The organism is Bacteroides caccae, assembly GCF_002222615.2.
Lineage (GTDB): Bacteria > Bacteroidota > Bacteroidia > Bacteroidales > Bacteroidaceae > Bacteroides > Bacteroides caccae.
Genome location: NZ_CP022412.2, coordinates 1 through 115,343, shown reverse-complemented (window position 1 = coordinate 115,343; position 115,343 = coordinate 1). Strand labels below are relative to the sequence as shown.

The 115,343-nt window shown below is 41.8% G+C and carries 96 protein-coding genes, 1 tRNA gene and 1 pseudogene; 50 read left to right on the top strand and 48 right to left on the bottom strand.

Annotated elements, in window-relative coordinates; genetic code table 11:
• Positions 1–92 precede the first annotated feature (92 nt).
• The 6 genes from CGC64_RS00500 to CGC64_RS00475 all read right to left on the bottom strand — a co-directional run bounded on the left by CGC64_RS00500 (position 93) and on the right by CGC64_RS00475 (position 4,710).
• Positions 93–1,706: an IS66-like element ISBvu3 family transposase gene (locus CGC64_RS00500; RefSeq protein WP_005678155.1), complete on the bottom strand. Its 1,614-nt coding sequence runs from the start codon at positions 1,704–1,706 to the stop codon at positions 93–95.
• Positions 1,707–1,781: 75 nt separating this feature from the next.
• The gene (gene tnpB, locus CGC64_RS00495) at positions 1,782–2,150 is read right to left on the bottom strand and encodes an IS66 family insertion sequence element accessory protein TnpB (RefSeq protein WP_005678154.1); all 369 of its coding nucleotides are present in this window, start codon (positions 2,148–2,150) and stop codon (positions 1,782–1,784) included.
• Positions 2,134–2,490 (bottom strand): IS66 family insertion sequence element accessory protein TnpA, encoded by a 357-nt coding sequence (gene tnpA / locus CGC64_RS00490; RefSeq protein WP_005635862.1) that lies wholly within the window; start codon positions 2,488–2,490, stop codon positions 2,134–2,136. The genes tnpB and tnpA overlap by 17 nt, the downstream gene beginning before the upstream one ends.
• A gap of 303 nt (positions 2,491–2,793) precedes the next feature.
• A tRNA-Lys gene (locus CGC64_RS00485) sits at positions 2,794–2,866 on the bottom strand.
• 94 nt (positions 2,867–2,960) lie between these two features.
• Positions 2,961–4,094 carry an AI-2E family transporter gene (locus CGC64_RS00480; RefSeq protein WP_005678626.1) on the bottom strand — a complete coding sequence of 378 codons (1,134 nt, stop codon included), beginning with the start codon at positions 4,092–4,094 and terminating at the stop codon, positions 2,961–2,963.
• Between the two features lie 16 nt (positions 4,095–4,110).
• The gene (locus tag CGC64_RS00475) at positions 4,111–4,710 is read right to left on the bottom strand and encodes a thymidine kinase (RefSeq protein WP_005678627.1); all 600 of its coding nucleotides are present in this window, start codon (positions 4,708–4,710) and stop codon (positions 4,111–4,113) included.
• A 165-nt stretch (positions 4,711–4,875) separates the two neighbouring features.
• Between CGC64_RS00475 and CGC64_RS00470 the strand changes: the two genes are divergently transcribed.
• The 8 genes from CGC64_RS00470 to CGC64_RS00435 all read left to right on the top strand — a co-directional run bounded on the left by CGC64_RS00470 (position 4,876) and on the right by CGC64_RS00435 (position 15,360).
• Positions 4,876–8,091, top strand: coding sequence for a SusC/RagA family TonB-linked outer membrane protein (locus CGC64_RS00470; RefSeq protein ID WP_005678628.1), 3,216 nt, complete (start codon positions 4,876–4,878; stop codon positions 8,089–8,091).
• Between the two features lie 15 nt (positions 8,092–8,106).
• Positions 8,107–9,627: a SusD/RagB family nutrient-binding outer membrane lipoprotein gene (locus tag CGC64_RS00465; RefSeq protein ID WP_005678629.1), complete on the top strand. Its 1,521-nt coding sequence runs from the start codon at positions 8,107–8,109 to the stop codon at positions 9,625–9,627.
• A 12-nt stretch (positions 9,628–9,639) separates the two neighbouring features.
• The gene (locus CGC64_RS00460; RefSeq protein WP_005682612.1) at positions 9,640–11,478 is read left to right on the top strand and encodes an alkaline phosphatase; all 1,839 of its coding nucleotides are present in this window, start codon (positions 9,640–9,642) and stop codon (positions 11,476–11,478) included.
• Positions 11,479–11,664: 186 nt separating this feature from the next.
• Positions 11,665–12,270, top strand: coding sequence for a hypothetical protein (locus tag CGC64_RS00455; RefSeq protein ID WP_005678631.1), 606 nt, complete (start codon positions 11,665–11,667; stop codon positions 12,268–12,270).
• A gap of 10 nt (positions 12,271–12,280) precedes the next feature.
• Entirely contained in the window at positions 12,281–12,955 is a 675-nt protein-coding gene (rsmI, locus tag CGC64_RS00450) for a 16S rRNA (cytidine(1402)-2'-O)-methyltransferase (protein ID WP_005678632.1), read from the top strand.
• Positions 12,956–12,989: 34 nt separating this feature from the next.
• On the top strand, positions 12,990–13,847 hold the full coding sequence (locus CGC64_RS00445) for a Cbp1 family collagen-binding glycoprotein adhesin (protein ID WP_005678633.1): 858 nt from the start codon (positions 12,990–12,992) through the stop codon (positions 13,845–13,847).
• Between the two features lie 98 nt (positions 13,848–13,945).
• Positions 13,946–14,638 carry a YjjG family noncanonical pyrimidine nucleotidase gene (locus CGC64_RS00440; RefSeq protein WP_005678634.1) on the top strand — a complete coding sequence of 231 codons (693 nt, stop codon included), beginning with the start codon at positions 13,946–13,948 and terminating at the stop codon, positions 14,636–14,638.
• A 62-nt stretch (positions 14,639–14,700) separates the two neighbouring features.
• A complete protein-coding gene (locus CGC64_RS00435) occupies positions 14,701–15,360 on the top strand; it encodes a MarC family protein (protein ID WP_005682614.1) in 660 nt (219 codons plus the stop codon).
• A gap of 70 nt (positions 15,361–15,430) precedes the next feature.
• Here the strand turns inward: CGC64_RS00435 and CGC64_RS00430 are convergent, their stop codons facing one another.
• The 3 genes from CGC64_RS00430 to CGC64_RS00420 all read right to left on the bottom strand — a co-directional run bounded on the left by CGC64_RS00430 (position 15,431) and on the right by CGC64_RS00420 (position 21,798).
• Positions 15,431–16,990: a SusD/RagB family nutrient-binding outer membrane lipoprotein gene (locus tag CGC64_RS00430; protein ID WP_005678636.1), complete on the bottom strand. Its 1,560-nt coding sequence runs from the start codon at positions 16,988–16,990 to the stop codon at positions 15,431–15,433.
• A 16-nt stretch (positions 16,991–17,006) separates the two neighbouring features.
• Positions 17,007–20,024 (bottom strand): SusC/RagA family TonB-linked outer membrane protein, encoded by a 3,018-nt coding sequence (locus tag CGC64_RS00425; protein WP_227102846.1) that lies wholly within the window; start codon positions 20,022–20,024, stop codon positions 17,007–17,009.
• Between the two features lie 580 nt (positions 20,025–20,604).
• Complete coding sequence (locus CGC64_RS00420; protein WP_005678639.1) at positions 20,605–21,798, bottom strand: site-specific integrase; 1,194 nt, start codon at positions 21,796–21,798, stop codon at positions 20,605–20,607.
• Positions 21,799–22,247: 449 nt separating this feature from the next.
• Here CGC64_RS00420 and CGC64_RS00415 point away from each other — a divergent pair, with 449 nt between their 5' ends.
• The 7 genes from CGC64_RS00415 (at position 22,248) to CGC64_RS00385 (ending at position 34,588) form a co-directional block, all read left to right on the top strand.
• A complete protein-coding gene (locus CGC64_RS00415) occupies positions 22,248–25,472 on the top strand; it encodes a SusC/RagA family TonB-linked outer membrane protein (RefSeq protein ID WP_055173060.1) in 3,225 nt (1,074 codons plus the stop codon).
• A gap of 17 nt (positions 25,473–25,489) precedes the next feature.
• Positions 25,490–27,115 carry a RagB/SusD family nutrient uptake outer membrane protein gene (locus CGC64_RS00410; RefSeq protein WP_005678642.1) on the top strand — a complete coding sequence of 542 codons (1,626 nt, stop codon included), beginning with the start codon at positions 25,490–25,492 and terminating at the stop codon, positions 27,113–27,115.
• Between the two features lie 13 nt (positions 27,116–27,128).
• On the top strand, positions 27,129–28,010 hold the full coding sequence (locus tag CGC64_RS00405) for a hypothetical protein (RefSeq protein ID WP_005682621.1): 882 nt from the start codon (positions 27,129–27,131) through the stop codon (positions 28,008–28,010).
• 179 nt (positions 28,011–28,189) lie between these two features.
• On the top strand, positions 28,190–29,446 hold the full coding sequence (gene hflX, locus CGC64_RS00400; protein WP_005678644.1) for a GTPase HflX: 1,257 nt from the start codon (positions 28,190–28,192) through the stop codon (positions 29,444–29,446).
• A 59-nt stretch (positions 29,447–29,505) separates the two neighbouring features.
• Positions 29,506–31,494 carry a DUF4954 family protein gene (locus tag CGC64_RS00395; protein ID WP_005678645.1) on the top strand — a complete coding sequence of 663 codons (1,989 nt, stop codon included), beginning with the start codon at positions 29,506–29,508 and terminating at the stop codon, positions 31,492–31,494.
• A 189-nt stretch (positions 31,495–31,683) separates the two neighbouring features.
• The gene (locus CGC64_RS00390; RefSeq protein ID WP_005678646.1) at positions 31,684–33,321 is read left to right on the top strand and encodes a fumarate hydratase; all 1,638 of its coding nucleotides are present in this window, start codon (positions 31,684–31,686) and stop codon (positions 33,319–33,321) included.
• A gap of 106 nt (positions 33,322–33,427) precedes the next feature.
• Positions 33,428–34,588 (top strand): acyltransferase, encoded by a 1,161-nt coding sequence (locus CGC64_RS00385; RefSeq protein ID WP_005678647.1) that lies wholly within the window; start codon positions 33,428–33,430, stop codon positions 34,586–34,588.
• A gap of 102 nt (positions 34,589–34,690) precedes the next feature.
• Here the strand turns inward: CGC64_RS00385 and CGC64_RS00380 are convergent, their stop codons facing one another.
• From CGC64_RS00380 to CGC64_RS00355, 6 genes are all read right to left on the bottom strand, one after another.
• Positions 34,691–36,037, bottom strand: coding sequence for a TolC family protein (locus CGC64_RS00380; RefSeq protein ID WP_005678650.1), 1,347 nt, complete (start codon positions 36,035–36,037; stop codon positions 34,691–34,693).
• Positions 36,034–39,066, bottom strand: a complete 3,033-nt coding sequence (locus CGC64_RS00375; protein ID WP_005678651.1) for an efflux RND transporter permease subunit — start codon at positions 39,064–39,066, stop codon at positions 36,034–36,036. The genes CGC64_RS00380 and CGC64_RS00375 overlap by 4 nt, the downstream gene beginning before the upstream one ends.
• 12 nt (positions 39,067–39,078) lie before the next feature.
• A complete protein-coding gene (locus CGC64_RS00370; protein ID WP_005678652.1) occupies positions 39,079–40,164 on the bottom strand; it encodes an efflux RND transporter periplasmic adaptor subunit in 1,086 nt (361 codons plus the stop codon).
• 124 nt (positions 40,165–40,288) lie between these two features.
• Complete coding sequence (gene rsgA, locus CGC64_RS00365) at positions 40,289–41,221, bottom strand: ribosome small subunit-dependent GTPase A (protein ID WP_005682624.1); 933 nt, start codon at positions 41,219–41,221, stop codon at positions 40,289–40,291.
• A 14-nt stretch (positions 41,222–41,235) separates the two neighbouring features.
• Complete coding sequence (frr, locus tag CGC64_RS00360; RefSeq protein WP_005678654.1) at positions 41,236–41,796, bottom strand: ribosome recycling factor; 561 nt, start codon at positions 41,794–41,796, stop codon at positions 41,236–41,238.
• A 51-nt stretch (positions 41,797–41,847) separates the two neighbouring features.
• On the bottom strand, positions 41,848–42,759 hold the full coding sequence (locus tag CGC64_RS00355; RefSeq protein WP_005678655.1) for a DMT family transporter: 912 nt from the start codon (positions 42,757–42,759) through the stop codon (positions 41,848–41,850).
• 300 nt (positions 42,760–43,059) lie between these two features.
• Here CGC64_RS00355 and CGC64_RS19390 point away from each other — a divergent pair.
• Positions 43,060–43,164: pseudogene (locus CGC64_RS19390) on the top strand (DUF4369 domain-containing protein); the annotation flags it as partial.
• A 45-nt stretch (positions 43,165–43,209) separates the two neighbouring features.
• Here the strand turns inward: CGC64_RS19390 and pyrH are convergent.
• Together pyrH and CGC64_RS00345 are read right to left on the bottom strand one after the other, a co-directional pair.
• Positions 43,210–43,920, bottom strand: coding sequence for a UMP kinase (gene pyrH, locus CGC64_RS00350; RefSeq protein ID WP_005678656.1), 711 nt, complete (start codon positions 43,918–43,920; stop codon positions 43,210–43,212).
• A gap of 54 nt (positions 43,921–43,974) precedes the next feature.
• The gene (locus CGC64_RS00345; RefSeq protein WP_005678657.1) at positions 43,975–45,303 is read right to left on the bottom strand and encodes an MATE family efflux transporter; all 1,329 of its coding nucleotides are present in this window, start codon (positions 45,301–45,303) and stop codon (positions 43,975–43,977) included.
• A gap of 112 nt (positions 45,304–45,415) precedes the next feature.
• Here CGC64_RS00345 and CGC64_RS00340 point away from each other — a divergent pair, with 112 nt between their 5' ends.
• Entirely contained in the window at positions 45,416–46,099 is a 684-nt protein-coding gene (locus tag CGC64_RS00340) for a tetratricopeptide repeat protein (RefSeq protein WP_032855387.1), read from the top strand.
• 29 nt (positions 46,100–46,128) lie between these two features.
• Here the strand turns inward: CGC64_RS00340 and CGC64_RS00335 are convergent, their stop codons facing one another.
• The 4 genes from CGC64_RS00335 to CGC64_RS00320 form a co-directional block, all read right to left on the bottom strand.
• Positions 46,129–47,196, bottom strand: a complete 1,068-nt coding sequence (locus CGC64_RS00335) for a zinc-dependent metalloproteinase lipoprotein (RefSeq protein ID WP_005678659.1) — start codon at positions 47,194–47,196, stop codon at positions 46,129–46,131.
• 67 nt (positions 47,197–47,263) lie between these two features.
• A complete protein-coding gene (locus CGC64_RS00330) occupies positions 47,264–48,022 on the bottom strand; it encodes a biotin--[acetyl-CoA-carboxylase] ligase (RefSeq protein WP_005678663.1) in 759 nt (252 codons plus the stop codon).
• Positions 48,006–48,362 (bottom strand): MmcQ/YjbR family DNA-binding protein, encoded by a 357-nt coding sequence (locus CGC64_RS00325; RefSeq protein ID WP_005678664.1) that lies wholly within the window; start codon positions 48,360–48,362, stop codon positions 48,006–48,008. The genes CGC64_RS00330 and CGC64_RS00325 overlap by 17 nt, the downstream gene beginning before the upstream one ends.
• An 81-nt stretch (positions 48,363–48,443) precedes the next feature.
• Entirely contained in the window at positions 48,444–48,809 is a 366-nt protein-coding gene (locus CGC64_RS00320) for a YraN family protein (RefSeq protein WP_005678665.1), read from the bottom strand.
• Positions 48,810–48,876: 67 nt separating this feature from the next.
• Here CGC64_RS00320 and CGC64_RS00315 point away from each other — a divergent pair, with 67 nt between their 5' ends.
• Both CGC64_RS00315 and CGC64_RS00310 read left to right on the top strand, forming a co-directional pair.
• Positions 48,877–49,110, top strand: coding sequence for a hypothetical protein (locus CGC64_RS00315; protein ID WP_005678666.1), 234 nt, complete (start codon positions 48,877–48,879; stop codon positions 49,108–49,110).
• Positions 49,111–49,114: 4 nt separating this feature from the next.
• Positions 49,115–49,552, top strand: a complete 438-nt coding sequence (locus CGC64_RS00310; RefSeq protein WP_005678668.1) for a nucleoside deaminase — start codon at positions 49,115–49,117, stop codon at positions 49,550–49,552.
• Positions 49,553–49,555: 3 nt separating this feature from the next.
• Here the strand turns inward: CGC64_RS00310 and CGC64_RS00305 are convergent, their stop codons facing one another.
• The 3 genes from CGC64_RS00305 to CGC64_RS00295 form a co-directional block, all read right to left on the bottom strand.
• Positions 49,556–49,840, bottom strand: coding sequence for a DUF4834 family protein (locus tag CGC64_RS00305; RefSeq protein ID WP_005678669.1), 285 nt, complete (start codon positions 49,838–49,840; stop codon positions 49,556–49,558).
• Between the two features lie 67 nt (positions 49,841–49,907).
• Positions 49,908–50,615, bottom strand: coding sequence for a CDP-diacylglycerol--serine O-phosphatidyltransferase (gene pssA / locus CGC64_RS00300; RefSeq protein ID WP_005682627.1), 708 nt, complete (start codon positions 50,613–50,615; stop codon positions 49,908–49,910).
• A gap of 10 nt (positions 50,616–50,625) precedes the next feature.
• Positions 50,626–51,312 (bottom strand): phosphatidylserine decarboxylase family protein, encoded by a 687-nt coding sequence (locus CGC64_RS00295; protein WP_005678671.1) that lies wholly within the window; start codon positions 51,310–51,312, stop codon positions 50,626–50,628.
• A 160-nt stretch (positions 51,313–51,472) separates the two neighbouring features.
• Here CGC64_RS00295 and dnaE point away from each other — a divergent pair, with 160 nt between their 5' ends.
• From dnaE to CGC64_RS00275, 3 genes are all read left to right on the top strand, one after another.
• A complete protein-coding gene (dnaE, locus tag CGC64_RS00285; protein WP_005678673.1) occupies positions 51,473–55,279 on the top strand; it encodes a DNA polymerase III subunit alpha in 3,807 nt (1,268 codons plus the stop codon).
• A 65-nt stretch (positions 55,280–55,344) separates the two neighbouring features.
• Positions 55,345–55,659: a thioredoxin gene (gene trxA, locus CGC64_RS00280; RefSeq protein ID WP_005678674.1), complete on the top strand. Its 315-nt coding sequence runs from the start codon at positions 55,345–55,347 to the stop codon at positions 55,657–55,659.
• A 26-nt stretch (positions 55,660–55,685) separates the two neighbouring features.
• Positions 55,686–56,021: a hypothetical protein gene (locus CGC64_RS00275; protein WP_005678675.1), complete on the top strand. Its 336-nt coding sequence runs from the start codon at positions 55,686–55,688 to the stop codon at positions 56,019–56,021.
• A 200-nt stretch (positions 56,022–56,221) separates the two neighbouring features.
• Here CGC64_RS00275 and CGC64_RS00270 read toward each other — a convergent pair whose 3' ends face one another.
• Positions 56,222–56,947: an RDD family protein gene (locus CGC64_RS00270; protein ID WP_005678676.1), complete on the bottom strand. Its 726-nt coding sequence runs from the start codon at positions 56,945–56,947 to the stop codon at positions 56,222–56,224.
• Between the two features lie 101 nt (positions 56,948–57,048).
• On the opposite strand from CGC64_RS00270, the gene CGC64_RS00265 reads away from it, so the two are divergent.
• The 6 genes from CGC64_RS00265 to CGC64_RS00240 all read left to right on the top strand — a co-directional run bounded on the left by CGC64_RS00265 (position 57,049) and on the right by CGC64_RS00240 (position 63,216).
• Positions 57,049–58,011 (top strand): stage II sporulation protein M, encoded by a 963-nt coding sequence (locus CGC64_RS00265; RefSeq protein ID WP_005678677.1) that lies wholly within the window; start codon positions 57,049–57,051, stop codon positions 58,009–58,011.
• Positions 57,992–58,933 (top strand): hypothetical protein, encoded by a 942-nt coding sequence (locus CGC64_RS00260; RefSeq protein WP_005678678.1) that lies wholly within the window; start codon positions 57,992–57,994, stop codon positions 58,931–58,933. Before CGC64_RS00265 ends, CGC64_RS00260 begins: the two co-directional genes overlap by 20 nt.
• A 16-nt stretch (positions 58,934–58,949) precedes the next feature.
• The gene (locus tag CGC64_RS00255; RefSeq protein ID WP_005678679.1) at positions 58,950–59,564 is read left to right on the top strand and encodes a DUF4129 domain-containing protein; all 615 of its coding nucleotides are present in this window, start codon (positions 58,950–58,952) and stop codon (positions 59,562–59,564) included.
• Entirely contained in the window at positions 59,561–60,844 is a 1,284-nt protein-coding gene (locus CGC64_RS00250; RefSeq protein ID WP_005678680.1) for a DUF4350 domain-containing protein, read from the top strand. Before CGC64_RS00255 ends, CGC64_RS00250 begins: the two co-directional genes overlap by 4 nt.
• 11 nt (positions 60,845–60,855) lie before the next feature.
• On the top strand, positions 60,856–61,830 hold the full coding sequence (locus CGC64_RS00245) for an AAA family ATPase (protein WP_005678681.1): 975 nt from the start codon (positions 60,856–60,858) through the stop codon (positions 61,828–61,830).
• Positions 61,831–61,905: 75 nt separating this feature from the next.
• Positions 61,906–63,216, top strand: coding sequence for a DUF58 domain-containing protein (locus CGC64_RS00240; protein WP_032855390.1), 1,311 nt, complete (start codon positions 61,906–61,908; stop codon positions 63,214–63,216).
• Here CGC64_RS00240 and CGC64_RS00235 read toward each other — a convergent pair.
• From CGC64_RS00235 to CGC64_RS00220, 4 genes are read right to left on the bottom strand one after another with little or no spacing between them, the layout of a single operon-like run.
• The gene (locus tag CGC64_RS00235; protein WP_005678684.1) at positions 63,176–63,430 is read right to left on the bottom strand and encodes an immunity 17 family protein; all 255 of its coding nucleotides are present in this window, start codon (positions 63,428–63,430) and stop codon (positions 63,176–63,178) included. The genes CGC64_RS00240 and CGC64_RS00235 overlap by 41 nt on opposite strands.
• Positions 63,427–63,840 (bottom strand): tRNA (adenosine(37)-N6)-threonylcarbamoyltransferase complex ATPase subunit type 1 TsaE, encoded by a 414-nt coding sequence (gene tsaE, locus CGC64_RS00230; RefSeq protein WP_005678685.1) that lies wholly within the window; start codon positions 63,838–63,840, stop codon positions 63,427–63,429. Before tsaE ends, CGC64_RS00235 begins: the two co-directional genes overlap by 4 nt.
• 14 nt (positions 63,841–63,854) lie before the next feature.
• The gene (locus CGC64_RS00225) at positions 63,855–64,664 is read right to left on the bottom strand and encodes a metal ABC transporter permease (RefSeq protein ID WP_005678686.1); all 810 of its coding nucleotides are present in this window, start codon (positions 64,662–64,664) and stop codon (positions 63,855–63,857) included.
• Positions 64,661–65,077 (bottom strand): hypothetical protein, encoded by a 417-nt coding sequence (locus CGC64_RS00220; protein WP_005678687.1) that lies wholly within the window; start codon positions 65,075–65,077, stop codon positions 64,661–64,663. The genes CGC64_RS00225 and CGC64_RS00220 overlap by 4 nt, the downstream gene beginning before the upstream one ends.
• A gap of 111 nt (positions 65,078–65,188) precedes the next feature.
• On the opposite strand from CGC64_RS00220, the gene CGC64_RS00215 reads away from it, so the two are divergent.
• The 3 genes from CGC64_RS00215 to CGC64_RS00205 all read left to right on the top strand — a co-directional run bounded on the left by CGC64_RS00215 (position 65,189) and on the right by CGC64_RS00205 (position 68,558).
• Positions 65,189–66,310, top strand: a complete 1,122-nt coding sequence (locus CGC64_RS00215; protein WP_005678688.1) for a leucine-rich repeat domain-containing protein — start codon at positions 65,189–65,191, stop codon at positions 66,308–66,310.
• A gap of 96 nt (positions 66,311–66,406) precedes the next feature.
• The gene (locus tag CGC64_RS00210) at positions 66,407–67,408 is read left to right on the top strand and encodes a M28 family metallopeptidase (protein WP_005678689.1); all 1,002 of its coding nucleotides are present in this window, start codon (positions 66,407–66,409) and stop codon (positions 67,406–67,408) included.
• 19 nt (positions 67,409–67,427) lie between these two features.
• Positions 67,428–68,558: a pepsin/retropepsin-like aspartic protease family protein gene (locus tag CGC64_RS00205; protein WP_032855426.1), complete on the top strand. Its 1,131-nt coding sequence runs from the start codon at positions 67,428–67,430 to the stop codon at positions 68,556–68,558.
• A 148-nt stretch (positions 68,559–68,706) separates the two neighbouring features.
• Here the strand turns inward: CGC64_RS00205 and CGC64_RS00200 are convergent, their stop codons facing one another.
• From CGC64_RS00200 to aroA, 3 genes are all read right to left on the bottom strand, one after another.
• Positions 68,707–70,677, bottom strand: coding sequence for a RagB/SusD family nutrient uptake outer membrane protein (locus CGC64_RS00200; RefSeq protein ID WP_005678691.1), 1,971 nt, complete (start codon positions 70,675–70,677; stop codon positions 68,707–68,709).
• A 22-nt stretch (positions 70,678–70,699) separates the two neighbouring features.
• Positions 70,700–73,933, bottom strand: a complete 3,234-nt coding sequence (locus CGC64_RS00195) for a SusC/RagA family TonB-linked outer membrane protein (RefSeq protein ID WP_085962135.1) — start codon at positions 73,931–73,933, stop codon at positions 70,700–70,702.
• A gap of 469 nt (positions 73,934–74,402) precedes the next feature.
• Positions 74,403–75,635, bottom strand: a complete 1,233-nt coding sequence (gene aroA / locus CGC64_RS00185) for a 3-phosphoshikimate 1-carboxyvinyltransferase (RefSeq protein WP_005678694.1) — start codon at positions 75,633–75,635, stop codon at positions 74,403–74,405.
• A gap of 133 nt (positions 75,636–75,768) precedes the next feature.
• Here aroA and CGC64_RS00180 point away from each other — a divergent pair, with 133 nt between their 5' ends.
• Positions 75,769–76,827, top strand: coding sequence for a winged helix DNA-binding domain-containing protein (locus CGC64_RS00180; RefSeq protein ID WP_005678695.1), 1,059 nt, complete (start codon positions 75,769–75,771; stop codon positions 76,825–76,827).
• Between the two features lie 35 nt (positions 76,828–76,862).
• Here CGC64_RS00180 and CGC64_RS00175 read toward each other — a convergent pair whose 3' ends face one another.
• Positions 76,863–77,555 carry an HAD family hydrolase gene (locus tag CGC64_RS00175; protein ID WP_005678696.1) on the bottom strand — a complete coding sequence of 231 codons (693 nt, stop codon included), beginning with the start codon at positions 77,553–77,555 and terminating at the stop codon, positions 76,863–76,865.
• A gap of 184 nt (positions 77,556–77,739) precedes the next feature.
• Here CGC64_RS00175 and CGC64_RS00170 point away from each other — a divergent pair, with 184 nt between their 5' ends.
• Positions 77,740–78,798 carry a DUF2027 domain-containing protein gene (locus CGC64_RS00170; RefSeq protein ID WP_005678697.1) on the top strand — a complete coding sequence of 353 codons (1,059 nt, stop codon included), beginning with the start codon at positions 77,740–77,742 and terminating at the stop codon, positions 78,796–78,798.
• A 160-nt stretch (positions 78,799–78,958) separates the two neighbouring features.
• Here CGC64_RS00170 and CGC64_RS00165 read toward each other — a convergent pair whose 3' ends face one another.
• On the bottom strand, positions 78,959–79,567 hold the full coding sequence (locus CGC64_RS00165) for a lysine exporter LysO family protein (protein WP_005678698.1): 609 nt from the start codon (positions 79,565–79,567) through the stop codon (positions 78,959–78,961).
• Complete coding sequence (locus CGC64_RS00160; RefSeq protein ID WP_005678699.1) at positions 79,564–79,851, bottom strand: LysO family transporter; 288 nt, start codon at positions 79,849–79,851, stop codon at positions 79,564–79,566. The genes CGC64_RS00165 and CGC64_RS00160 overlap by 4 nt, the downstream gene beginning before the upstream one ends.
• A gap of 473 nt (positions 79,852–80,324) precedes the next feature.
• Between CGC64_RS00160 and CGC64_RS00150 the strand changes: the two genes are divergently transcribed.
• Positions 80,325–81,002: an ATP-binding cassette domain-containing protein gene (locus CGC64_RS00150; protein ID WP_005678703.1), complete on the top strand. Its 678-nt coding sequence runs from the start codon at positions 80,325–80,327 to the stop codon at positions 81,000–81,002.
• Here the strand turns inward: CGC64_RS00150 and CGC64_RS00145 are convergent.
• The 5 genes from CGC64_RS00145 to hemW all read right to left on the bottom strand — a co-directional run bounded on the left by CGC64_RS00145 (position 80,944) and on the right by hemW (position 87,371).
• Positions 80,944–81,984, bottom strand: a complete 1,041-nt coding sequence (locus tag CGC64_RS00145; RefSeq protein ID WP_005678704.1) for a DUF4249 domain-containing protein — start codon at positions 81,982–81,984, stop codon at positions 80,944–80,946. The genes CGC64_RS00150 and CGC64_RS00145 overlap by 59 nt on opposite strands.
• A 2-nt stretch (positions 81,985–81,986) precedes the next feature.
• A complete protein-coding gene (locus CGC64_RS00140; RefSeq protein ID WP_005678705.1) occupies positions 81,987–84,671 on the bottom strand; it encodes a TonB-dependent receptor in 2,685 nt (894 codons plus the stop codon).
• Entirely contained in the window at positions 84,668–85,558 is an 891-nt protein-coding gene (locus tag CGC64_RS00135) for a FecR family protein (RefSeq protein WP_005682648.1), read from the bottom strand. Before CGC64_RS00135 ends, CGC64_RS00140 begins: the two co-directional genes overlap by 4 nt.
• Positions 85,559–85,660: 102 nt before the next feature.
• Positions 85,661–86,221, bottom strand: a complete 561-nt coding sequence (locus tag CGC64_RS00130; protein ID WP_005678708.1) for an RNA polymerase sigma-70 factor — start codon at positions 86,219–86,221, stop codon at positions 85,661–85,663.
• Between the two features lie 19 nt (positions 86,222–86,240).
• Positions 86,241–87,371 (bottom strand): radical SAM family heme chaperone HemW, encoded by a 1,131-nt coding sequence (gene hemW, locus CGC64_RS00125; RefSeq protein WP_032855392.1) that lies wholly within the window; start codon positions 87,369–87,371, stop codon positions 86,241–86,243.
• A gap of 313 nt (positions 87,372–87,684) precedes the next feature.
• On the opposite strand from hemW, the gene CGC64_RS00120 reads away from it, so the two are divergent.
• From CGC64_RS00120 to rprY, 3 genes are all read left to right on the top strand, one after another.
• Positions 87,685–89,841, top strand: coding sequence for an elongation factor G (locus CGC64_RS00120; protein WP_005678710.1), 2,157 nt, complete (start codon positions 87,685–87,687; stop codon positions 89,839–89,841).
• A gap of 265 nt (positions 89,842–90,106) precedes the next feature.
• Positions 90,107–91,654 (top strand): sensor histidine kinase, encoded by a 1,548-nt coding sequence (locus tag CGC64_RS00115; protein WP_005678711.1) that lies wholly within the window; start codon positions 90,107–90,109, stop codon positions 91,652–91,654.
• 1 nt (position 91,655) lies between these two features.
• Complete coding sequence (gene rprY / locus CGC64_RS00110; protein WP_005678712.1) at positions 91,656–92,357, top strand: response regulator transcription factor RprY; 702 nt, start codon at positions 91,656–91,658, stop codon at positions 92,355–92,357.
• A gap of 78 nt (positions 92,358–92,435) precedes the next feature.
• Here the strand turns inward: rprY and CGC64_RS18895 are convergent, their stop codons facing one another.
• Together CGC64_RS18895 and CGC64_RS00105 are read right to left on the bottom strand one after the other, a co-directional pair.
• Positions 92,436–92,612: a hypothetical protein gene (locus CGC64_RS18895; protein WP_005678714.1), complete on the bottom strand. Its 177-nt coding sequence runs from the start codon at positions 92,610–92,612 to the stop codon at positions 92,436–92,438.
• A 140-nt stretch (positions 92,613–92,752) separates the two neighbouring features.
• Positions 92,753–93,199: a MarR family winged helix-turn-helix transcriptional regulator gene (locus CGC64_RS00105; RefSeq protein ID WP_005678715.1), complete on the bottom strand. Its 447-nt coding sequence runs from the start codon at positions 93,197–93,199 to the stop codon at positions 92,753–92,755.
• A gap of 160 nt (positions 93,200–93,359) precedes the next feature.
• On the opposite strand from CGC64_RS00105, the gene rpsF reads away from it, so the two are divergent.
• From rpsF to CGC64_RS00065, 8 genes are all read left to right on the top strand, one after another.
• Positions 93,360–93,704 (top strand): 30S ribosomal protein S6, encoded by a 345-nt coding sequence (gene rpsF / locus CGC64_RS00100; protein ID WP_005678718.1) that lies wholly within the window; start codon positions 93,360–93,362, stop codon positions 93,702–93,704.
• 2 nt (positions 93,705–93,706) lie between these two features.
• A complete protein-coding gene (rpsR, locus tag CGC64_RS00095) occupies positions 93,707–93,979 on the top strand; it encodes a 30S ribosomal protein S18 (protein ID WP_004307964.1) in 273 nt (90 codons plus the stop codon).
• A 14-nt stretch (positions 93,980–93,993) separates the two neighbouring features.
• On the top strand, positions 93,994–94,437 hold the full coding sequence (rplI, locus tag CGC64_RS00090) for a 50S ribosomal protein L9 (protein WP_005678719.1): 444 nt from the start codon (positions 93,994–93,996) through the stop codon (positions 94,435–94,437).
• A gap of 77 nt (positions 94,438–94,514) precedes the next feature.
• Positions 94,515–96,176, top strand: a complete 1,662-nt coding sequence (locus CGC64_RS00085; RefSeq protein WP_005678721.1) for a DUF6377 domain-containing protein — start codon at positions 94,515–94,517, stop codon at positions 96,174–96,176.
• Between the two features lie 232 nt (positions 96,177–96,408).
• On the top strand, positions 96,409–97,521 hold the full coding sequence (locus CGC64_RS00080; protein ID WP_005678722.1) for a Gfo/Idh/MocA family protein: 1,113 nt from the start codon (positions 96,409–96,411) through the stop codon (positions 97,519–97,521).
• An 11-nt stretch (positions 97,522–97,532) separates the two neighbouring features.
• A complete protein-coding gene (locus CGC64_RS00075) occupies positions 97,533–99,020 on the top strand; it encodes a Gfo/Idh/MocA family oxidoreductase (protein WP_005678724.1) in 1,488 nt (495 codons plus the stop codon).
• Between the two features lie 47 nt (positions 99,021–99,067).
• On the top strand, positions 99,068–99,931 hold the full coding sequence (locus CGC64_RS00070; protein ID WP_005678725.1) for a 3-keto-disaccharide hydrolase: 864 nt from the start codon (positions 99,068–99,070) through the stop codon (positions 99,929–99,931).
• A 93-nt stretch (positions 99,932–100,024) separates the two neighbouring features.
• Entirely contained in the window at positions 100,025–100,930 is a 906-nt protein-coding gene (locus CGC64_RS00065; RefSeq protein WP_005678726.1) for a sugar phosphate isomerase/epimerase family protein, read from the top strand.
• Between the two features lie 85 nt (positions 100,931–101,015).
• On the opposite strand, the gene CGC64_RS00060 is transcribed toward CGC64_RS00065, so the two are convergent.
• Together CGC64_RS00060 and CGC64_RS00050 are read right to left on the bottom strand one after the other, a co-directional pair.
• Positions 101,016–101,231, bottom strand: coding sequence for a hypothetical protein (locus tag CGC64_RS00060; protein ID WP_005682658.1), 216 nt, complete (start codon positions 101,229–101,231; stop codon positions 101,016–101,018).
• Between the two features lie 158 nt (positions 101,232–101,389).
• Complete coding sequence (locus CGC64_RS00050; RefSeq protein ID WP_005678727.1) at positions 101,390–103,063, bottom strand: long-chain fatty acid--CoA ligase; 1,674 nt, start codon at positions 103,061–103,063, stop codon at positions 101,390–101,392.
• Between the two features lie 110 nt (positions 103,064–103,173).
• Between CGC64_RS00050 and mtaB the strand changes: the two genes are divergently transcribed.
• The 4 genes from mtaB to CGC64_RS00030 are packed head-to-tail and all read left to right on the top strand — an operon-like array spanning position 103,174 to position 106,982.
• Positions 103,174–104,493 carry a tRNA (N(6)-L-threonylcarbamoyladenosine(37)-C(2))-methylthiotransferase MtaB gene (gene mtaB, locus CGC64_RS00045; RefSeq protein ID WP_005678728.1) on the top strand — a complete coding sequence of 440 codons (1,320 nt, stop codon included), beginning with the start codon at positions 103,174–103,176 and terminating at the stop codon, positions 104,491–104,493.
• A gap of 2 nt (positions 104,494–104,495) precedes the next feature.
• Positions 104,496–105,431 (top strand): lysophospholipid acyltransferase family protein, encoded by a 936-nt coding sequence (locus tag CGC64_RS00040; protein WP_005678729.1) that lies wholly within the window; start codon positions 104,496–104,498, stop codon positions 105,429–105,431.
• Positions 105,428–106,456, top strand: a complete 1,029-nt coding sequence (locus CGC64_RS00035; protein ID WP_005678730.1) for a glycosyltransferase family 2 protein — start codon at positions 105,428–105,430, stop codon at positions 106,454–106,456. The genes CGC64_RS00040 and CGC64_RS00035 overlap by 4 nt, the downstream gene beginning before the upstream one ends.
• Before the next feature lie 4 nt (positions 106,457–106,460).
• Entirely contained in the window at positions 106,461–106,982 is a 522-nt protein-coding gene (locus tag CGC64_RS00030; RefSeq protein ID WP_005678731.1) for a methylglyoxal synthase, read from the top strand.
• Between the two features lie 65 nt (positions 106,983–107,047).
• Here CGC64_RS00030 and folB read toward each other — a convergent pair whose 3' ends face one another.
• From folB to CGC64_RS00015, 3 genes are all read right to left on the bottom strand, one after another.
• Entirely contained in the window at positions 107,048–107,419 is a 372-nt protein-coding gene (gene folB / locus CGC64_RS00025) for a dihydroneopterin aldolase (protein ID WP_032855429.1), read from the bottom strand.
• A 31-nt stretch (positions 107,420–107,450) separates the two neighbouring features.
• On the bottom strand, positions 107,451–110,132 hold the full coding sequence (locus CGC64_RS00020) for a 4-alpha-glucanotransferase (protein ID WP_005678735.1): 2,682 nt from the start codon (positions 110,130–110,132) through the stop codon (positions 107,451–107,453).
• Positions 110,133–110,262: 130 nt separating this feature from the next.
• The gene (locus CGC64_RS00015) at positions 110,263–112,800 is read right to left on the bottom strand and encodes an adenosylcobalamin-dependent ribonucleoside-diphosphate reductase (RefSeq protein ID WP_005682664.1); all 2,538 of its coding nucleotides are present in this window, start codon (positions 112,798–112,800) and stop codon (positions 110,263–110,265) included.
• Between the two features lie 284 nt (positions 112,801–113,084).
• On the opposite strand from CGC64_RS00015, the gene CGC64_RS00010 reads away from it, so the two are divergent.
• On the top strand, positions 113,085–113,828 hold the full coding sequence (locus tag CGC64_RS00010) for an NADPH-dependent oxidoreductase (protein WP_005678737.1): 744 nt from the start codon (positions 113,085–113,087) through the stop codon (positions 113,826–113,828).
• A 102-nt stretch (positions 113,829–113,930) separates the two neighbouring features.
• On the opposite strand, the gene dnaA is transcribed toward CGC64_RS00010, so the two are convergent.
• The gene (gene dnaA / locus CGC64_RS00005; RefSeq protein ID WP_005678738.1) at positions 113,931–115,343 is read right to left on the bottom strand and encodes a chromosomal replication initiator protein DnaA; all 1,413 of its coding nucleotides are present in this window, start codon (positions 115,341–115,343) and stop codon (positions 113,931–113,933) included.

The window sequence follows — 115,343 nt, the reverse complement described above, 5'->3', positions numbered from 1 at the left end:
AGTACACATTGTATTTTCATAAAATAGAAAACTCGATATCAACTTTAGTCAAAAGCTAATATCGAGTTTTTTTTATTCTTCAACATAAATATTTAAACTCCAATTGGATTCGTGTTGGATTTCTCTAACTTCCAAACATCCGGAAGAAGTTCACGAACATTTTTCCCGGAGTCCTTTTCCAGATAGTATGGAAGTTTGGCTATGACATCATTCAGCCATTCCCTTGGGTTAATTTCCTGTGCTTTACAGGTAGCTAATAGTGAGCATATGATTGCTGTATTTTCAGCAGCCTCGTGGTTACCACAAAAGAGGAAGTTCTTTCTGGACAAAGTAAGTGGTCTAATCGCATTTTCCGCCAGATTATTATCGATTTTCAGATTTCCATCTTTCAGGTAATTCTTCATTCTTGGCCAAAGAGGATAAGTATAGGTAATAGCTTGTCCCATGCGACTTCTTGGTGGTACTTTGCCATAAGTCTGTTCCACCCATTTTTCAAAGGAGTCAAGTATGGGAGTTGCCAAACGCTGGCGGAGTGCACATCGTCCCTGCGCATCGAGTTTCCGGGCATCTGCTATCTGCTCAATATGATATAGTTCCTGTATTTGTTTAAGAGCATATTCAGCAAGTGATCTATTTTCATCCAGTGCCAGCTCCATATGTCTTCTGATATGGGCCAGACAGGCAATAAGGCACACGTCCTTAGTGCCATCAAACGCATTGTAGGCACTGTATCCGTCACTTTGAAGATATCCTTTGAAGTCCTTTAATAAATTTCTGATTGTCTGTCCGGATCGGGAACCGTCATCATAATGGAAGATGACCTGTTTTTCCATAACTGCCCTGACCATCCATAAATACTCCTTATCGGTTTTTCCCTTTCCTTTGTTGATGACCCGTACTGTGGTTTCGTCGACCTGAACATATCCGCTGCCCGTTACGAGCTTTACTAATTCCGAATAAAGAGGACTTAATAACTCACATACCGGCTTAAACCACCCGCTTAAAGTACTTTCCGGCAGTCGTACACCCAAATGTCTGTATTCCTTTACCTGACGGTAAAAGGGAACATGATATTCATATTTCTGCAGAAGTATTTCGGCTAGCAAGGAAGGTCCTGCCAGACATTTGTATATAGGGGAAGGTGGAAGCGGTGCTATTATGACACCGCTTTCACCCTCTTTGGGAAGACTTAAATTATTTTTGAGTCCGTATTTGGGACGTACTGTCTCTTTGACATATAGCTTTCCCGGTTCAAATTCAAGCGTACGTGTGCGCTCTTCACCTATACGACGATATCGATTCAGATCCACATTATCAGGTTCGACAATGACTTCCACAACGGGCAGCCCCTCTAACAGTTCCCGATTACGGCGGGATTCTTTTTTCTTTCCGTCCGGTTTACATGTCCTAGTGCCTACGCCAGTCTCCACAAGATCCGTTTCCTCTTGCCTGGGATTAGCCAAGGTATCAAACAAGGCAAGCTGGTTGGGATCCAAGGATGCCAGCTTTTCACTCTTTCTGCCGAAAAGCTGTCTGTTTAACCAGGCTACTTGCGACAGGAGTTCCTGTACTTTTTGCTGCAGTTCTCCCGTCTGTTCCATAAGTTTCTGATTTGATTCTACAAGGGTACGATTTGTCTCCAGAAGCCCTTTTATTTGCTCCTGTTGATTCTTGATTATTAGTTCCATCGTATCTGTATGAATCATTCTTTTTAGTATCTTATTATAATGTAAAGATACTGAAAATCGTACAGCTATACAAGTTTAGGAAGCTCTTTTTAATCAATAAAATCCTTCTTTTCGACCGGCTTTAAGACGTTTGAGTCTATCACTCGGATTATCGGTTATGCCTTCCACCATCAGTACTAAATCACGCCATTCCATGGGATAGGAACGGCTTTCACTATCATAGGAAGGAAGTCTGAAGGTACCTTCCTCAAGGCGTTTTATGTATAAAACCATACCTCCGTCTTCGGCATGCAGAAGTTTCATGGTTGTTCTGCTTCGGTTGACAAAGATAAACACATCGCCAAGTCGAACGTCATATCCCATTTTATCATGAACAAGCCCACAAAGGGAATTTATTCCTTTGCGCATATCTGTCTTCCCGGGACACAGGAAGTAGCGCATCGTATCATTCAGGCAGAACATGGCTACATAATTTACTGATCAGGCCATAAATAATCTCCGGATTACTTAGGATGTTGAGGTGGATCTTTATGCCGGATGGAAGTTCTATGGTTACATGCCTGTCACCACATGATGAAGTGGGAATGGCAGGAGTATGATTAATATTAAGAGGGATAAACGAATCACCTGTAGGTTCGGTGTGTTTGGTATATGGGTGACTCAATCCATATTTCTTCTTCCAATAATGAAAACAGGAAGCAGGATACGATTCATTATCACAGAAATCCTTTATGGTTAGTCCGCTGGACTGTTGGCGCTGATATAGCGCTAAAAACTCTTCTTTACTCATTGATCGTTTCATAACTACGTTTTTGAACGCAAAGTAATAGAAGAGTTTTTAGGTCTACAATGTGTACTTTATCGGATGCTTACCATGGTTCAGTTAAACCGAGAGTTTTCTCTTCCAAAGCAAGTCTATGCAAAATGCTATGAATCAGCGAGAAAGACACAAATTCGTGGGACTTTTTCCGACTAAATTTTAGTCCCACGATTTATTCACCGATAATATGCTTGAAACGGCTATTTTCTGCTACCTGCCAGAAAAAAGAAATCCCTGATAATGCTTGATTATCAGGGATTTGCTTGATTTTTCTTTTGTTTTCAGTGATCCGCCTGGGGCTCGAACCCAGGACCCCAACATTAAAAGTGTTGTGCTCTACCTGCTGAGCTAGCGAATCAATCCTTATTTGCAAATCAGTTATTTCCTGATTGCGGGTGCAAAGGTAGTGACTTTTATTTAATTTGCAAGCGTTTCGTGGAAAAAAGTTCCAATTATTTTTCCTTTTTACTGCTTGTTTCTTGATTATCAGTTGTTTCTACTTCATCATATTTTATCTTTTCTTTGTTGATAATAAAGCGTTGGTAGTAAGAGAGCATTAAAGTTGTTAACGGTAAAGCAATAATCATTCCCAACATTCCCATTAATGAGCCCCAGATAGAAAGTGATAAAAGGATAATAGCAGGATTTAGGCCGGTAATCTTTCCCATAATTTTGGGGACGAGAAAAGTATCCTGTATAATTTGTACGATAGCAAAGACAGCTAATGCGCATGCAATGATAATCCAGAAATTCTGCCCCGTATCCGCTGCTTTGAGGATAGCTAGCAATACAGTGGGAAGGAAACCTATGATTTGCAGATAAGGAACCATGTTGAGAGCACCGATGAAAAGTCCCAGAGCGATAGCCATTGGAAAATCAATAATGAGGAAACCTATGCTGAACAGGATACCTACGCAAAATGCCACCAAAGCTTGACCACGAAAATATCTGTTCATACCGTCCTGCACGTCATGAACCAGATTGGAGGCAAATGTACGGTACTTGTTCGGAAGCAGGTGCAACCACCCTTCGGCTATTGCTTCATAATCCAGCAATATAAAAATAACATATAATAAGATAATAAAGGACGCAAGAATGCTAAATAGAATATTGAGAGATTCTGCAAGCAAAGCCCACATCCTGGGCACGGTATCCTTGATAGCTGCAAGAATATTCTCCTCGCTTAATATACGGTTGAGCGCTTGAAGGTCGATATTCTCATGGATAAACTCGGAAAGATTTTGAGGGACGTTGTTGCCGGCACCGTTGGTGAGGTAAGTCACGAGCAAGTCATTCATTCTGCTGATTTCCGAAATCATTGGCGGTACTAACAGATAAAATAAGGATACTCCGACAACTGTAATCAGGAATAATGCACAGAGGATAGAGACGATACGACTTTTCAACTTCAGCTTGTATTGGAAGAATTTGACCAGCGGATAAACCATGTAAGCGATCAGCCACGCAATAAAGAAGGGCAATAACACTCCGCTCAGTCGTTCCACCAGCATTAATATTCCTACCACCAATACACATCCGATGGCACCACGTATAAAACTGTCGAATGTTATTTTTTTCCTTTCCATATATGTAATTGTTAGTTTATATTTTTTGTCCGTCCTCTTCGAGCGCACGGAGATAACACTCCCTGCAGAGAGGCTCATATTCTGCTGTTTCTCCCAAAAGAACCTGTTTGTCATTCTTCACCGTGCGATGCGAGAAAGAAGCCAACTGTCCGCATTTCACACAGATAGCGTGCACTTTTGATACTTCGTCTGCAATGGCGCATAACTGAGGCATTGGTCCGAAAGGGTTCCCTTTGAAGTCCATATCCAGTCCGGCGATGATGACACGTACACCATTATTGGCAAGCTGGTTGCAGATATCAATTAGTCCGCTGTCGAAAAACTGAGCTTCGTCAATACCCACTACATCTATTTCGGAAGTGAATAGCAGGATACTTGCCGATGAGTCGATAGGAGTAGAAGCGATAGAGTGACTATCGTGTGAAACCACATCTTCTTCCGAATAACGGGTGTCGATAGCTGGTTTGAATATCTCCACACGTTGGCGGGCAAACTTGGCTCTTTTCATTCTACGAATTAGTTCCTCCGTCTTTCCGGAAAACATGGAGCCGCAGATAACTTCGATTCTACCTCTTCTTTTAGTCTCTTGTATATGATCTTCTGAGAATAATACCATGATATGATTTCGTGCTTCCTTGATTAAATAAATGTGTGTACAAAGGTAGCATAACTTTTTTGAAATAAAATAGTGTTGGCATTGTAACTTTCTTGTCTCGCTTTTGTAAATCCGCTCCGATACTTTTGCAGCCGTAAATCAGGATTTATTTATTAATATAATTAAATGAAAACAATGTTTAAGGTAAAAGTTTGTTTGTTGATGCTGTTGTGCAGTGTGGCTGCTGCAATGGCAAATCCCCCTGTGCCTGTTGAAAAGGTGAAAGGTACGATTAAAACGCCGAACGGAGAACCCGTTATCGGAGCTACTATCATTGAGAAAGGAACAACTAATGGTACCATAACGGATGTCAATGGTAACTTCGTATTGAAGATTATGAACAAGATAGGCGAACTGGAGGCTGCTTGTGTAGGGTTCAAAAAGGTTGTGTTTAAACCGGAAAAAGAGATTGTCAGTCTGATAATGGAAGAGGATACCAAAGTGCTTGGGGAAGTCGTGGTTACTGCCCTGGGTATCACCCGCGAGGCTAAATCATTGGGATATTCGGTACAGAAGTTGGGAGGTGACGGAGTGGTGCAAGCGCACGAATCCAATTTTGTGAACGCGTTGAGCAACCGTATTGCAGGTGTGCAGATTACGAATTCTTCTGGTGGCATCGGAGCTTCTTCGAGTATTCAGATACGTGGTCAAAACTTCGTGGGCGGATACAACTATAACAACTCTCCTTTATTTGTGGTAGACGGTGTGCCTATTAGTAATAACAATGAGCAGTCTACTCGAAGTTTCACCGGACGCCAGGACTACAATAATCCTAATTTTACATCAGGTGAAGCTGAAGTAGACTACGGAAACGCTGCCGGAGAGATAAATCAGGAAGATATTGAGAGTGTTTCTATTCTGAAAGGTCCGAACGCTTCGGCTCTTTACGGTGCACGTGCCGCTAACGGAGTGATTCTGATTACCACCAAAAGCGGGAAAGGGCAAAAAGGACTTGGAGTGACATATAGCTCTACCGTTTCTTTTGAGACTGCCCTTCGGCTTCCGGAATTTCAGAACAGTTTCGGCCAGGGGCTGGAAGGAAAATACGCTTATGTTGACGGTGCCGGAGGTGGTGTGAACGATAAGGACGTAGCCAACTGGGGCCCCGCAATGAACGGGCAGCTTATTACTCAGTTTGACTCTCCGTTGGATGATAACGGAAACCGGATTGCAATCCCTTTTGTGTCCGGAGGTAATCAATTGGAAGATTTCCTTCAGACGGGACATAATATCTCTAATACAATCACGCTGAGTAACTCGAACGATAAACTGAATTATCGCTTGACGTATACTAATAATCAGCAGAAGGGTATTGTCCCTAATACCGGGCTGGCGAAGAATACGATAGGTTTGTCTGCCGGATATCAGATCATTCCACAGTTGCGTGCCGATGTGACTATGAACTATGTACATACCAACAGCGACAACCGGGCAAGTACGGGAGCGAAGAACGCTGACAACATCATGGCTATCTTCTTGAAAATGCCGCGAAATGTCAGTCTGAATTCCTTGCAGCAGCAGTGGCGTGATGGAAAAGAAAATGTAGCCCAGAATACACCTATCGGTGATGAAACGTCTACAGGAATCAACAACCCTTATTTTGTGGTCTACAATAATCTCAACGGAAATACCCGCGATCGTGTCTACGGAAATCTTCGTTTGAAATATGATATTCTCAAGGGGCTGTCTTTACAAATCCGTTCGGGGCTTGATGTATATTCGGACAAGAGAACGATGCGTCATGCCGTAACTTCACAATCTTTCTTCAACGGTTATTATCAGGAAGATGACGTTTCTTTTATGGAAATAAACAATGACTTTCTGTTGAGTTACCGTCTGCCGGATGAGGCTGTAAGAAACTTCGGGTTCAGTATTTCTGCCGGAGGAAATATGATGAACCAGATATCCAAGCGACTGGGGGCCATTGCACCGGAACTGACTATTCCCGGGGTATACAACCTGACAAATAATGCTAAACCGATTCTTGCGGGTAATTCTCTTACACAGAAGAAGGTGAACAGTTTGTATGTAACGGCACAGTTCAGCTATTTGAACGGATTGTTTCTTGATCTGACAGGAAGAAACGATTGGTCAAGCGCGTTGCCCAAGAAAAATAATTCTTATTTCTATCCTTCGGCTTCTCTGAGTGCTGTGCTGACAGACTTGTTCGATATAAGGAGCAATATCCTGACATTTGCCAAAGTAAGAACAAGTACCTCTATGGTACGTCGGGATTTGGAACCTTATCAGACGGCTTCCAACTTTATCATTTCTCAAGGGTGGGGAGGTAACTCTACTGCAACTGCCAATAATAACTATCCAAACCCGGATATCAAACCGGAGAAAGTAGTATCCTACGAGTTTGGTGGTGATTTTCGCTTTTTCAATAGCCGCGTAGGGATCGATGTGGCTTACTATAAAAGTATTACTACTGATTTGATTATTCCGATCACGCTGAATCCGTCTGCCGGATATGATACGAAACTGATGAATGTTGGAAAGATGACTAATCAGGGAATAGAGTTAATGGTCAACGTGGTTCCTGTGCGTACCAAAGACCTTGAATGGAGCTTGAACTTCAACTTCTCCAAGAATAAGAACAAAGTAGTTGCTTTGGCGGAAGATAAAGGAATCTCACGTATTCGCCAAATTGAACGGTGGGCCTCTCTGGAATTACGTACTGAAAACACTAAGGGCGATGGTTCTTATGGTTCTCTTTACGGTGATTATCTGGTATACAAAGACGGACAACTGCAACTGAAAAACGGCCTGCCGGTAGAAGAAAACGGTGACTGGGGATATTTGGGAAATGTGAATCCTGATTGGACGGGTGGTCTTGGTACGGATTTCAAATATAAGAACTGGACGTTCAGTGCGCTTTTCGGATTTCAGCACGGAGGTTCTGTTTACTCACGTACTTATATTGAAGGGATGAGAAATGGTTCGTTGAAAGAATCTCTGGCATGGCGTGATGCTGACGGAGCCGGAATGATTGTAGCAGACGGTATCGATGTGGAAACGGGACAGAAGAATACAGTGGCTGTACCGGTGAGAAACTACGTGCAGGCGTACTATGACAACGATATGATTGCCACCTTCGACGCTTCTTACGTGAAGCTGCGTGAACTGAAAATCGGATATACCCTTCCAAAGAAATGGCTGAAGAATACTCCGTTGAAAAACGTCTCTGTATCAGCTTTCGGACGTAATCTCTTTATCTGGACGGATGTCCCCAACATTGATCCGGAAGTTGCTTCTTACGATGGGCAACTGAAAGGGATAGAAACAATGTCTTTACCTTCTACCAGAAGCTTTGGATTCAATCTTAACGTAACTCTCTAATAAACAACAGAAATCATGAAAAGAAATAAAATAACTTTGTTGCTTGCCGCATTTCTACTGGTGTGTGGTTGTAGTGACTTCGAAGAGATTAATGTCAACCCCAATAATCCCCCGACTGTTCCTGCCAATCTTCTTTTGCCGACTGTTATCAGTACTGCTGTTTCTTCAATGACGGGTAGTGGCAATGGAGCTGCCGGACAGTTTATCCAACACATTAACTATATCGGAGGAAGTAACGAAAGTTTCGGGCGTTTCAATATAACCGGGGCTTCTTTCCGCGAAGAATGGAATGCTCCGATGCGTAGTGTAAAGGATATTAATCAGATCCTTGATATTGCAGAGAAAAACAATCAGCCTCAGTATAAGGCATTGGGATTGATCTGTAAAGTATATGTTCTCTCATTGATGACGGATGCGTATGGTGATATTCCGTATAATGAAGCTGGAAAAGGAGATGTCAGCGGATTGGAATTTCCGCATTATCAGGAACAGAAGGAAGTGTATCGATTAATGCTTGCCGACCTTGAAACTGCAAATCAGCTATTGAAGTCATTAAAGGCTGACGCTACTATTAGTGACGATATTCTTTTTAATGGAGATGCAGTGAAATGGCGTAAATATGCAAATTCTTTAAAAGTACGTATCCTGATGCGCCAGTCGGCGAAGAAAGATGTGTCTGCCGATATAGCTGCGATCTTCAACAATGCACAGGAATATCCCGTCTTTACTTCTATTGACGACCAGGCAACACTGGTGTATAACAATACCGTTGATTTCTACAAGTGGTATATACAACCTAAAAACCTGCCTTCTGACGGATCGGGTGTTATATTCGGAGATAATTTCCGGGTAAGTGAAGCCATAGTAGATGCTCTGCAAACCAAGGATGATCCTCGTTTACCGGTTTATGTTGCTCCGACAAAGCATTCTTTTGAAGCACATCGGGCAAATGCTTCTGTACCTTTTGTCTATCGCGGGCAACCGGCGGGACTGAGTGCGGCAGAGCAGAATGAGATTGATAAGGATGATTATTCAGTATTGAGCAGTATGATCCGAAGCGAAAGCCGTGCTTTCGTGATGACTTTTGCTGAACTTCAGTTTCTGAAAGCGGAAGCGATTATCCGAGGTATGATAACAGGGAATGCAGCCGATGAATATGCCAAAGGTATCAGAGCTTCTATGCAGAAGTGGGCTGCTATTTCTTCTGATGACGTGGACGTCTATCTGGCACGTCCGGATGTGGCATTGAATACAGCTCAGAATGAAGCATTGAAACAAATAGGTACACAGGCATGGATTGATAGTTTTCTGAATGGTTTTGAGGCATTCGCAAATTGGCGGCGTACCGGGTATCCGGAGTTGAAGGTCGGTACATCGGTATCAAGTGCTATTCCCGTGCGCTATATCTATTCGGATAACGAGCAGAACAACCCGAATCTGATTTCATGGACAAATGAGAAAATCGGACGCATGGTGAATGAAACAGATATGGTATGGTTTCAACCTCAGAAATGGAATACAAATGTTAATCGATAAATGATAGATAGAATGAAAAAGTTATATAGTATCGTAGGAATGTGGATCGTGTCGGCCTTTTGTTTATTGTCGGCTCAATCACGTGTTTATTCTTCAGTCGAGAATGTACATTCTCATAATGATTATTTGCAGAATGTACCTTTTTATACTGCATACTCCGCACGGTGTGCTTCTATCGAAGCTGATGTGTTTCTGGTAGACGGAGAGTTGTATGTGGCTCATAAAGAGAATGAAATTAATAAAGCCCGTAAACTCCGGAATCTTTATTTGAATCCGATCAGGGAACAATTTGAAATGAATGGCGGCTCCGGTTACCCGAACGGAAAGAGCTTCCAGCTACTGATTGACTTGAAAACAGATTATAAGGAAACAATGAAGGTGTTGGAACAGCAACTATTGGAATATCGGGATTGTTTTGATGTAAAGAAGAATCCTTTGGCAGTCCGGGTGGTTGTCAGTGGCTTTCTCCCTTCACCGGAAGAATTTTCCAATTACGCAGATTTTATTTTCTTCGACGGAAGACCCCGATTCATCTATACGCCGGAACAGAGCCTGCGTATACCTATGATGAGTACTTCTTTCCGGACATTGACTCAATGGAACGGATTGGGAAGAATGGTAGAAACCGATTACAACAAGGTAAAAGCGTTTATAGATAAAGCTCATGCCGAAGGGAAAGCGGCACGTTTCTGGGGGTGTCCCGATACCAAAACGGCTTGGAATACTTTTATGAAACTAGGATTGGACTATCTGAATACCGACCATCCTGCTTTGCTGGATGATTTCCTGAAACGTTATCCGAAGAACTTTTATACCAGCAAGGGAAAGTTTCATGAGATTTATCAACCCACCTATAAAAATGACGGAAGCAAGAAAATGCCTAAGAATGTCATTGTGCTTATCTCCGACGGCGGTGCGGGGCAAGGGCAGATGTGGGCTGCGGCTACGGCTAATGGCGGCAAGCTGAATCTGATGCAAATGAAGAATATCGGACTGTTGAAAACGAATCCGACAAATGACTATACGACTGATTCGGCTGGAGCTGGAACTGCATTGGCTACCGGGCAGAAAACCCGTAACCGCCGTATCGGTACCGACTCTCTGGGTAATAAAATACAAAACATAACGGAAGCTTTGGCCGCAAAAGGAGTTCAGACAGGAATCATCAGTAATGACGGAATCACGGGAGCTACTCCTTCCGCTTACTATGCTCATCAACCGGAACGGGACATGGGGCAAGAGATAGCGGAAGATTTGCTTACTTCGCCTGCAGATCTGGTGATAGCCGCACCGGTGGAGGCTTTTGCAGCAAACGATAGTCTGTTGACGAAGCAATTGCGGGAGAAGAATATAGCAGTCTGTAACCAATTGCCCCAGCTGAGTCAGGTTCCTTTAAACCAGCGTGTTATCTGTTTGCAAGGAGATGACTATGGAAAGAATTTTCGGGTGATAGAAGAATCTTTCAATACAGTGATAACCCGTCTTTCGGCAGGTAAGAAAGGTTTCTTCACCATGATAGAAGGAGCAAAAGTTGATAAAGGCGGCCACGCTAATGATTTGTATACAGTGGTGGACGAATATCTGTCTTTTGACCGCTTGGTGGGGAAAGCTCTCGAATATGCCGATCAAAACGGAGAAACATTAATACTTGTACTCTCTGATCATGAGACGGGAGGATTGACTTTATTGGACGGTGATTATAAAACCGGAACTGTAACTGGGAATTTCTTTACGAATGACCATACAGGGATTCCAACGCTTTTATATGCTTATGGCCCCTGTTCACAGTATTTCTGCGGTTTTGCTGAAAACTCATCCTTATTTGATAAAATTCTGGGTTTCTATAAGTAATAGATACTGTCGATTCTGATAATATGGATAATATCCCCGAATGTATCTTTTTGCATTGCCGAAAAGTACATTCGGGGATGTTTTTTAGTACATAATTTAATATGCAAGAACTGTTAAATTATCCATTATTTTAAGTTATTGCATAAATTATTCCTACATTCGCACCATATTAAATAATAGACGGACATGAAACAGAAGCTATTAACAGATATCGAGTTGGATGTTCATGAGTTGAAATACCTCATGGAGTCATTCTCAAAGGAGTCGACTCAGACTTTGTCTGAACTGTTGAAGCGGAGTATTACACGGATGCAGGGACATTTGGATGAACTCTTGCAGGATGTGGATACTGTTTGTGAAAGTTTGCCGCCTTCTCCTATCGTAGAAGAATATAAAGAATCAGACACTTTTGTAGCGGAACCGGAACCTCCTGTTGTGGAAGAAACAATTGAGGAGGAAGAGGAAGAACCTGTTGCTGATGAATCAGTGACAGAGGAGTCTGTATTTATTGAGGATGAGGTGAGTAAACCGACCGTATTGGGAGAAAGTATCAAACTGTCCGCCGGAGGGTTACGTCAATCTATCAGTCTGAATGATTCATTCCGTTTCTCACGCGAGTTGTTTGGTGGAGATACAGACTTGATGAATCGTGTGATCGAACAAATATCAGTCATGAGCTCCTACAAGACTGCTGTTGCATTTCTTTCCTCGAAAGCCGATATGAACGAAGAAAATGAAGCAGCAATTGATTTTCTGGAGTTGTTAAAGAAGTATTTTAACCAATCAGCGTAATAAAAAATATATGGGAAAGTTGTATGTAGTACCTACGCCGGTAGGAAATCTGGAGGACATGACCTTTCGGGCTATCAAAGTTCTGAAAGAGGTCGACTTGATTCTGGCAGAGGACACGCGCACTTCCGGTATCTTGCTGAAACACTTTGAAATAAAGAACGCAATGCAGTCCCACCACAAATTTAATGAACATAAAACGGTGGAAAGTGTTGTTAATAGAATAAAGGCAGGTGAAACAGTTGCGTTAATTTCGGATGCTGGAACGCCCGGAATTTCCGATCCCGGATTTCTTGTCGTTCGTGAATGTGTACGTAACGGTATCGAAGTAGAGTGCTTGCCGGGGGCGACAGCCTTTGTTCCGGCACTTGTAGCTTCGGGATTGCCGAATGAAAAGTTTTGCTTCGAGGGGTTTCTGCCTCAGAAGAAAGGACGGCAGACACGATTGAAGGCATTGGCAGAAGAACATCGTACAATGGTGTTTTATGAATCGCCTCACCGATTGTTGAAGACATTAACTCAGTTTGCCGAGTATTTCGGAGCTGAACGTCAGGTAACCGTGTCGCGTGAAATATCCAAGCTCCATGAGGAGACGGTTCGCGGCAGTCTGGCGGAATTGATAGAACACTTTACCGCTACCGAACCGCGGGGCGAGATTGTGATAGTATTAGCAGGAATAGACGATTAAAATAACTTCATTTAAAAACGTAAAACGTAAACGTATGAAAAAGTTAGCAGTTTTATTTGTATGCGCAGCCATGTTGGCTTCGTGTGATGGCTTTAAAGGTGGAAGTAAGGACCTGAAAGCTGAAAATGACTCTCTGTTGATGGAACTGAACCAGCGCAATGCTGAACTGGATGATATGATGGGAACTTTCAATGAAGTTCAGGAAGGTTTCCGTAAGATCAATGCTGCCGAAAGTCGTGTAGACTTGCAGCGCGGTACTATTACCGAAAATTCTGCTAGTGCCAAACAACAAATCGCTTCTGATATTGAATTCATCTCCAAGCAGATGGAGGAAAACAAAGCTCAGATTGCTAAATTGCAGGCTCAGTTGAAAAATAGCAGTTATAATTCTGCTCAGATGAAAAAGGCGGTTGCCGCTCTGACTGCTGAATTGAATGCTAAACAACAACGTATCGAAGAACTTCAAACCGAACTGGCTTCCAAGAATATCCGTATTCAGGAACTGGATGCTGCTGTAAGCGATCTATCTGCTGCCAAAGAAACGCTGGTTGCCGAAAACGAAGCGAAAGCTAAGACAGTTGCCGAACAGGATAAGAGCCTGAATGCTGCATGGTTTGTATTCGGAACAAAATCCGAACTGAAAGCCCAGAAAATTCTTCAAAGTGGTGATGTGCTGAAAAGCGCTGATTTCAACAAGGATTATTTCACTCAGATTGATATCCGTACAACAAAAGAAATCAAGTTGTACTCTAAACGTGCTGAGTTGTTGACTACTCATCCTGCCGGTTCTTACGAATTGGTGAAAGATGACAAAGGTCAGTTGACTTTGAAGATTACGAATCCTACTGAATTCTGGAGTATATCCAGATACTTGGTTATTCAGGTAAAATAAGGTAGACACCTCTTTTGAATTGCCAATGTGCTGATTCCTGAATGCAAGAAATTAGCACATTGGCTTTTTGTTTCTTATATATACCCCCGTAACTGTTGATGAAATATAGAAATCTTTTTTTTGATCTTGACGACACTATCTGGGCTTTTTCCCGTAATGCTCGCGATACTTTTGAAGAAGTCTATCGGAAATATTCATTCGAACGTTATTTTGATTCGTTCGATCATTATTATACGATTTATCAGCAACGGAATACCGAACTCTGGATTGAATATGGTGAGGGGAAGATAACGAAGGATGAACTGAACCGGCAACGTTTTTCTTATCCTTTGCAGGCGGTAGGAGTGGAGGATGAGACCTTGGCTGAAAAGTTCTCGGAAGATTTCTTCGCAATTATTCCTACCAAAAGCGGTTTGATGCCTTATGCGAAAGAGGTGTTGGAGTATCTGGTTCCGAAATATAATCTTTATATACTGTCCAACGGTTTTCGGGAATTACAATCACGTAAAATGCGTTCAGCAGGCGTAGACATCTACTTTAAAAAGGTTATCCTTTCCGAAGATCTCGGGGTACTGAAGCCGTGGCCTGAAATATTCAACTTTGCTCTTTCCGCCACTCAGTCCGAACTGCGCGAATCATTGATGATTGGTGACAGTTGGGAAGCGGATATAACCGGGGCACATGGAATAGGGATGCACCAGGCTTTTTACAATGTAACCGGTCGTACCTCATTTCCTTTTCAGCCTACTTATCACATTTATTCTTTGAAAGATTTGATAGATTTATTATAGATTTTATGGATTAAGTCGTATTTTTGTCGTGTTTAATAAATGCATAAAAATGCGATACTGCCATGGATAGTACACTTCTCCCGTTTGCCTTGCTTTGTTTCACTTCGTTCTTTACGTTGACCAATCCTTTGGGGACAATGCCCGTCTTTCTTACAATGACTCATGGAATGACGGATAAGGAACGTCAGTCTATCGTGCAACGTGCCACCATTGTGTCGTTTGTCACATTAATGGTTTTTGTTTTTGCCGGTCAGTTTCTTTTTAAGTTTTTCGGGATCTCTACTGATGGATTTCGTATTGCCGGTGGGGTGATTATCTTCAAAATCGGTTTTGATATGCTTCAAGCCCGCTACACGCCGATGAAGTTGAAGGATGAAGAAATAAAAACTTATGCTGATGATATTTCAATTACTCCTCTCGGGATACCAATGTTGTGTGGTCCCGGAGCGATAGCGAATGCTATTGTTTTGATGCAGGATGCTCACAACTTCGAAATGAAAGGGATTTTGATAGGAACTATCGGACTGATTTATCTGCTGACTTTCTTTATTCTCCGTGCTTCCACGAAATTGGTGAGTGTCTTGGGAGAGACGGGGAATAATGTAATGATGCGTCTTATGGGATTGATCTTAATGGTGATCGCAGTAGAATGTTTCGTCAGTGGGTTGAAACCGATATTGGTGGATATAGTGAGAGAAGGGATGGTTGGTGTCTTAAAATAAGAATAGTGAAAAACCGGGTAGTGGAAAAGTTACTCACTACCCGATTTTTTGTTGTTTGCAGATGAATGAATTATCTGTTACCGCCTGCCCACCAGACTTTTTCGTTATAAACATACTGTCCATTTCCATAAGCAGCTTTCACTTCTGCGTTTGTCGTTGTGTCACTATTGCCATATGGACAACGTAAGGGGAAAGGCTTGGTATTCTGTAATTGAATGAAACTTTCAGTAGGTGCTGTCATTCTACGGAGGTCATTATAAGATTCTGTAGCTTCTCCGGAAGCTCCCCATAGTGCAAAATATTTTTGTATCATGGTAGTTTTCAGAGGCTCATTCGTATATGTAGCTTCTACAGTGTTGTCAAAATAGCTATTCGCTTCTTCTTCCGTGATAGCGCTAGCTGGGTTTAGTAATGTGTTTCCCAATTCTTTTCTGGAAATACTAAAACTGTTCTCTGCATTTAGCAATCCGGCTACCACAGCCTCTTTCAAGGCGCTTTTTGCATCACGTCCCAATCGGCATAAAGCTTCTGCTTCTAAGAACTTTAACTCATGGAAGCTCATTAAAAGAGTAGGGGCTGTTGCTGAATACATAAACAGAGATGTACCATATTTGCTGGTTCCTTGTTCCGGTGTTCCGCTAGGTGCATATACATCAGTATCAGGAGTCCCCGGAGCTTGTGCTTTTCCTTCTTTCTCTTTGTCTAGTTTTGTAATGAATGCCCTGGACAGACGTGGGTCATTATATTCAGCTAGTTTGCTTCTCATGCTTTCGCTTGCTCCCAATGCTGCACGTGCTTTGAAGAAACCATAAAGTGGATTTATGTTATTGACATCATATACACTGAATGCTGCCTGTTCTTCTGTGTTTTTAAAAGACTTGCTTACATACTCCAACACTTTCTCCATATCAGCGTCTTTATTAGTTGACCTTTGAAGTAGGTGCATCGTATAGCGTGCTTTCAGGGCATATGCAAATTTGAGCCATTTTTCTGCATCTCCTTGGTAAAGTAAATCTTGACTGGATGGATCTATTAAATCCTCTTGTTGTAAGTCTGCAATAGCGTCATCCAGATATTGCATTGCTTGTTTATAAATATCCTCTTGTTTATCCATTTTGGGATTTAGATAAACGGGGGAACCATTTTCGTCAACTAAGGCAGCTTGGCTGCACGGAGCATCGCCAAACATATCTGCTATTAATGCACAGTTGTAGGCTGCTAATACTTCGGCCATGCCTTTGGTTGTATAATTGCCGTAATCTATCCCTCCATCACTACATTGGTTAATTATGATACGGGCGGATTTTAATGTTGAGTACAGGTTGTTCCATGTATTATTGAAAGTGGAAGATGATGTCGGTTCACTTTCTCTGGTTTCTGCATAATACAATTGATTGTCAACACCTACTTCATATTCAATATATGAAGATAGATAAGTATTTAAGTCTCCTCCTGCATTTGAAAACGCGGTAGAGGTTATTACATCAGTTAGGATAAATCTTCCAGCCACGCTTTGTGTGTGTCCATGATCTTTATTTATTCTATCCATTGCATCTTCCGAACATCCGGAAAGGACAACTGATAAAACGCCAACGGCAAAAAATCCTTTAATTATAGTATATGTTTTCATCTTTCTTTTTAGCTAATTAGAATTTTACATTAAATCCGAAGCCATAACTGGCCGTTCCGGGTAAAGAGAAACGTTCGAATGCGCCTCCCATATTGTCATTGCCTTGTGAAGCCTCTGGGTCGAATCCTTTAAATTCTGACCAAACTAATATGTTACGTGCAAAGACATTTACGTTTACGTTTAGCCATTTTTTGGAGAGGACCGGATAGCTTATGGATAATTCACGTAACTTAATATAAGAGTTGTCATAAATATAAGACTCGTCAATAGACCTTCTTCTTGTGAAATAGGATTGAGCATCAGATACCTTTATGTCATTAGGAGCATAAATCGGATTTCCATTGGTATCTTTACCCGTTTCTTTAACTGAGTTTTCTACAATAAAATCAGTTTTACGCATATCTCCAGATAATTTACTCACACCGTAATAGTTCATCTCGCCAGCGGTACCGGAATACATTTGACCGCCTTGTTTCCAATCAAATACAGCTGAAATGCGGAACTTGTATAATTCAATATTAGTATTGAACCCCAGGCGGAAATCGGGAGATACAGTTCCGATGACCGCATCTTCTCCTTGCATGGGGAGCCCGTTTTGATCTACAACTATCTTACCTTCATTATTGCGCATATAGCTTTTTCCATAGATTACAGGGAATTTGTCACCAATTCCGGCACGTACTTGTGGAGTAACAAAACCTCCTAACATAATGCTTTCTACTCCTGGAGCCAGTTCATCAACATAATTGTCGATTTTGGAGAAGTTGAAGGCAAAATCAAGTTTAAAGTTCTTTGTATCTACCGGAGAAATGCCCAAGGTCACTTCATGAGTATTAGTATGTATCTTACCTCCGTTCATTATCATACTTGAGGCTCCGGTTGAACCGGCTAAAGGAACTTCAAATATCTGATCCTTTACATTCTGACGTGAGTAAGTATAATTCAATGTGACCAATCCGTTGAAGAAAGTAAGATCAGCTCCTATCTCGTATGATTTTGTATTCTGTGGCTTTAAGTTGGGATCATATACTTTATAGTATGGTACATAAGCCATTGCTCCGGCTATTGGGTATACAATAGGATTCCCCATATAGAAACCGCCACCATAAGCGGGAGTGTAGTAATAGCTTTGAGTATAATCTCCTGCCATACCTACTTCTGCGTAGGAGGCACGTATTTTACCGAAAGTTAATATATTGTTCTTTAACGGTGCCAATTCTGTAAAAATGAATCCTAATGAGACTGATGGATAAGTGAAAGAACGATTGTTACGAGGCATACTTGAAACGATGTCATTACGTATACTTCCACTTAAGTAGAGCATATTTTTCCATGCAACTGATACATTTGCAAAATTACCTACGGTTCGTTTTTTATTGTATTGACTTTCATTGGAAAATACAGAAGCATTATTTAAGTGATTCCAGCCCGGAAAGTTGAAATTCATGCTATACGCATATTCGTATTTTGTCTTTTTATCAACAAATTCATTACCGATTAAAGCGTCTAATGCCCATTCATCATTAATATTCCATGTGTAAGAGGCAGTCAGTAATGAGTTTAGCTCATTAACAGTATAGTGATATTCCGAATCTTCACCTGTAGCGGCCCAAGTGCTTCCATATCCATAAATTTCAGAATAGTTAGTTGTATAAGCATCGTCACCTATTTGATACTTAATATCCAGTTTATGGTTGTCGGTCCCGAATTTAGTGGAGTATTTCACAAAGGCATTTCCAAAGAAGCGTTGTGAACGTTCTGAAAATTGATTATTATCGACAGCCCAGTAAGCATCGTCAATCCAATCACTACGATAGGTATTTTGAGTATATAGGTCACCTTCTATATGGGAAGGAATGCCTGCCATATTATAACTAACAGGAGCATTGTAAACAGTAGCAACTACACTTGTGTTGGCAGTAGATTGTTTTGTGATCTTTGAAGTCACAAAATTCCCATTAAATCCGGTAGTCCAGTTGGGGTGCAGTTGTGCTTCTGCTGATAATTTTACATTGTATCTATCCATACCTGTTGAGGGAACAATACCATTGGTAGTGGTATTACCCATAGAGAAAGAGTAGTTCCCTTTATCAAATTTTTGGGCTACATTCACATTGTTGCTCCACGATACACCAGTTTCGAAGAAGTCTTTCATGTTGTTATATGCTTTTGGAGTAGCCCAAGGGTCCATACCGGCTGCTGCAAGCTGAGGAACGTAATACCTGTCTGGTTGTTTACCATACTTATTGGTGTAACTATTATTAGTATTTCCACCATAGTTAGGATCATTAGGTAATTCTGAGATTCTAGGACCCCATGCAAAAGGTGATAAGGGATCAAATACTCCTTTAGAGCCTTGTGCGTATTCTTGTTGTAACTCTGGCAGGGTTGAGATCTTATCGAATGAAAGGTTGGTGCTAAAAGTGATGTTTGGTTTCCCTTTATTTGCTCCTTTACCACTTTTAGTAGTGATAACAATAACACCGTTCGAGGCCCTCATTCCATATAATGCAGAAGCAGCCTGTCCTTTCAGTATATTAATACTTTCGATGTCGTTAGGATCAATATCGACTGCACGATTAGCATAGTCTGTGCCATATGCTCCGTCAGTAAGAGATGTACTAACATCGGCAGTAGAAGCAATTGGCATACCGTCAATTACATATAAAGGGGTATTATCTCCTGTGAAAGAACGGGAACCGCGAATGGTTATTTTAGAAGAGGCTCCCGGCATACCCGATGAAGGAGTGATGTCAATACCTGATACTTTTCCTTGTAATGCACCTGCTAAATCCGTATTGGCCGCCCGTGTCAGTACATCTGATTTTACATCTTGTACAGCATATCCTAATGCTTTTTTCTCACGTGAAATACCCATTGCTGTCACAACTATCTCATCTAATTTTTGTGCATCAGCTTTCAGTATGACTTTTAAGGTCGGTTTAATAATGACTTCCTGAGTCTGCATTCCAATATACGAAATCTGCAAAGTCTTTGCAGAACTTGGTCGTTCGATATTGCTCTTATTATCAATAGAATATAACTATTTGCAAAACATAAGTATCTTGTCATTCTTCTTAATAAAAAACAACCTATATCTTTAATTTATAGCTTATTATTTATAGTAGCAATGATATAAAAACAGAAATTGTGCTACTAAATATCTACTTGAAAAAGAGATAAGTATTTAGTAAATAATCGTTTAGACTTTGAAAAGAACCCACTTTGACTTTGTTATTTTGTTCCACAACAATTTCCATTGAATGCAAATACTAGAATTACTTAATTGAGAATATTCCTCAGATGTTAATAAAAATAGGTTTTATTTATTCTATGTGGTATCTTATTTTATAAATTAAAATGATTTACTTCTTTCCGTACGGTTGTGGATTATTTTTAAGTTAGTAACTATCTACTTCTCGTACTTAATAAATCAATCTTTGTTATTGCATAATTTTATTCGTCTGACAGATGTTGTTTTTTCGTCTGACAACTGTTAGACGAAAGAGAAACAACTGTCAGACGAAAGTTTAACAGTTGTTAGACGAATAAAGCTATGCATAACGAGTACTAACTAATAGTATCCGGAGAGCTTAATCCTGGAAGATTTAGGATTAGTTTCCTTTATGTTTGCCACCGGCTTTTGAGTAGATTGCTTTTTCAAGATCCCGTACAAGAGTTATATCCATAATATTCGCATATACCTGAGTCGTTTTTACACTTTTATGTCCTAACAACTTTTGTACAGTAGTGATATTAGCACCACTATATATTAATAAGGTAGCATTTGTATGGCGGGCGGTATGAAATGATATACGTTTATCAATTTCTGCCAGTTTCCCTAATATATTCAGTTCCTTATTAATATTCGAATTATCTTTCAATTTGAAAAAACGATTAAGATCATCCTTATAGCGCTGCAATATATGAATACCTTTCCCTTCAAACAATAGATATAATGGTAGACGTACCTCAATACCAGTTTTGACTGATTTGTAAATAAGCCACGTTTCCTGTTGAAACTCAACAATATTTGCAGATGTCAAATTGGTAAAGTCGGAGTATCGTAATCCGGCGTAACAGCAAAATAAAAAGGAATCTTTTGTCTTTTGCAATTTAGCATATTTTCCTCCTAGCTGTAAATCCTCCAATTTATGCAATTCTTCCGGTGATAGATGACTATGTCTGCCTTCTACACTTTTTATTTTATATTTTCTGAATGCATATTTCTGCACGTCCATATAATCCTTATTTATAGCGACGTTAACATAACGTTTCAAATGTTTCATATGTTTGGCAATCGTATTCAGGTGATATCCCTTGGATTGCAGATAATTGTCAAATGAAGACACAAATTCAAATGTCAGGTCCGTGAACTGTACTTCCTTCTTAAATTCTTGGAGTAGCTCCAGAGTAGACAGGTGATTCTGTCTGGTGCTTTCTTTCAAAGAAGAATTAGCGACTTCTTCTCTGAAGAAAGTTAAGAACGATCTACCGTTGCTTACAGGTTTATCGATGGAATCCTTTAATAACTCCAAAGAAATACTCTTCCCCTGTTGCCATAATCCAAGTTCTATTTGTTCAATAGCCGCAATGTGCTCGTATAACATACGATTCAATACGTCTGCATTAGGATGTCCCTTTACCATTCTACGTTTCGTATCCCACTGTTCAGGTTTAAGGTATATCTTAGTAGAGAAATATATTTTTCTTCTATTTAAATAAGCTTCTACCTGTACTAATGCCATTCCCTTTTTATTCAATCTTTTTTTTCTGTTAAACACAAGGTTGTAACTAATCTTTTCCATACTTCAGTTTTTTAATTAATAATAGAACAAATTAGACGTAGTTCTGTGCTACGCCAGGGTTGAATATGCATTAATATCTCTAAAAAAATAAATCCTCAAAAATGAAGTATTCACAAAACTTTAAATTAAATGCCACTTTTTTATTGATGTTTTTTCAAAATAAGCAAAAAGGTTTGTTAATAGAGGTGTTTTGTGACTAAAAATGAGTATGTGAAATATTAAAATGAGCATTTTGCTTTTGCAAAGTGTCGCTTCTGAGTTTTGAAATCAAAACTTTTGCAGCCAATATCTATGCTTATTAGCATAAATATTAGCAATTGAATAACAGAATGCCATATTTGCAACCTTTTTTTATTAAATGAATTGTTAGTTTCATATTTATTAATATATTTGCAAATTGTTAGAGTAAAGAAACAATTAATGTAAAGTTAAACTTTAAGAGAGAATTTATGAAAAGAAAATTGATGCTGTTATTGGCATGCCTTTTTGTGGGCATAAGTCTGGTAACTGCCCAAACTCAGAAGATCACAGGTGTTGTGATTTCTGAAGAAGACGGGCAGCCAGTTGTTGGCGCCTCTGTGTTAGTAAAAGGTACTACTCAAGGTACAATCACAGATGTGGATGGTAATTTTAATTTGGCAAATGTACCAAGTTCTGCAAAGACTTTGCAGATTTCGTATATTGGAATGCAGGCGCAAGAAGTGGCAATTAAACCCCATTTAAAAATCACATTGAAGCCGGATGCTAAACAATTAGATGAGATTATAGTTGTTGCTTATGGTACTGCTAAGAAATCAGCATTTACCGGTTCTGCTTCAACTATTAAAGCTGATAAATTGGAAGAGAGAATTGTGTCGAATATCACCAATGCCCTCTCCGGACAGGTGGCCGGTATTCAGACAGTAAATGCTAACGGAGCTCCGGGAGCGTCTGCGACAGTTCGTATCCGTGGTATCGGTTCTATGAGTTCAAGCAATGCTCCGTTGTATGTAGTAGACGGAGTACCTTATGATGGTGATATGTCTTCCATTAACCCTCAAGATATAGAATCCCTTTCTGTATTGAAGGATGCGGCTGCTAACTCTATTTATGGAGCACGCGGAGCGAATGGAGTTATCTTGATTACAACTAAATCTGCTAAAACAGAAAAAGCAAAGGTCACATTTGATGCCAAATGGGGGTCCAATTCGCGCATGGTTCCTCAATATGATGTAATTGGAACGGCAGAATATTACGAAACGCAGTACAAGACTTTGTACAATTCCAAGATCTATACCGGTTCCTCTAAGGCCGAAGCTTATAATTATGCAGATAAAACTTTGTTGGACGCAAAAAATGGTGGATTGGGATACCTTGTTTATACCGTGCCTGATGGTGAAAAATTGATTGGTAACAATTTCAAGCTTAATCCGAATGCTAAGTTAGGGTATTCTGATGGTAAATATTATTATACTCCTGACGATTGGTATGACGAAGTATTCAGTTCAAATTTCCGTCAGGAATACAATGTTAATATCTCAGGCCGTTCTGACAAATTGAATTACTATGCAAGTGTCGGTTACCTGAATGATTCCGGTATTATTCAAAATTCTGCTTACAAACGTTATACCGGTCGTGCAAAAGTTGATTATCAAGCTAAAGAATGGTTAAAAGTAGGAACCAACATTGCATACACTTATTCGGATTCACAAGCTCCTGACTATCAGGATGGTGATTCTTGGGGAAGTTCTGCTAACTTATTTTATGTATCCAATACAATTGCACCGATCTATCCTTTATATGTACGTAATGCTGACGGAAGTATTGCTATCAATCCCAACACAGGGTATAAAATCTATGACTCGGGTAACAACAGCGGCTTTTCTCGTCCTTCGGTAACTGGAAATGCGGCTAGAGACATCGAACTGAACCGTCAGCATGAATATACCGATTTGTTAAGTGGAAAATGGTATGCTAACATCACTCCGATTGAAGGTTTGACGCTGACTGCCAATATTTCTGCGAATGTACAGAACAGCCGTTTGAACCAGTTGAGCAGTGCTTTCGGATCTGCATCGGCAGATGATGGTTCTGTTTTTGTACAGCATACCAGAATGATGGGAGTGAATAACCAGTATCTGGCAACCTATGCACGTACGTTTGCCGATAAGCATAATGCAGATTTATTGGTCGGTTATGAACAATACCGTTATAAGAATCAAGTACTCTACGGAGAAAACACCAATCTGTACAACCCATATATCGGTGAGTTGAATAATGCCGGAGGTATAGACAAGAAGAATGCGAAATCATATACGGACAATTATATGACCGAAGGTATTTTGAGCCGTTTGCAATATAACTATGACGGAAAATACTTCCTCAGTGCTTCTTATCGTCGTGACGCTTCTTCACGTTTCCATAAAGATCACCGTTGGGGTAACTTCGGAAGTGTAGGTGGAGCTTGGCTGATTAACCACGAAAAGTTCATGGAAAACGTGAAATGGGTGAATATGTTGAAATTGAAAGCTAGTTGGGGTGTGCAGGGTAATGACAGACTGCTGATTACTGTAAACGGTGTACAGCGTGACAACTGGTATGCTTATCAAGACCAGTATGATGTGAACTACGCTAACGGGCAATATTCACTGATTCTCAAATATAAAGGAACGAAAGATCTGACTTGGGAAACGTCTTATGCTTTCAATATCGGTACTGACTTTGAATTATTCAACAACCGTTTGAATGGTACTATTGAATATTTCAGCAGAAAAACTGTCGATTTGTTGTATAACAAACCGATCCCTGTATCATCCGGTATCAGTACAGGCTATGAGCCGACCAACGTGGGCGATATTATGAATAAGGGTGTTGAATTGGATTTGAATGGCATTATCCTTCGCGGAAAGGATTATGAATGGGCTATGAACTTCAACCTGACGCACTATACCAATAAAATTACTGCATTGGATCCGGATTTGGAGAAAAATGGCGGTCAAAAAGGTTCTTATTATATTTACCGGGTAGGAGGATCTCTTTACCAGTCTTATTTGAAAACATACGCCGGAGTAGATCCGGATACGGGAAAGGCATTGTATTATGTGGATCCGGATAATGGTGATTATACAAAGACTTCTAACTATGAAGAAGCCCAACAAGCGGATCAGGGTACTACGTTGCCAAAAGTATATGGTGGTTTGGGGACTTCAGTGCGATTCTACGGTTTTGATTTCTCATTGCAGCTTTCTTATCAGTTGGGCGGCAAATATTACGACGGGGCTTATCAGGCATATATGCACAATGGAAATAGTGGTATGCAAGGTACAAACTGGTCTACGGACATCCGTAAAGCGTGGACACCGGACAATCGTTATACTGACGTACCTCGTTTAAGTGCAAGTGATGCAAGCTACCAACAGGATTCCAGCCGTTTCCTTGTTAGCTCGGATTATCTCAGCCTTAACAATATTACATTGGGATATACAATACCGAAACGTTTGACCAGCAAACTGGGACTATCTCATTGTAGGGTTTATTTGACGGCTGACAATGTAGCTCTTTTATCGGCACGCAAAGGTCTTGACCCGCGTTTGGGATTAGGTCTGGGAAGCTCGACTGCTGAAAGTGGTGCCAATACTACCAGTTCATATTCTGCGATGCGTACTATCACAGGAGGAATTTCTCTTACGTTTTAATTAAAAAAGAAAGAACTATGAAACGAATAAATAAGTTTGCACTTTTTATATTGGGAGCATTATCGTTTGCTTCCTGCTCTGACATCAATGATATTGAGAGTGAGGGCTACCGAATTACAGGTGAACAGATAGATGATGCTACATCTGTCATCCCTTCCCGTGTGGAGGCTAAAATTGCAGGTATGTATAGCAGCATGGGGACAGTGTGTGCTGCATTTCCTTCTGATACCAGAGATGATGACGGTGGTTATCCGACAGTTTGTCTTTCTCAGGATTTGAATGGCCCGGATATGATCTGTGCCAATAATGGTTATAACTGGTTTTCTGTCAGCAGTGAATATAGTGACCGTTATGCTACGTATGCCAATCCCTTTGCACGTTATGCTATCTTTTATAATCAGATAAAAGCGGCTAATGATATTATTCTTTCTATTGATCCGGCGACGGCGAGTGAGACTGAAAAGTATTATTTAGGACAAGCTAAGGCGGTTCGTGCGTTTGATTATTTATGTCTGGCACCTTATTATCAGTTCCGCTATGCTACCAGTAAAGACCTTCCATGTGTGCCGTTGATAACGGAAGAAACGACTAATTTTGTCAATAATCCTCGTGCTACGGTAGGTAAGGTCTACGAACAAATTATAAGTGACTTGAATAGTGCTATTGATTTGTTGGAAGGATATAACCGTCAGGGAGATAAGACTCGTATCGACCAACAGGTTGCTTATGGGTTACGTGCACGTGCTCACTTGTATATGGGAATGTGGCAAGAAGCATACAATGATGCTGATAAGGCAATGGAAGGCTATACTCCTTATACTAAGGAAGAAGTGTCCAAACCTGCTTTTTATGATATATCCGATCATAACTGGATGTGGGGAATTAACGTTTCTGTACCTATGGTGAATAAGAATGCGTATGCAACTCCGGCAGGACAATTAGGGTCATTCTCCAGTTATGCTTACACGGCGGGAGTAGCCATGTATAAGACTATAAACTCCTTGCTTTATAAGAAAATCTCAACATCAGATGTCCGCAAACAATGGTGGGTCGATGAAAACCTGAAATCAGACGCATTATCTGGACTTAGCTGGGGCTCTGCAATTGGAAATGATATTTCGACATTGGAAATAGAAGATGTAAAAATGAAATTTATCAAATATACCAATGTGAAGTTCGGAATGAAAAGTGGTATAGGAAGCTCCAATAATGACAATGACTGGTGTATCATGCGTGCCGAGGAGATGATTCTTATCAAAGCGGAAGCTTTGGCACAACAGAATGACGAAGGTAATGCTGCTAAAGAGCTTAAGGTATTGATGGATGAGCGTGATGCGAGTTGGAACAAAAGTTCTGTAACTGTTGATGATGTTTGGTTGCAACGTCGTATTGAATTATGGGGTGAAGGCTTCTCTATGGCAGATATTATGCGTTTGGGTAAACCTGTTGTTCGCTTCCAGGGAAGTGACAAGGGAAACTGGCCGGATGCTTTCTGTTTCAATATTGCTGCTGATGACCCTTGGTTGCTGTTGCGTATCCCGCAGAAAGAAAGCAATAACAATGCCGGTATCGTGAATAATACCGGAGGTAACCTTCCCGTAGCAGGGCAGAATCCGAATTTAAAAGATGGTGCAACTGATTAAAATGAATACTACAATGAAAAAAGTAACAAAATATATAGCTTTATTAATTGGAGGAATAGCATTGCTAAGCATGGCTGCTTGCTCCGATGATGATGGACGTACTCCTTCTCCGGCAGTTGATCCCAATTGTATTGGTGCTTCTTTTGTGGGAGATAATATTGGATATGAAGAGTTGGAAGATACTGATCCTAAAGAACTGACGTTGACAATTAGCCGGGATAAGACAGAGGCGGCTGCAACTGTTGCAATTGAGGTACAGGCTAATACGGAAAATATTTTCAACATCCCTCAGAGTGTTAGTTTTGCAGCCGGACAGGCAACGGCTGATCTGGTTATAACTTTTGAAAAAGCACAGCTAAAAGAGGAGTATTCGTTTCAAATCTCATTGGAAGCTGCTGCCGTTAATCCATATAAAGGAAACGGACATGCTAGTTTCACTGTTCAATGTTTGAAATGGGTGGATGTTTCGGGAACATTTGCTTTCAAAGACTGGGTATTTGATGAATATAATGCTGGTAAAGAATATAATGTAAAAGTACAACGTGTAGATGGCGAGAATCGTTATCGCATTGTTGATCCGTTCTCGCAAGCTTTGGCAGAGTCAGGAGAAGAAGTTGGTGAACCGGATGAATATTTGTTCTTCACGATTAATCCGAAAAACAATGGAGTCGCTTTCGATAGTTATAATACCGGGTACTTGACAGAAGAAGGATCAGATATCCTAGGATTTAGCTCATTGGACTATTTAGGGGTAGATGATGTGGATTCTAAATATGATCCGACAAGCCATAAGATGACTCTCAATGTCTATTATTACGGGGATGGTCTGATTGGACAAAAAGAATCTGTGCTTACAGTGCCGGATGACTTTAAATTGATACTTGAGGATGAGTGATTCGAATCTAATCAATATTTGAAAGACGATTAACATGAAGAAATAGATCATTTCTTCTTGACAAGAATAAATAGAGAGTATGTTCGCGTTTTAAAAAAACGTAAGCATACTCTCTTTTATTATCTCATTGAAATCATTATCTTTGTCCCCGTGTTATATAGGAAAGAAAAAAGTAAAGAATGAAAGAATTTGTAATATCCGAAGCCAAAGTAGAAATAGCAGTGCTTGTGGGACTCATCACTCAGACGCAGGATGAGCGTAAAACGAACGAGTATCTGGATGAATTGGCGTTCCTTGCCGAGACGGCTGGGGCGGAAGTAGTGAAACGATTTACGCAGAAGTTGCCGACAGCTAACTCGGTGACCTATGTCGGTAAAGGAAAATTGGAGGAGATTAAACAATATATCCGGAACGAGGAGGAAGAAGAACGTGAAGTGGGAATGGTTATCTTTGATGATGAACTTTCTGCGAAACAGATACGTAATATTGAAGCTGAGCTGAAAATTAAAATACTTGACCGTACATCACTGATCCTCGATATATTCGCGATGCGTGCTCAGACTGCTAATGCAAAGACGCAGGTGGAACTTGCCCAGTATAAATATATGTTGCCACGCCTGCAACGACTCTGGACTCACTTGGAACGCCAGGGAGGCGGTTCCGGAGCCGGTGGCGGTAAAGGTTCCGTGGGGCTTCGCGGACCGGGAGAAACGCAACTCGAAATGGACCGCCGTATCATCTTGAACCGTATGTCGTTACTGAAAGAACGTTTGGCAGAGATTGACAAGCAGAAAGCTACCCAGCGCAAAAATCGTGGACGCATGATACGCGTTGCATTAGTAGGTTACACTAATGTCGGAAAATCAACCATGATGAACCTTCTCTCGAAGAGCGAAGTATTTGCCGAGAACAAACTATTTGCTACTCTGGATACCACTGTGCGTAAAGTGATTATCGATAACCTGCCGTTCTTGTTATCCGATACGGTAGGATTTATCCGTAAATTGCCGACTGATTTGGTCGATTCGTTCAAGTCGACGCTCGACGAGGTGCGTGAAGCGGATTTGCTTGTGCATGTAGTCGATATTTCTCACCCCGGATTTGAAGAACAGATCGAAGTGGTAAACAAGACACTTGCCGAAATTGGCGGTGGTGGCAAACCCATGATACTTGTATTCAATAAAATAGACGCTTACACCTATGTGGAGAAAGCGCCGGATGACCTTACCCCCCGAACGAAAGAAAACTTAACACTCGAAGAACTGATGAAGACGTGGATGGCAAAAATGGAAGACAACTGTCTCTTTATTTCCGCCCGCGAAAGAATCAATATGGACGAACTGAAAAGCGTAGTTTATCAACGAGTGAAAGAACTACACGTTCAGAAATACCCCTATAACGATTTTCTTTATCAGACCTACGAAGAGGAGGAATAATTAATCAATGTGCTGCTTTGCTGATTGGGGGAAGCGGCACATTACTTATATTTATTAATATGAAAGATTATCGTAGACTAACTGAAGATGAAGTGCTTCAGTTAAAGAGCCAGTCGTGTCTGGCTGATGATTGGGGAAATGTATCAGTTGCAGAGGGGTTTAATTGTGAGTACGTTCATCACACCCGTTTTTCGGGAGAAGTGAAACTGGGTGTATTGGATGCTGAATTTACATTGCCGGGAGGCATCAGGAAACATTCCGGATTACGTCATGTAACTTTGCACAATGTGACAGTAGGGGATAACTGCTGCATTGAAAACATTCAGAACTACATTGCTAATTATGAGATCGGTAATGATACCTTCATTGAGAATGTGGATATCATTCTGGTGGACCGGCTTACTACTTTCGGTAATGGGGTAGAGGCGACAGTTCTTAATGAAACAGGAGGGCGTGAAGTACTCATTAACGACAAGTTGTCAGCGCATCAGGCCTACATATTGGCGTTGTACCGTCATCGTCCTGAACTAATCAATCGCATGAAAGCGATTACGGATTACTATTCCAATAAGCACGCTTCTACTGTCGGCAGTATTGGTGATCATGTGATGATTCTTAATACAGGTTCAATCAGAAATGTCAGGATTGGTGATTATTGCCACATCTGTGGAACCTGTCGGCTGACCAATGGCAGTATCAATAGTAATGTGACGACACCTGTGCATATCGGTCACGGGGTGATCTGCGACGACTTTATTATCTCTTCCGGTTCAGACGTGGACGACGGAACGATGCTAAGCCGTTGCTTTGTCGGACAAGCTTGTAAACTGGGACACAATTATTCTGCTTCCGACTCGTTATTCTTTAGCAACTGCCAGGGAGAAAATGGAGAAGCGTGCGCTATCTTCGCAGGCCCTTTCACGGTGACTCACCATAAATCGACTTTGTTGATTGCCGGAATGTTCTCATTCATGAATGCAGGTTCGGGATCTAATCAGAGTAATCATATGTATAAGTTGGGACCGATTCATCAGGGGACCATGGAAAGAGGGGCAAAAACGACTTCTGATTCATATATCTTATGGCCGGCACGTGTCGGAGCTTTTTCTTTGGTAATGGGACGTCATGTAAACCATGCCGACACTTCCAATCTTCCTTTCTCCTATTTGATAGAACAACGGAATACCACTTATCTGGTTCCCGGAGTGAATCTGAGAAGTGTCGGGACAATCCGTGACGCCCAGAAATGGCCGAAACGTGACAAACGGAAAGATCCGAACCGGCTTGATTATATCAATTATAACCTTTTGAGTCCATATACCATTCAAAAGATGTTCAAGGGACGTTCTATTTTGAAGGAATTGAAACGGGTATCCGGCGAAACCTCTGAAATCTACTCTTACCAGAGTGCAAAGATCAAGAATTCTTCTTTGAATAACGGGATTCGTTTCTATGAAATTGCCATCAACAAATTCTTGGGGAACTCTATCATAAAACGGTTGGAAGGCATTAATTTCCAAAGTAATGACGAAATCCGCCAGCGCCTGAAACCGGATACGGAAATCGGTGTCGGCGAATGGGTGGACATCTCCGGACTGATTGCTCCCAAGAGTGAAATAGACCGATTGTTGGACGGTATCGAAAACGGCTCTATTAACCGCCTGAAATCTATTAATGCCAGTTTTGCGGAAATGCATGAAAACTATTACACGTATGAATGGACCTGGGCATATAATAAGATTCAGGAATTTTATGGCTTGAATCCGGAAACGGTAACTGCTCAGGACGTGGTTACTATCGTGAAAGCATGGCAGAAGGCTGTGGTAGGGTTGGATAAAATGGTTTATGAAGACGCAAAGAAAGAGTTCTCGCTTTCTTCAATGACCGGATTCGGTGTTGATGGTTCTCGCGATGATATGAAACAGGATTTCGAACAAGTACGTGGTGACTTTGAAAGCAATACATTCGTGACTGCAGTTTTGAAACACATCGAGGACAAAACTGCTTTAGGAAATGAACTGATTAAACGAATCGAACATATACAATAAGTGAACCAAACTATGAATCGATGAGCGGTGGACATTGTACAATAAAGTACAATTCGTTCACCGTCTTCATTTGTACCTCGTCATTCTCCGTTATTCATTCTTAATTCTTCTTCTTTCCTTTCTCATTCTTCATTCTTAATTATTACCTTTGCCTCACTAACTAACATTACGTAATAAAATAAGAAACTTATGGCAACACCTCCGTTTAAGTATCAACCCATGTTTGAAAAGGGAAAAGATACAACTGAGTATTATCTGCTTACGAAAGACTATGTGTCGGTAAGTGAGTTTGAAGGAAACCCTATCCTGAAAATTGAGAAAGAAGGTTTGACTGCAATGGCCAATGCTGCTTTCCGTGATGTATCATTTATGCTTCGTCGTTCGCACAACGAACAGGTAGCAAAAATCTTGAGCGATCCGGAAGCCAGCGAGAATGACAAGTACGTGGCACTGACTTTCCTGCGTAATGCAGAAGTGGCATCGAAAGGTATACTTCCATTCTGCCAGGATACCGGTACTGCTATTATTCACGGTGAAAAAGGACAGCAGGTATGGACAGGGTATTCTGACGAAGAGGCTCTTTCGCTGGGTGTTTACAAAACATATACTGAAGAAAATCTGCGTTACTCTCAGAATGCACCTCTGAATATGTATGATGAGGTAAATACAAAATGTAACCTTCCTGCACAGATTGACATTGAGGCTACTGAAGGTATGGAGTATGAATTTCTTTGTGTAACAAAAGGAGGTGGTTCTGCCAACAAAACATATTTGTATCAGGAAACAAAGGCTATTCTGAATCCGGGTACATTGGTTCCGTTCCTGGTTGAAAAGATGAAAACATTGGGAACTGCCGCTTGCCCTCCTTACCATATCGCTTTCGTTATCGGCGGTACTTCTGCCGAAAAGAATTTGCTGACAGTGAAGCTGGCTTCTACTCATTTCTATGATAACCTGCCGACAACAGGAAACGAATACGGTCGTGCATTCCGTGATGTCGAACTGGAGAAAGAAGTATTGGCAGAAGCTCACAAGATTGGCCTTGGCGCTCAATTCGGTGGTAAATATCTGGCTCATGACGTACGTATCATTCGTTTGCCCCGCCATGGTGCTTCTTGCCCGGTAGGTTTGGGAGTATCTTGCTCTGCCGACCGTAACATCAAATGTAAAATCAATAAAGAAGGTATCTGGATTGAGAAACTGGATTCAAATCCGGGCGAACTTATCCCGGCAGAATTACGTAAGGCAGGCGAAGGCGATGTTGTGAAGATTGACCTGAACCGTCCGATGTCCGAAATACTGAAAGAGTTGACTAAATATCCGGTATCTACCCGTTTGTCATTGAATGGTACGATTATCGTAGGTCGTGATATTGCTCACGCCAAGCTGAAAGAACGTTTGGACCGTGGCGAGGACCTGCCTCAATACATTAAGGATCATCCTATCTACTATGCAGGTCCGGCAAAAACTCCGGAAGGCATGGCTTGTGGTTCAATGGGCCCGACTACTGCAGGACGTATGGATTCGTATGTGGAACTGTTCCAGAGTCACGGTGGCAGCATGGTTATGTTGGCGAAAGGTAACCGTAGCCAGCAAGTGACGGATGCTTGTCAGAAATATGGTGGTTTCTATCTGGGCTCTATCGGTGGTCCGGCAGCTATCCTTGCTCAAAATAATATCAAGAGCATCGAATGTGTGGAATATCCGGAACTGGGCATGGAAGCTATCTGGAAGATTGAAGTAGAAGATTTCCCGGCATTCATTCTGGTAGATGATAAGGGCAATGACTTCTTCAAACAGTTAAAACCGTGGAATTGCACTAAATAATTTGTTTGCAGTTCTGATTCAATAAATGATTTATTTAAGGGATACCTGTCAAATTCGTATAGGCATCCCTTTTTTACTAACTCTCTTTTTCTAATCACTAACTATTATGAAACCACCGACAATCGAATTAAACAATCCGAAGAACCAACATATCGTCTGGTTGGATGTAGTACGCCTTATTGCCATGTTTACAGTTGTTTGCTGCCATTGTACCGACCCATTCAACTTCTATCCGGGCACAGCTCCCAATATTGGGGAAATAAAATTGTGGGGAGCCATTTACGGTGCTGTACTTCGTCCGTGTGTGCCTCTGTTTGTAATGATTACAGGCGCATTGCTCTTGCCTGTCCGGGGTGACGCTTCTACTTTTTATAAAAAACGTATTCCCCGTGTTTTTTATCCGTTCTTAATTTGGTCTATTATCTATAATCTTTTCCCTTGGATTACCGGCTTATTGGGGTTAGCCCCAAAGATTATCCTTGATTTCTTTCCTTATTCCGGTGAAGAAGTGATGCAGCAATCCCTTTCAGTAACTATACAATACATTCTGACAATTCCTTTTAACTTCTCCCTTTTGGCAGTGCACATGTGGTATATCTATCTGCTTATCGGACTCTATCTTTACCTGCCTGTTTTTTCGGCATGGGTGGAAAAAGCTTCGCAACGGGCTAAGTTAATGTTCTTGCTGGCTTGGGGAGTGACATTGTTGCTACCTTATTATTATCAGTTTGTTTCCCCTTACTTATGGGGCTCTTGCTCTTGGAATTCTTTTGGAATGTTATATGCATTTGCCGGTTTCAACGGATACTTATTGTTAGGACATTATCTGAAAGATCTCGATTGGAGCCTGAAGAAAACATTGGCAATCGGTATTCCGATGTTTGTGGTGGGGTATGTCGTGACGTTCTTTGGTTTCCGTTACATGACAGCTTTGCCGGATTGTACGGACGAAATGTTGGAACTCTTTTTTACCTATTGTTCTCTCAATGTGGTGATGATGACAATTCCTGTATTTATGTTGGCTAAGAAAGTCAATGTCCGTTCGGAAAGAGTACGGAAGGCATTGGCTAACCTGACCGTATGTGGTTTCGGTGTCTATATGATACATTACTTCTTTACCGGTCCGTCAGTGGTATTGGTAAGAACACTCAATATACCTATTCCTTTACAGATACCGATAGCTGCGATAGTCGCTTTTCTGGTGTCCTGGTTGATTGTAAACTTGGTGAATCGTATCGGTAAACCTGCTAAATACATCATGGGATAATCTGTAAAACGATATACTATAAACGCGATAAACGGTGAACAAACTGCGCAATATGCTGCCAGTTGTGTTCACCGTTCATCGTTTATTATTCACGTAGTTTTTCTATTCTTCCAGGTATTTTGTAATCTTTCCGCTGATTTGCAGCAAAGAGATCTCGCAAAGTTTGGTGTTATATTCTGCGGAGAGGATGCGTTCTTCTGCATCCAGCAAACTCTTTTGTGCTTCACGTACCTCAAAACCGGAAAGGTCTCCCTGTATATAACGATCCATGGCAATATCGTGATTATCTTTGGCAGTTACGAGGTTCTGACGTTCCAGATTCAGTAATTGAAGGTTGTTGCGATAAGCCTGCCATAAATTACTAAGGTCGGAGCGAAGGGCAAGCTCCAATTCCTGACGTTCCAGACGGCGGTTCTTGAAGGCAAGGGTTGCATTCCGCTTTTCACGGCGGCGGTTGCCGTCGAATATATTAAATCCGACAGTTACTCCGGCATTGAAGCCCAAGTTTCCCCTCCGGCTGGTTGCATTAATATCGTACTTATTAAAGGTATATCCATATCCCGTATTCAGTTTAAGGTACGGATAGTTACGTGAATTTACCTTTTTATAATCCAATTGCGCAAGTACCGTATTCTGATCTGCTTTCAGTAAAGAAGCGTTCGTTGCCAGTGTGCCATTCCATAACTCCTCAAATTTCAAATCCCCATGTACGTCGATCGTGGAGTCTTTGATTATAATAGCCTGATTAACATTCTTGTTAGCCATTAGCTCATTTAACTGGATACGCGATGAGTGCAGCAATTCCTGTTGTTTGATATATTGAGCACTGTCTGCATTGAAGTCTACTTTCGCCTGTTGATAATCCAATCCTGAGAACTTTCCGACAAGATGACTCGCTTCTGCTATACGCAGGCGTTCTTTGGAGAGCGACATTGCATAATGAAAGTTTTTCAGACGGATCTTCTGTTGGATAAAGTTATAATATTCCGAGGTCAGGTCCGCAATGAAATCCTCAATGGCGATACGGGTGTTAGTTTCTCCCTGACGTTCCAATTCCTTCAACTGTTTGTACGTTGTACTGATATTGAATCCGTCGAAAATAGTCCAGTTGAGGTTAAGCCCGACGTTGACGGTCTGGTCATAGACCCCATTGTTTTTTGTAATCTCTCCGGTGGCACGGGCCTTACTTTCAATATTATCCAGGTTTCCGGTATATCCGGCAGAGAAATCCAATGTAGGGAAGTATCCTGCATTCCCTAACGTTGCATTGTTCTTGCTGATTTGTTCCTCGTTATGGACGATGCGCAACGAGTAATTGTTTTGCAGTCCTTCCTCCAAACACTCTTTCAGTGTGAGGACTTGTTGCGCCTTCGCAGTAGAAACTGACAAGAAGGCACATGCGGTAACTATATATATGATACGTTTCATGCAAATTCCTTTCTGTTTCATTCGGTTAGTTTTTTGATTCGATTGGTCGAGATATAACTGTAAATAGCCGGTACGATATACATGGTAAGTAGGGTAGAAACGACCATACCACCTACTACTGCCGTACCCATGGCAATACGCTGATTACAGCCTTCTCCGGTGGCGAATGCCAACGGGATAAGTCCCAGAACCGTAGAAGCGCTTGTCATAAGAATCGGGCGGAGACGTTGCAGGGCGGCATCTTTGATAGCACTCATTTTATCCTCTCCGGCCTCCTGTTTCTGATTGGCAAATTCTACAATCAGGATACCGTTCTTTGCCACTAGACCAATCAGCATAATAATACCAATCTGACTGAAAATATTCATTGTTATATCTCCGAAATACATGAATACCAATGCTCCGGCAATAGCCAACGGTACTGTCAACATGATAATCAATGGATCTTTAAAACTCTCGAATTGCGCAGCCAGAATCAGGTAAATCAGAAGAATAGCCAAGACAAAGGCAAACATCAGACTGGAAGAACTCTCACGATATTCTTTGGAGTCACCCGCCAAAGCTGTTCGGAACGTGTCGTCCAATGTTTCCTTGGCAATCTTATCCATTTCGTCTAGTCCTTGTCCGATCGTTTTTCCGTCTGCCAATCCTGCGGAAATAGTAGCTGATACAAATCGGTTATACCGGTATAACTTTGGAGGAGCGATACCACTTTCCAACTCAATCAAGTTGTCCAACTGAATCATATCCCCATTGCTGCTGCGAACATAAATGGCTTTCAAATCGGCCGGCTTATTCCTCTGCTGACGATTGATCTCGCCGAGAATCTCGTATTGCTTTCCGTTCATATAGAAATATCCCATACGCTGGCCACTCAATCCATATTGCAATGTTTGAGCAATATTCTTGGTACTAACTCCCATGATACTGGACTTGTCACGGTTAATCTGAATACGGGCTTCCGGCTTACTGAACTTCAAGTCTACGTCTGCCATCTGAAAGACCGGATTCTCATATACTTTAGCCATAAACTTGGGCAGTACTTCTTCCAGCTTCTCCAGATTAGTAGCTTGAAGCACATACTGGACAGGCATACTTCCACGACGTCCTCCGAAAGAAGACTGCTGTTGCACAAACGAACGTGCCATTGTCTTGCTCCGTATTTCTTTCGAAATCTTTTCGGCAACTTCCATTTGCGTGTAGTTACGATCTTTCATGTCTTTCAGCGTGATACGCACGTTTCCGCTACCACTGGATACACGGGCGGTAACAGATTCTGCGTCAGGAAGAATGGAATCGACAAGCTGGTTGATATCTTCCGTATAATCCCGAATATATTCGTAAGTGACACCCTCTGCACCTCGTGTGTTGATACTGATTTGAGAACGGTCTTCAAGAGGAGCCATTTCCGCAGGAATAGCATTCCACAGAACTCCAATCAGGCAAATAGTAATAAAAGTGAAAGGAAGGGCAATCCAACGTTTGTTCAAGAAAGCAGCTAGCGAACGGCTGTATAGCCGGTTCATGCCTTCAAAGAACGGTTCGGTCTTTGCATAGAACCAGCTTTGCTTTTCCCGTTTGATAAGTAGTTTGGTTGCCAACATCGGAGTGAAAGTCAGTGCCGCGAACGAAGAAATGATAACCGAACCCGAAATTACGATACTGAACTCTCGGAATAACCGCCCCGTCATACCGTCCATGAAGACAATCGGGAAGAATACGGCAACCAGTGTGATCGTCGTTGAAATAACAGCAAAGAAAATCTCTTTCGCTCCTTCGATCCCTGCCTCTTTCGGGCTCATTCCCTTTTCAATGCGGATGTAGATATTCTCCGTCATAACAATCGCATCGTCCACCACCAGTCCCACGGACAACACAATGGCAAGCATGGAAAGTACATTAATAGAGAATCCCGCCAGATACATAACGAAGAATGCTCCGATAAGGGAAACGGGAATCACGATACATGGTACCAGTGTCACACGCCAGTCGCGCAGGAAAAGGAAGATGATGATGATAACGAGTACAAAAGCCTCATATACAGTAGACTTAACCTCATTGATAGACGCACGAATAAATTTGGTGTTATCAAACCCATAATTATAGTGCACGTCTTCCGGCAAGTCTTTTTTCATTTGTTCCATACGCTGGTATACAGCGTCGGCGATTTCAATATGGTTTGCACCCGGCTGTGGAATTACTACCACGCCGACCATGGGTACGCCGTTCATCTTCATGTAGCTCTTGATGTCGGCTGGCCCCAACTCGGCACGTCCGATGTCACTGAAACGTACAATTCGGTTGTTCTCCTCCTTGATAATCAAGTCATTGAATTCATCTGCCGTGTGCATCAGTCCTAATGTACGGATCGTCAACTCGGTAGTATTTCCTTCGATACTACCGGAAGGAAGTTCTACGTTTTCATTGTCAACTGCATTTTTTACATCGATAGGAGTAATTCCGTAACCTGCCATTTTCACAGGGTCGAGCCAGAGACGCATGGAGTAACGTTTCTCTCCCCAGATAGACACACTACTTACATCGGAAATTGTTTGCAACTGTTCTTTGACTGTCAAATCTGCGATTTCACTCAACTCCAGCAGCGAACGTTTGTCACTTTGAAGAGCAACCATTAAGATAGGCATGGCGTCCGCATCCGCTTTTGATACGGTAGGAGGGTCACAGTCGCGAGGTAAATAACGTTGTGCACGTGAAACTTTATCACGAACGTCGTTTGCGGCGGTTTCCAGGTCGACAGACAATTCAAACTCTACGGTAATACGACTTTGTCCTTGCTGGCTGACACTGGATAAAGAACGGATACCGGGGATACCATTGATATTCTGTTCCAATGGTTCGGTTATCTGATTTTCGATAACATCGGCATTAGCTCCCGGATATGAGCAACTAACAGAGATAATCGGATTATCTACTGACGGATATTCGCGGACACCCAGATAATTGTATCCGATAAATCCGAACAGGAGAATAATGATTGTCAATACAGTGGCTAATACCGGGCGGCGTATACTTAATTCGGATATATTCATAAGGCGCTGGTATTAATCAATGTTATCAAGTTTCACAGCCAGTCCGGTGCGGAGCTGCAGTGTTCCTGAAGTAATGATTGTATCTCCCATGTGTAGTCCTCTTATCACTTGCACTTCGGATGCTGTACGGATACCGGTAATAATATCCACCGGTTCGGCTTTCCCCGATTTATACAGGTAGACTTTATCTTTCCCCATTTCCGGCACAATAGCTTCCGTAGGGATAGCGATTGCATCGGGAATCTCTTCCTTTTTCAATAAAACACTGGTATAGCGTCCCGGCAGCAGGATGTGGTTTACATTCGGATAAAGTGCGCGGGCTGTGAATTGGTGCAGATTCGGGTCGATTGCCGATTCTACTGCATATACTTGTGCGCCGAAGGCATCTAGTTTACCTTCAACGCTGAAATTCAGGTTGGTTCCTTTTTTAATCTGCTTGGCATAACGTTCCGGTACGGAGAACTCTACTTTCAGCGGGGCGATTTTAGTCAACTTCGCAACGACAGTGGTCGGAGAGGCGTACGTGCCGACACTGACCTGTCGGAGTCCGATAATCCCGTCAAACGGGGCACGGAGCTCGGTCAATTCGATATTCGCTTTCACTATTTCAATATCGGCATTCAGCGTTGCTAAATCTGTCTTAACTTGTTCGTAGGCTTCCTTGCTGACTGCATCCCGTTTCAGCAGGGCGTCCTGACGGAAAACACGGTCTTCTGCCAGTTTCAGTTGTGAAACCAGTCGTTGTAGTTGTGCCTGTAACTGTCGGTCGTTTACCTTGGCTAGTAACTGGCCTTTCTTGACAGACGTACCTTCTTCAAAGTTGATTTCGACTATTTTTCCGGAAGTTTCGAAAGACAAATCTACTTCTTCATCTGGTAGAAGTACACCGGTAGTCGTAAATTCATCCGTCAATAATTGTGGTTTTATGACTTTGGCATTTACGTTTAAGATTTGTTTTCCTTTTTTTTGATTACCACCCATTACTTTGTCGGCGGCTACCAGTTCGTCGTTTTTCTTTGGTAATTGTGAGTAGATTCCTCCTCCGATAATTCCGGCACCAACGAGGATAATGATGCCCCATTTAGTTTTCTTATTCATGGTTTAGTATCGTATGTATAGCATGTTATATAATATCTTCACAAACTTAGACACTCTCTGAAAGGAAAGGTTTAATGAGAGAAATGGTAAAAAAGAGTTAATCAATCGAAAGAAAAAAAGAGTGCTAGTAAGCAGCCCGGTACTTTCCTTCTTCTTTATCCTCCAGCATATTCAGATAAGAAGCATAGCGAGATTCGCTGATTAAATGCTCCTCTACCGCTTTGCGCACAGCACATCCCGGTTCGTGACGATGCGTGCAGTTGCCATATTTGCACTCGGCGGAAACTTTGAATATTTCAGGAAAATAATGACCAATTTCTTCTTCCTCCATATCGAATGTTCCGAAACCTTTGATGCCCGGAGTATCAATAATATATCCGTCTCCGTCTACCGGGAACATTTCGGAGAAAGTGGTGGTATGCATTCCCTTATTGTGATAAGTGGAGATTTCGCCGGTTTTTGTTTCAATTCCCGGCAGTATAGCATTGATAAGAGTCGATTTCCCTACACCCGAATGTCCGGAGAAAAGAGTAATCTTACCTTCGAGCGCCTTTTTGATTTCGTCTATTCCGTCACCGTTCTTTGCGGAAACCTTGAAACAAGGGTAGCCGATATGCGTATACAGGTTAATAAGTGCGTCCAGATAATGCAATTCTTCTTCGTTGTAAACGTCTACCTTATTAAATACTAATTTGACGGGAACCCGATAGGCTTCTGCGGACGCAAGAAAACGGTCGATAAAAATGGTGGAAGTCTCGGGATAGTTGACAGTTACCACCAACATACATTGGTCGAGGTTGGCGGCAAGTATATGCGATTGTTTAGAAAGATTGGAAGAACGACGGATGATGTAGTTCTTCCTATCTTCTATTTCGTTGATAAAAGCAGTGCCCTCTTGATTGGTTATAATCTGAACACGGTCGCCCACGGCTATCGGATTGGTACTGCGAATCCCTTTTAACCGGAAATTACCTTTGATCTTACATTCAATAAATTGTCCGTCGTCGGTTTTCACCTGGTACCAACTGCCTGTGTTTTTGATTACTAATCCGTGCACTTGCTTTTTGTTTTTTAAACGGTCATGATTTCTTTATCCTTTTCAGCCAGCATATCATCTATTTGCTTGATATACTTATCGTGGATTTTTTGCAGTTTGGCTTCCGCATTCTTCTGTTCATCTTCTGCCAATCCGTCTTTTACAGCTTTTTTCAGTGCGTCGATACCGTCACGGCGGGCGTTGCGTACGCTCACTTTGGCAGTTTCACCTTCTCCTTTACACTGTTTGGCCAGTTGTTTACGACGTTCTTCGGTCAATGGGGGAATACCGATACGGATTATTTCACCATTGTTTTCGGGCATGATGCCGAGATCAGAGTCGATAATGGCTTTTTCGATTACACGGAACATACTTTTGTCCCACGGCTTGATAGTGATGCTGCGTGCATCAGGAGTCGTTACGGCTGCTACATTGCTGATAGGAACCATGCTTCCGTAAGAATCTACGCGGATACCGTCCAACAGTCGGGTACTCGCTTTTCCGGCGCGGATATGTGCCAGCGCTTCTTCCAGATACATAATGGCCATATCCATTTTCTCTTGTGCATTGTCAAGGCAAGTCTTTACGTCTACCATATTTTTTGATAATTAAAGTTGCTATTCGATTGATTAAGTAGCAAAAGTATATTATTTTTTGTTCACCTGCAACAGCATACTCATCTTTTTTATGAGTGACTTACCGATGATGATTAGGGTAACTGCTGTAATAATCATCAGAATACCGACCATTAAGCGGGGTGTCAGCTTTTCGTGAAACAGAAGGACACCGAAAAATAAAGCGGTCACAGGTTCCAGAGCCCCCAGTATGGCGGTCGGAGTGGAACCTATGTAATGGATAGCCAATGCTGTGCAAACCAGTGATACGGCAGTAGGCAGGATAGCCAGTGCCAATACATCTCCCCAGAGCCACGCGGTAGGTATCACTTGCAAATCCGTCAGGAAGTTCAGACGGACGATGTAGACCGACAGACCGAACAAAATAGCGTAAAAAGTGAGTTTTGTTGTCGATAGGTTTTTCAGTGTCGAGCGGTTGACACCTACTATATATATGGCATAAGATAGCGATGATAGCAGGACAAAGATGATTCCAATGGTAGACAACGGTTTGCCTCCGTCTCCCTGATAAAGCAGGGCAATGCCGGCGAGAGCCAGTAGAATGGAAAAGACGGTGATTGCTGAAATCTTCTCTTTAAAGAACGCTCCCATAATGACCGCTACCATTACCGGATAAACGAACAGGATCGTTGACGCGATTCCTGCATCCATATAGTTGTAGCTCATGAACAGTAGTAAGGAAGAAAACGAAAACAACAATCCCATAATAACCAGCGGAAGAATATCCGCTTTACGAAGGGCGAAAGATTGATGCTGCATCTTCATCAGTATCCCTAGTACGATGACAGCAAAAAAGTAACGATAAAATAAAACAGTATCGACGCTCATGCCGGCTGCATAGAGCGGGAGTGTAAAAAGAGGATTCATACCGTAACTTGCGGCGGCAATCGCTCCATAAATAAAACCTTTGGTTTTGCTGTTCATTGCTTTAAGTCTTTAAAATGGCGTGCAAAAGTACACAGTTCACTGATGATAAACAAGTGTTTAGCCTGTTGATAGTATAATTTAATCTTTCGTGTGCTAAAAACTATTATTTTGGCTGCATAAAACTAATCCTGTTTATGCGATCGGAAGATTAAATAAGTGTAGCCGGAAGAATAATTCTTAGGCAAATAGGGAAACTATATGCACGGAAGAAATTGTACCCTTAGAACCAAATCGCCTTTTTCATTGTATCCTATCCAATGCTTGGGAGTTTCTCGTCTTGTACAGATAAACAGGGGGCAGGTAAAATCCGGCTTCTCGGATTTGTTGAAGAAATTTATAGAAATTAATAGCGATAATGCGATAGGAGAGTATATATGCTCTGTCTATCGCTCATCGCTATAATAAATCCTAATTCCCTTATTTACCGGGAACGTCCTCTTTTTATAATTAGTTGTGTACAATTGTACCTATTTCTTCTCCGCTGATTACTTTTTTCAGATTGCCTACCGTATCCATGTCGAAAACGACAATGGGCAGGTTGTTTTCTTTGCACATACAAGTAGCCGTCAGATCCATTACTTTCAGGCCACGTTTCAGCACTTCATCGTAAGTGATGTCGTGGAACTTGATTGCCGTAGGGTCTTTCTCCGGGTCGGCTGTATAAATGCCGTCCACACGAGTCCCTTTCAGCATCACGTCTGCCTCGATTTCGATTCCTCTCAATGAAGATCCTGTATCGGTAGTAAAGAAAGGATTTCCCGTTCCTGCAGACATGATGACGATTTCACCGTTTTCCATGTGTTCGATCGCTTTCCACTTACTATAAAATTCGCCGATCGGTTCCATGCGGACTGCTGTAAGCACACGGGCTTTCACCCCGGCAGCTACCAAGGCCGAACTCAATGCCAGACTATTGATAACAGTTGCCAGCATCCCCATTTGGTCGCCTTTCACACGGTCGAATCCTTTATTGGCTCCACTCAAACCACGGAAAATGTTTCCTCCGCCAATCACGATGCCGATCTGTACGCCTTGTTCATGAATTTCTTTGATTTGTGCAGCATATTCTGCCAGTCTTTTTTCATCAATGCCATATTGCTTTTCGCCCATAAGGCTTTCTCCGCTTAATTTCAGCAAGACTCTTTTATACTTTGCCATACCTTTTTTATTTTATTATTTGCCGCAAATATAGAGATAATTTATTGGATAGCCTCATTGCGGTACGATTACTTTTCTCACGATTTGCCTTCCGATAAAGGTTTGTACAATTCCTCTCAATGAAAGATAAATGAGGAAAGCGAGCCACAAAGCATGATTGCCTAAAAAGTCATGGAAAGCATAGTAGACGAGGAAAAAGCTGGCAGAAGCAATCAGCATTGAATAAAGCATGGAACGGGTGGCAGTGGCACCGATAAAAACTCCGTCCCACAGAAAAGCGGAAAAACCGGCCAACGGAATGGCGAGTGCCCAATAGAAGTAGGTGTCGGAAGCGTTTATTACTGAAGTGTCATTAGTCAGTAATTCGAGAAAGCCTTTTCCGCCTATTGCATACAAAAGGGTGAATGCTGCAGAAAGACCGACGCCCCAATAGAACAGGTGATTGACTGTGTTACGGAGAGCCGGTTGGTTTCTTGCGCCTATATAACGTCCTGCTAACGCTTCACCGGCATAAGCAAAACCGTCCATGATATAAGAAAAGAGAGTGAATAATTGCATGAGCAATGTGTTTACGGCTAATACGATCTCGCCTTGTGCGGCTCCGGCTGAAGTGAAAAACATAGTGACGATAACCAAGCAAAGTGTACGGAAGAATATATCCCGGTTGACCTGAAAGAAGCGGTACATAGCTTGTTTCTGCCATATCTCCCGCCAGGCAATTCGTTTGCGGAGTTTGCTGTAATAACGGATATATAGTAATATTGCCATTATGAACCCTGCATATTGGGCGATAAGGGTTCCGGTAGCTACTCCTGCCACTTTCATGTCCAGCAGATAGACAAGGCATAAGCTGGCTGTGATATTGACGATATTTTGCGTAATGGCGATATACATCGGGAAACGTGAATTTTGCATTCCGATAAACCAGCCTGCAAATCCATACAACCCTAACATGGCAGGTGCTCCCCAGATACAGATATAGAAATAGGTGGTTGCCAGTTGTTCAACTTCCGGAGTCGTCTGTATAAAAGTAAATGCAAGTTTTAGGATAGGATACTGGAGTATTAACAGACAGATTGCAATGGATAGACCGACGCCGACGGAGCGGAGTAATAACCGGGTGATTTCATTCAAGTCATGTTGCCCGTAAGCCTGCGAGGTCATGCCGCTCGTCCCCATACGGAGGAAACCGAAAATCCAGTAGATGATGTTGAATAACATTCCTCCTACGGCAATGGCTCCGATATAGGCCGGAGAACCGAGGTGACCGACGATAGTTACGTCAATCAATCCCAGTAAAGGGACGGTGATATTCGATATAATGGACGGTATGGCAATCTGTAATATGCGTCTGTTTTCGGAGTACAATTTTATATTTATCATCTTGTAGAAACACTTTTATCTAAATGATTGTTCTTTTTGTGAACAAAGGTACGTTTTTTATTTTTTTGTTGTATCTTTGTGTGTCACGAACTAAATAGCAATGTAACGGATTATGAGAACCTTAACTATATTTTTTTTGTCTCTGTTTTCATTGCCGCTGATGCTGAATGCACAGTCGGTTGATGAGATGTTGCAGAAAGTGTCTGCCGCTATTGAAGCCGGGCAGCAAGGGCAGGCTATGAGCTATTTCCGTCAAACGATTAGCTTGAATATAGATCGTACGGAAATGTATTATTGGACAAATATTGATAAGAGCAGTGAGATTAGTGTGAAGTTGGCTAACGAGCTGGCTATTGCATTTAGAAAGAAACGAAATTACGACAAAGCTTATCTGTTCTATAAAGAATTACTTCAAAAGGCTCCCAATAATGTAGCTTATCTGGAATCTTGTGCAGAAATGCAGGTATGTCGTGGGCAGGAAAAGGATGCTTTGCGAATGTATGAGACGATATTGCAACTGGATGCGGACAACTTAGCTGCTAACATCTTCTTGGGTAATTATTATTATCTAATGGCGGAACAGGAGAAAAAGAAGTTGGAAACCGATTATAAGAAAATTTCTTCCCCTACAAAGATGCAGTACGCACGATACCGCGATGGATTATCGAAATTATTTGCTACGGGATATGAAAAGGCAAGAAATTCTTTGCAGAAGGTTGTTTTAAGGTTTCCTTCTACGGAGGCGCAAAAGACGTTGGACAAGATATTTATAATAGAAAAAGAGGTGAAGCGCTAAGCGGTTCACCTCTTTTTCTATTATAAATGCTATTTTATCATTCTCATCGGAAGTTCCTGTTCCCCGGATAGCGTACGAGTAGTTGTTCTTTCTACTTTGGGACCGGGAACGAGAGGACTATGCATCAACACATAGCGAATACGTTCTTGTTGATTGGGAGTGAAACGGTTTACCCAAGATATATCATAGTCCATTATGTTGTTTGGAGTGGATGTTAGATTAGTGACGCAGTCTTTTCGTTCAAACAATTTGTTAAATTCGCTAAGACTCATGTTCTTTATGCCGTTCTTTGATTCGATATAACTTTGCATCCAATTGCTATATGCTTCTCTATCATAGGTTGGAGTGTCATCGCAATAGTCTGTGTCCATACATGTATTAAGTCCTTCATCATCCGATTCGGAGAATGTATGGAATAATCCGAGATAATGGGCTAATTCATGGGCGATTGTTGCCACTATATCAGTAGAACTATATATTTTTTTAGATTCATTACTTGGTGTACTGTTTATATATGTATTATTAATAGAAATACAATGAGGATATTTGAGCGAACTGTGGCTGGGAATACCATTTAATTGATTTAGTCCTTCTAGATAATCGGGCTTGATTGTATATGGTAAATGAGATATACCTAAAATTACACCTTCAGAATTCTCATCTTGCTTGAAAGGGTAAAGCATGATATTTATGTATTTGTCGGTATCCCACAAATATTTAAGATTAGCTTTGTCTGTCATAAAAACCTCACAGTCTTGCACAGGATTGCTTACTTGAATTGGATGTACACCGGGCTCATCAAGTTTTACCCCTTGAGGATTTTCTGTGGCGAGAACAAATTCAAGGTTCATATCTACGCTGTTACTGCCCAAACGATTTTGATAATATTTATTGCAGTCTGTTATGATCTCCTGAATTCGTCCTTTTTTAATATTCTGTTGTTCATTCTGATAGAGAACATGAAAGACAACTGGAAGTTCATAATGATATTCTATTAGTGGAGGATCGGTGGAATCCGGTTTTGACTCCGGTTCGGAATCTTCACAGCCAATAAGCAACCATAATAATGGAAGCAGGAAAATTAATCTTGTTTTCATAAATAAGGGAGTTTTTCATATAAAACATTGGTTCCAAAGATAATGTTTAAATCAGTTCGTGGACTACTTATTTCAATAAATATTCCACTTCTTTAAACATATAACCTCTTTTTGTTTGTGTTTCGTCCTCTAAAATGAGTCTTCCTTCAGGTTCAACACAAACAATATTAGCCATAAATTCGCCATTGACGTCTTTATACCGGTACATTCCCTCTTTTCTAAAAAGCGACCTTTCATATTGGGCGGTTATGAGTGCCGTATTGTTTTTTTGAAGTAAGTCGTAATAAATTTGAATACGTAGCATTATATGCTCTAATATATTGAATATATCATATTGTTTTCCTGTGATCTGAAATAATGATACGGGATTGGGAGCAGAGCTGTGAAACACTTCCTGATTGATATTTATTCCTACTCCTGCAATGCTTTGGCTGATATTTCTTCCCATTAAGTCATTTTCTATCAACATTCCGCATATTTTCTTATCTTTCCAATAAATATCGTTCGGCCATTTAATAGAAATATTGGTGGTGTAAGTATCCAGTTCTTCCTTGATTGCTAATGATACAATTTGAGAGATAAGGAACTGTTGTCTGGCTTCCAAAAAGACTGGAAAAATCACAAAACTGAAAAGAAGGTTCTTATCAGGTTCTGCTTCCCACGAATTGCCACGTTGTCCTCGTCCGGACGTTTGAAAGTCTGCAACCACAGTGGTGAACTCTTCTGTTTGTTGTCGTGCGCAAAGAGCTTGCAAATAATTGTTGGTAGAGTTCGTTTCATTGATATGAACCAATGGGACCGGAAATCGTTTAGGGGAGCGCATCATATTCTGTACGTAGCTTTTTAGTAAACTTCTTGATTACTTCATCATAAGAATGATCGATCAGTTCTTTTATAAGTTTATCATCTGCATCACTGTCGAAGCGGACGCTGTTCCAGTATTTCTTGTTGAAATGATAAGCTCCTTCGATGCCGGCATAATGTTCGCGCAGTTCAATCGCTTTTTCCGGATCACATTTTAATGCAATACTGTTTGCTCCTTCCAGATCAATAAGGGCAAACATCTTATTCATCACTTTTATGACAAGTGACACATCATCGAAAGGGAAAGATTCAGTTGCTCCTTTCTTGCTGAGGCAGTATTCTCTGACAGTTTCTACGTTCATAACTAATAATTATATAATAAATCTGTATACTCTGCATACTCCGTGTTACTCTGTATTTTCTGTGATGAGCCTCGGAACTTCTTAGAATAAAGGAGGAAGAAATGCTTCCTTGATATGCTCAATCTCGAAATTGCCGTTTTCACCCACTACCGTAATGATATCGAAGCGAACCGGAATGTCAATCTGAAATAGCTTTATGTACGTATCCGCAGCACGTACTGTACGTCTTATTTTCGGTACATCCACAGCATCTTCCGGTTGAGCAAACTCGGTGTTACTGCGAGTCTTTACTTCCACGACCACCAGTTCATTATCTTTTGCTGCTACAATGTCCAGTTCGAAATGTCCTTTACGCCAGTTCCGGTGGCGGATGAGATAATCTTCCTTCTCAAGATAAGCCGCTGCTGCGTTTTCTCCAGCTTTCCCTAAATCATTATGTTTGGCCATCTTTTTTTGCAAATTTACTGCTTTTATTCTTTGTTTTTACAGAAGTAAAAGTAATTTTGCAGAAGATATGAGAAAAAGGAGTAAAAAGTGCCTGAAAATGCACGTCGAATGCACCAAACGGGAACGACGGATGAGCATTTTGTTGAGCGACGACGAACAACAGATTGTTGATCGTTATCTTGAGAAGTATAAGATAACGAACAAGTCACGTTGGCTTCGCGAGACGATTCTCATGTTTATTCACAAGAATATGGAAGAAGATTATCCGACCCTTTTTGGAGAACATGATATGAGACGATAAGAAGATGCTGGACGATACTTACTTCATGAAACAAGCCCTGATAGAGGCGGGCAAAGCTGCCGAACGGGGAGAAGTTCCGGTAGGGGCAGTCGTTGTCTGTAAGGAACGAATTATTGCACGTGCTCATAATCTCACAGAAACGTTGAATGATGTGACGGCTCATGCCGAAATGCAGGCTATCACTGCTGCTGCCAATGTGCTTGGTGGTAAGTATCTGAGTGAATGCACACTCTATGTTACTGTTGAACCTTGCGTGATGTGTGCCGGTGCCATTGCTTGGGCGCAGACCGGAAAGCTAGTGTTTGGTGCCGAAGATGAAAAACGCGGATATCAGAGATATGCGGCAGACGCTTTGCATCCTAAGACAGTTGTTGTAAAAGGCATATTGGCTGATGAATGTGCTGCTCTTATGAGAGAATTCTTTGCGGCGAAACGGAAATAAAATTTATTCTTTTATTTCCTCGAAATCTACATATTCACCATCATCTTGGGTGAATATTTTTTTGTGCTTTCTTGCCGAAGTATTCTCGGACAGAATTTCCTCTTCATCATCATTAGAATTGTACGACCCTTGATTGTAGCTTTGTTGGCTTTGTCCGGTCTTCCCGTGATGTGACGATGACGAACGGCGTCCGATCCCGAAAATTGTTCTTAACAGAAATCCTACAATCGAGAGGCCAAATACGATAATGGCAATAATAAAAAAGAGTATAAATAAAAGTATATGCATCGGGCTATGATTTTTTAGTTGTAACTTTGATAAAACTCATAGTACAACAAACGTGCCAAGAGATTGTTTATTTCATTTTTCTTGTAAAAAGTGAAAGTAAAATATACCATACAATGATGGCTGCAAAGCTGGCAATTTCCAGAAATACAAGGAAGGGAATGCAGATAATCAGGAATATAAAACTTATTTTGTTGTCCTTCCATGAGAGATTCTTGAATTTCAGGGAAAACATCGGTATCTCGGATACCAACAGCCACGAAAACAGACATACTAATATAAAAAGGTAGACAGGATGACAGGTTTCGGAGACCAGCAAGTCATGTGCGCCTGCTACTAAAGAACCCCAAAACAATGCATTTGCAGGAACTGGCAGCCCTACGAAAGAGCTTGTCTGCCGTGTGTCATTATTGAACTTGGCCAAGCGCAGCGCGGAGAACACGGAAATCAAAAATGCCGCATAGGGTAGGTAAGGAGCAATAAACTCCATGGTTGCCGGATAGTACATCTCTTTGAACAGAGAGAAGACAATCAATGAAGGAGCGACACCGAAACTGACGTCATCTGCCAATGAGTCCAGATCCTTTCCGATGATTGAGTGAGCGTTGAGTGCACGTGCCAGCAGTCCGTCGAAGAAATCGAAGATAGAGCTTAAAACGATGAAAAGTAATGCCAGCTCATATTTGGCTTCAAAAGCCATAACGCAGGCGATACAACCGGAGAAAAGGTTCAGGCAGGTTACTGTATTGGGAATATTATTTTTAATAACGTTTGTCATTGCGACCGAATTATTTAAGTTTGGCGATAACCGTCTGGTTACCGGTCGTTAACTGTCCCATACTGACACAAACTTCTGTACCAAGGGGCAAATATACATCCACACGGGAACCGAATTTGATGAATCCCATGTGCTCGTCAATATAACATTCTTCGCCTACTTCAGCATAGGTGACGATGCGGCGTGCCACAGCCCCGGCTATCTGGCGGGTAAGTATTTCTACTCCTTCCGGAGTTTCGATAACGACTGTCGAACGTTCGTTTTCCGTGCTGGCTTTCGGCAACCAGGCTTTCATAAAATTACCGTTGTGGTGGGCGACCTTCTTGATTGTTCCATCCACCGGATACCAGTTGGCGTGCACATTAACGATGCTCATAAAGATAGAAACCATTAACCGGCGGTCGTGGAAATATTCATTCTCGTCTACTTCTTCAATGACGACAATCTTTCCGTCGGCGGGGGCTACGACTATTTTTTCCGTATCTTGTCCGAAAAGGCGGATGGGACAGCGGAAGAAGTTCACCATTAGCAGATAGACAACGATGCTCGCCACTGCTACCACATAAAAAGGTATTTTGCAATCGATCCCCCAATAAAGAGCGGCATTAATCAATAGCAGCAGCAAGAAGCTACCCCATAATATATGTGTTCCTTCGCGGTGAATACGTATCTTTTTTAATTTTTTTAGTCGACCCATGAATGCTGTTTAATGATATTGTCTGCAAAAATATACTTAATTTAAAAAATCAGCAAGTAATTCAGCATAGAAATGTGAATGTTGATAACTTTTTGAGGATTATTTTTGTTTATAACGCGGGAGGTAGTAATTTTATGCCTTCAAATAAAGACTTATCATTATGCAGGATTTCGTTCATTTACACGTCCATACGCAATATTCCCTTTTGGACGGTCAGGCTAGCGTCGCTCGTCTGGTCGATAAAGCAATGCAGAATGGAATGAAGGGTATTGCCGTGACCGATCATGGAAATATGTTCGGTATTAAGGAATTTACGAACTACGTCAATAAGAAGAATAGTGGTCCGAAAGGTGAAATCAAGGACCTGAAAAAACGGTTGGTGGGAATTGAAGCCGGCTCCATAGAGTGTGAAGATAAAGAGGCGGAGGTTGCAGCTTGTAAAGCAAAGATAGTGGAGGCGGAAAACAAACTGTTCAAACCGATTATTGGGTGCGAAATGTATGTTGCCCGCCGCACAATGGATCTGAAAGAAGGCAAACAGGACCAGAGCGGTTATCACTTGATTGTATTAGCCAAGAATGAGACTGGCTATCATAACCTTATAAAATTAGTATCGCACGCATGGACGCGCGGATATTATATGCGTCCGCGTACAGACCGCAGCGAACTGGAAAAATATCACGAAGGATTAATGGTTTGTTCCGCTTGTCTCGGTGGCGAGATACCGAAGCGGATTACCAATGACCAGTTTGCCGAAGCGGAAGAAGCTATTCAGTGGTATAAGAATCTGTTCGGCGATGATTTTTACCTTGAAATGCAGCGCCATAAAGCAACTGTTCCCCGGGCCAATCACGAGTGCTACCCTTTGCAGGTAAAAGTGAACAAATATCTTATGGAATATTCCAAGAAGTTCAATGTCAAGTTGGTTTGTACAAATGACGTTCATTTCGTGGATGAAGAAAATGCCGAAGCACATGACCGTCTGATCTGTTTGAGTACCGGTAAGGATATGGATGATCCTACCCGTATGCTCTATACCAAGCAGGAATGGATGAAGACACGAGAAGAGATGAACGAGCTCTTTGCCGATGTGCCGGAAGCGTTGAGTAATACATTGGAACTTCTCGATAAAGTAGAATATTATTCTATCGACCATGCCCCTATCATGCCTACTTTTGCCATTCCCGAGGATTTCGGAACGGAAGAAGAATACCGGCAGAAGTTTACGGAGAAAGACCTTTATGATGAGTTCACTCAAGATGAGCATGGCAATGTGGTGTTGAGTGAAGAAGATGGAAAGGCGAAAATCAAGCGTCTGGGCGGATATGATAAATTGTATCGTATCAAACTTGAAGGGGACTATCTGGCTAAACTGGCTTTCGACGGAGCAAAAAGAATATATGGTGAACCGTTGACGGAGGAAGTGAAGGAGCGTATGAACTTCGAATTGTACATCATGAAGACGATGGGTTTCCCCGGATACTTCTTGATTGTGCAGGACTTTATCAACGCCGCTCGCAAAGAGCTCGGAGTGTCGGTAGGTCCGGGACGTGGTTCGGCTGCCGGTTCGGCGGTGGCCTACTGTCTGGGTATCACAAAGATCGACCCTATCCAGTACGACTTACTGTTCGAGCGTTTCCTGAACCCGGACCGTATCTCATTACCTGATATTGATGTGGACTTTGATGATGACGGTCGTGGCGAGGTACTTCGTTGGGTAACGAATAAATATGGTCAAGAGAAGGTGGCTCATATCATCACGTATGGCACAATGGCTACGAAACTGGCTATCAAGGACGTTGCCCGTGTGCAGAAACTCCCTCTCTCGGAATCCGACCGTCTGGCTAAACTAGTACCCGATAAGATTCCCGATAAGAAACTGAATCTCCGCAATGCGATAGAATATGTCCCGGAGTTGCAGGCTGCCGAAGCCTCTTCCGATCCTTTGGTACGGGATACGATCAAGTATGCCAAGATGCTCGAAGGAAACGTTCGTGGCACTGGTGTGCATGCCTGCGGTACGATTATTTGTCGTGATGATATTACCGACTGGGTGCCTGTCAGCACTGCCGATGATAAGGAGACAGGTGAAAAAATGCTTGTCACCCAATATGAAGGTTCGGTGATTGAAGATACCGGATTAATCAAAATGGACTTCCTCGGACTGAAAACTCTTTCCATTATTAAGGAAGCCGTCGAGAATATCCGCCTGAGCCGCAGCTTGGAAATTGATGTAGACCAGATAGATATTAACGACCCTGCCACTTACAAACTATATAGTGACGGACGCACAATTGGTACATTCCAGTTTGAATCTGCCGGTATGCAGAAGTATCTGCGCGAATTACAGCCTTCTACTTTTGAGGATTTGATAGCCATGAATGCTCTGTACCGTCCGGGACCTATGGATTATATTCCTGATTTTATCGACCGCAAGCATGGACGCAAGCCTATCGAGTATGATATTCCGGTTATGGAGAAATACTTGAAAGATACCTACGGAATCACGGTATATCAGGAACAGGTGATGCTTTTGTCACGTCTGCTGGCAGACTTTACCCGTGGTGAGTCCGACGCCCTTCGTAAAGCAATGGGTAAGAAGTTGCGTGACAAGCTGGATCACATGAAACCTAAATTTATTGAAGGAGGACGTAAGAACGGACACGACCCGAAAGTACTTGAAAAGATTTGGACGGACTGGGAAAAGTTTGCGTCTTACGCTTTCAATAAGTCACACGCTACCTGTTACTCATGGGTCGCTTACCAGACAGCTTATCTGAAAGCAAACTACCCATCTGAATATATGGCGGCTGTAATGAGCCGAAGCTTGTCGAACATCACGGACATCACGAAGTTGATGGACGAATGTAAGGCAATGGGTATCCAGACATTGGGACCGGATGTAAATGAGAGTAACCTGAAGTTTACGGTAAATCATGATGGTAATATCCGTTTCGGACTCGGTGCCGTGAAAGGAGTAGGTGAGGCTGCTGTACAAAGCATCATGGAGGAGCGTAAGAAGAACGGTCCTTTCCTTGGAATCTTCGACTTTGTGCAACGCGTCAACCTGAATGCCTGTAACAAGAAAAATATGGAATGCCTGGCATTGGCCGGCGGATTCGACAGTTTCCCAGAGCTGAAACGTGAACAGTATTTTGCCGCTAACTCGAAAGGTGAATTATTCTTGGAAACATTGATGCGTTATGGCAACCGCTATCAGGCAGACAAAGCTGCTGCCGTCAATTCTCTGTTCGGAGGCGAAAACGTAATTGACGTCGCTACCCCCGAAATTCCGCAGGGAGTGGAACGTTGGAGCGATCTCGACCGCTTGAACCGTGAACGTGACTTGGTTGGTATCTATCTTTCCGCTCATCCGTTGGATGAATTTTCCATTGTGCTGGAACACGTTTGCAATACTCGTATGAGCGAACTGGAAGATAAAGCAGCCCTGGCAGGACGCGAAATAACCATGGGAGGAATTGTGACCAGTGTTCGTCGTGGAGTCAGCAAGAATGGTAATCCGTATGGCATTGCCAAGATTGAGGACTATTCCGGCTCTACCGAAATCCCGTTTTGGGGAAATGACTGGGTGACTTATCAAGGGTACCTCAATGAAGGAACTTTCCTGTATATCAAGGCCCGTTGCCAAGCCAAACAGTGGCGGCAGGATGAACTGGAAATCAAGATTACCTCTATGGAACTTCTTCCGGATGTGAAAGAAGAACTGGTACAGAAAATCACGATTATTATTCCTTTGTCGGTATTGAATACAGCTCTGGTTACTGAACTGGCAACCCTCACGAAAGAGTCTCCGGGCAATACGGAACTTTATTTTAAGGTGACGGATGACAGCGATACCAACCACATGTCGGTCGATCTGATTTCCCGCCCCATCAAACTTTCGGTGGGAAGAGATTTAATAACATATTTAAAAGAGCGTCCGGAACTTGGATTCCGCATAAATTGATTATATTTGTAGCGCAATAAAAACGAGAAGATATATATTAATAATAAACTTAATACTTATAAGAAATGGCTTTAGAAATTACAGACAGCAACTATAAGGAAGTTCTTGCAGAAGGCAAGCCGGTTGTTGTTGATTTTTGGGCTCCTTGGTGTGGCCCTTGCAAAATGGTGGCTCCTATTATTGAAGAATTGGCAGCAGAGTTTGAAGGACAAGTAATCATCGGTAAGTGTGATGTGGATGAAAATGGCGATATGGCTGCCGAATACGGCATCCGCAATATCCCTACCGTCCTGTTTTTCAAGAATGGTGAGATTGTGGACAAGCAGGTCGGTGCAGTCGGCAAACCTGTATTCGTAGAAAAAGTAAAGAAGCTTTTATAGTCGATCATACTTAAGACTTAAAATATATGGGACTGGAAGACGATTTTTTATTAGCAGATGCTGATGATGAAAAGACCATCGAGTTTATCAAAAACTATCTGCCTCAAGAACTGAAAGAGAAGTTCTCGGACGATGAGTTGTATTATTTCCTTGACTTAATCGACGAGTATTACTCTGAAAGTGGAATTCTCGACGCTCAACCCGATGAAGACGGCTACGTTGACATCGACTTGGAAGAAGTGGTGGCTTACATCGTAAAAGAAGCCAAAAAGGATGAAATGGGAGAATACGATCCCGAAGAAGTCCTCTTTGTGGTTCAGGGAGAAATGGAATACGGAGACTCTCTGGGACAAGCGGACTAGAACGCGGTGTCCGGTCTCATAGTGGATAATACAAAATAAAAGAGGCTGTCTCATTTTTCTATTTTGAGACAGCCTCTTTCTGCGTAGGGAAATTGAAATTTCTAACCGTGGAAACTAGAGTTCCCAAGTGCGGAAACGACAATGAACGCATCGCTACGGATCTTTGGTACAAAGGGAACGGGCAGTAAATAAAGTAGTCTTTATATCTCTTCCAATGCATAATACTGATAATCCCGAAGCACTGTTTGAAGGAATTTCTCCTGATTGTTGTCGCGTGGAGTAATGGAAAGCAACTCCTGCACCTTTTGGGCTAGTAGCAAGATACGTCGCGGACGGTCTTTCTCACTGGATTGCAGTGTTCGTGTAATGACATTTACCTGTTCGAGTGATAAATCGGCGGATTGCGGATAGACCGGATGATAATCTTTGGTCAGATAGTCAAATTCATCAAGGCTGACGTGTATCTTACGATAGTTTTTTTCCTTAATCACCATTGTTCCGGCAGCAAGATCCCCTATTCGTTGACTGTTTTTTGTCAACAGGACCACCAGAATGCCTAAACCGCCCGTAATTGGACCGTCAATAGGAAAAAGCAGCCAGCGCAACAGGTAAGAGCTGATACTGGGGGTGGTACCGTCGGCTTTGACAACACGGATATTCATTATACGCTTGCCGAAACTCTGCCCGTGGTTGAATGTCTCGCAAAGAAAAGAATAACCGAGTATCGGTAAATAAATAACGCAGAGAAAGAAAATGAGGGTAAATCCCGAAGGCAACCGCAGTTCGGTTAAGAGGGTGGCAGTAGAATATACGTAGATTACGATTAGGAAATAATCGATAACTAATGCCAACAGTCGTTCGCCAATACTGGCGGGCGTCTGGCTGATACGGACGAATTGGCCGGTTATAATCGTAGATTCTGCCATTTCTGATTAAACATTCTTAGGATTCCGTTGCAAATATATCATATTTCTCTTACTTTTGCTTCCGGTTTCGGACAAAACTTATCCGAAATCCCTTGGAAAGCATGAAAGAAGTTACGTTTATCCGTCGGAACATTGAAAAATGGAAGGAAACCGAAAAGGTAGTGGAGCAGGCCGCGGGCTTGTCTCCCGACCAACTTGCCGACGTATATACGGATCTGACTGCTGATCTGGCATTTGCCCAGACACATTTTCCGACTTCACGCATTACTATCTATCTGAATAATCTTGCTTCGGCACTGCATAACGAGATTTACCGGAACAAACGGGAAAAGTGGTCGCGAATCATCACGTTCTGGACGCGTGAAGTTCCGCAGACAATGTATGATGCCCGGCGTGAACTGCTGACTTCCTTCATTATCTTTATTGTCAGCGCGCTGATAGGAGTGATATCCGCTGCGAATGACCCGAACTTTGTCCGCCTGATTTTAGGGAACGGCTATGTGGATATGACTTTGGATAATATTGCCAACGGTGAGCCAATGGCGGTCTACAACGGCTCGGACGAAGTGCCGATGTTCCTGGGAATTACGCTTAACAATGTGATGGTTTCTTTCAATTGTTTTGCAATGGGGCTGTTGACTAGTTTCGGTACAGGATATATGTTACTTAGAAACGGAATCATGATAGGTGCCTTTCAAACCTTCTTTTATCAGCACGATTTGCTTTGGGAATCCAGTCTTGCTATCTGGCTGCATGGAACGCTTGAAATCTGGGCAATTATTGTGGCTGGTGCCGCCGGACTGGCTTTAGGTAACGGTTGGCTTTTCCCCGGCACCTATTCACGGTTGGAGTCTTTCCGTCGGGGTGCAAAGAAGGGAGTAAAGATTGTCATAGGTACCGTTCCCGTATTTGTAATGGCAGGTTTTATTGAAGGCTTTGTCACCCGACATACGGAACTGCCGGATCTGTTGAGGCTTGGATTCATTCTACTTTCGTTGTCATTTATTATTTTCTACTATATTTATTTACCAAATAGAAAAAAACATGGAATCACAGAAACCTAAGATCGCGATGTATGTGAAACGTCCTTTCGGTGAAAAGTTAAACGCTTCTTTTGATTTTCTAAAAGAGAATTGGAAATTGTTGTTGAAGTTTACTACTTATCTGTTGTTGCCTCTTTGCCTCATTCAGGCGTTGAGCCTGAACGGATTAATGAGCGGGGCATTGTCGATATCCGCTATCGCAAGTAGTACGGCAATGGCTGCGTCTTCTTCTTCGCTCATTGCTTTCGGCTCTTATTATGGATTATATATGTTCCTTTATCTGATTGGAATAATCCTCCTGACATCGTTGGTCTATGGGCTGATCCGGACATATAATGAACGCGAAGAACGCTTGCAGGGAGTAACTTTGGGTATGCTGAAACCTCGGTTGTTCCGTAATATAAAAAGACTGCTACTGATGACAGGTGCTTGTATATTACTGGTACTGTTTGTTGGTATTTTTGTAGGTCTTCTGGTTGCTTTGACGCCTTTCACATTGTTTCTGACTATTCCGTTTATCATAGCTTTCTCCGTACCGCTTGCTCTGTTGGCGCCCATTTATTTGTTTGAGGATATCACTTTAATGGAGGCTTTCAAGAAAACTTTCCGGTTGGGATTTGCTACTTGGGGAGGTGTCTTTCTAGTTTCATTGTTAATGGGAATTATAGCTAACGTCCTGCAAGGAGTAACGATGATGCCTTGGTATATTGCTACTGTCGTGAAGTACTTTTTTGCAATGAGTGATGTCGGTGGAAGCGGTGAGGTTACTGTATCGGCAGGATATAGTTTCTTCCTCTACTTAATGGCGATTATTCAGACATTCGGCGCTTACCTGGCAATGATTTTCACCTTTGTCGGCATGGCTTATCAATACGGGCACGCCTCGGAAGTGGTGGACAGCATTACGGTGGAAACTGATATTGATAATTTTGATAAACTCTAAAAACAGGTTCAGGTAGATGATGACTTCCCCAGCTGATACATTGGTTTGTGATTCTGCACAGCTTGCGGCTTTCCGGTCCGATGCTGCGTATGATTATAATCGTGAGCTGATAACTCCGGAAATTAATATTTTCGAGTGGATTCGCGGTCAGTTCGGGGAGTTGTTGGGTAAAATATTCGGTAGCCGTTTTGCGGAGGAGTATTCCGGGCTTATCATGATTTGCCTGGCCATTCTTCTTTTGCTTCTGATTGTTTGGTTTGTTTACAAAAAACGTCCCGAACTGTTCATGCGTTCGCATAAAAATTCACTTCCGTATACTGTTGAGGAAGATACCATTTATGGCGTTGATTTTCCGAAAGGCATTGATGAAGCACTGTCCCGTCGGGATTACAGGGAAGCGATACGTTTGCTCTATTTGCAGACACTGAAACAGTTGAGCGACGCCGAACGTATTGACTGGCAGCTTTATAAGACACCTACGCAATATATCTATGAAGTGCGGCTGCCGGCTTTCCGGCAAATGACCAACCACTTCCTGCGGGTACGTTACGGTAACTTCGAAGCGACGGAAGAACTTTTCCGTGAGATGCAGGCATTGCAGGAAGAAATAGAGAAAGGAGGCGCTGTATGAAAGGAAGCCACTGGTTTATCATTTTCATTGTAGCCTTTTTGGTCATAATGTTCGCTGTGGAATATCACCTGCCGAAGAAGTTTGTGTGGACACCTACTTTCGGTCATTATGATGACCAGCCTTTCGGATGTGCGGTGTTCGATAGCCTGTTGTCTGCTTCTTTGCCCAATGGATACACATTGTCGAAAAAGACATTCTATCAGTTGGAGGAGGAAGACACGTTGCATAGCCGGGGAATACTGGCAGTTGCCCATGACATGGCATTGACGGACATTGATGTGAAGTCTCTCCTGAAAATGGCGGAACGGGGAAATAAGGTTATGCTGGCGAGCACTATGTTCAGCCGGTACTTGAAGGATACATTGAACTTTGAATCTTATCGTTTTTATTTCAGTCCGTTGGCTCTCAAGAAATATGCCACTTCGTTGTTGGCAAAAGATAGTTTATGCTGGGTGGGAGATTCGGCAATCTATTCCCCGCGAACGTTCTATTTCTACCCTCAGCTTTGTTCCTCTTATTTCTGGGGCGATTCGTTGCCGGGAAAAGAGTTGGCGAGGAAAGCGCTTCATGTGAATGAGTATCGGTATGAGGTAGAAGTCGATTCCGTATCTACGGAATCGGAGCAGGACACACTTCGTTATGTTCCTGTAGCTATGACCTGTCCGGTTGGGAAAGGGGAGGTGATTCTTGTCTCCACTCCTTTGATTTTTACCAATTATGGTATACTCGACGGGAATAATTCGGTTTACATATTCCGCTTGTTATCTCAAATGGGCGAGTTTCCTGTTGTCCGTACCGAAGGATATGTCAAAGAGACGGCGGAAACGCAGCAGTCTCCTTTCCGTTACCTTCTTTCCCGGCAACCGCTTCGCTGGGCGTTGTATCTGACGATGATTGCCATACTGCTGTTTATGATATTTACGGCACGGAGACGGCAACGTGTAATACCGGTTATCCGCGAACCGGAAAACAAATCCCTCGAGTTTACCGAACTGATAGGGACTCTGTATTATCAGAAGAAAGATCATGCAGACTTGGTCCATAAGAAGTTTATCTACTTTGCGGAAGAATTGAGAAGAGAGATTCAGGTGGATATAGAGGAAGTGGCGGACGATGAACGCTCTTTCCGCCGGATTGCGCAGAAGACGGGAATGGATGCGGAGGAAATCGGTACGTTTGTCCGCGAAGTCCGCCCGGTGATTTACGGCGGCCGCGTCATTTCTGCGGAACAGATGAAACTGTATATAGATAAAATGAGTGAAATAATCAATCATATATAAAGAAGAAACTTATGGAAGCGAACACTGAACAACGGATAGATTTAACTCTCTTTTCCGAGAAGATACAAGGACTGAAAGAACGGATTGTCTCCGTCATAGTCGGTCAGGAACAAACGGTGGACTTGGTGCTGACGGCTATTCTGGCAAACGGTCATGTGCTGATAGAAGGTGTGCCGGGAGTAGCGAAAACGTTGCTGGCCCGTCTCACGGCCCGGTTGATTGATGCAGACTTCAGCCGCATCCAGTTTACCCCGGATTTAATGCCGAGCGATGTGTTGGGAACGACCGTATTCAACATGAAGACGAATGAGTTTGATTTTCATAAGGGGCCGATATTTGCGGATATTGTATTGGTGGATGAGATAAACCGTGCTCCTGCCAAAACGCAGTCGGCCTTGTTTGAAGTAATGGAAGAACGTCAGATAAGTATTGACGGGACGACACACCGAATGGGAGAACTCTATACGATTTTGGCTACCCAGAATCCGGTGGAACAGGAAGGGACTTACAAACTTCCCGAAGCGCAGCTCGACCGCTTCCTGATGAAGATTACTATGGATTATCCCTCATTGGATGAAGAAGTGAATATTCTGGAACGTCATCACTCCAATGCCGCCTTGGTGAAACTTGATGATATCACACCTGCTCTTACGAAGGAAGAGTTGTTGACGCTCCGTGCTTTTATGAAGAATGTGTTTGTTGACCGCACGTTGCTTCAGTACATCGCCCTGATTGTGCAGCAGACACGTACCAGCAAAGCTGTGTATCTGGGAGCTTCTCCACGTGCGTCCGTTGCTATGATGCAGGCGTCCAAAGCCTATGCTCTCTTGCAGGGACGTGATTTTGTGACACCGGAAGATATTAAGTTTGTGGCTCCGTATGTGCTTCAACATCGTCTGATTCTGACTGCCGAAGCGGAAATGGAAGGCTATTCTCCGGTGAAGGTGACGCAGCGTTTGATTGACAAGGTTGAGGTTCCGAAATAGATAATGCATGATAGTCCAACTGTCATGTTCCGATTACGGTCTTTAGTTTTTAACTCTTAATTTTTAGCAGACAAGTTGTATTTAACGAATCGTTTCTATATTGTCTTTGTGTTGGTTATCCTGTTTCTGGGTAGCGGATATGCGTTTGCTCCGTTGTTTGTTGTCGGGCAGTGGGCGCTTGTGGCTTTGATTGCGTTAGTGTCGGCGGACGGATTTCTACTTTATCGTACCAACGCGATTCAGGCAGAACGTCACTGTGCCGACCGTTTCTCCAATGGCGATGAAAACGAAGTGGCTATCCGTGTGGAAAATAGTTATCCGCGTCCCGTCTCTTTGGAGATTATCGACGAGATTCCTTTTATCTTCCAACAGCGGAATATCAATTTCCGGATACAGCTTCAGGCAAATGAAGGGAAAACGATTAGTTATCGTCTCCGCCCTACGCAGCGGGGTGTTTACTCTTTCGGGCGGATCAGGGTGTTTGTAACCGGTCGGATCGGATTGATTTCCCGGCGTTATACTTGTGGGGAGCCGTTGGATATCAAGGTATATCCTTCTTATCTGATGTTGCACCAATATGAGTTGCTGGCTATGAGCGACAATCTGACCGAATTGGGGATAAAGCGTATTCGCAGAGTGGGGCATCATACGGAATTCGAACAGATAAAGGAATACGTCAAAGGGGATGATTACCGGACGATAAACTGGAAGGCAAGTGCCCGCCGGTATGAGCTAATGGTGAATGTTTATCAGGATGAACGTTCCCAACAAATTTATAATGTGATTGATAAGGGGCGCATTATGCAGCAAGCTTTTCGCGGTATGACGTTACTCGATTATGCAGTCAATGCATCGTTGGTGCTTTCGTATGTTGCGATGAGAAAGGATGATAAAACCGGCCTGGTAACTTTCGATGAACATTTCGACACCTTTGTGCCGGCTTCCAAGCAACCCGGACATGTGCAGACATTGCTCGAAAATCTTTATAGCCAGCAGACTACTTTTGGCGAAACGGATTTCTCCGCTCTTTGTGTTCATCTGAACAAGCATGTCAGCAAGCGCAGTCTTTTGGTGCTATATACTAATTTCTCCAGTATGGGGAGCATGAACCGTCAGTTGGCTTATTTGAAACAACTGAATCGTCAGCACCGTCTTCTTGTGGTCTTTTTCGAAGATGCCGATTTGAAAGAATATATCGCCAACCCTGCCAGGGATACGGAAGGCTACTATCGCCATGTCATAGCGGAGAAGTTTGCTTTTGAAAAACGGTTGATTGTTTCCACCTTGAAGCAGAATGGAATCTATTCTTTATTGACCACGCCGGAGAATCTTTCGATTGATGTGATTAATAAGTACTTGGAGATGAAGTCACGGCAATTGCTATAGCTTTCTGTGTTTCTACAAAGAAGAAGATAGCCATTCCTATTAAGATAACTCCGAGTATTCCATAAAAGAGTCGTGCCCGGTTGCGCCCTACGTTCCGGACAATGGTTTGTGCATTGCGGGTGGTAAAGAACCAGTTCCAGTTGAGCAATGACGCCAGCAGGGAGATGATCCCTGCCAGTGCAAAAATTCCTTGTACGATATATTGTCCGGTCATAGTTTGATGACTCTGCTTCCGTCCTCCAGTTCTTCAATCGTAACTTTTACGGCATCGCCTGGCAGCAGTTCTTCTACAAGTTCCGGCCATTCGATGAAGCAAAGAGCACCGCTGTAAAAATAATCTTCGTAGCCCATGTCGTACACTTCACTCAGTTTCTTGATGCGGTAAAAGTCAAAGTGATAGATCAATTCCCCGGTTTCGTCCGAACGGTATTCATTGACAATAGCGAACGTGGGAGAGCTGATGACATCCGTAACACCGAGTTCTTCACAAAGGGCTTTGACGAATGTAGTCTTACCGGCTCCCATTTTTCCGTATAGTGCGAATACAGTGCTGTCGCCCATAGCAGCGATAAATTCACGGGCTGCTTCGTGGATACTTTCTAATGATTGAATCTTGATTTCCATATATTAATCTGTTATTATGACTGTTTTTTGAAACAACTCTTTCCAATTTTGCAAACGGCATAAATCAGAATGGAGAAGAATATGATTGAAGCTCCCGAAGGGACTTTCCAATGGTAGGAGATGAACAATCCGCCCAGACATCCCAGAAAACCGATGCCGATAGACAACCAGATGATTTTCTTGAAGCTGTAAGTGAACAGGTTGGCGGTCATTTGCGGGATGGTGAGCAGCGAGATGGCCAGCACGATACCTACCATACGAAGGCAGGCAACGATGGTCAGCGCAATAAACATCATCAGCAGATATTCGAATATCTCTACCGGGATCTTTTGCGAACGGGCAAACTCCCGGTCGAAAGCGATATATACGATTGGACGGATGAACAGATAGAAAAATCCGGTTAACAGCAGAGCCAATATGCCGAGCATCCAGAGGTCAGTCTGATTGATTGTCAGGATGTTCCCGAATAGATAGGCGGACAGGTCGGGGGCAAAGCCGGGTGACAGGAAACTGAACATGATGCCTAATGCCATTCCTAACGTCCAGAATACGGCAATGGCAGAATCTTCGCGCATATCTTTACGTCTGCTGAGCCACTCTACACCAAAGGCGGAAAGCACGGAGAAGACGGCTGCCGACAATATCGGGGAAATTCCGGCAAACAGTCCCAATCCTATTCCTCCGAAAGAGGCGTGAGTGATCCCTCCACTGATAAACACCAGTCGGCGGGTAACAATATAGGTGCCGATTATCCCGCAGGCAATGCTTGCCAGCAGGCTCCCCAACAAGGCGTGCTGAAAGAATGTATATTGTAATAGGTTCATATTCTTCTTTCTCCGATAATCAGAAATACTTCGTCTTTGAGATTATCCGGCAACTCGATACCACGAAGTTGAAGACTACGTATCCAGCCGGCAACTTCGTCGTCTTTTGTGGTATATAACACATCACGGAACTGCTCTGTTTCTTCTTCCGTATACATATTGCCTTCACGACCGATGAACTGGTCCAGTTCTTCATCATCGTAATACTCTATTTTCTTACTGACGGCAGCCAGCAGGCTATCCCGTTCGCATACTTCGTGTTGGCCGCAGCATTCTGCATCCACTTCCTTCACTTCCGGCATACGGTCCAGTTCGCCTCTTTCTATCTTCTGTTGTAGTCTTTTGTTGCGGATATACCCGGCAATCAGCGCAATGATACCCAGCAATATCAGACTTATAATGAGTATCCACATAGTTATATCAAATCAATTTTCGGCAAAGTTACTTATTTATTTGTATTCTATTATAGTTGCTATCTATTTCTTTCGTACTTTTGTACGTTGCTAACTTAAATATAATAAGTAATGAAGCGAAAGAGTCTATTGTTCGTTTGGAGTTACGTATTTATCTTATCTACTATCTTTATTTCTTGTAAAGATACGGATAATAGTGTGTTTGGAGATGATTTTGATTTTCCGGCACTAACGGATGCAAATACGATTCGTTTTACAGTGAATGTTACAGGAGATTGGCGCCAATTGAACATTGTTGCAGACGGTGGACGAATGGTAATAGACTGGGGAAACGGTCGAATGCAGAAAGTTGAAGATCCTTCTTCGATGGCTGGCGGAGTGACATATAGATATGGTAATAAAGGATCGTATAACGTAAGAATCTGGGCTGAAGAACTACAACTTATTGATATAAGCGGTCTGTTGATTTCTATAAGTGATTTGCATTTGGGGAATATGCCGGGAATGAAATCTTTGGTTCTGAATAGTATTACCGATACCCGTGAATTGAATTTGAATACTTTTTGTCCTAATGTAGAAAGTATTAATATCGGTAGTTTCGCAGATTTGGAACATTTGGAGGTTGAGCATTGTTCCCGATTACGGAATATACAAATTTATTCTAATCCTAAATTAACTTCAATGGAGCTTGGCAATCATCCGGAAGTGGAAGAATTGTATTGTTCTTATAATGGTTTCTCCTCCTTTTCATTAAAAGGTTTACCCAAATTGCGTTCTGTGGATCTGGGATATAATAGTGCATTGGCGAGTCTGGAGCTAGATGAGAATAATGGGATTAATGCATTACTGATAAGTGGGTGTGCTTTTCAGTCGGTTGACGATGTCTTGGAGTGTTGCCCTTCTCTGAATGAGTTAAGTTGTTCCGGTAACAGATTGACGGAACTTGATTTGACTAAGCATTTATCTATAAGGGAACTACATTGTGACCATAATCGGTTAACCCGTTTATTAGTTCCGGAAGGACAATATTTCGGACATCTCTATTGTCATTCCAACCAACTGGGTGAGGCTGCCTTGAAGACTTTGTTTGTTTCTTTAGGACAAGTTCCGAAACCGACTCCTGAATATCCGAGACCTCCTCAATGCCGGATCTCTTATAGTGATAACCCTGGAAATAAGGAGTCTTTAAAAGAAATACTGAAAGAGAAAAATTGGATAGTTGATGAGGAATAAGATAGTAAAAAGGCGACTTCTTATGAATGAGAAACTACTGATCGTGTGAATATTTGTTTGTCGATATTGCGTATATACCTTTAAATCTTGAATATAATGAAAGAGAAAGTCTTGTTAATTTTCTTTTTGTGTAATGTTGCATTATTTGTATCAGCTCAGTCTCACATGGAAAAAGGATTGCAAAGTATTAGCCGTTCTTCTACTGAAGCTATTATTAATTTTTTAGCAGGTGACGAGTTGCAGGGACGCGAAGCCGGATTCCATGGCTCGCGTGTAGCTTCGGAATATATTGTTTCTTTGTTGCAATGGATAGGAGTGCAGCCTCTGAATGAAAGTTATTTCCAGCCTTTTGAAGCCTATCGCAAAGAAAGGCAAAAGAAAGGTCGCCTCGAAGTTCATCCCGATTCTATTGCTAAACTGAAGCAGGAGGTTCATCAAAAGCTTTCCATGAGAAATGTATTAGGCATGATTCCCGGTAAAAATACAAAAGAGTATGTAATCGTAGGCGCTCATTTTGACCATTTGGGCATAGATCCAGCTCTCGACGGAGACCAGATTTATAACGGAGCCGACGATAATGCATCCGGTGTATCCGCTGTATTGCAAATAGTAAGGGCATTTGTTGCCAGTGGAAAGCAGCCGGAAAGAAATGTAATCTTCGCATTTTGGGACGGAGAAGAAAAAGGGTTGCTTGGCTCCAAATATTTTGTGCAAACTTGCCCTTTCATCTCTCGAATCAAAGGCTATCTGAACTTTGATATGATAGGTCGTAATAACAAACCGCAACAGCCTGAACACGTTGTTTATTTTTATACGGCTGCTCATCCGGTTTTTGGAGATTGGTTGAAAGAAGATATCAAGAAGTATGGTTTGCGGTTGTCACCGGATTACCGCGCATGGGATAATCCCGTAGGAGGAAGTGATAACGGTTCATTTGCTAAAGCTGGTATTCCGATCATCTGGTATCATACTGACGGACATCCCGATTATCACCAACCGTCTGATCATGCCGACCGCCTGAATTGGGATAAGATTGTGGAAATCACTAAGGCGTCCTTCCTTAACATGTGGAAAATGTCGAATGAGAGAGAGTTCTGACACAACAAAATGTGTGACTATGCTGAGACATCTGGCTGGAACGATAATACTTATATTGTTTGGTATATCTTGTGCCGAGAAACGTAGTTGGACTGAGGTAACTTTTGAACATGATTCATATATTAAAGTTCCATTGACTATCAATGGTGATGTTCATTGGTATATATTTGACACTGGGGCTGGAGTCTCAACTATTCTTTCTGAATTGGCAGTAAAGTATAATCTTCGAAATGAGAGGGAAGAGGAACTGGCAGAGAAAATAGAGCAAGGAATTAAAAAAAAGGATTCTATCGGGCGTTTTTCCGTTCCAGCGGTGTTGGTGCCTTTTTGTATTGGAGAAAAAGATTTTTCAAAGATAGACTCTAGTAAAGTAACAAATATTTTTGCGGTAGGGGAACTGAAACACTATGGTGTAAGTGGTAAGAATCTCAGTGGGGCAGTTATAGGGCGCACTTTAATAAATCAATATAATTGGTTGTTCAATTTTCGAACAAATAAATTATTAATAGCTGATTACGATGTAGATATCCCGTTATCTTTGGGAGCAAGTTGTTTGGAGATGCGAATAGATTGTGGTGGAAACAATATGTGTGCTGATGTATTGATTAATGATACTATGCCAATGAGGTTTATATTAGACTCAGGCCTGTATTCCCAACCGGTTTCAGTTGGAGATTATAAGCTTATGTGTGATTTGCTTTTACCATTTTCTCCGGAGGATAAACTGAAGAACTATTTATATGAAGATTATTATAATACTTATCCTTTAACAACATCGGGTAAAATACCTGAAATGGAGGAGCATGGCCGGATTTCGACTTCCTTGGATGACTCGGTTTTTCTAATACTTTCTTCTGGAATGAAGTTTAATAATCAGCATCTGACTGGTGTTGGTATGTATAAATTGCCTGATTATTTTCTAAAAGAGGAGATTTATAATGGCTATCTGACAAATCATTTTATAAGGCGTTTTGGAAATATGTATATAGATTCTAAGAATCAAAGAGTTGTTTTGTTTGATTCTCCTCAAGATTCAACTTCTCTTTTGGTTACAGATTTACAAGAGGTTGTGCAAAAGCTGAAACAGGGTATATATGAATACAGAACGAAAAAGAATAACTCTCTGTTACAACGTGTCTTTAGGAAATAAGTTCTGAAGGGTTTATTCTTTTGGATATGGAAAATAGCAAATGAAGAAGGCTATTAGAAACAGTACATTGTTATAAAAAACTTCAGCTATTTCTACTCTGGGGGAAGGAGAAATAGCTGAAATATTTATAGTAGGCCGATATTAACTGTTATTCTTTATCCCAGCCCGGATTTTGTGTTAAGTTGGGGTTCAACGCGATTTCTTCCAGCGGAACCTGATATAAGTAGTATTTTTCAAGCCATCCTTTACCTTCTTTGATAGGATCGTTGAACAGATAGATATATCCTTCAGTCATAGAACCATTGGCGCCGTCCGATGTTCCGGTCGTTTCGTTCAGTAGGGTTAGTGAACTTAGTTCGTTTTTGGATATCCACATACCTTTCTGTTGCATATTTACAAACCATGGAGCCATTCTCCAACGACGCACATCATAGAAACCGAATCCTTCACCCATTAACTCGATGATGCGTTCGCGGCGTATTTCCCAAAGGACAGGGTCTACCAAGATACCCGTTGTATTGTTTTTCGGATAGTATTTGCCACGTTTGGGATCGAAATTCTCGTCAATATTAGCAACTGTCATCTTTTCTACTCCTGCTCGGGTACGTAACTTGTTAATTGTTTCTTCAGCTACATTTTGGTCAAATGCGCCGGTTTCGTACATCGCTTCTGCATAGTTCAACAGTATTTCTTCTATTTTGAAGATCGGTTTATCGGCTGTATTTACCTGTGCATTGTTATAGTTCTCTTCCCAGTTATCCCAATTTTTCCATACGTAGTATCCCGAACGGCAGGCAACATAAGCATGCGGTCCGTATTTCTTCCCTTCGATTGTGTATTGTGCACCGCCTTGCAAGTTGGGAACCCGTCGTACTAACGAAGCACTCCAGTTTTGTCCCGGCAAGCGTTTCATGCCCACTCCCGGATTACTGCATGACTCGTTTGGACCCATGATGTCAATATATTCGCGGTCGGCAGGATCGCTGGTATACGACCATGTGGTATAGTCCCCTTTACCGTCCACTACTTTATAGGGCGGCATGATAGTATGGTACATACGTGGGTCTCTGTTACGGAAAGTCGAATAGATATCTTTGTCTCCGGCATATAATTCAGAATTGGAAATAGTCTTTCCATCCTTACAAAGATACAGATCTACCGTTCCTTGATGCATCTCTATGTCGTGGGAAGAAGTGTGTTCGTAATAACATGAGTGTCCCGGTTTGATTGTTTCCAACCATTGTTGGTAGAGGATGATGCCCGGAACTGTACTCAAATCGTCCGTAGTCCACATTTCGCCATAACCGGCACCCGGTTGTCCGTCTGTTCCTGTATACAGAGAAGGATAATCTTGCATCAACAGTTTCGAAACGCGCTTACATTCTGTGAAATATCTGTCGTAACTTCCCAGTTCATGGTACTTTCTCCAGGTACCTTCCCGAAGAGTGAAACGGGAAATGGCTGCTCGTACACAGTTCTGGTTGATAGTGTTAGAGCCATCCTTTTTTTCATAGATCGCTGTGTTGCCGATATTCGATTCTGCCCACAGCAAACGGTCTAATACCTTGTCCGCTACTTCGAGGCGGGGCATACGGGAACCGTAAGCTTCTTCCGAAGTATCGTCCAACGGAGTATCTACCCAGGGAACATCACCAAAGCGGTCAATCAATTCCATATACCAGAAAGAATGGAAGAAATATCCCACGGATTTCCAGTGGTTCTTTTCTTCTTCGGTCATGTTAGAGTCATCCACGTGCGACAGCATGATGTTAATGCGGCGAATGAAGGAAGAAAAGTTCCAGCCGTTGCCGGAGGTTGCGTTTGTCACTGTCTGAAACGCATATTTATTTTGGCTGCTTGCACCTCTTTGTTCCAGATATCCGGCATATACGTCACCGAGATAGTGAGAATTACGTCCGATAGCGGTAGTGGAGGTGGCTATATTTGTGTTGGAAAACATTTCATAACAAGGCCACATGAAAGCTTTGAAATTGTCGTATGACTGGAAAGCATTTTCTTCCGTCAAGCTGGTCACGGGGTATTTCTCTAAAAAACTGTCATTACATCCCGTCAATGTCATCCCTGTGAAAAGGGTTAGAAATAATAGTATCTTTTTCATAACTATGTATCAGATTAGTAATTTATAACGTGATATTTACTCCGAATGAAACCGTACGGAATGCCGGGTAGTTCCATTCAATTCTCTCTGGGTCGATACCTGAAGGTAGTGAAGTGAAAGTTGCTACATTTTCTATGCTGACAAACGCCTTCATCTGATTCAGGAAAATCTGGTTTACCCATTTCTTGGGTAATTTGTAGGATAGGGTTATGTTTTTGATGCGCAGATAGGAAGCATCGGACAGATATTTGTCGCTCTGTCTCAGATTCGAACCGGAGTTGCCGCGATTACCGTAGATGCGGGGATATTTAGCGTTAGGATTTACTGCACTCCAATCACCGTTATCAGGATCTTTAGGCATCCAATAGTCACTCAATCCTTCAAAAAGAGGAACAAAGTTATCACCGTTCATCGGGAAAGTGAGTACATTTGAAATCCAGTAATCCCGTTTTCCTGTACCTTGCAAGATAACATTCAGGTCGAATCCCGCATAATTCATTCCGAGATTGATACCATATTGGTAACGGGGAGTTGTGTTTCCGATAACCTTACGATCTCCCGGGTTGTCAAATGTATTGTCACCGCTGGTAATTACGTTGGTGGAAGTATCATCGTCACGTAGATTCTTAAATTTCACATCTCCGGGACGTACATTATAGCCGTTGATAGAAGTAACTCCCTCTTTTAGTTGCCAGGAAGAGGTATCCACAAAGTCGTCAACAGTATAATATCCGTCTACGACATATCCCCAGATTTCTCCCAGTGTTTGTCCCGGATAGTAGGAACTCAATAATTTGGTAGCTGCATTATCGTCATATTTAATGATTTCTGATTTATAATCGGAAAGATTGAACCCGATTCGATAGCCTACCTTACCTATTTGGTCTCTCCAGTTCAGGCTAAGTTCCCAACCTCGTGTACGCATATCGGCTGTGTTCTGATAGGGGGCACTGGCACCTACAACAGCAGGCAATTGTACACCGGGGGCAAGCATCCCGTTCGTGTTCCGTTGATACCATTCGAATACTCCGCTCAGACGGTTGTTGAACAAGTTTACGTCCAATCCTACGTTGATTGTTCCTACTTTCTCCCATGTGAAATTCTGGCTTACTAATGCGGGCAGGGAACTGATAGAGGTTACATACGTATCATCTATAATCCATGAAGTGGCTTTATTATTTACGCTCATAGACGGGGTGAAGGTGTACGGATTGATGTTTTGGTTGCCGATGACACCGTAAGAGGCGCGGAGCTTCAAACCGTCCAGCCAATGACGGGTGGAATTCATAAATCTCTCCTGGGCAATTTGCCAGCCGGCAGATACAGAAGGGAAAAATCCGAAACGTGAACTCTTGGGGAATTTGGAAGAACCGTCATAACGGCCGTTTACTTCCAGCAGATATTTGTCGAGATAATTGTAGTTGACGCGGAAGAATCCTCCACGGATAGCATACTCACTATATGAATCAGTGGCTTTTATCGTACCTGTTCCTGATGACATTGCCGGAACATCGAGTACTGCCTGATTGTATGAGTACGTATCCAATGTCTCTTGATAGCTGGATTCCTGGTTAAAACCAGCCATTACTTTAAAGTGGTGGTTACCGAAGTCTTTGTTATAAGTAGCATATACGTTAATTGAATTATAGTTCGTATGTTGTTTGTACTTTCTCAGATAATCATCTACGAAGGATTTGGAACTTCCTCCCTGGATGGTTGTATAGTCGTATTGTCCGGTGTACCAGTGGTAATCATATATATTTTTATCAAAGGTATATTCAAATACCGCTTCCAGCCCTTTCAGAGGTTTAAGAATGGATTTGAGGAAAATACGCGGATTATCGTTCTTGTTGTTTACTGGGTTTGAGTATAATATCTGGTTGCGGGGAGTGAAGAGAGGCAAATCCTCGTCTGCCAGTGTGTTTACGGAAGCAGGCAGTTCACCTTCCGGATAATAGGAAACCAGACGAGTGTTGTATACTCCTCCCATTCCTCCCGGTGAGGTTTGTAAACTATGGGCATAGCTCATTGTGATCTCCTGTGTAAACCACTTTGTCACGTTGGCAGAAATGAATGAATTGACATTCATACGTTCGAATTTGTCTCTGTCGGAAATCAGGACACCATCGTTCGAGTTGTAACCTCCCGAGATACGGTACCGGAGTTTATCAGTACCTCCGCTTGCAGAGATGTTGTGTGTCATCTGGAAACTGGTCTCCATAAAATTCTTATATAAATCCTTTTCGTTCAGATAATAAGGAACTCCGGATTCGTCTACATAGATGCCGTCGCCTACTGTGTTGAATGAAGAAGGATCTTTTTGATATGCAGTCAGATATTCCATCCATTTGCTGACGCTAGGTGAACCTAGCGACCAGTATGCGTCAGAGTATCCACAGTCCAGATAGGCTTGCAGATAGTCCATTAAAGGAGCTTGTTTTGGTAAGTTCACTGCCTTGCCGAATGCAAAGTTATTGTTGTAATTCAATTCAAATCTGGAAGCACCTTTCGGACGTTTGGTAGTAACCAAGATAACACCTCCTGCTGCACGTGCACCGTAAATAGCAGCTGATGCAGCATCTTTCAGCACATTGATAGATTCGATGTCTTCCGGATTAATCATGTCGATATCCCCTTCCACATTGTCTATCAATACGAGTGGTTTGATTGTATTTCCATACGTTCCGTCCGAGTTTTTGACACCTAATGAGTAAGCTCCGCGGATTTGGAAAGACTTGCTGGTTCCCGGTGCATTACCGCCGTTAGAAACGAACAGTCCAGGAACAGCTCCCTGTAAAGCATCGGCAGCATTCAGAAGCGGACGGTCCCCCAGCGCTTCATCCATTTTCACGGAAGAAACTGCACCAGTCAAATTAGCTTTCTTTTGCGAACCATATCCTACAACAATGATTTCATCCAATGTTTTTGTATCGTCTTTCAGTACTACTTTGAAAGAAGTTTGATACCCCACTTGTATTTCTTGTGTTATATATCCTATATAAGAAATACTGAGCGTTGCGTTGGCCGGCAAGTTAATTGTAAAATTTCCATCAATGTCGGTAATAGTACCGTTAGTTGTGTTTCCTTTTTCTAATACAGTGGCACCTATTATCGGCTCACCTGCCGTATTAGTCACATTACCTGTAATCTTTTTGGTCTGTTGGACAGTCGTTGTTACTTCATTCTTACTTGTGAGGTAAGAGTCTGCAAGCGCATTATTCGGATAGAATAGGCTACTGGAAATACCAAGTCCTATAAGAACTAAGGCATTTGTTGTTAATTTATATGCCTCTTATAATATACTTTTTAGGGGGAAATCTTTTTCATATATGCTAATCTTTACTCTGTTAAAACAGTCTTTTATTATTTTTTTTAGTATTACTGCTTGATTTTATAAAAAATGTACTTATATTTGCGAAGTAATGTTATGGAAACCTTATACCAGAAGTGGGAGTTTTTTATATCAGCGAGACGTGAAGATAGTTCATGATTTTGACGCTATATTTCTGATTTATAAACCTATAATTGATGTACTTATGAAAAAAAGTTCTCTGATTGACTTAAATGTATTTCGGAAAGTTCTTATAGTACTTGGTTATTTTCTTATTAATTGTTGATTTCTGTTATTTTATATTGGGGAGTTACATTTTTTGGCGTACCCCTTCCATATAATTGATTTAATAGGCTTTTGATGCTTTATTGAAATCCTCCACTGTACCGGGCAGCTAGTCTCTGTTTATAACCTGAAACCCGGCTTGCTTTAAGTCTTCCCAGTATCCGGGATATGATTTGGTAACGACTTGCGGGTCGGCAATTAGCATATTGGGGTGACAGATTACGGCTGGTGCAAACGCCATCGCCATTCGGTGATCTTCATAGGTTGTAATCACTGGAGTTTCTTCCGGTTCACAGCGTTCACCGTTCCACATCAATATACTGTCATTCTCTTCCTCTATAACGTATCCCAACTTTTTAAGTTCGGTTCTCAGGGCGGCAATGCGGTCAGTTTCTTTTATTTTCAGACTTTGCAGTCCTGTGAAACGGAAAGGAATGTTCAACAGAGCACACGTAACGACAAATGTTTGCGCCAAGTCCGGAATATCAACGAAATCTTCTTCCAGTTTTTCCGGTGCTTTACCTGTCTTTTTTAGTTTTACGCCTTGCGGGGTAAACTCCGTTGTTATTCCCAAGCGTGAGAAAACCTCTGCTCCCCGGCTGTCTCCCTGATAACTATTGTGAAACAGTCCTACTAGTTCAATTTCCGCTTCTGGAGATAATGTGGCAATCTGATACCAATAGGAAGCTGCACTCCAGTCGCTCTCTACTTTGAAAGGAACGCTTTTGTAGGATTGTGGGGCTACGGAAATACTGTTGGGGGAAGTCCATACGGCTCTGGCTCCGAAATCCTGCATCAGTTGCAGTGTCAGGTTTATATAAGGACGGGAAATAATTTCTCCGCTCAAATGCAAGGTTAGTCCGTCTTTGAGTGTCGGACCTATCATCAGCAATGCTGAAATGTATTGGGAACTGACATTGCCTTTCAGGGTAATTTCATTCCCTTTCAGTACTGAACCTTTAATACGGAGAGGAGGGTATCCTTCCTTATGGACGTACTCTATTTCTGCTCCCAACTCACGCAGTGCATTGACCAATATCTGTATCGGACGTTGCTGCATACGTGCCGTTCCTGTAATAACCCGTTCTCCCGGAGTCACACTCAGATAGGCGGTAAGGAAGCGCATAGCAGTTCCGGCAGCCATGATGTCAATCGTCTCTTGCCCTTCGGTGAGAGCTTTTATCATCACCTGTGTATCGTCACAATCAGACAAATTTTCCGGTGAATAAATGCCTTTACCCAGTGCATTGATAATTAATGCACGATTGCTGATACTTTTGGAGGCAGGCAACTGGATCGTTGCTTTTACCGATGGAGGAGGGATGAGTTTATAGAGCATCATTTCTGTCTTCTTTGGTTTGAGGTGACAAAAATAGTCATTTTCTTTGATTCTTCTTTCTGAAAGTTCAATATTCTGTTGTTTGTCTTGGTTTGTAGCGAGGAAGTTTTATATTTGTGCAATAAAAGTTATCTAAATGAAAATACCGAATATCCGTTTACAGAATCAGCAGTTGTTGAATCCGCTTTTCTGCCAACCGAAAGAGCTTGTGTCTTGGTTGGGAGCTATGCAGGCACAGAATTATTCTATGGTAAAGTGGGCAGTGGGAATGCGTTTGAAGTCAGCAACGATTCAGACCGTAGAGGAAGCGTTGCGAAAAGGTGAAATCTTGCGGACTCATGTAATGCGTCCGACATGGCATCTTGTAGCGGCAGAGGATATTCGTTGGATGCTGAAGTTGTCTGCCCGGCGCATCAAGTCGGCTAATGACTCTTTTGCCAAAGGGTATGATTTGGAAATAACTGATGAGCTTTATGCAAAAAGTTATAATCTGCTGGAGAAGATTCTTTGCGGAAACAAAAGCCTGACCAAACAAGAAATTGCTGAGCACTTTTGTTGTTCGGGGATTTTGGTTGATGCTGATAATCATCGTATGACCCGGTTTATGGTACGTGCCGAGCAGGAAGGCATTGTTTGTAGCGGAGAAGATAAAGGTGGAAAATATACCTATACTCTTTTGGAAGAACGAGTGCCGCCTGTGCCGGAGATTACAAAAGATGAAGCACTGGCACGTTTGGCCAGGGGCTATTTTCGTAGTCATGCTCCGGCAGTGTTGCAAGATTTTATATGGTGGTCCGGACTGCCTGTATCGGAGGCTAAACAGGCTATCTATTTAATAGAATCAGAATTGACGGCAGAGCAATGGAATGGACAAACATGGTATGTCCATGAGGCTTGCCGGACTCGCGGTAAAGTGTCCGGTCGTTTGCATCTTCTTCCTTCATACGATGAATATCTGTTAGGATATAAAGACCGGACGGATGTTTTGCCGAAAGAGCATTATCCCAAGGCATTTACCAATAATGGATTGTTTTATCCGGTTATTCTTCATGAGGGACAAGTGATAGGAAATTGGAGTAAATCTGCTAAAAAAGGAAGCGCATCAATAGAGTGTTCATGGTTCAGGTCGAATGATTGTGTAGATGAAACTGTACTGAATCAGGAAAAAGATAAGTATATGCGGTTTTGGCAATAATCTTTTCTCCATTTATTTAGAATAACCGGATTTTTTTAAAACAGAGATAGCAATTCATCGAATCTTCTTACTTGTTTAAGGTGAACGTGTGTAAAGCTATCTACCACTTCATGCTTCCACATTACTTCGAAAGGAATATGTACTCCGTATCCTCCTAAAGATAGGACAGGTTGAATATCTGATTTCAGGGAATTGCCAACCATGACAAGTTCCGAAGGGGTAATTTGCAGTATGTTCAACATTCGCTGATATTCTTTCTCTGTTTTATCGGACATAACTTCGATGTGATCGAAATAGGGAGCTAAGCCGGAACGTTCCAGTTTATTTTCCTGATCGAGCAGGTCGCCTTTAGTAGCAACCACCAGTTTGTACTTTCCTGTTTTTTTTAGTGTTTTCAGGGTTTCTTTGACTCCCGGCAACAGTTCGATAGGCATTTTTAATAATGATTTTCCTAACTCAATAATATGTTGGATATCTGTGGCTGAAATCTTTCGTCCACTAACTCGCAAAGCCGTCTCGACCATAGAAATGGTAAAAGCTTTGGCGCCATATCCGAGACATTTCAGGTTGTTCATTTCTGTTTGAAATAAAGCGGCCGAAATATCTTCGGGAGTTCCGTAGGACTTTAACAGGTCTGTGTATTGTTTTTCTATATCCTGGAAAAAAGGTTCGTTACTCCATAGGGTGTCATCTGCATCAAAGGCAATTACTTTAATAAGTTCTTTCATCGGTTCTCGTCGTTAATAGGAAATCTTAAATAATATGTTGGGTATTTCGTTGGGCAAAGTTACAATAAAAAAGACGAATAAGGGCGAGTTCCTTGTTTTTAGAATCAAATCCCGGTTTAATTGAATAGAAATCTCTATCTTTGTTACTCATTTTTTAGTTTGGACTTAAATTGAATATGCAACAATGAAAATAGGAGATAAAGTACGCTTCCTTAGTGAAGTAGGTGGCGGAATCGTAACCGGATTCCAGGGAAAAGATTTTGTTTTGGTAGAAGATGCGGACGGCTTTGACATTCCGATGCCGATACGTGAGTGCGTAGTGATAGAAACGGATGACTATAACATGAAACGAAAACCTGGTTCATCGACTCCGAAAACGGAAGGACCTGTCAAGCCCGTAAAACCGGAAATGCCTGTCATTCAGCGTCAACCGGAAGTACGTGGTGGAGATACACTGAATGTTCTTCTGGCTTATGTGCCCGAAGATGCGAAAGCAATGATGACTACTCCTTTCGAGGCTTATTTGGTGAATGATAGCAATTATTATCTGTATTATACTTACTTGAGCGCAGAAGGAAAGGCATGGAAAACTCGTTCGCACGGATTGGTGGAACCTAATACAAAACTGTTGCTGGAGGAGTTTACAAAAGATGTACTGAATGATATGGAACGGGTAGCTGTGCAACTGGTAGCTTTCAAGGATGGTAAAACGGCTGCTATCAAACCTGCCGTTAGTGTAGAAATACGTATTGATACGGTGAAGTTCTATAAACTTCATACGTTCGGTGATTCTGACTTCTTTGAAGAACCGGCTTTAATTTATGATATTGTGAAAGATGATATGCCGGCCAAGCAAGTCTATGTTTCCGCAGAGGAGATCCAAGTTGCTTTATTACAGAAGAAATCTGTTGATAAACCTAAATCGCAGCCGATCGTGAAATCCGGTCATGGGAGTAAGAATGGAATTATCGAAATAGATCTTCACATTGATTCATTGCTGGATGACACACAAGGTATGGGTAATAGTGAGATCTTAAACTATCAATTGGATAAGTTTCGGGAGGTAATGGAAACCTATAAGAACAAGCGTGAACAAAAGATTGTTTTTATTCACGGAAAAGGGGACGGAGTACTTCGGAAAGCTATCATTGACGAACTAAAACGGAAATACAGTAATTGTCGCTATCAGGATGCCTCTTTCCAAGAATATGGCTTTGGAGCTACAATGGTGACTGTTAAATAGGGATATTCCTAGATGTTTGTCGTGAGGAAGCAACAGAACAAAATTGTCGTGATAAACTTGGGGAATTCATAATAAATTCGTTTTTATTGTTTGATGTGCTAAATATACAAAAGAATTACATAAGAGACTATAATAAAAAGAATAAACGTATCTATTTTTATTAGAATGAAATTGAACAAAAGAATGTGACCAGGAAAGGAACGCTGAAGTCTACCACAAAACCATGAAAGATAGAAATAATGACAAATTCTTTTCCGGAACATCGGGTGATGATTGGAAGCGTAGTATCCATAGTTGTAGCTCCACCAACAGAAATAGGGGCTAGTTTTCCGAAATATTTCACTAGTAAAGGCGCTCCGAGTAAGGCTGTAATTTCACGCATGATATTGGAGAGCAATGCAATAGTCCCCAATTCCGGTCCTTTGTATTCGGTGATGAATATACTGGAAAGCGAATAATAGCCGAATCCTGCTCCTATTGCCATACATTCTGATGATGAACGTTGACTCATGAAGAAGCCTGCTACGGCACACCCTGCCAGTGTACCCAGTATTGTCATGATAGGCAGGAACATGAGACGGGGATTCAGTGAGCGGAAACTTTTCAGGGTGTTCGGATCATTTCCGATGCTGGTACCTACACAGAACATCAAACCGCAGAGAGCATAATAACTAAGTTTACTGTCAGTAAAGTCGTAAGGAATCAGATGAAAGAATCCGCACAGGGTACCCACGATAAAGAATGAGACGATAATCAGGCTGCCTTTCATGCTTTCGTCTCCTTTCCTCTATTCCTTATATACAATAAGTACCAGAGCCCCCAGGCGAATAATGTGCTGCCGATAACCGCTGCCAGCGTAATAATAAGTGCTTCGAGTCCTAATGTATGCAATCCTTTGACAATAATATCATTGCCACCTACATCAATACCTAGCAGAAATAGCAGTACCCATATAAGGAAAGTGATTATTTTATGTATCCACGTGAGACGTTTGCTACGTAATAGATAACCAAACAGCATCCCCGTCAGCATAATTCCAATGATGATAAACATAGTCTGTACTCGTTTTTGGTTGCAAAGATAGTTGAAAAAGTGCTTTGCTCCTAATTAAAACTGTCGGGAACTTTCTTTCGGATGAAGGAGTTGTTGGAGAATTTAAGGTAAAAGCTGAAATAGGAGGACCGATTGTAGTAAGATTCCCTATTTTATTAATATATTTGGCAGCAAATCAATACAAGATAAATGCGGAGGATAAAACTATATTATTTGTTTTTCTTCAGTACGTTGAAAATCAATGTACCTTTCTCCGTGTTGGCCAGTCTTCTTATAGTAAAGTGGGATTGGAGTATATTTTTTGAACCTTTTCCTTATATGTTAGGGGGATTGGGTATTGTTGCAAGTTTGCTTTACAAGGAAATTCTTGAAAAGGAAGCCTACTATTTTTATTATAATTCCGGTATTCCGAAGCGGAATTTGATAATTTCCGTATTTGCTGTTTATTGGTTCATTCTCTGGATTATGAAATTATGCATCATTTGCTTGAAATAGATAGTGTTATCAAGAACTTCGGTACCCGGCAACTACTGTCGGATGTCTACCTGAGAATCAATACGGGAGACGTCATCGGATTGTTCGGCAGAAATGGCACGGGGAAATCCGTACTTATGCAAATTATATTCGGTACAATGAAAGCCGACAGGAAGTTTATCCGCTTGGAGGGATGCAAAATTCTTCCGGCTCCTTACCGACATTCCGGAACGATTGCTTTCTTGCCGCAGCAAGGTTATCTGCCTAAACATCAAAAAATGAAACAATTGGTACGTTATTATTTGGATACGGATGTCGTGTCTGATTTTTATAAAGATGATGAAGTGGCACAATCGTGTATGGACCGACGTGTCTCACAGCTTTCCGGAGGTGAACGGAGATATCTGGAAGCCAAGTTACTGTTGCTTGGCGACACTAAATTTGTATTGTTGGATGAGCCGTTTGATTATTTATCTTTTCATTTGGCGGATAAACTGATAGAGCTGATAAAAAAGCATTCGGTAAATAAAGGGATTGTGATCAGCGATCATAATTACGGAAAAGTGCTGGAAGTTGTTAACCGGCTCACTCTGATTCGTGAGGGCGTATTGCTGGAGCTTACTGATAAACGTGGACTGGTGGAGCAAGGTTACCTTTTGAGTGAGAGCTACTTATAATATGAATCGTCTGAGTAACTTCCGTGCTGATTCCTACCATTCCTGTACCTCCGTGCACATTGCTGGGATATTTGATCGGTTCGTTGATTGTTTCATCGTAAGCGTCGGAGTCTACTAAATTGAGTGCTTTCAGGTAGTAATATTCCGTTTCTGTGATACTCATCAAGCGGATAATGACGTCCATTCCTGAAAAATATCCGGAATCGCTACCTGTTTCGATTTTAGTATTGTTGTAAACTGTCATAGTGTAGGAAGTGTTTCTGAACCGGGTGTCGTCGAATACACCATAAATATTTTTAGCTGTATCGAATAGTCCGTTATCTTCATCATCACCGGTGGTGGGTTGTCCGTCTGTAAGAACGACATCCTCGCGGCCAATGAAGTTATAACTGTGTTTTGTCCAATAGATGTAATCGTCTCCTCCTTCTTCGTGGTTATATCCCCAAAGTGTAGTCTGCTTATCTATCACGATACGGTAATAGTTTGTTTCATTGGGACGGTCGTTGATCGTAATCCGATAGCGCAGATATTCTGTGGTATATCCGCTTTGTGCAAGCGGAACGGTGACAGTATCGACATTTTCTATTTCGAAAGGGCGTTGGGGAACGTTGATTTCCGTCCATGCATGATATTGTCCGTCGTCGGTAATAGCGTCAATGCGCACTGCGTCTCCGGGGGTAAATCGGGAAGTAATGCCGAATCTGCATTGTGGATTACCTTCCGTCTCGGGTGGGAGAGGGCGAAGGCTCTCTTTTAGTTCGCCGTTGATACGTACCTCTACGGTTACATTTTGTACATGAGTACTATTTTCTTTACTTGTGAAGTTGAGGAAAAGAAGATTATCCGTGCTCTCCGCATTAATCAAAGCATTCATCACTAGTTTGGGCGGATTATTGTTGATGTTGAAGGGTAACTCATTCTCGCAGGACGACATCATTGTGACTGTAACGAACAGTATAGATAGGTAAAAAATAGTTTTCATATTCAAAATTTATAAGTATAAGTAAAAGAAGGAATCAGTGGAAGTAAGGTGTATTTCTTGATAACGCTTAGTCCTTGTTTGTTGTGGCCTCGGTATACCCATGCCGGATTCATGGCGTTGTATGCATTGTATAGACTGATATTCCAGGTTCGCATACCGTGTTTGGTCTTTTTATTGAAGTTCACTCCCAAGTTGAGGCGGTGGCTTGCAGGGAGGCGGAAGTTGTTACGATGTTCTATGTAAGACACATCTCCGATAGTAGGTGAACTATTGGTATTATCGTAGGTTCCATACCATAGAAAACCGTTGTTTGCACCATTGTGAGGGCGGATAACAGTAGTCTTCTCTTCCGGAATGGTACTGGTGCCTCCCGTGTAGAATACCCAAGAGGCTCCAATATCAATACGGTCGCTGAACTTATGATTAATAGTGAGGTTAATGCTATGTCGGCGGTCATATTTATATGGAAACCACTCACCGTTGTTTATGCCTCCTTTCGTAAACTTACGGTCGCTTTTTGAAAGAGTGTATGACAGCCATCCGGTTGTCTTTCCTGCTGTCTTTTGTGCCATAAACTCAATTCCTGCCGATCGTCCTTTTCCCATTTCTACCTTATTTTCCCAGCCGGAGGAAGAACCGAAGAAACTGACACCGTCTTTGTATTCGAGTACATTGCGCATATCTTTGTAGTAACCTTCTACCGAGAACTCCCAACCGTTTATACCTGTGTAATATCCGCCTAAAGCATATTGGTGAGAACGCATCGGCTTTATTTTTTTTGTGACAGGGACCCATAAATCCGTGGGCATGGCGATAGGCATGGACGACAACAAATGCACATATTGGTTCATTTTTGTATAAGATGCTTTGATAGTAATATCCTTATTAAGTTGATAACGTGCCGAAATGCGTGGCTGTAAGGAGAGATAATTCTGATCTTGTACGTGAAACAGGGAAAGGTGCAGGCCTAGATTCAGCCGGAGGCGGGAACCAATCTTGAAGTTATCTTCCGCATAGGCTGTAACTTCGTGTGCATGAATCCTGCTGTTGTTTGCATTATGATAAGTGGTATCCCTGTCTATTCTGTTATCGGTTTTGTCTGAGATGACAGAAGTCGTTACGTCCGGTTGAAAACGGTGGAAAAGATAGCCGGTGCCGAATTTTATATGATGGGCAGGCGTTGGATTATAATCGAAGTCAATCTGGTAACTCCAGTCGGTAATACCGGAATGATAATTGGAGGAATAACGGTTGAGAATGATTGCTCCCGCACCGGTAGAATACTGGTTATTGGTGTATGCGTTAACGTCGAATAAATAGTTGTTATAGGAAACTGTTGTATTGCTGAATAACCGGTTATTGAAAATATAGTTCCATCGGGCGGAAACAATCGTGTTTCCCCACCCCATATTACTTCCGTCCTTAAAGTCGGTATTACCGTCATAATCGGCTGCAAAATGGTCTTTCCCGTGGTAAGCACTTAGGAACATCCGACTCCGGTCAGAAAACTTATGATTAATTTTTGCATTCATGTCATAAAAGTAATAACTGTATTTTTCATCATCCGGCATGAAAGGCTTTGCCAGTAAGTCCAGATAGGAGCGACGTGCTGAAATATTGAATGATGTTTTTCCTTTGATGATAGGCCCTTCCAGGTTAATCTTGCTGGTTAGCAGTCCGATACTGAACGTACCGTGGTATTTCTGCATATCTCCATCGTTGGTACGTACATCGATAACGGAGGAAAGTCGTCCGCCGAAGCGAGCGGGAAAGGAACTTTTAAACAAAGTGACCTTTTTCACCGCTTCGGGGGTAAAGACGGAGAAAAAGCCGAACAAATGGTCTACATTATATACAGGTGTTCCGTCCAGCAGGATAAGGTTCTGGTCGGGACTTCCTCCGCGTATATACAATCCGGCGGAACCGTCCACTCCGGCTTGTACTCCGGGCATAAGTTGAATGGTTTTCATCACGTCTGCCTCTCCCAATATGCTTGGGGTGTTTTTTATTTGTGCCATTGGAATCTCTACGGCACCCATTTGCGTGGCTATTGCTCCGGCTTCAGCTTTGTCGGAAATAATGATAACTTCTTCCAGTTGCGTATTTCCCTGCATACGGATATTCAGCAGAGTATCTTTGGAAAGAGTGAATTTGCGTGTTTCCGTAGCATAGCCCAGATAGGAGAAACGCAGTTCGGTTTCTCCTTCAGGCAGTGTGATACTGTAAAAGCCGTAAGGATTGGTGGTGGTTCCCTGATATTGATGACTCTCAATGATGTTACTGCCAATCAACGTCTCGGAAGACGTCCCGTCAGTGACATATCCGCTGATAGTAAACTTGCGGCTTACGGGCTTTTGTCCTTTTTTCTCTTTCAGTAGGATGTAGCGTCCGGAGAATTGATAGCTTATAAGTTCGTCTTTAAACACAGTGTCCAACACCTCATGCAAGGGCATCTCTTTTGCTTTCAGTGTAATTTTGTGCCTGATACCCACTTCTTCACCATAGATAAAAGAATACCCGGTTGAATTTTCAATCAATTTGACGAATTCTTTGAGAGTGGCATTTTTCAGTGTAAACGAAAGACGTGTATTTATATTTTGGGCGTACGTCTGTGTAGTGGTAAGGAGTACCATGCCTATCAGGATGAATGTTCTGACAGGCAGGTAATCTTGGGAAATTATCTTCATTTTAAGTCTGGTTTAGTGGTAATGACAATCTGTTTATTATTTTGTGAATAGTTGAAATAACCTGCATGATGTAGTACAGATAAAATTGTTTCCAAGTCTTCTCCATTGCGGAATCGTGCCGAAATCCGATAGCTTTGTAGTGACGTGTCGGCAATATGAATCGGCGTATCGAATGAATTGGACAGTTCGCGGGCGATCTCTCCTAAGGGAAGATTGTCGAATATAAACTCCCCGTCTCGCCAGGAAATTTCATCTTTTGCATTTTTCGTCACCTGACGGGTCAGTTTATTTCCCACCTTATTATATATAGCAATTTCATTCGGTTTCAAAATCATGCGGACAGAATTACTTTTATTGCTGACTGCTACCGAACCTGTCAATAAAGTAGTCTTTACCTCCGGGTTGTTACGATAGGCGTCCACATTGAAGTGAGTTCCCAACACTTGTACGTTGATGTGCTCGGTCTGTACGATAAACGGGTGCTTCTGGTCTTTGCTAACCTCAAAATAGGCTTCTCCGGTGAGTTGTACTTCCCGGTTGTCCGACTTGAACCGCTTCGGATAGGATAGCGACGAATGACGGTTCAACAGTACAGAACTGCCGTCGGGCAGGATGACATTACGTGTTTCGGCCATTGTGGATACTGTTTGGAGTGAAGTCGGTTGCATATATAAATATACTGTTCCTACCGAAAGACAGAGCAGAATAACAGCTGCCGCTGCTGCCAATATACGCATACGCGTCGGGAATAAACACCGGATATGTGGTTTTAGTCGCTTTTCCAACTGCGGATAGCTGGCTACTGCTGAAAAGCGCCCACGTGGCGAGCGTGTGGAAGCGATGAGCTTGCTTAGTATCGTTTCCAATTCTGTATCGGTATACTTCATATTCTATTCGGTTTATTTGTTGATAAAGACCGGAGGTAACCAGAATTTCCCTATTCGTATTTAGTAAATAAAGGTTAAATATAAACGTATTCCATTTTCTTCTTAATAACTTTCTATCTGACTGCTTGCAATCATTTCCTTCAACCGGCTGACAGCTTTCTGAAGTTGGGCATCTACGGTTTTGGTGCTAATACCGAGCTCCTCGGCTACTTGGGCATAACTTTGATGTTCCTCTCGGATACGGATGAAGACTTCACGGCAACGTTCCGGCAAGCGGTCAAGCGCCTTGACGTAAAGAGCGAATAATTCTTCGGTAATTAATGTCTCCTCGGGTGAACAACTTTGTTCCTGCGGTTCCGGCAAGCAAGAAGAATGGACAGTGGTGTACTTTGATTCCTTCTCCAGATAGTTGAGTGAAGCGTTTTTGACTAGAATGAAACAATAATCCTCGATGTTTCTTACATCGAGCAGTGTGTCCCGTTGTTTCCAGAGTCGGAGAAAAACATCAAGTACGATTTCTTGTGACCATTCCTCTTGCTTTACGTAATAGTAGGCAATACGGAAAAGACGGTCATAAGTCATGTTGTAGAAGTCGCGGAAAGCAGTTTGCGAATCCTGCTCCTTCATTTGCCGTAATAACTTTCTAACTTCAGATTCGGTCATCGGCTTATAGTTTAGTTTTTTAGTCTACCCAGAGTAAATCGCTCATAATACTATCGGAAATGAAAATCCCTTCACGGGTCAGGCGTAAAGCGCCCTCGTATTCTTCCAATTTGCCGTTTTTCAGGTAGGGAGTTGCCATTTTCCGGCAATACTCCCACATCTCAATCCCGAACAGTTGTTTTAGCTTTTCTATGGGGGTACCCCATACGGTACGCATGGTGGTGATAATAAATTCGTTGTAACGGGTGGTCGGGCCGAGATACTCGGTTTCGAAGACCCGTTGCCCTTCTTCAATACCTTTTATATAGCGGTCGATAGAAGAAATGTTCCATTCGCGTGTTGTTCCATTGAAAGAATGTGCAGAAGGTCCGCATCCTAAATAAGGAATTCCTTTCCAATATGAAGTGTTGTGACGGGAATAGTAGCCGGGACGACAGAAGTTGGATATTTCGTAGTGTTCGTATCCTGCCTTTTGAAGATATTCTATCAGTAGCGTGAAAAACTCCAGACTGGAATCTTCGTCTACTTCACATATTTGATGTTGCTTCAACATATTATATATAGGTGTATCTTCTTCATAAATCAGATGATAAGCTGAAATGTGTTCTACATTCAGGCTGATAGCTTGTCGAAGATCCTTCTCCCACCGTTCCTTGGTTTCTCCCGGCAGTCCGTATATGAGGTCGATACTGATATTTTGATAACCGGCTTCCCGGCATCTGCGGACGGCCTCGGTGGCAGTCCGGGCATTATGGCGGCGTTTCAATAATTTGAGAGTTGCGTCATCGAAAGTTTGTATTCCCATACTGATGCGGTTGAAGGGAAGAGCCGATAGCATTTGCAGGTATTCTTTTGATAAATCGTCCGGATTGGCTTCCAGGGTAATCTCCCGGCAATCTTCCAGTCCGTAATGCTTTTGTATGGCTTTAAATATTTGTTGGAAATCTTCTTCTCCTAATTGGGAAGGAGTGCCGCCGCCGAAATAAACAGTTTCTATCTTTTCCTCTTTCAAATATTCTTTCCTCATTTCCAGTTCATTGCATAGGGCGTGTATATAGCGTGTTATTAGTTCACTACGGGTAGTCGAGTAAAAATCACAATAGATGCAACGGGTCTTGCAGAAAGGAATATGAAGATAGATACCTGCCATAGCTATGCTGTTTGAGTTTTGTAGGTGCAAAAGTAAGACTATTATCGGATAATATATCAAAGAATTGTTTTCTCTTAACACAAAACACCGCTGTATATGAATATTTCCGAATAGGTAATGAACTATTAAATTGTTTCTGTTGAGGAAGCAAATTTATACTAAGCGGAATTGTTCATGTTAAGTATATGCTACATAACATTGTTTAGTAACACTGCCCTAAATGTTGTTTTTCCCCCAATAAATCCCTAATTTGCGCAACACTAAATGAATGGTATGTGAGTCATACTAAGTAATTATTTAAATCTTGTGTATTATGAAAGTATATCAGACTAATGAAATCAAGAACATTGCCTTGTTGGGAAGTTCTGGCTCTGGGAAAACCACTCTCGTGGAAGCGATGCTTTTCGAGAGTGGTGTTATAAAACGTCGCGGATCTATTGCCGCAAAAAACACTGTTAGTGATTATTTCCCTGTTGAACAAGAGTATGGTTACTCCGTTTTCTCCACCGTTCTCCACGTAGAATGGAACAATAAAAAACTCAATATTATAGATTGTCCGGGCTCGGACGACTTTGTAGGCAGTACTGTAACTGCATTAAATGTGACCGACACAGCAATTATTCTTCTTAATGGCCAATACGGCGTCGAAGTCGGTACGCAAAATCATTTCCGATATACAGAAAAACTGAATAAACCTGTTATTTTTCTAGTCAACCAGCTTGATAACGAAAAATGCGACTATGATAATATCCTGGAACAATTAAAAGAAGCTTATGGCTCTAAAGTTGTTCCTATCCAATATCCTATTTCTACCGGTCCTGGTTTCAATGCTTTGATTGATGTACTGTTGATGAAGAAATATTCGTGGAAACCCGAGGGTGGGGCTCCTGTGATTGAAGATATTCCTGCCGAAGAACTGGAAAAGGCTACGGAAATGCATAAAGCATTGGTGGAGGCCGCTGCCGAAAATGATGAAGGGCTAATGGAAAAGTTCTTCGAACAAGACTCTCTTTCGGAAGACGAAATGCGTGAAGGCATTCGTAAAGGATTGGTTGCAAGAGGTATGTTCCCGGTATTCTGTGTCTGTGGAGGTAAGGACATGGGTGTTCGTCGTTTAATGGAATTTTTGGGAAATGTTGTTCCTTTTGTTTCCGAAATGCCGAAAGTACAGAATACGGAAGGTAAAGAAGTGGCTCCGGATGTTAACGGTCCGGAATCTCTCTATTTCTTCAAGACAAGTGTAGAACCGCATATCGGTGAAGTTTCCTACTTTAAAGTAATGAGTGGTAAAGTGCGCGAAGGAGACGACTTGTTGAATGCGGACCGCGGTTCGAAAGAACGCATTGCACAGATTTATGTCGTAGCCGGTGGCAACCGTGTGAAAGTGGAAGAACTGCAAGCCGGTGATATTGGTGCTGCCGTGAAACTGAAAGACGTGAAAACGGGTAATACCCTGAACGGGAAGGACTGCGATTATAAGTTTAATTTTATCAAATATCCGAATTCAAAATATTCCCGTGCGATCAAACCTGTGAACGAGGCTGATGTGGAAAAGATGATGACTATCTTGAACCGCATGCGCGAGGAAGATCCGACATGGGTAATTGAACAATCAAAAGAACTGAAGCAAACGCTGGTGCACGGACAGGGTGAATTCCATCTACGTACTTTGAAATGGCGTCTGGAAAATAACGAGAAACTTCAGGTGAAATATGAAGAACCGAAGATTCCGTATCGTGAAACGATCACAAAAGCTGCCCGTGCAGATTATCGCCACAAAAAACAGTCTGGTGGTGCCGGTCAGTTCGGTGAAGTGCATCTCATTGTAGAACCTTACAAAGAAGGTATGCCTGTGCCCGATACATATAAGTTTAACGGACAGGAATTTAAGATAAATGTGAAAGGTACCGAAGAAGTGCCGTTGGAATGGGGTGGTAAACTGGTGTTTATTAATAGTATCGTAGGTGGTTCTATCGATGCCCGTTTCTTACCTGCTATCCTGAAAGGTATTATGGCACGTATGGAGCAAGGCCCGTTGACAGGTTCGTATGCTCGTGACGTTCGTGTTATTGTGTACGATGGAAAGATGCACCCGGTAGATTCAAATGAAATTTCCTTCATGCTTGCAGGGCGTAATGCTTTCAGCGAAGCCTTCAAAAATGCAGGCCCGAAGATTTTGGAACCGATTTATGATGTAGAAGTATTTGTGCCGTCTGATAAAATGGGTGATGTAATGGGGGATCTCCAGGGACGTCGTGCCATGATTATGGGTATGAGTAGTGAAAAAGGTTTTGAAAAGCTAGTGGCTAAAGTACCTTTGAAGGAAATGTCATCTTACTCTACTGCTCTTAGTTCGCTGACCGGCGGCCGTGCTTCGTTCATTATGAAGTTCTCTAGTTATGAGCTTGTTCCGACAGATGTTCAGGATAAGTTGATTAAGGATTTTGAAGCTAAACAGACAGAAGAATAACTAGTAATTCTCTTGATACTGTTAAAACCGTCGTCTTTTTTAAGTAAAAGACGACGGTTTTTGTTTAACTATGATTAATAAAGATAGAAAAACGCAAGGAAAAGATTTAATTTTTTATTAAATTTGCAAACCAAAGAAGGGGTTTTATTGTTGTAGTAATCAGAATACAACCTAAATAGCCTCTTACGGTTAATTTCCGGAAAGTTCCGGTTAAATCAAGTTAATGTGTTAGGAGTGTTAATTAGGGAGTGTTAATTTTGTTGCTATGAAGAAGTCAACAATTTGGATATTAGGTATTGTAATGGGGCTTTCCTTCCTTAGCCTGCTGTATTTGCAGGTAAGTTATATAGAGGAAATGATGAAAACCCGGAAGGAACAGTTTGACTCGGCTGTACGCAATAGTTTGAGCCAGGTTTCCAAGGATGTAGAATATGCTGAAACCCAGCGTTGGTTGGTTGAAGATATTACAGAAGCAGAAAGAAAAGCTCTGACTGAGAATAATTCTTCATTAAGACAGGATGATGTGGTTCAGTCAACACAACGATTCAAAGTGAAGTCACGGGATGGAAAAATTATTTCTGATTTTGAAATGAGAGTAATGACTATCAAACCGTCCGAACTTCCTAAAGTAATGGTACGTGGGCGAAATACGATTCCCCAGACTTCTAATTCGATGTTGGAGGCTATTAAGAATCGCTATATGTATCAGCGGGCTTTGCTGGATGAGGTGGTCTTGGATATGATTAGGCGTGCAAGTGACAAATCAATTGGAGAACGGGTTCGGTTCGGGGATTTGAACGGTTATTTGCAAGCGAATTTATATAATAATGGTATAGATCTGCCTTTCCATTATGAAGTGCTTGATAAAGAAGGACGAAGTGTTTATCGTTGTGCGGACTATGAAGAGAAAGGAAGTGATGAGGCTTATCAGCAGGCATTGTTTAAGAATGATCCACCTGCAAAGACGAGTGTTTTGAAAGTTCATTTTCCGGGGAGAAGGGATTATCTCTTTGATTCGGTGAGCTTCATGATTCCGTCGTTGATATTTACGCTGGTATTGTTGGTGACATTTATCTTTACGATTTATATCGTATTCCGGCAGAAGAAGCTGACGGAGATGAAGAATGACTTTATCAATAATATGACACATGAATTTAAGACACCGATATCGACCATTTCCTTGGCGGCACAAATGTTGAAAGATCCGGCGGTAGGTAAATCTCCACAGATGTTCCAGCATATATCGGGAGTCATTAATGATGAAACCAAGAGGTTGCGTTTCCAAGTGGAAAAAGTGCTTCAGATGTCGATGTTCGACCGTCAGAAGGCGACTTTGAAGATGAAAGAGATTGATGCGAACGAATTGATTACGGGAGTTGTCAACACTTTTGCATTGAAGGTGGAACGGTATAATGGTAAGATAACATCGAACCTTGAGGCTACTGATCCTGTTATATTTGCGGATGAGATGCATATTACAAATGTAATCTTTAATCTGATGGATAATGCGGTGAAATATAAGAAGCCGGAAGAGGATTTGGAACTGAAAGTAAGAACGTGGAATGAGTCGGGTAAACTGATGATCTCGATACAGGACAACGGTATTGGTATCAAGAAGGAGAACCTGAAAAAGATATTTGAAAAGTTCTATCGTGTACATACAGGTAATCTGCACGATGTGAAGGGCTTTGGTTTAGGATTGGCTTATGTGAAGAAAATTATCGTAGAACATAAGGGGACGATCCGGGCGGAAAGTGACCTGAACGTGGGAACTAAATTTATTATTGCATTACCTTTATTAAAAAATAATTGATATGGACGAGAAACTGCGTATTTTATTATGCGAGGATGACGAAAATCTTGGCATGCTTTTAAGAGAATATTTACAGGCAAAAGGTTATTCTGCTGAGTTATATCCTGATGGAGAAGCCGGTTATAAGGCTTTCTTGAAGAATAAATATGACTTGTGTGTATTTGACGTTATGATGCCTAAAAAAGATGGCTTCACTCTGGCACAAGATGTCCGTGCAGCGAATGCTGAAATTCCTATTATCTTCCTGACAGCTAAAACGCTGAAAGAAGATATCCTGGAAGGATTTAAGATTGGTGCGGATGATTATATCACCAAACCGTTCAGTATGGAAGAATTGACATTTAGAATTGAAGCAATCTTGAGACGTGTTCGTGGAAAGAAGAACAAAGAAAGCAATATCTATAAGATTGGTAAGTTTACTTTTGACACTCAGAAGCAAATTCTGGCTACGGAAGGCAAACAAACTAAGTTGACTACGAAAGAATCTGAATTGCTAGGCTTGCTTTGCGCACATGCAAATGAGATTCTGCAACGTGACTTTGCTTTGAAAACAATTTGGATTGACGATAACTATTTCAATGCACGTAGTATGGACGTGTATATTACGAAATTGCGTAAGCACTTGAAAGAAGATGATTCTATTGAGATTATCAATATTCACGGAAAGGGTTACAAGTTAATTACACCGGAGGTTGAATCTTAATGAAAAGACATCCGATAGCTGGAAATAAAAAATCCCGGAAACATTCGTTTTCGGGATTTTTTATTGATTTCTACGAAATTAATCAGCGATCTTCTTATTAATAACGATATAAGAAATGAGTCCCAGTACTACCAGTACTACTGAGGTACCCAGAATGGCGTTGTTGTTTACATTGCCTGTAAATGAACAAGCCAGTAGGATAACTACTCCGATCAAGATTAATATCAATCCTAAGTTCTTTAATAAGCCTTTCATGTGTGTGTATTTTAATAGATTATTATATTCCAGTCACAAATTAAAGCATAATTCTTTAACGGGCGAAATTATTTGGATAAAAAATCCATTATAAAGACAGGATTTAGTGGATTTTATGAATTGTGTGGTTGTTTTACAGTTTAATCTTTCGTGTTGAAGAATACCTTTTTCAACACTTCCTGCCCGATACTCAGTTCTTCGAGGGTGATACCATGGAGTGCCTCTTTCAGTGTTTGCCCTGCTATGATACGCGCCTTTTCTTCCAACTCCTTCCCGTCTTTGGTCAGGTGGATCAGGTTGGTACGACGGTCTTTTTTATCGGAAATGCGCACGACAAGGTGTTGGCGTTCCATATTATCTATCAAGCGGGTCATACTGGGTTTGTCTTTAAAAGTTGCATTACACAACTCTTGTTGGGTAACACCGTCTTTTTCCCATAGAAAAATAAGCACTGTCCACTGTTCCGGACTGATCTCCAATCCATTCTGACGGAAGTTACGGTATAGTTTCCGATTGATTGCTGCGGAAACTTTGCCATTCAGTATGGCGAATATAAGCCGGATATCAAAGTTAAATTGCTCTATCATGAAATTATTGTTTAAACAACTTTGCAAAGGTAAGCCACTTCTCGGATAATTCCTACATTCGGATACAAAAAAAGATTAAATGTTTGTAGTTCAAAATAAATTGTCTAACTTTGCACCCGCATTTAAAATCAAATAATTTATTTATTTAATTAAACGAAGTATGAATCAATACGAAACCGTTTTCATTTTAACTCCCGTTTTATCTGATGTTCAGATGAAGGAAGCGGTAGAAAAATTCAAAGGTATTCTTCAAGCTGAAGGTGCTGAGATTATCAATGAAGAAAACTGGGGACTGAAGAAATTGGCTTATCCAATTCAGAAAAAGTCTACAGGTTTTTATCAACTGATTGAGTTCAATGCAGATCCTACTGTAATTGACAAGTTGGAAGTTAATTTCCGTCGTGATGAACGCGTTATCCGTTTCTTGACTTTTAAGATGGATAAGTATGCTGCAGAATATGCTGCTAAAAGAAGAAGTGTTAAATCAAACAAAAAGGAGGATTAATCATGGCACAACAAGTTCAATCAGAAATCAGATATTTAACTCCGCCGTCAGTAGACGTTAAGAAGAAAAAATACTGCCGTTTCAAAAAGAGCGGTATTAAGTACATCGACTACAAAGATCCTGAATTCTTGAAGAAATTCTTGAATGAACAAGGTAAAATCCTTCCGCGTCGTATCACGGGTACTTCTTTGAAGTTTCAACGCCGTATCGCGCAGGCTGTGAAGAGAGCTCGTCACTTGGCATTGTTGCCTTATGTAACTGACATGATGAAATAAGAAGGAGGAAAAGTATGGAAATTATATTAAAAGAAGACATTGTAAACTTGGGTTATAAGAACGATATCGTAAACGTGAAATCCGGATACGGTCGTAATTATCTGATCCCAACCGGAAAAGCGGTGATCGCTTCTCCTTCTGCAAAGAAAATGTTGGCTGAAGAACTGAAACAGCGTGCTCACAAACTTGAGAAAATCAAGAAAGATGCTGAGGCAACAGCTGCTAAGTTGGAAGGTGTTTCTTTGACTATTGCAACTAAAGTAAGTTCAACCGGTACTATCTTCGGTTCTGTTGGCAATATCCAGATTGCTGAAGCTTTGGCTAAGCTGGGTCACGAAGTTGACAGAAAGATCATCGTTGTAAAAGACGCTGTGAAAGAAGTAGGTAACTACAAAGCAGTAGTGAAACTTCACAAAGAAGTTTCTGTTGAAATTCCTTTCGAAGTAGTTGCAGAATAAGAGCAAATTTACTTCATATACGAAAAGCGATTTGTTCTGATGAATAAATCGCTTTTTTTATTATTCCTGCTAATATTATGAGATTCAAATGTCGTTTTCTGAAGAAGAAATTTTTGCTTCTGCTGATTACTTTAGGAATTGGCAGTGCTCTTTATGCGAATGATGAATTGAAGTCTCTAGCGGATTCATTGCGCAGGATGATAGATGAAAAACCACTCTTCATTCAACAAAAAGAGCAACGGATCAATCGGATTAAATGTCTGCTGAAGGGATCAGGCCTGACTCTTGAACAAAAATATAAGATAAATTTTCAGTTATGTAACGAATATAAGAAGTTTGTCGTTGATTCGGCCATTCATTATGTCGATCAGAATTTAGAGATTGCCCGTAAATTGAATAACAGGGATTTAAAGAACCAGTCATCTTTACAGCTTAGTCTTTTATATTCTATGTGCGGTCGGTATAGGGATGCGGAGTTGATTTTGGAAAAAATAAAAACCTCAGAACTTTCCAAAGATTTATTATCTGTTTATTATGAAACTTATTCCCGTTTCTGGGAGTATTACTCTATCACTGCCAATAGTCGCTATGGGAAGCAGCGGGCAGTATATCAGGATTCATTACTATCTCTTCTGGATCAAACTTCTTTTGATTATAAATTATCCCGAGCATATTATTATGGAGGGCGCGATTCCATAAAAGCGAAAACAGTCCTTCAGGAATTATTAGATACGGAGGAAGTGGGGACGCCTCATTATGCCATGATTACTCATGCGTATGCATCCTTCTGCTGGCATCAGAAAAAAATGGATGAGAGAAAAAAGTACCTGATGATGTCTGCTATTGCGGATATCCGGAACGCAACACGGGAAACCGCTTCCTTGCAAGCATTGGCATTGATACAGTACGAAGAAAAGAATTTGTCTGACGCTTTTAAGTTTACACAGTCTGCTATTGATGATGTTGTTTCTTCCGGTATTCATTTCCGTGCAATGGAAATTTATAAGTTCTATTCTATTATTAATACTGCTTACCAGACAGAGGAGGCCCGGTCAAAATCAAATTTGATTACTTTTCTTATTTCAACCAGTATCATTCTTTTTCTTTTGGTCTTGTTGGTGATATGTATTTATATTCAGATGAGAAAGATTCTGAAGATAAAGCGGGCGTTGGTGCAGAGTAATGAAAAACTTTTGCGATTGAACGAGAAACTGAATACTATGAATAATCAGTTGAACGAACAGAATAATCAGTTGTCGGAAACTAATAATATAAAGGAACATTATATAGCCGAGTTTTTTGATGTATGTTTCAGTTATATCAGTAAAATGGAGAAATATCAGAATGTTCTGTATAAATATGCTATCAATAAATATTATGATGAACTAATTAAGAAGTTAAAATCGTCGGCACTTATTGATGAGGAACTTAACGCATTATATGCCCGTTTTGATAGGGTGTTTCTTAATTTGTATCCCACTTTTGTTTCCGATTTCAATGCTTTGTTGAAAGAAGAAGAACGGATTGTCTTAAAAACTGATACATTATTGAATAGGGAACTTCGTATCTATGCCTTGTTACGTTTGGGAATTTCGGATAGTGGGAAGATAGCAAATTTCCTTCGTTGCTCTACTAGTACTGTTTACAACTATCGTACAAAAATGAGGAATAAATCTGCTGTTGATCGGGATGAATTTGAAAATGAAATTATGAAAATTTGTCTCATAGATGAAAGATAAACCTCGAATCACACAAAAAAAATTCCAATCTTTCTACATTTTTAGCCCTCCTTTGAATGCTTAATGTGTTGATTATTAAGTGATAGTATATTTTTTAAGTCTACATAAATTCGTGTAAGCTAAATGAAGTATTGTTTATTTGGCTAGTTTTGCAATATCAGTTTCCGGTTAATTAGCTTGATAATGAAAATTGACCGATTTATATTGTTTGCACTTAAATTTGCTATGTTTTATGAATACACAATTCTCGCTAGGCACGAAAATAAAAGTAGGAATAATCGGCTTTGGTAGAATGGGAAGATTCTATTGGGATGCGATGCGGAAAAGTGGGCGATGGGATATTGCCTATATTTGTGATACGAATCCTGCATCACGTGAATTGGCAAAAGAATTATCTCCGGAATCTTATGTAATAGAAGATAATCAGAAAATTTTTGAAGATGAAAGTGTGCAGGTTGTCGGGCTTTTTACATTAGCTGACTCCCGAATGGAACAAATAGAAAAGGCCATTCGATATGGAAAACATATCATTGCAGAAAAGCCTGTTGCAGATACAATGGAAAATGAATGGAAAGTCGTGGAAATGGCCGAAAGTTCAGATGTCTTTTCTACGGTGAATTTGTATCTGCGAAATTCCTGGTATCATAACCTGATGAAAGAATATATTCGGCAGGGCGAAATCGGTGAGTTGGCTATTATTCGTATTTGCCACATGACGCCTGGATTAGCACCGGGTGAAGGGCATGAATATGAAGGTCCTGCTTTCCATGATTGTGGCATGCATTATGTAGATATTGCCCGTTCGTATGCCGGATGTGAATATCGGACATGGAACGCCCAAGGAGTGAATATGTGGAATTACAAAGACCCATGGTGGATTCAATGTCACGGGACTTTTCAGAATGGAGTAGTTTTTGATATTACGCAGGGGTTCGTTTATGGACAATTATCTAAAGACCAGACACATAATTCATACGTCGATATTATCGGAACAGAGGGCATTGTACGCATGACACATGACTTTACTACCGCTGTAGTCGATTTGCATGGGGTGAACCAGACACTTCGCGTTGAGAAACCTTTCGGTGGCAAAAATATTGATGTATTATGTGATTTGTTTGCCGATTCTATCGAAGCCGGGCAACGGGACCCTCGCTTACCATTATTGCGCGACTCTGCTATTGCATCCGAATATGCATGGAAATTCCTCCAAAACGCACATATGCACGATTTACCGGCTATCGGTGATCTGCGTACGCTTGAACAAATCCGGGAACGAAGAAAAAATATGAAAAATGGATACGGATTGCTACATAGTAATCTACCACAAATAACAAACCCTTAAAATTACTAATTATGTCAGACATTTCGAGAAGAGATTTTCTTAAAACGGGCGCTATGGCTTTGGCAGGCATTACCATTGCTCCAAGCTCTATTCTAGGTATGAGCCACGGACACGTGTCTCCCAGTGATAAATTAAATATTGCAGCCGTAGGTATTGGTGGCATGGGGCATGCCAATATCAATAAAGTAAAGGGTACGGAAAACATTGTGGCTCTTTGTGATGTGGACTGGAAATATGCAAAAAGGGTATTCGATGAATTTCCGAAAGCAAAGAAATACTGGGATTACCGTAAGATGTATGAGGAAATGGGTAAATCCATTGATGGGGTAATCATTGCTACTGCCGATCATACGCATGCTATCATCACTGCCGATGCAATGACAATGGGTAAACATGTATTCTGCCAGAAACCCTTGACTCACTCTGTTTATGAATCTCGTTTGTTGACTAAATTAGCTGCTTCGACTGGTGTAGCCACTCAAATGGGTAATCAGGGAGCATCCGATGAAGGGACAGATTTAGTTTGTGAATGGATATGGAATGGTGAGATAGGTGAAGTGACTAAGGTGGAATGTGCTACTGACCGTCCTATCTGGCCGCAAGGACTAAATGCTCCAGAAAAGGCGGACCGTATTCCTGGTACCTTGAACTGGGACTTATTTACCGGTCCGGCTAAGTTGAATCCGTATAATGAAATTTATCACCCTTGGAACTGGCGCGGCTGGTGGGACTATGGAACAGGTGCGTTGGGTGACATGGCTTGTCATATCCTGCATCAACCGTTCAGAGCTCTGAAATTGGGCTACCCTACAAAGGTGGAAGGTTCTTCTACTTTGTTGTTGAGTGCTTGTGCTCCGCAGGCACAGCATGTGAAAATGATTTTCCCTGCCCGTGATAATATGCCGAAAGTTGCGTTGCCGGAAGTTGAAGTTCATTGGTATGACGGTGGTATGATGCCTGAACGTCCGAAAGGATTTCCGGAAGGAAAACAGCTAATGGGGCCTGGTGGTGGGCTGACTATTTTTCACGGAACAAAAGATACATTGATCTGTGGATGTTACGGTCAGCAGCCATTCTTGTTGTCGGGCCGCGTGCCGAATGCTCCGAAAGTTTGCCGCCGTGTACCGAATGCGATGAATGGTGGTCACGAAATGGATTGGGTACGTGCCTGTAAAGAAGATAAGTCAAGCCGCGTCATGACTAAGTCTGACTTCTCGGAGGCAGGTCCGATGAATGAAATGGTAGTGATGGGAGTATTGGCTATCCGCTTGCAGGGTTTGAACAAAACGTTGGAATGGGACGGTGTCAATATGTGCTTTACGAATATCAGTGATACGGAAACTCTTAGAACTTGTGTAAAAGACGGATTCAAGATTCACGACGGTCACCCGACATTTGACAAGACTTGGACAGATCCGGTTAATGCAAAACAGTTTGCTGCCGAGTTGGTGAAACATAATTATCGTGAAGGGTGGAGATTGCCCGATATGCCTCGGTAAGAATAGATGAAAGAAATTAAAAGATTAAAAATTAAATAACTATTAGTATGAAGAAAGTATTTTACCCTTTAGCTTGTCTTGCAGCAGGAGCCTTGGTTGCTTGCGGTGGTCAGAAATCAGGAAGTGCTCAGGCCGATCAACCCAATGAAGTAGCATTGGCATATTCAAAATCATTGAAAGCACCCGAAACGGATAGTCTGAAATTGCCTGTTGATGAAAACGGTTACATCACGATCTTTGATGGTAAGACGTTTGACGGATGGCGTGGTTATGGAAAAGACAAAGTTCCTGCTAAATGGACTATTGAAGACGGTTGTATCAAATTTAACGGAACCGGTGGCGGTGAAGCGCAAGACGCTGATGGCGGCGACCTGATTTTTGCTCATAAGTTTAAAAACTTTGAATTGGAGTTGGAGTGGAAGGTTGCTAAAGGTAGTAATTCCGGTATCTTGTATTTAGCTCAGGAAATTACTTCTAAGGATAAAGACGGGAATGATGTGCTTGAACCTATCTATATTTCTGCACCTGAATATCAGATTTTGGATAATGCCAATCATCCGGATGCAAAATTGGGTAAGGATAACAATCGTCAGTCGGCTTCTTTGTATGACATGATTCCGGCAGTTCCTCAAAACTCCAAGCCGTTCGGTGAATGGAACAAGGCTAAGATTATGGTTTATAAAGGTACAGTTGTCCATGGACAAAATGATGAGAATGTACTTGAGTATCATCTGTGGACAAAACAATGGACTGATATGTTGCAGGCAAGTAAATTTAGTGAAGAAAAATGGCCTTTGGCATTTGAACTGCTGAATAACTGTGGTGGTGATAATCACGAAGGTTTTATCGGATTGCAGGATCACGGCGATGATGTTTGGTTCCGTAATATCCGCGTGAAGGTATTGGACTAATCACATAGATAACTCGAAATTCCGCAAGTGAATGAATTTATGTTTGTTTGCTTGTGGAATTTGAATCATTGTAAACTCCTGATATCTAATTATATGAAGACTCGAATTTGCTTATGTGTGTTAGCTGCTCTTCTGATGATTCCGGTTGCAGTGACGGCACAGACTAAGAAAACTAAGAAAGAAGTGGCTATTCAGCTCTATTCTGTTAGAGATATATTGAATAGGGTAGACAATAAGGACGGAAAATGTGATCCGGCTTATACTGCCATTCTCGCGAAATTGGCAAAAATGGGATATACCGGTGTTGAAGCGGCTAATTATAATAATGGAAAATTTTATGATAGAACTCCCCGACAATTCAAGAAGGATGTCGAATCGGCCGGAATGAAAGTTTTGTCTTCGCATTGCACACGTGGATTGTCGAAAGAGGAACTGGCTTCCGGTGATTATTCAAAATCACTTGAATGGTGGAATCAGTGTATCGCCGACCATAAGGCAGCAGGAATGAAATATATCGTAGCTCCCTGGATGGATGTTCCTAAAACATTGAAGGATTTGGAAACTTATTGTGCTTATTACAATGAAATAGGTAAGCGCTGCAACCAACAAGGCTTGCGGTTTGGCTATCATAATCATGCGCATGAATTTCAGAAAGTGGAAGGTCAGGTGATGTATGACTATATGCTGGAACATACGAATCATGAATATGTTTTCTTCCAAATGGATGTTTATTGGGTCGTTCGCGGACAAAACAGTCCGGTAGATTACTTTAATAAGTATCCCGGTAGGTTCAAGATATTCCATATCAAAGATCATAGAGAAATCGGGCAAAGTGGAATGGTCGGTTTTGATGCTATCTTTAAGAATGCAAAGACAGCGGGAGTTCAATATCTTGTTGCTGAGATAGAAAAATATAGTATGCCGGTAGAGGAAAGCGTAGAGGTGAGCCTTGATTATTTATTAAATGCTCCTTTTGTAGAGAAGTCCTATACTAAATAGCGTAATTACTTGGATTTAAGATATAAAAAAAGTCTGTGCATGCTTTCGCATGTCAGACTTTCAATTCTCTCTAGCAGTTTCTGAATTATTCAGCTGTTTCAGCTGCTACGCTATCAGTTGCCAATGTATCAGCTGCTGCTGCGGCTGCTGCTTCTTCAGCTGCTGCTGCTTCTACTGCTGCGATTGAGTCAGCGATACGGATAGAATCTGCAGTTGCTTTTGCAGCGTCTGCTGCTTTGTTACCACATGATGCGAATGATACAGCTACGATAGCTACTGCCATTAAAACTAATTTTTTCATTTTCTTTGCTTTTTAAAAACGTAATACAATCAATTGCTTTATTAAAACGCTGCAAAGGTATGTACTTTTTCAATATGTTGTTCTCTAAAAGCCAACTTTTTTTATGTTTTTTTTCGGAAGGTTGGTTAATATACCTTCACTTTATGTTTTAAAACATGCTAATCTATTGTAATACTGTTATATAGATATCTTTTGATACTCCGTTTCGGAGTCTTTTCAAATTCTGTAGGATATAGCTGGATTTTGCTGATTTTTTCATAAGCAGCCACACTGTTATTCAGATTCTTCAGATTTTCATCCATAATTGTTTTCAGATTATCCGGATTGTTCAACCCGAGAGAGTCCAATGCTTCATAATCAGCATAAACAAGTGCCACCAATTTCTTGTTGTACTCGATAACAAGGCTTTCAAGGATAAAAGGCAGGTTGTTGAGTTTGGTTTCCAGTTCTTCGGGGAAGATGTTCTGCCCGCTTGAACTTAAAATCATTGTTTTCAATCGTCCGCGAATGAAGATGTTGCCGTTTGCATCCATTGTGCCGAGGTCGCCGGTACGTAGCCAGCCGTCTTCGGAGAATACTTCGTTTGTAGCTTCGGGATTCTTATAATATCCCACCATTACATTTTCGCCCCGGACTTGTATTTCTCCGGTTTCTGCCTCCGGGCTTTCCTTGTAGATGCGTGCCTCCATAATATCCAGAATCTTTCCGGAGGAGCCTAGAACGAACTCATTCCATGGAGCATAACTGATAAGGGGACCACACTCTGTCATTCCATAACCAATAGTAAAAGGGAATTTTATTTTGTAGAAAAATTCTTCCACTTCTTTGTCCATAGCTGCGCCGCCGATAATAATCTCTTTGAAACGGCCACCCAGCGCATCAATCAGTTTTTTGCGTATCTGATTGTAGATTTGCGTATCAAGCAAGGGGATGTTGAGTGCCCACTTCATACCTTTCTTATTAATGAGCGGCTGAATGATGTTCTTGTATATTTTTTCGATGACTAATGGAACAGTGATAATCAAATTGGGTTTCACCTCCTCGAAGGCCTTCATAATGATTTTGGGAGAAGGGATTTTACCGAGCAAGGTGACATGGGTTCCGACTGCTGTCGCTGTCAGAAAATCAAATGCACAGCCATATGCATGAGCGAGCGGGAGGAAAGAAAGCACTTTATCTCCCTTTTTCAGTAACTCGGTCCGAATACCGAAAGTGACGTTTCCTGCCAGGTTGTTACCTGTCAGCATGACTCCTTTACTGAAACCGGTCGTTCCGGAAGTGTAGTTTAGGAGCATTACTTTATCGTTGGATAAAGTGGTATATTGTATATTTTCACGGCTGAATCCTTGCGGATAAGAAGAATGCATTTCTTTATCAAGATTCTTCAGGAATTTCTGTATGGTTTCTCCGTCCCGTTGGTAGAGACAACGGAAATCGGTTAATGAGAATACACCACGCAATCCGGTGAGTTTTTCTTCCTCCAGGTTATCCCAAATATTGTCACTGGTGAATAAGAAAGTTGATTCGGAATGGTTGACAATATGGTGAACATCGTTTGGAGAAAAGTCCTGTAAGATAGGGACAATGATTGCTCCGTATGTAATTGTTGCCATATAGGCGATGCACCAATGGGCATTATTTTTGCCGATAACGGAGATCTTATCTCCTCTTCGGAGGCTACAATGTTTGAATAACAGGTGTAAACGGGCGATTTCTTCGGCTACCTGACCATACGTATATTGGGTATTTTCTCCATAATCGGTGTAACAGGGCAAATCCCAATTCTCACGAAAACTGTTTTCGTATAGTTTAATGAAATTCTCTTTAATCATTGCACGTTTTTTAGTGAATTGTGCAAAAATAGGAATAAACTTTCGTATCCTAAAGTGTTTTACTAATAATAATGTGTAACTTTGCACGAAATATGTGTTTATAACAGCTTATGATAGATACCACTGTGTTTCAAAATAAGACAGCCGTTTATTATACATTAGGCTGCAAATTGAATTTTTCAGAGACTTCAACTATCGGTAAAATCTTGCGTGAAGCAGGGGTCAGAACTGCGCGTAAAGGAGAAAAAGCAGATATTTGTGTGGTAAATACCTGTTCGGTGACGGAAATGGCGGACAAGAAGTGCCGGCAGGCCATTCATCGGTTGGTAAAACAACATCCCGGTGCTTTTGTGGTAGTGACCGGATGCTATGCGCAACTGAAACCCGGCGATGTGGCACAGATAAAAGGAGTGGATGTCGTGTTGGGTGCTGAACAGAAAAGTGATTTGCTCCGGTATCTCGGCAACCTGCAAAAACATGAAGAAGGAGAGGCTTTTACTACTGCAACCAAAGATATCCGTTCATTTTCACCCTCGTGTTCCCGTGGAGACCGTACCCGCTTTTTCCTGAAAGTGCAGGATGGCTGTGATTATTTTTGTTCGTATTGTACGATTCCTTTTGCCCGTGGGCGTAGCCGTAACGGAACAATCGCTTCTATGGTGGAACAGGCTGGGCAAGCTGCTGCCGAAGGCGGAAAAGAAATTGTATTGACTGGTGTCAATATCGGAGATTTCGGTAAGACAACAGGAGAAACCTTTTTTGATCTTGTAAAAGCATTGGATCAGGTTGAGGGCATAGAACGTTACCGTATATCTTCCATTGAGCCAAATCTGCTGACAGACGAAATTATTGAGTTCGTATCCCGTTCGCGTAGTTTTATGCCTCATTTTCATATTCCGTTGCAATCCGGTAGCGATGAGGTGTTGAAATTGATGCGTCGTCGTTATGATACCGCTCTTTTCGCATCGAAGGTGAAAAAGATTAAGGAAGTGATGCCGGATGCTTTTATCGGTGTTGATGTGATTGTGGGTACTCGCGGCGAGACGGAGGAATACTTCGAGGAGGCTTATCAGTTTATCGCCGGATTGGATGTGACACAGTTGCATGTGTTTAGCTATTCCGAACGTCCCGGCACGCAGGCATTGAAAATAGACTATGTTGTTTCTCCGGAAGAAAAACATCAGCGCAGTCAGCGGCTGTTAGCGCTTTCTGATGAGAAAACGCAGGCTTTTTACGCCCGACATATCGGGCAGACAATGTCGGTTTTAATGGAAAAATCAAAAGCGGGGACTCCGATGCATGGGTTTACGGAGAACTATATCCGTGTTGAAGTGGAAGCGGACAACTCATTGGATAATCAGGTAATCAATGTCCGTTTGGGAGATTTTAACGAAGATAAGACAGCACTTAAAGGTACAATTCTGATATAAGTATGAAATCGAGATTTATCTATTGGCTGGTATCCACTGGAATGTGGCTGTTTTCAGCTCTTCCTTTCCGGGTTCTGTATATACTTTCGGATTTCAATTATCTGTTGATGTATTATGTGGGAAAATATCGCCGTAAGGTTGTCAGAGGAAACTTGACGAAGTCATTCCCGGAAAAGACTCCCGCTGAAAGGTTGCAGATAGAGCGTAAATTTTATCGTTATCTGTCGGATTATATGCTTGAAGACTTAAAACTTCTGCACATGTCGGCTGAAGATCTTTGCCAACGGATGATTTACAAGAATACGGAACAATATCTCGAACTGACGGAGAAGTATGGCGGGATTATTGTGATGATTCCGCATTATGCCAATTATGAGTGGTTGATCGGAATGGGAGCAATAATGAAGCCGGGAGATGTACCCGTACAGGTCTATAAGCCATTAAGAGATAAATATCTGGATGAACTGTTTAAACGTATCCGTTCTCGTTTCGGGGGATACAATATTCCTAAGCATTCTACTGCACGGGAGATTATAAAGTTGAAACGTGAAGGAAAGAAAATGGTTGTCGGTTTGATAACCGACCAGTGGCCTAGTGGTAATGACAGGTATTGGACTACATTTTTAGGTCAGGAAACAGCTTTCTTGAATGGGGCGGAACGGATTGCCAAGATGATGAATTTCCCGGTCTTTTACTGTGAACTGACTAAGAAACGCAGAGGATACTGTGAAGCGGAATTTAAATTGATGACGGAAACTCCTAAGGATACAGCCGAAGGAGAAATTACTGAAATGTTTGCCCGGTATCTGGAACAGACAATCCGTCGGGAGCCGGCTTATTGGCTGTGGTCGCATAAGCGTTGGAAAGCCTCCAGAGAAGAATGGGCGGACATCGTGGAACAGGAGAAAGAAAGGCTGAAAGAGAAGCAAAAGCAATGAAAGTATCAGTAGTCATTTTGAATTGGAACGGGTGTGATATGCTTCGCACTTTTCTTCCGTCGGTAGTCCGGTATTCGAAAGGAGAGGGGGTAGAGGTTTGTGTGGCTGATAATGGTTCTACGGACGCTTCGGTGGAGATGCTCCGACAGGATTTTCCTTCGGTTAGGGTGATTCTATTGGATCAGAACCATGGTTTTGCAGACGGATACAACTTGGCTTTACAGCAGGTGGAAGCCGACTATGTTGTTCTTTTAAATTCGGATGTTGAAGTAACGGAACATTGGTTGGAACCGATGATTGCGTATCTTGATATTCATCCGGAAGTTGCTGCCTGCCAACCGAAAATACGGAGCTGGCGGCAAAAAGATCATTTTGAATATGCCGGGGCGGCAGGTGGCTTTCTGGATAAATATGGTTATCCCTTTTGTCGTGGACGTATAATGGGAGTGGTTGAGAAGGATGAAGGCCAGTATGATAAGGTCATTCCCGTTTTTTGGGCAACAGGCGCGGCTTTGGTTATTCGTCGTGCCGATTATAAGGAAGTGGGCGGACTGGACGGACGTTTCTTTGCGCACATGGAAGAAATTGATTTGTGCTGGAGGTTACGCTCTCGCGGACGGGAGATTGTTTGTGTCCCTCAAAGTAAGGTCTATCATGTAGGTGGGGCTACACTTAAAAAAGAGAACCCCCGAAAGACCTTTCTTAATTTCCGTAATAACCTTGTCATGTTGTATAAAAATCTCCCGGCAGAGGAGTTAAATAAAGTGATGCGTATCCGGGCTTGCCTGGACTATGTGGCGGCATTTGTTTTTTTGCTGAAAGGCGATTGGGATAATGCTTGTGCCGTGATGCGTGCAAGGAAAGAATATAAGCAGATTCGTCCTTCATTTTCTTCTTCCCGTGAAGAAAATATGAGAAAAAAAAGGTTGGATCTGATACCTGAACGGACAAAAAATAGTATCTTGTGGCAGTTTTATGTGAGAGGATGCAAACGATTCTCTCAATTGTCGGACTTAAAAGGATAACGAAATGGAATCAAAAGTTAGAAAAGGTATCGGGCTGGTAGCACATGATGCCATGAAGAAAGATCTCATCGAATGGGTATTATGGAATTCAGAACTATTAATGGGAAATAAATTCTATTGTACAGGTACTACCGGTACCTTAATATTGAAAGCACTGAAGGAGAAACATCCGGATGAGGAATGGGATTTTACGATTCTAAAATCCGGTCCCCTGGGAGGTGACCAGCAAATGGGATCGCGCATTGTAGACGGTCAGATTGATTATCTTTTCTTCTTTACTGACCCTATGACACTGCAACCGCATGATACGGATGTAAAAGCATTAACCCGTCTGGCAGGTGTGGAAAACATAGTTTTCTGTTGTAACCGTTCGACGGCTGACCATATAATCTCCAGTCCTTTATTTATGGATCCTGATTACGAACGTATTCATCCCGACTATTCCGGTTATACGAAACGTTTCGAGAATAAGCCTGTCGTGACGGAGGCTGTGGAATCTGTGAATAGAAGAAAGAAGAAGAAATAGAAACTTCCGGAAGATTAATTGCAGAAAGAATATAATTTGTAGGGTATCCCAAGCTGGATACCCTTTTATTTTCTACTACAATACAACTCAATGCCTGCGGCATCAATGTCTGCTCCCATAGGTGGATTCCGCTTAGAAAGGCGAAGCTCCACTTCCTCAATATCAGGAAATGTCTCGAAAAGTTTTTGTACGATTCTGCCACCGGCATGTTCCAGCAATTTGGAAGGAATCGCCATTTCGGTTTTTATCACATTATGTACTTCGGCGTAGTTGACTGTATCTGCCACTTCATCCGTTTGTGCGGCTTTGCTGATATCTACTTTGAGTTTCAGGTCAATGACATACTCATTTCCGATAAGATTCTCTTGTGGTGCTACTCCGTGGTAGGCGTAGCAACGGATATCTTTTAAAAAAATAGTACTGTTGTTTATCTTCATGTTATTCTTGGTATCTCCCATTATTTTAGTCTTATTTTTGGGGAGCTCTCCCTGTATATTTGATAAGTTCGCCTATCTTCTTATTAAGTTCTTTAGCCTTCATTAGTTGTTCCAATGTGAGATGCATTCGATATCGCCAGTAATTTCTCGGGTTCGACGGTACGTTGATCCGTTCTTCCTGCACATTGGGATTTCTCCATTTTCCGTCAATCGACAACCAGTCTTGCAGGGAAAGAATACAGAGAATTGAGTTACTGTTGAGATGGTTACGTACCACCTCCTCGCATAGTTCGGGGGTTGCAACAGTTGGAGCAATACCATAATGTCCCAAAATCGTATTATAATAACGTTGGGTCTGTTGGTAATCTTCTTCCCACCAACCACGTAAAGTGGACATATCGTGAGTAGAGATCGTGCAGACAGATCGGTATGGATATTCGCTCAGATGTCCGAACTCGTGCAACGGATTCTTAGGCATTCGCTGAATCTCCAGGCTAAGGATGCGTAAGTCGTTCATTACCGATGCAACGCAATCGGGAATCATTCCCAAGTCTTCTCCGCAAACTAACATACGGGTGGATTGTGTCAGTTGTGGTAACTTCTTCATTGCCTGTTGCTGCCAGAATGCATTGTGCCGGTGATAATAATACTGGTCATAGAGCTTGTTAAAAGCATTCTTTTCTACCTCACTCAATGAACGGAAAATAAAGTCGCGCTGTACTCCGATGCGGGGATGATATTTTCCTTCCTCTTTCTTGTCCGGAACAAACAGTACGTTGCTAATTAAAGAATAAAGTCCTTCCCGAATCCAAATACTGTCTTCATCTTTTCTGTCGGAAAAGAAATTTTCCACTTCCCGTTGGGTCTCAAATCCCGGTTTCATGTGGTAGATACCGGATACATCAGTTGTTTGAAGAAAGTTCTGTTTCACGAATTCGGTATGCGGCCCGAACACTTGCCCGAGGAAAGACTCATGGATATAAGGAAGCAGATATTCGTCACGGAATGTAAAACCGAAACTCTCAATTTCTTCCCGGCTCATAGGGAGAGAAGGGGTAAATTGTCCTAATAAGCCGTGTACAGCGTGCATCGGTATTTCCCAAATACGGAAGAAGCCGAGAATATGGTCGATCCGGTAAGCATCGAAGTATTCCGCCATTTTTTGGAAACGTCTCATCCACCAGCGGTAACCGTCCTTTTCCATGATATCCCAGTTGTAGGTAGGGAATCCCCAGTTCTGTCCGTTTATCGAGAAATCATCGGGAGGTGCACCTGCTTGTCCGTTGAGGTTGAAATAATAAGGCTCCGTCCAGGCTTCCACACTATTCCGGCTGATACCGATAGGGATATCTCCTTTCAGTGCGACACCTTGCTCGCGGGCATATTGGGTAGCGGCCAATAACTGCAAATGCAGATGATACTGAATATAAAAGTAAAGGGCGATATGCGGATAATCTGCCGTCTCCGGCTGGCACATCTTTTCTATCTCCTTTGCATGGTAAGTAGAATATTTAGGCCATTCACGGAAATTCGGTGTTTTGTAGGCATCCCGTAAATAACTGAAAACAGCATACGGTTGCAACCATTCTTTATTGGCATCGAAAAACTCTTTGAAACCTTTGGAAGATAATGTCTTTTCTCCGTCCTGCCGAAATAATAGGCGGTAATACTCCCATTTGGTTTGGTTGACTGCTTCATAGTCAATGGCCGGCAGACTGTTCAATTCTTTTTGTTTTTTGTTGAACCTTGCTACCGCTTCTTTGTCTTTGAGCGTTCCCATTTGCCTTATATCCGCGTACATCGGGTGAAAAGCATAAATAGAAATACTATTATAAGGATAAGAATCAGTCCATGCGTGTGTCATTGTTGTGTCATTGACCGGCAGAATCTGTATCACCTTCTGATGAGTAGATACAGCCCAGTCAACCAACCGTTTCAGATCACCGAAATCCCCGACTCCGAAGCTCTTTTCTGATTTTAAGGAAAATACGGGTATAGCCATACCTGCTCCTTTCCATGCAGGAATATCGAAATAGACATACCGGTCGGAGATTACTAGTGTCTCGTTGGTCTTTAATTCCGGATCGGCTAAATACCGGTTAGGATTCTTCTCCCAACAATCCGCTTTCTTTTCCTGTTTGTTATAGAGGATAAACTTATATTCCAGCGGGAACTTCAGTTTACTTGCATCCAGTTCTATCTGCCATTCCGGAAAGTTTGCATCACTCATGAGGACGGCCTTCTCCGGATTCCAGTTGCCTAATGCCTTTTGATTGCCGCAGATTGCCAGGCAGTAATCCTTGTTGATACGTGGAGCATAAGCCTTGATAACCAGCCCTTTTTTGTAACTTTGCGGAATTTCTTCCCTTTCAGGATGTGCCAGCAGGGCTTCTGTAAAAGCAGAACTGTAAAAGCATAATTGCTCGGGAATATTCTTCCAGCAGTCATTGATTCTATATTTCTTCTTGGAGGTACCGGACAGGAAAAGACATCGGGAAAAACTGTCCCATTCTTTGCGGGTCACAATTCCGTTCTGTTCTATCTGGTAATTGTAATGAATTGTCAATCCTTCGTTGGGAACTTCGAATTCCAGTTCTGTCGTCCAGTAGATACCGTCTGTGGTATGCAAAGGGACAGATTCCGGAGACAGCCCGGCAATTCTGACCTCTTCTCCCCAGTTGGTGCGGTATTCTATATTAAATGATAAAATCATATATATTAGATTTTGATTGGATACTAATGATACTGCAAGTATAAGACATTTTTTTGAATAAAAAATAAAAGGAGCCGCACCGGACTCCTTTTAACCTTTTGTTTATATATTAATTAACATACGAGTATGTTTATCCGCATCTGGAAGCGCCGCAAGTCGTACAAATCAGACAGCCTTCCTGATAAACCAAAGTTTCGTTGCCGCAGTTCGGGCATTTCTTTCCTTTGGCTTCCGTTCCGTCCTGAATGTATTTCTTCAATGCACGTTCCACACCATTTTTCCAGGTATTGATACTTTCGCTGTTCAACTGGAGCGAACCGACCAGCTTGATTACTTGTTCAATCGGCATCCGGTAGCGGAGTACGCCGGAAATCAATTTGGCATAATTCCAATATTCTTTGTTGAACTTTTCGGACAATCCTTCAATAGTAGTCTTATATCCGCGTTTGTTTTCAAACTGGAAGTCATAACGTTTTGTTCCATCTTCGTCCACATTCTTGATGATACGCCCGCAAGTCACACTCTTAGGCAACAAGATACCTTCGTCATCATCCTGCAAACCGGTAAAGATCTCATAAGGATGTCCGTCCAGCAATCCGACAAATGCCACCCATTTTTCCTTATTGTTCTGGAAACGGACAACGTCAGCTTCCAAAACTTTCGGGCGTACCTCTACTACCGTAGGCGGTTTGCAAGGAGGAAGTTCCTCTTTTTTCTCTGATTTTGTAGAAATCAGTACTCCGGAACGTGAACCGTCACGATATACCGTACAGCCTTTGCAACCGGATTTCCATGCTTCTACATATAACCGGTTCACTAAATCTTCGTCTACATCGTTCGGCAGATTGATAGTTACACTGATAGAGTGGTCAACCCATTTCTGGATTCTTCCCTGCATCTTCACTTTCATCAACCAGTCTACGTCATTGGAGGTAGCTTTATAGTAAGGTGATTTGGCAACCAGTTCGTCAATTTCTTCCTGTGTATAGCGTCTGGCAGGATCATAACCGTTCGCTTCCATCCATGTAACAAACTTATGGTGGAATACAATGTATTCCTCGAATGCGTCTCCTGTTTCATCAACGAAATCCACATGTACATTGGTGTCATTCGGGTTGACCTTTCTTCTACGTTTGTAAACAGGCAGGAATACAGGTTCGATACCTGAAGTAGTCTGCGTCATCAAACTGGTTGTACCGGTAGGAGCGATAGTCAGACACGCAATGTTACGGCGTCCGTACTTCTTCATTTCTGCATATAGCTCCGGATCAGCTTCGGCAAGGCGTTTGATGAACGGATTATTCTGTTCGCGTTCGTTATTGTAGATTTCAAAAGCACCGCGCTCTTTTGCCATTTCGACAGAAGAACGATAGGCACCCAAAGCCACTGTCTTATGTACTTTCTCAGAGAACTCTGTTGCTTCTTCCGTACCATAACGCAATCCTAAAGCAGCAAGCATATCGCCTTCGGCAGTGATACCCACACCGGTACGACGGCCCTGACCGCTCTTCTTATATATCTTTTCCCAAAGTACACGTTCCGCACGTTTCACTTCTTCGTTTTCCGGATCTTCATCAATCTTCTTCATGATACGCTCGATTTTCTCCAGTTCGAGGTCGATAATATCATCCATGATGCGCTGAGCCAGAGCCACGTGCTTCTTGAATAAATCAAAATCAAAATATGCGTCCGGCTTGAACGGATTCACTACATAAGAATATAGATTGATAGCCAGCAATCGGCAAGAATCGTAAGGACACAATGGTATTTCACCGCAGGGATTAGTAGATACTGTCTTGTAACCCAGATCAGCATAACAATCGGGCACAGATTCACGGATAATCGTATCCCAGAACAATACACCCGGTTCTGCTGATTTCCATGCATTATGTACGATCTTCTTCCATAGGGTAGAAGCGTCGATTTCTTTTGTGAATGCAGGATTGGCAGCGTCAATGGGATATTGCTGTACATAAGGTTTGCCCTCTACGGCAGCCTGCATGAAAGCATCGTCCAGTTTGACTGATACATTTGCTCCGGTAACCTTTCCTTCCGTCATTTTTGCATCAATGAATGCTTCGGAATCCGGATGTTTGATAGACACACTTAACATCAACGCGCCACGACGTCCGTCCTGGGCAACTTCACGGGTCGAATTGGAATAACGTTCCATGAACGGAACAAGGCCGGTAGAAGTAAGAGCCGAGTTTTTAACGGGAGAACCTTTCGGGCGGATGTGAGACAGGTCGTGACCTACACCACCACGTCTTTTCATCAATTGCACTTGTTCTTCGTCGATTTTGATGATAGCACCATAAGAGTCTGCGGCGCCGTCCACTCCGATTACGAAGCAGTTGGATAATGAAGCCACCTGATAATCATTACCGATGCCTGTCATCGGGCTGCCTTGGGGAACGATATATTTGAAATGATCCAATAGATCATATAGTTCCTTTGCAGTCAGGCCGTTCGGGTACTTAGATTCGATACGTGCCACTTCATTTGCAATTCTCCAATGCATATCTTCCGGAGACTTTTCGTAAATATTTCCGAAAGAGTCCTTGACTGCGTATTTGTTTACCCAAACCCTGGCAGCAAGCTCATCGCCTTGAAAATATCGTAAAGATTCTTCATAGGCTTCATCATAAGAATAAATTTGTTTTTCCACGATGTTATGTGTCTTAGATTTTATTTTTAATAAGTAATGTGTAGAAGTTTACTTATCATTAACAAATGTGGTTGCAAATCTAAGAATGTTTTTTCATCTATCAAAATAAAAATGAAATAATTTATTAACAGGTTGCAAGTTTTCCATTTGTCATTGCTAAGTAATTGATAAACAATGAAATCGTAGAAAGGTTTAAAGGTTAAAGTTCTCCAAAAAGAAAACTATTCTTTTCTGTCGATATAGTGGAATGAATTTTTCTTTTTATATCTTTGCAAAAAAAATATATGTTTGAAACCGTAAAGAACAGAAGAACTATTCGGAAATATCTACCAAAAGATATCGCTCCCGATTTGTTAAATGATTTGCTTGAAACCTCTTTCCGTGCTTCTACAATGGGAGGAATGCAACTTTATAGTGTAATTGTCACGCGTGATACAGAAATGAAGGAGAAACTTTCGCCTGCACATTTTAACCAGCCAATGGTAAAAAATGCACCGGTCGTGCTTACTTTTTGTGCCGATTTCCGTCGTTTTTGTAAGTGGTGCGAACAACGAAAAGCTGTACCGGGCTATGACAATTTAATGTCTTTTATGAATGCCGCCATGGATACTTTGCTTGTTGCCCAGACCTTCTGTACGTTGGCAGAGGAAGCCGGACTGGGAATCTGCTATTTGGGAACAACTACTTATAATCCGCAGATGATTATTGATACTCTGCAACTTCCGGAGCTGGTATTCCCTCTCACAACTATAACGGTAGGCTACCCGGACAGTATCCCTGCACAAGTTGACCGTTTACCTTTGGAAGCGGCTGTACATCAGGAAACCTATCATGACTACACATCCGAAGATATTGATAAACTGTATGCCTATAAGGAATCGTTGCCTGAAAATAAACAATTCATCGAGGAGAATCAGAAAGAAACGCTTGCTCAGGTTTTTACAGACATACGTTATACAAAGAAAGATAATGAATTTATGTCCGATAACTTGTTGAAAGTACTTCGTCAACAAGGTTTTTTGAAATAAGTACTTGAAATAAACAGCAGGTATCAAGTATTATCGCAGTTACATTTGCTTTATATGCACACACATGGATAATACTTAATACCTGCTATTTTTATCGTTGATTTAGTTTCTCTTCTTCAGCAGTGATTCAATTTCCTGTACTTCTGCATGAAAGCTCTTGTCTACTTCCAGTTGGCCTTTTACTGTTTTGCAGGCGTGAAGTACTGTTGCATGGTCTTTGTTACCAATGAATTTGCCTATCTTGGATGTTGAAAAGTCTGTGTGATTTTTAGCCAGGTACATGGCAATCTGGCGTGCCTGAACCACTTCTCTTTTTCTGGATTTCGTATGTATGGCAGACGGTTCCAAGTCGAAATGCTTGCATACGACTTTAAGAATATCGTCAATTGTTACAGCTTTTGTTTCGTTGTGAACTACGCCATGCACAATGTGTTGTGCCAAATCCAGATCTATTTCCTTGTTGAAAATAGTAGAACGTGCCATAATCGCAATAACGATACCTTCCAGATCGCGTACGCTCTCATTCACATTTTCAGCAATATAATCAATCACTTCCGGTGGGAATTGCAATCCGTCGCGGTGTATCTTATTACGCAGGATATTTTTGCGAAGTTCTACGGTCGGCTTTTCGAGTTCGGCTACCATACCCCATTTGAAACGGGTCAACAGACGTTCTTCGATACCTTGCAGCAACACTGGAGCGCGGTCGGAAGTCAGAATGAGCTGCTTGCCGTTCTGATGCAGATGATTGAAGATATGGAAGAAGTTGTTCTGAGTTTTGGTAACTCCGGCAAACTCCTGAATATCATCAATGATAAGTACATCAATAGTCTGGTAGAAGTTGATAAAGTCGTTGGTCGTGTTGTTACGTACTGAGTCTGTATATTGAACCTGAAATAAATGCGCCGAAACATATAAAACTCTTTTTTCGGGATATATTTCTTTGATTTTCGTGCCGATTGCATTTGCAAGGTGCGTTTTTCCTACTCCGGAAGCTCCATAGAGGAATAACGGGTTGAAAGCGGTACCTCCCGGTTTTTGTGCTACGGCTTCGGCAACGCTTCTTGACAGTTTGTTGCTGTATCCTTCGATGAAGTTCTCAAAGTTATAGTTGGGGTTCAAGTGTGGATCCAAATCCTGAACAGCAGGAGCTTGCAGGAAATTGGGTGCTTTGTTGGCACCAAATATACTTTTGGGAGTAACAGCGGTAGAACGATTGCTTGCTTCGAGATTCACGGTTTGATTCGGAATCGAAGTCTTGTCGACCATGACGTTGTACATCAACTTGGTGCCTTCGCCAATGACCTTATATAATGTCTTGCGGATTAGATCTACGAATCTCTCCTCCAGAATTTCATAGAAAAACTGGCTCGGGATCTGCAAGATCAATGTTTTGTCCTCATATTTTAATGGAACAATCGGGGCAAACCAAGTATTATATGTCGTCTCGGGAACATTGTCTTTAATTACCTCGAGACAGCGGTTCCAAAGTACGGCATGATTTGATTCAATCAT

Bases quoted from the DNA above. Each gene is read 5' to 3' on its own strand.
- CGC64_RS00235 (WP_005678684.1), bottom strand. From the start codon at position 63,430: ATGACCGGACAATATATCGTACAAGGAATTTTTGCACTGGCAGGGATC.
- CGC64_RS00460 (WP_005682612.1), top strand. From the start codon at position 9,640: ATGAAAAAGTTATATAGTATCGTAGGAATGTGGATCGTGTCGGCCTTT.
- CGC64_RS00130 (WP_005678708.1), bottom strand. From the start codon at position 86,221: ATGACCGAATCTGAAGTTAGAAAGTTATTACGGCAAATGAAGGAGCAG.
- CGC64_RS00160 (WP_005678699.1), bottom strand. From the start codon at position 79,851: ATGTTTATCATCATTGGAATTATGCTGACGGGGATGCTGTTTGGTTAT.
- CGC64_RS00225 (WP_005678686.1), bottom strand. From the start codon at position 64,664: ATGAACCTATTACAATATACATTCTTTCAGCACGCCTTGTTGGGGAGC.
- CGC64_RS00030 (WP_005678731.1), top strand. From the start codon at position 106,461: ATGGAATCAAAAGTTAGAAAAGGTATCGGGCTGGTAGCACATGATGCC.
- CGC64_RS00295 (WP_005678671.1), bottom strand. From the start codon at position 51,312: ATGGGTCGACTAAAAAAATTAAAAAAGATACGTATTCACCGCGAAGGA.
- CGC64_RS00265 (WP_005678677.1), top strand. From the start codon at position 57,049: ATGAAAGAAGTTACGTTTATCCGTCGGAACATTGAAAAATGGAAGGAA.
- CGC64_RS00385 (WP_005678647.1), top strand. From the start codon at position 33,428: ATGAAACCACCGACAATCGAATTAAACAATCCGAAGAACCAACATATC.
- frr (WP_005678654.1), bottom strand. From the start codon at position 41,796: ATGGTAGACGTAAAGACTTGCCTTGACAATGCACAAGAGAAAATGGAT.
- dnaE (WP_005678673.1), top strand. From the start codon at position 51,473: ATGCAGGATTTCGTTCATTTACACGTCCATACGCAATATTCCCTTTTG.
- trxA (WP_005678674.1), top strand. From the start codon at position 55,345: ATGGCTTTAGAAATTACAGACAGCAACTATAAGGAAGTTCTTGCAGAA.
- rplI (WP_005678719.1), top strand. From the start codon at position 93,994: ATGGAAATTATATTAAAAGAAGACATTGTAAACTTGGGTTATAAGAAC.
- CGC64_RS00310 (WP_005678668.1), top strand. From the start codon at position 49,115: ATGCTGGACGATACTTACTTCATGAAACAAGCCCTGATAGAGGCGGGC.
- CGC64_RS00020 (WP_005678735.1), bottom strand. From the start codon at position 110,132: ATGATTTTATCATTTAATATAGAATACCGCACCAACTGGGGAGAAGAG.
- pyrH (WP_005678656.1), bottom strand. From the start codon at position 43,920: ATGGCAAAGTATAAAAGAGTCTTGCTGAAATTAAGCGGAGAAAGCCTT.
- hflX (WP_005678644.1), top strand. From the start codon at position 28,190: ATGAAAGAATTTGTAATATCCGAAGCCAAAGTAGAAATAGCAGTGCTT.
- CGC64_RS00035 (WP_005678730.1), top strand. From the start codon at position 105,428: ATGAAAGTATCAGTAGTCATTTTGAATTGGAACGGGTGTGATATGCTT.
- CGC64_RS00455 (WP_005678631.1), top strand. From the start codon at position 11,665: ATGAAACAGAAGCTATTAACAGATATCGAGTTGGATGTTCATGAGTTG.
- CGC64_RS00220 (WP_005678687.1), bottom strand. From the start codon at position 65,077: ATGTGGATACTCATTATAAGTCTGATATTGCTGGGTATCATTGCGCTG.
- CGC64_RS00205 (WP_032855426.1), top strand. From the start codon at position 67,428: ATGCTGAGACATCTGGCTGGAACGATAATACTTATATTGTTTGGTATA.
- CGC64_RS00140 (WP_005678705.1), bottom strand. From the start codon at position 84,671: ATGAAGATAATTTCCCAAGATTACCTGCCTGTCAGAACATTCATCCTG.
- CGC64_RS00335 (WP_005678659.1), bottom strand. From the start codon at position 47,196: ATGAAAACAAGATTAATTTTCCTGCTTCCATTATTATGGTTGCTTATT.
- CGC64_RS00120 (WP_005678710.1), top strand. From the start codon at position 87,685: ATGAAAGTATATCAGACTAATGAAATCAAGAACATTGCCTTGTTGGGA.
- CGC64_RS00410 (WP_005678642.1), top strand. From the start codon at position 25,490: ATGAAACGAATAAATAAGTTTGCACTTTTTATATTGGGAGCATTATCG.
- CGC64_RS00050 (WP_005678727.1), bottom strand. From the start codon at position 103,063: ATGATTAAAGAGAATTTCATTAAACTATACGAAAACAGTTTTCGTGAG.
- CGC64_RS00345 (WP_005678657.1), bottom strand. From the start codon at position 45,303: ATGATAAATATAAAATTGTACTCCGAAAACAGACGCATATTACAGATT.
- CGC64_RS00315 (WP_005678666.1), top strand. From the start codon at position 48,877: ATGAGAAAAAGGAGTAAAAAGTGCCTGAAAATGCACGTCGAATGCACC.
- rprY (WP_005678712.1), top strand. From the start codon at position 91,656: ATGGACGAGAAACTGCGTATTTTATTATGCGAGGATGACGAAAATCTT.
- CGC64_RS00065 (WP_005678726.1), top strand. From the start codon at position 100,025: ATGAAGACTCGAATTTGCTTATGTGTGTTAGCTGCTCTTCTGATGATT.
- CGC64_RS00370 (WP_005678652.1), bottom strand. From the start codon at position 40,164: ATGAATAAGAAAACTAAATGGGGCATCATTATCCTCGTTGGTGCCGGA.
- CGC64_RS00330 (WP_005678663.1), bottom strand. From the start codon at position 48,022: ATGATGCGCTCCCCTAAACGATTTCCGGTCCCATTGGTTCATATCAAT.
- CGC64_RS00325 (WP_005678664.1), bottom strand. From the start codon at position 48,362: ATGAACGTAGAAACTGTCAGAGAATACTGCCTCAGCAAGAAAGGAGCA.
- CGC64_RS00145 (WP_005678704.1), bottom strand. From the start codon at position 81,984: ATGAAAACTATTTTTTACCTATCTATACTGTTCGTTACAGTCACAATG.
- CGC64_RS00500 (WP_005678155.1), bottom strand. From the start codon at position 1,706: ATGATTCATACAGATACGATGGAACTAATAATCAAGAATCAACAGGAG.
- CGC64_RS00245 (WP_005678681.1), top strand. From the start codon at position 60,856: ATGGAAGCGAACACTGAACAACGGATAGATTTAACTCTCTTTTCCGAG.
- CGC64_RS00075 (WP_005678724.1), top strand. From the start codon at position 97,533: ATGTCAGACATTTCGAGAAGAGATTTTCTTAAAACGGGCGCTATGGCT.
- CGC64_RS00210 (WP_005678689.1), top strand. From the start codon at position 66,407: ATGAAAGAGAAAGTCTTGTTAATTTTCTTTTTGTGTAATGTTGCATTA.
- CGC64_RS00250 (WP_005678680.1), top strand. From the start codon at position 59,561: ATGAAAGGAAGCCACTGGTTTATCATTTTCATTGTAGCCTTTTTGGTC.
- CGC64_RS00010 (WP_005678737.1), top strand. From the start codon at position 113,085: ATGTTTGAAACCGTAAAGAACAGAAGAACTATTCGGAAATATCTACCA.
- CGC64_RS00275 (WP_005678675.1), top strand. From the start codon at position 55,686: ATGGGACTGGAAGACGATTTTTTATTAGCAGATGCTGATGATGAAAAG.
- tnpA (WP_005635862.1), bottom strand. From the start codon at position 2,490: ATGAAACGATCAATGAGTAAAGAAGAGTTTTTAGCGCTATATCAGCGC.
- folB (WP_032855429.1), bottom strand. From the start codon at position 107,419: ATGAAGATAAACAACAGTACTATTTTTTTAAAAGATATCCGTTGCTAC.
- tnpB (WP_005678154.1), bottom strand. From the start codon at position 2,150: ATGTTCTGCCTGAATGATACGATGCGCTACTTCCTGTGTCCCGGGAAG.
- CGC64_RS00150 (WP_005678703.1), top strand. From the start codon at position 80,325: ATGCATCATTTGCTTGAAATAGATAGTGTTATCAAGAACTTCGGTACC.
- CGC64_RS00170 (WP_005678697.1), top strand. From the start codon at position 77,740: ATGAAAATAGGAGATAAAGTACGCTTCCTTAGTGAAGTAGGTGGCGGA.
- CGC64_RS00470 (WP_005678628.1), top strand. From the start codon at position 4,876: ATGAAAACAATGTTTAAGGTAAAAGTTTGTTTGTTGATGCTGTTGTGC.
- CGC64_RS00475 (WP_005678627.1), bottom strand. From the start codon at position 4,710: ATGGTATTATTCTCAGAAGATCATATACAAGAGACTAAAAGAAGAGGT.
- CGC64_RS00465 (WP_005678629.1), top strand. From the start codon at position 8,107: ATGAAAAGAAATAAAATAACTTTGTTGCTTGCCGCATTTCTACTGGTG.
- CGC64_RS00405 (WP_005682621.1), top strand. From the start codon at position 27,129: ATGAAAAAAGTAACAAAATATATAGCTTTATTAATTGGAGGAATAGCA.
- CGC64_RS00175 (WP_005678696.1), bottom strand. From the start codon at position 77,555: ATGAAAGAACTTATTAAAGTAATTGCCTTTGATGCAGATGACACCCTA.
- CGC64_RS00085 (WP_005678721.1), top strand. From the start codon at position 94,515: ATGAGATTCAAATGTCGTTTTCTGAAGAAGAAATTTTTGCTTCTGCTG.
- CGC64_RS00255 (WP_005678679.1), top strand. From the start codon at position 58,950: ATGATGACTTCCCCAGCTGATACATTGGTTTGTGATTCTGCACAGCTT.
- rsmI (WP_005678632.1), top strand. From the start codon at position 12,281: ATGGGAAAGTTGTATGTAGTACCTACGCCGGTAGGAAATCTGGAGGAC.
- CGC64_RS00105 (WP_005678715.1), bottom strand. From the start codon at position 93,199: ATGATAGAGCAATTTAACTTTGATATCCGGCTTATATTCGCCATACTG.
- tsaE (WP_005678685.1), bottom strand. From the start codon at position 63,840: ATGGAAATCAAGATTCAATCATTAGAAAGTATCCACGAAGCAGCCCGT.
- CGC64_RS00270 (WP_005678676.1), bottom strand. From the start codon at position 56,947: ATGGCAGAATCTACGATTATAACCGGCCAATTCGTCCGTATCAGCCAG.
- CGC64_RS00445 (WP_005678633.1), top strand. From the start codon at position 12,990: ATGAAAAAGTTAGCAGTTTTATTTGTATGCGCAGCCATGTTGGCTTCG.
- CGC64_RS00440 (WP_005678634.1), top strand. From the start codon at position 13,946: ATGAAATATAGAAATCTTTTTTTTGATCTTGACGACACTATCTGGGCT.
- CGC64_RS00165 (WP_005678698.1), bottom strand. From the start codon at position 79,567: ATGAAAGGCAGCCTGATTATCGTCTCATTCTTTATCGTGGGTACCCTG.
- CGC64_RS00260 (WP_005678678.1), top strand. From the start codon at position 57,992: ATGGAATCACAGAAACCTAAGATCGCGATGTATGTGAAACGTCCTTTC.
- hemW (WP_032855392.1), bottom strand. From the start codon at position 87,371: ATGGCAGGTATCTATCTTCATATTCCTTTCTGCAAGACCCGTTGCATC.
- CGC64_RS00135 (WP_005682648.1), bottom strand. From the start codon at position 85,558: ATGAAGTATACCGATACAGAATTGGAAACGATACTAAGCAAGCTCATC.
- CGC64_RS00305 (WP_005678669.1), bottom strand. From the start codon at position 49,840: ATGCATATACTTTTATTTATACTCTTTTTTATTATTGCCATTATCGTA.
- CGC64_RS00430 (WP_005678636.1), bottom strand. From the start codon at position 16,990: ATGAAAACATATACTATAATTAAAGGATTTTTTGCCGTTGGCGTTTTA.
- CGC64_RS00215 (WP_005678688.1), top strand. From the start codon at position 65,189: ATGAAGCGAAAGAGTCTATTGTTCGTTTGGAGTTACGTATTTATCTTA.
- CGC64_RS00395 (WP_005678645.1), top strand. From the start codon at position 29,506: ATGAAAGATTATCGTAGACTAACTGAAGATGAAGTGCTTCAGTTAAAG.
- CGC64_RS00380 (WP_005678650.1), bottom strand. From the start codon at position 36,037: ATGAAACAGAAAGGAATTTGCATGAAACGTATCATATATATAGTTACC.
- CGC64_RS00320 (WP_005678665.1), bottom strand. From the start codon at position 48,809: ATGGCCAAACATAATGATTTAGGGAAAGCTGGAGAAAACGCAGCAGCG.
- mtaB (WP_005678728.1), top strand. From the start codon at position 103,174: ATGATAGATACCACTGTGTTTCAAAATAAGACAGCCGTTTATTATACA.
- CGC64_RS00420 (WP_005678639.1), bottom strand. From the start codon at position 21,798: ATGGAAAAGATTAGTTACAACCTTGTGTTTAACAGAAAAAAAAGATTG.
- rpsF (WP_005678718.1), top strand. From the start codon at position 93,360: ATGAATCAATACGAAACCGTTTTCATTTTAACTCCCGTTTTATCTGAT.
- CGC64_RS00060 (WP_005682658.1), bottom strand. From the start codon at position 101,231: ATGAAAAAATTAGTTTTAATGGCAGTAGCTATCGTAGCTGTATCATTC.
- rpsR (WP_004307964.1), top strand. From the start codon at position 93,707: ATGGCACAACAAGTTCAATCAGAAATCAGATATTTAACTCCGCCGTCA.
- CGC64_RS00200 (WP_005678691.1), bottom strand. From the start codon at position 70,677: ATGAAAAAGATACTATTATTTCTAACCCTTTTCACAGGGATGACATTG.
- CGC64_RS00415 (WP_055173060.1), top strand. From the start codon at position 22,248: ATGAAAAGAAAATTGATGCTGTTATTGGCATGCCTTTTTGTGGGCATA.
- CGC64_RS00040 (WP_005678729.1), top strand. From the start codon at position 104,496: ATGAAATCGAGATTTATCTATTGGCTGGTATCCACTGGAATGTGGCTG.
- CGC64_RS00180 (WP_005678695.1), top strand. From the start codon at position 75,769: ATGAAAATACCGAATATCCGTTTACAGAATCAGCAGTTGTTGAATCCG.
- CGC64_RS00435 (WP_005682614.1), top strand. From the start codon at position 14,701: ATGGATAGTACACTTCTCCCGTTTGCCTTGCTTTGTTTCACTTCGTTC.
- CGC64_RS00080 (WP_005678722.1), top strand. From the start codon at position 96,409: ATGAATACACAATTCTCGCTAGGCACGAAAATAAAAGTAGGAATAATC.
- aroA (WP_005678694.1), bottom strand. From the start codon at position 75,635: ATGATGCTCTATAAACTCATCCCTCCTCCATCGGTAAAAGCAACGATC.
- dnaA (WP_005678738.1), bottom strand. From the start codon at position 115,343: ATGATTGAATCAAATCATGCCGTACTTTGGAACCGCTGTCTCGAGGTA.
- pssA (WP_005682627.1), bottom strand. From the start codon at position 50,615: ATGACAAACGTTATTAAAAATAATATTCCCAATACAGTAACCTGCCTG.
- CGC64_RS00480 (WP_005678626.1), bottom strand. From the start codon at position 4,094: ATGGAAAGGAAAAAAATAACATTCGACAGTTTTATACGTGGTGCCATC.
- CGC64_RS18895 (WP_005678714.1), bottom strand. From the start codon at position 92,612: ATGAAAGGCTTATTAAAGAACTTAGGATTGATATTAATCTTGATCGGA.
- CGC64_RS00375 (WP_005678651.1), bottom strand. From the start codon at position 39,066: ATGAATATATCCGAATTAAGTATACGCCGCCCGGTATTAGCCACTGTA.
- CGC64_RS00115 (WP_005678711.1), top strand. From the start codon at position 90,107: ATGAAGAAGTCAACAATTTGGATATTAGGTATTGTAATGGGGCTTTCC.
- CGC64_RS00340 (WP_032855387.1), top strand. From the start codon at position 45,416: ATGAGAACCTTAACTATATTTTTTTTGTCTCTGTTTTCATTGCCGCTG.
- CGC64_RS00070 (WP_005678725.1), top strand. From the start codon at position 99,068: ATGAAGAAAGTATTTTACCCTTTAGCTTGTCTTGCAGCAGGAGCCTTG.
- CGC64_RS00390 (WP_005678646.1), top strand. From the start codon at position 31,684: ATGGCAACACCTCCGTTTAAGTATCAACCCATGTTTGAAAAGGGAAAA.
- CGC64_RS00355 (WP_005678655.1), bottom strand. From the start codon at position 42,759: ATGAACAGCAAAACCAAAGGTTTTATTTATGGAGCGATTGCCGCCGCA.